Here is a 113653-nt window from a genome sequence, read left to right as displayed (position 1 = left end):
CGCGTGGAGCGGGCGAGGAATGCGGGGACGGTGCATGGAGCGACCGAGGGAGGCGGGTGGAGCGGGCGCGGGGCGGCGAGGGCGCCGGGGCGGGGCGGCGGGTGGAGCGGGCGCGGGGCGGCGAGGGCGCCGGGGCGGCGCGTGAGGCCGGAACCTCGCTACTTCACCGGGAGGTGATACGCGGCCCGGTAGCGGTCGGCGGGGATGACCACATCGGCGGTCTCGACCGGGCGTCCCGAGGCGAAGTAGGTGCGCTGGACCACCAAAACGACATGCCCGGGGACACCGCCCAGCTGGACCAACTCCTCGGCGAGGCCGGGACGGGCGCCGACCTCCTCGGTCACGTTGTCCACGATCACGTCGATGGCGCGCATGCGCTCGACGACACCCATGCCGCCGAGCGGGCCCTCCTCGGGCAGCATCACGGGCGTCCGGCCGGTGAGGGCGAGCGGCTCCCAGGAGGTGGAGAGCATCATCGGCTCACCGGCCTCTCTGAAGAGGTACTTGGTGCGCATCACGCGGTCGCCGGGCTCGATGCCGAGCCGGCCGGCGATGGCCGTACCGGCGTCCGTCTGCTCGCTGCTCGACTCCCAGGTGCCGCGGACGGAGAGGTCGGCCTGCTCCTGACGGAAGGGCGTGGCCCCGCGCTCCGGGCGGAACCCGGAACGGGCGACCCGCCGCGGCACCGGACGCTCCCGCACATACGTCCCCGAGCCGGAGCGGCCCTCGACGAGTCCTTCGGCCATGAGCACCTTGCGGGCCTCCAGCGCCACCGTGTCCGAGACGCCGTACTCCTCCCGGATCCTCGCCTGGGAGGGGAGCCGGGTGTGCGGAGGCAGACGGCCGTCGACGATCTTCTTGCGGAGATCACCCGCGACGCGCAGGTACGCCGGCTGCTCACCGAATGTCACGGGCCACTCCCATCAGCTTGTACAGACAGCAACAGCGTGGCAACCGTAGGTTGTGCGAGGCAAGCGAAGGCCAAAGAATCACTCGATGTGATGACGTTTCCCGGGTGAGGGCTTTACGCAGGCACTTTCTCCCCGCTATGGCGCCTCTCACACCTTCATGTCACCGCTTTCGGGTGCGCGTCCCGTCTCCTCCTCGTAGCGGGGCATGGAGGTGCTCAGGCCCAGAGCCTTGCGTGCGGTGACCGAGCTCCGGGGGTCGATGAGCCGCAGCCCCCGGTCGGAGTACGCGTAGTAGGTGTCCGCGTCGTCCGCCCCGGCCGCCTTCGCCCACTCCTTCTCCGCCTCGGCCAGGGTGCCGGCGAGCTCGCTCACCGGCCGGTGCGCACCGGCCGGCCACCGGTGCGCGCGCAGCATCCGGGTCTGTTCGGCGACCGCCTCCGCGACCTCGCCCGCCCATGCCGTGTGCGCCGGCAGGTCGTCCTCGGCGAACTCGGTGCCGGGGGCGTCGTCCAGGGCGGTGTTGAGGACCCGGGCGGCCTCCAGATAGGCCAACTGGTGCGGGTCGAGGGTGGTGTCGTCCCGGCGCACCGAGCCGGTCAGGCGGGACCGCCCGTCCCGGTGGCCGAAGACACAGGTGATCCCGCGGTCGCCGAGGCTCCAGCTCTCCCTCGTCGGCACGAAGTAGTACACGTCCGCGGTGGCGGGCAGCGCCCAGCGGTCCATGACGTAGTCGTCCTGGAGGTCGTAGCACCGCTCGTCGGCGGTGCCGCTGAGCGAGTCGTCACCCGGGTAGGCGCCGCCGGGAAGGGTGACGACGGCGAAGACCTCTCCGTCGTGCTCCCGCGCGCAGGACACCTGGGCGGTCCGGTCGGTCCAGCCCTCCAGACCGCCGGGCGAGTTGAAGCAGTCACCCTTGCGCAGGGCGAGAACGCTCTCCGCGCGCGCTCCGTCCCGCACGCCCTCCCAGAAGTCGGCGGCGGCCCCGGTGGCGAGCATCAGCGTCCACAGCGCGAGCCCCAGCGACGACAGCAGGGACCCCGCGACGGCCATCCCCCGGCCTCGCTCTCCGCGCCGTTTGATCTGCCGCAGGGCGATCAGCCCCAGCACAAGACCGAGGGCCGGCAGGAAGCAGAGCACGCCGAGGACCAGGGAGGCGATGGCGACCCCGTTGACGGCGGCGGGCGGACGCGGTCCGTAGGGCCCGTAGAGCCCGTACGGCGCGAACCCGGGCTGTCCCCCGTAGGGGAACTGCGGTGCCGGGTGGGCACCTTGGGGGCTGCCGGCGGGGTACTGACCGTACGGACCCTGAGGGTCCTGCGGGCCGTGGTCGTGCGAGGGCCCGTAGGGCGGAGGTATGGACACGAGGCGCATGGTAGGCCGCGGTGGACACGCCCCGCCCCCTGAGGGCTTCCCCAGGGGGCGGGAGTGCTGCCCGGTCGCTCCGGGCGGAGTCACGTCAGAACTGCAGGGCCCAGCCGTTCAGACGGCCGGTGTCCCACCAGGCGTTGTCGCTGACACGCAGCTTCCAGGTGCCGTTCGCCGACTCCGCGGAGGCGTCGACCGTGTAGGTGGTGTCGATGTCGTTCGCACTGCCGCCGGTGCCGTACGACTTCAGCGTGTACGCCGTGCCGTCGGGGGCGATCAGCTGGACCTGGAGGTCGCCGATGTAGCTGTGGGTGATGTCGACCTCGACGGCCAGATTCGAAGGCGCGTTGCCGGAGACGCCGGAAACGGTCACCGGGGACTCCACGGTGCTGTTGTCACGGATGGTGTAGTCGGTGGTGTTCTCGAAGCGGTCACCGGGCGGGGGCGGGGGCGGGGTGGTGCCCCCTTCGCCCACGTTCAGCAGCAGGTTGGGCGATCCGCTGCCCGGGCTGCCCACCACGCCGGTGGTGGCGGCGGCGGTCAGCGCGGAGGAGACCTGGGCGGGGGTGGCCGAGGGGTTGTCGGCCAGGTGGAGGGCGGCGGCACCCGCGACGTGCGGACTCGCCATGGACGTACCGGAGATGGTGTTGGTCGCCGTGTCACTGGTGCGCCACGCGGAGGTGATGGAGGAGCCCGGCGCGAACAGGTCCAGCACGGAACCGTAGTTGGAGTAGCTGGCGCGGGCGTCACTCGACGTGGTCGCGCCGACGGTGATCGCCTCGGTGACGCGGGCCGGGGACTTGGTGTTCGCGTTGGTGGACTCGTTGCCGGCCGCGACGACGAAGGTGACGCCGGAGGCGATGGCATTGCGGACGGCCGTGTCGAGGGCACTGTCCGCGCCGCCGCCGAGGGACATGTTGGCGACGGCCGGCTTGACCGCGTTCTGCGCCACCCAGTCGATACCGGCGACGACCTGGGCGGTGGTACCGGAGCCGGAGTTGTTCAGCACCCGGACGCCGACGACCTTCGCCTTCTTCGCCACGCCGTAGGAACCGCCCGCGACGGTGCCGGCCACATGGGTGCCGTGACCGTGGCCGTCCTGGGCGGTGTTGTCGTTGTCGACGGCGTCGTAGCCGTAGGAGGCCCGGCCGCCGAAGTCACTGTGGGTGATACGGACACCGGTGTCGATGACGTACGCCGTCACGCCCTCACCGGCCGAATCCGGGTACGTGTAGGAGTTGTCGAGCGGCAGGTTCCGCTGGTCGATCCGGTCCAGGCCCCAGGAGGGCGGGTTCGGCTGGGTGCCGGTGACATGGAAGGTGCGGTTCTGGATCACCGAGGCCACGGCCGGGTCGGCGGCGAGACGCTTCGCCTCGGCCTCGGAGGCCTCGACCTCGTAGCCGTTCAGGGCCTTGGTGTAGGTCCGCTCGATCTCCGCACCGTGCTTCTTGGCGACGGCCCGGCCCTCTGCGGTACCGGAGCGGGCCTGGTCCGCCTTCAGGGTCACGATGTAGCTGCCGGCCACCGCGTTCGCGGCGCCCTCGTACTGGACCCGGCCTTCGGGAGCGGCCGGGGCCGCGCCCGCGGGGAGGGCGGAGACGAGGCCCGCGACGAGTGCCGCGGAGGCCGCGGCACCGAGGGTGGCCAGTCTTCGCCGGGAATGACGCATCACTGCCATGTGAGGGTTCCTCCTCAGTCGGTGGTGCGTGTGCTGTGGGGGGTGGTGCGGTCGACGCACCTGCCGCGCGGGTGGCGGAACAGACCAGCCACTGACGAGATCATGTCAAATGCACAATGGCCAAGTCGGTGCGTCAGCTGAAAGATTGAGGGTTCCACAGGAATTGCACAAGGGGTCCTGCACCGATGTCGTGGCCGCGTCCCCGGCGGCACGGAACCGGGCGGCCCGCGTCCCCGCGGGCCGGCTCGCGGCGGCGACCGGCCGGCCACCCGGCCGGCCACCTGCGGCGCGAGGTGGGAGACGGCGACCACGCCGGCCCGGCGACGGGGACCACGGCCGGAACTCGCCTGAGCGGTGCGGCGTGACGTCAGACACCGGCCGGCATCGACAGCACCGACCCCGTGAGCGACGCCGACGCGCATGACCGACCGCTGCCCCACAGCCCCGGAGGTCACCGAGCCGGCGCCCCGACCGACTGCCCGGTCGACTCCTGGACCACCTCGGTGTCGCGGCCCCGCGCCTTCCCGAACGTGCCGTTGAGGTCCGAGAGGGCCGGCGGGATCCAGCTGTGGGCGCCCTCGGTCGCCAACCCCGCGATGGTGCGGCGCCCGTCTGGGTGGTCCCTGGCCGGCAGCCGGCGGCGGCAGGAGGACGGACGCGCCGGGCCCACCGACGGGACCGGCCGTGATCCGGCACGTCCTGCCCCGCCCGACGTCGCTGCGGGCCTCGGCCGAAGGCCGGGGGCGCCTCTGGGGCGTCGTGCGGGCGGGCGGGCGTGTACATGGTGACGTCCATGCCGATCAGGCCGGGCGCGGCCCCGTCTCCCGCGCTTCTCCGCCTCCGACCGGCCCGGGCGGACGGAGAGCGCCTGCGGCCCGATGGACCGAGGACTACTCGGCTTTTACATGCGGAGAAATCAGGGAAACTTTCGAACCCAACGGCCTGTGAATGACCGCCTCACCCGGGCACGCGTCCGGGGCGACGGCCGCCCCCCTCACCCTCCAGCGCGACACCTGCATCAACACCTCCAACCCGCTGACCTGCATCTAAATCTGACGCAAGCCCAAACATCTGACTTTTCATTGACCGGCATCGGGGGGACTGCCATGATGCTGCACACCGGGTGAACAGTCGAATGTCACCCGAATCAACTTCGAAATGTTTCGTCAATCGGGTCCTGCAGGACCTGTCTGCCGGAGATCGCCCAATGGCGGGAATCCCCGGCACGCGCCGCGAAGAGCATCCGCACATCGTCGTGCACGGCCCGACTGAGCCCATCGCCCACCAAGGCGCCGTCCCGCGAGGACGGATCGAACCCACCGGAGTACGGCGTTCCCCGCTCCGGCATCCGCAGCGAAGGCATCGCCGAACGGAGGTTCCTCTGTTGTCCGTCGACCAGATGATCGAGTTACCTGGCCTGGACCGGATCCGCACCCAGGACACCAACAACCACCTGCACTGCCGCAAGTCCCAGCTCCTCGCATATGTCGGCGGCCGCACCCCCTGGTCCGACCTGCTGATGTACCGGGCCCTGGGCTCCACTTCGGCCATCCACCGCCACTGCCACCTGCGCGGCGGGGACCGCTGGGCGTTCGACACCCCGTACGTGAACGACGACGACCTGCGCCTGCTCGGGTTCGAGATGCTCTCGGCCGGGACCGTGGACCTGGCCCGCTTCGAGTCCGGTCTGACCGGCTTCCTCGCCGCGGGACAACCGGTGTTCTTCTACGCGCCCCGGCACCACTTCCCCCACTGGGTGGAGTTCATGGGCCGGGTCGGCACGGTCCCCGAGGAACACACGCTCCTGCACTCGTTCCTCGTCTGCGGGGCGAGCGACACCGACGTCCTGCTGGTCGACAACACCGCCGACGACCACGAGTACTTCCCGCTGACCGTGGGATGGGACGTGCTGCGCGACGGCTACGCCCGGGAACCCGAACGCTGGTTCACCGGCTGCGCCACCGTCCGGCAGGTGGCGGAGCCCGACCGGGACGGGTTCGAGGACGCCTACCGCGCGTTCCTGGCGGACTTCCGCGACGGCTTCGAGCTCTACGACGTCATCGGTGACAACCTTGTCATGGAGCGCACATCGGTCACCGCCACCTATCGCGCGCCCGGCGTCAACAGCATGGCGCTGCTGGCGGGTTCGCGGACCCTGTTCTGCCGGTTCCTGACGCTCACCGAGCACAGCGAGCGGGTCCGCGCCGCCTACGCCCGCGTCGCGCATCTGGCCACCGTGCTGTCGGACCGGGTCACCGCCTTCCAGGCCGGGCTGCCCGCCCTGCCGGCGGACCGGATCCGCCGCGGCCTCACGCAGCTGCGGCTCCACGAACAGCGGGCGGCGCGGCTCCTCGTCGACGAGGCGGCCGCCCTCCCACAGATCCTGCCGGTCCCGGCCAGTGGCCGCTAATCGCCTCACAGGGGAAGCAAAGTGCGACGGTTATACCTGTTCAGCGGCCTGGCGGGCATACAGGGCCCGCCGCTCGCCGCACTGCGGGCGCTGTACGCGCGGCCGGAGAACGCACGGTACTTCATCACCGCGGCCGAGGCGGTGGCGCGCGTGCTCGACCACGTCGGCGCGGACGCCTACCGCCGGGAGCTGCCCGGCGGCATCCCGCTGACCGCCTGGCTGCGCGGCGACCCACCGGACGCGGACGCCCTGGAACACTCCATCGTGGACGGCCTGTTCGCCCACATCTACCAACTGTGCCTGCTGCAACCCGCCGTCGGCCGCGCGGACGGCGACCGGTCCGCGCCGGTGGCCGCCATCGGCCACAGCCTGGGCCTGCTCGGCGCGACGGTTGCGGGGCTGGGAGTGACCGGCCGTCGGCAGTACACGGCGCTCTGCCACGACGTGATCGCGATGACCACTCTGGCGCTGATCCGCTGCCATCAGCTGACACCACCACGCAAGGGCGCGGCCACACCGATGGCGGCCGTGACGGGCATGCCGGCCGAGGAGCTGCGCGCGCTGGTGCAGGACTCCCCGGTGCACCTGGCCCTCGCGAACTCCGGCCGCTCGCACGTGCTGGCCGGGGACCCGGCCGACCTCACCGGCTTCCGGGCGAGACACGCGCGGCGCCTGGCCGAGCCGGGGGTGCGGTGGACCCACCTGCGCAGCACCGCGCCGTTCCACACGCCGCTCCTGGAGCCGGCGGTGCGCGCGACGCTGGAGGAACGGCACTTCTTGACGTTCCCGCTCACCGGCGACCGGCTGGCCGTACCGGTGTACGTGGCCGACGCGCCGGTCAACCTCCAGCACCGCGGTGACCTGTTGCCGGACGTCCTCGCCCACGCGGTGTGCCGCCCGCTGGACTGGCCCGGCACGGTCCACGCCGCGATCGAGGACTGCCGGCCCGACCAGATAGTCGACTTCGGACCGGGCCCCTCGGCCCGGGTGTTCACCCGGGAGACCCTGCGTCACGGCCACCACGGCCTGCGCTACCGCAGCGTCCCCGCACCGACCGCTTGAGTGAAGGAGCGTCCACGCATGCACTGTCTGGTATTCCCCGGCCAAGGCGTACAGCGCAGAGGCATGGGAGGGGACCTGTTCGAGCGCTACCCGCGGGAGACCGCGGCCGCGACCGGGTTACTCGGCTACTCCGTGGCGGACCTGTGCCGCGACGACCCCGACGACCGGCTCGCCGACACCCGCTACGCGCAACCGGCCGTCTTCCTCGTCAACGCGCTGTCCTGGATGGACCTCGAACGAGCCGGCCGACGGTACGACTACTTCGCCGGGCACAGCCTGGGCGAGCTCAACGCGCTGGTGGCCGCCGGCGTCATCGGCCTGATGGACGGCCTGGCGCTGGTCCGGCGCCGCGCCGAGCTGATGGCCGGCATCACCCGCGGCGCGATGGTCGCGGTGGTCGGGCCGAGCCCGGCACGGGTCGAGGCGACCCTGCGCGGCGCCGGGCTCAACCTGGTGCACGTCGCCAACCGCAACAGCGACCAGCAGGTGACGGTGGCCGGGGACCGGCCGCAACTGGCACTCGCGGTCAAGGCACTGCGCGGCCAGGGCGCCCGGGTCCTGCCGGTGTCCGTCAGCGGCCCGTTCCACACACCCCTCATGGCCTCGGCCGGCCGGGCGTTCGCGACGGTCCTGCGCGAGTACGGATTCCGCGCCGGGCACACGCCGGTGATGTCCAGCGTCACCGGCACGGAGTTCGCCCCGGACCAGGCGGTCCGGCTGCTCAGCGGGCAGATCCACCGCCCGGTGGAGTGGGTGCGCACGGTCCGGGCCCTGCGCACGGCAGGCGTCGACCACTTCGACGAGGTCAACGGCACCACCCTCACCGCTTTCATCGCACGGATCGCCGCACAGCCGACGGAGGAACTCGTATGACCACGGACATCGCTGTCGTCGGACTGTCCGTCGAAGTACCGGACGCGCCGGACCAGCACGCGTTCTGGGACATCGTCCGCACCGGCCGCAGCCTCACCCGGCCGTTCCCGGCGCAGCGGCGCCGGGAGATCGAGGAGTACCTGCGCTACCACTGGGAGTCGGCTCTGGTGCCGGACGCCGAGGAGCGGGTCGAGTTCCACGACGGCAGCTTCCTGGACCGGGTGGACCTGTTCGACCACGCCTTCTTCGGCATGACCCCGAAACAGGCCGCGGTCACCGACCCGCACCAGCGGCTGGTCCTGCGCACGATGTACCGCGCGCTGGAGGACGCCGGCTACACCGGCGAGCGGCTGGCCGGCAGCCGCACCGGCGTGTACGTCGGCTACGCCGGCAACCCCGGCGGGTCGTACCTGGACTACTTCTGCCGCATCGACCCCGCGCTGGGACAGCTCGGCATCACCGGCAACATCGTCACGATGCTGGCCAACCGGCTCTCGTACCTGCTCGACCTGCGCGGCCCCAGCATGGTGATCGACAGTGCCTGCTCGGCGTCGCTGCTGGCGCTGCACCAGGCCAGGTCCGCGCTGCTGCTGGGCGACTGCGAGATGGCCGTGGTGGCCGGCACCCGGATCGTGATGGCGCCGGTGCGGCACCCGCACACCCGGATCGGCATCGAGTCGTCCGACGGCGTGACCCGTACCTTCGACGAGGGCGCGGACGGCACGGGCTTCGGCGAGGGGTCCGGGGCGGTCGTGCTCAAACGGCTGGACCGGGCACTGGCCGACGGCGACCAGGTGTACGCGGTCCTCAAGGGCAGCGCGGTCAACCACGACGGCCGCTCGGAGATGATGACGGCACCGGACGCCGGGGCCCAGGCCGACCTGCTGGAGGCCGCGTGGCAGAGCGCCGGCGTGGACCCCCGCACGATCGGCTACCTGGAGGTGCACGGCACCGCCACCAAGGTCGGCGACCCGATCGAGTTCGAGGGGCTGCGGCGGGCGTTCGCCGCCCGGACCGACGACCGGCGCTTCTGCGCGGTGGGCACGGTGAAGGCGAACATCGGCCACCTCTTCGAGGGCTCGGGCGTGATGGGCGTGATCAAGGCCGCGCTCGCGCTGCGGCACCGCGTGATCCCGCCCCTGGCGAACTACGAGCGGCCGAACACCGCGATCGACCTCGACGACGGCCCGGTGTACGTACCGCGGGAAGCCCACGCGTGGCCGGAAGGGGACGGCCCCCGCCGTGCCGGGGTCAGTGCCTTCGGCCTCGGCGGGACCAACGCGCACGTCGTGCTGGAGGAGTTCACCGTGGCGCCGGCGGAGTCCGGCGAGGGCCGGCCGCCCTACCTGTTCACGCTCAGCGCGCAGAGCCCGGCGTCGCTCGGCCGGTTGGTCACCCGCTACCGCGAGGCGGTCGACGGCGGCCGGATCGACGGGAGCATCCGGGACGTGTGCTGGACGTCGAACGTCTCCCGCGCCGGACACCGGCACCGGCTCGCCTACACGGTCGCCGACCTGGCCGCGCTGCGGGCGGCGCTGGCGGCCACCGAGGCCGGCGAGGTGCCGGATGCCGCCGGCACCGACTCCGCCCGCGCCTGGACCGCCGGTGCCGACCTCGACCTGCGGGCGCAGTACCACGGGCTGGGTCCGCGGACCGTGCACCTGCCGCCGTACGAGTTCGACGAGACCCGCGCCTGGGTCGACTTCCCCGACACCTGGCGCGACCGGTTCGCGCTGGCCGCGCCGCGGATCGAGCACCCGGTGACGCACGAGGTGGGATTCGTGCCGTCGCCGCTCGCCGAGTCCGGCGACCCGTCGGCCCGCGTGATGGCGCTGGTGGGCCCGGACGCGGCCGGCACCGTGGCCGCCGCCCTGCCGCCGGACGCGGTGCTGCGCACACCGGGCGCCGCGGACACCGAACCGGACCGGTTCGCCGAGGAGCTCGTCGACGAGGGTTACACCCACCTGGTGTACGCGCTCGCCTTCGACGCCGAACCGGCGGACGGTCCCGCGGAACTGGACCGCCGTGTCGACGAGCACCTGACCGGCCTCTTCCGGCTGGCGAAGGCGCTGATGCACGCGAGCGCGGGGATCGACCTCGTGGTGCTGACCCGGCGGGCGCTGGCGGTCGTGCCCGGCGAGCCGGGTGTGGTCACGGAACACGCGGCGCTCGCCGGGCTGGCCAAGGCGATCGGCCGGGAGTACCCGTACGTGACCGTCCGGCTGCTCGACGTCGACGACGCGGTGCCGGCCGCGCTGCTGCGCACGGAGATCCTCGCCGCGCAGGCCGGCGTGTACGCGCTGCGCGGCACGGACAAGTACCGCGAGTCCTTCGCCGAGCTGCCGGAGATCCCGGCGGTCCGCGACGCGTACCTGCGGCCCGGTGGCGCGTACCTGATCACCGGCGGTCTCGGCGGCATCGGCCTGGAGACGGCCCGGCACTTCGCGGCCGCCGCCCCCGGTATCCACCTGTACCTCCTCGGCCGCACCGCCCTGCCGCCCGAGGCCGAGTGGGACGCGGTCGCCGCCGACCCGCAGCACCCCGCCGCGGCGCGCGTCACGGCGGTCCGCGGGATCGCCGCGCTCGGCGCCGGCGTGCACCCGGTGGCCGCCGACGTCGCCGACGAGGCCGCGCTGGCGGACGTGCTGGCCGCGATCCGCGCCGCGCACGGCCGGGTGGACGGCATCGTGCACGCCGCCGGCGTGCCCGGCGACAACCTCATCGCCTACCGGGACACCGACGACTTCGCGTCCGTCCTGCGGCCGAAGCTGCGCGGCGCGTTCCTGCTGCACCACCTGACCCGGGACGACCGGCCCGACTTCGTGCTGCACATGTCCTCGGTGGCCGCGGTGTTCCCGGCCCTCGGGCAGGCCGACTACGCGGCCGCGAACCTCTACCTGGACCACCTGGCCCGCACGCTGAACACACCGGAGCACCGCGTGGTCAGCGTCGACTGGGTGGCCTGGCGGGAGGTCGGCATGGCGGTCGCCACCGGCGTCAACGAGGACCTGGTGTTCCGGTCGCTGCGCACCCGTACCGGACTCGACCTGATCGACGCGGCGCTGCGCGGGGACCGGGCGGGATTCTTCGCCGGTGAGGTCAACTACGCCAGCGACCTGACGGGCGTGCTGCCGACGTACCCCGTCGCCCTGTCCGCGGACATCGAGGAGAAGATCGAGACGGGGCTGGCGGCGCTCGAGGAACGGTCCAGGCAGAGCCTCGCCCGGGTACGTGAGGCCGTGGAGTCCACCGAGGTACGGCTCACCGGACGGCCGGACGACGGGTACACCGACCGGGAACGGATGGTGGGCCGCTGTCTGGCGCACACCCTCGGTCACCCGGTGATCGACGTCCATGCCGACTTCCGGGACCTGGGCGCCGACTCGATCATGGCGCTGACCATCGGCAACAGCCTCTCCGCCTGCCTCGGCCGCCCGTTCGACACCGTCGACCTGATGAGCGAGCGCACCGTGGCCGCCGTCGCCCGGCTCATCGAGAACAAGTACGACACGGGCGCGCCGGACGACGACGGCGACGACGACGCGTGGCTCGACGAGCTGCTGACCACCCCCGGAGACTGACGTGCCGGACCTGACGCGGGGCCCGGTCCTGACGGGCATCGTCGGCATCGCGGCCCCGCTGGCCCTGGCCAACCTGCTCCAGCAGGGCTACCTGCTGGTCGACAGCGCGGTCGTCGGCCAGTACGTGGGCGTCACCGGGCTGGCCGCGCTGGGCGCGGCACAGCCCCTGTACTCGATCCTGACCTCGCTGTTCATCGGTGTCTCCGGCGCGTTCACGGTACGGCTCGGGCACCTCGCCGGCGCCGGGCGGCGCGACGATCCGAGCACGCTGCTGGCGCTGGCGGCCTGCACCGGAGTGTGGTCGGCGCTCTGCGCCGCGGTCGCGGTCCTGGCCGCGGAGCCGCTGCTGGCGCTGACGGGCGTGACCGGCGAGATCGCCGCCGAGGCCCGCACCTTCGTGGTGACGCTGTGCTCGGGCATGGTCGCGGTCTACGCGCTCGGCGCGGTGTGCGCGGTGCTGACCGGCCGCGGCGACGTCCGCCGGGCCACCGGTCTGATGATCGCCGCGAGTGTGCTGAACGCGGTGCTCGCCTGGCTGTTCGTGGGCCCCTGGCGGCTCGGGATGGCGGGCGCGGCGCTGGCCGTGGTGGCCTCCAACGCGCTGACCGCGGTGGTCGGGCTGACCCGCCTGGTGCGCGAGCAACGCCGGCCGCGGCCGGCCGGGGTCACGGCCGCCGCGGTGCGCGCCGAGGTGTGGCGCGGCCTGCGGATCGGCGCGCCGATGGCCGTGCAGTACCTGCTGATCGGCGTCGGCGTGCTGGTGCTGGTGTGGATCATCACACCGTTCGGCGAGGAGGCCCTCGCGGCGCTGACCGTCGTCGCCCGGCTGGAGCTGCTGACCAGCGTGCTGTTCCTCAACCTGTCCGGCGCGCTGATGGTGTTCACCGCGCAGAACACCGGCGCCGGCCGGACCGAGCGGGTCCGCGAGGGGGTCCGTCACTCCGTGTGGCTGGGCGTCGCGCTCACCGCGCTGGTGTCCCTGCTGCTGCTCGTCGGACGCGGGCCGATCGCCGCGCTGTTCTCCGGCAGCCCCGAGACCCGGCTGGTGACCGAGCGGTACATCCTCATCACTGCACCGTTCTTCCTGTGCTACACGCTGACGGTCGTGCTGCACGGCTGGTTCAACGGCATCACCCGCACCGTCGTGCCGCTGATCTGCACGGTGGCGTCACTGGGCGTGGTCCGGCTGCCGTTGTCGTACGCGCTGGGCCACGCCTGGGGAGTCGACGGCATCATGTGGGCGACGGTGATCGGCTGGGCCGTGGGGCTGGGCTACACGCTGCTGGCCACCCGGCAGGCGGTGACCGCGCCACGGGCCGGCCCGGACGAAGAGACCGGCGTGACGGCGCAGCCGGACGGGAGGGCCGTCCGATGATCCGGTCGTTGTTCGTCAGCGACATCCTGCCCCGCCGCCCCGCCGGCGGCGCGGTGCAGCGGATGGACCTGGTCACCGGGACGCTCGCCGCGCTGGGCCCCGTGGACGCGCTCTTCCTCGCGCCCCCGGACACCGTGCCGCCGCCGGAGGAGACCGTCCGTTTCGCCCGCACCGGGGTCGCCGCCGTACCGCCGTACACGGGCGCCCGCGCCTTCCTGGAGATCGCCGCGCGCGGGCCGTCCGCCGCCTACGCCGGTCACCAGCGGCGCACGCTCGCGCCCGTCCTGCCCGGCTGGTCGACCGGCACCCGCTACGACCTGGTGTGGTTCAACCGGGAGCGCTCCTGGCTGCCGCTGCGCGGACGGTTCACCGGCCGCACCGTCGTCGATGTGGACGACTTCGAGGACGTGCTGATCCGCCGCTGGTCGCGGCTCGGCCGGGGCGTGTGGGGTGTGCCGCTGACGCCGTGGCAGCGCGTGCAGGCACGGCGTTCGATCGCCTGGTGGGGCCGTGTCCACCGGCGGGTGGCGCGGGAGGCGGACGTGGCCGTGGTCGCCTGCGCCCACGACGCCGCACGGCTGGGCACGGGGCGGACGGTGGTGGTGCCGAACACCTACCCCGCCCGCCCGCCGGAGCCACCGCGCACCGGCCGCGGCACGACCATCCTGTTCCAGGGCTCCTTCGACTGGGCGCCCAACGCGGACGCCGCCGCCTGGCTCACCGGTGAGATCCTGCCGCGGATCCGCGAGCGGGTGCCGGACGCGAGGGCCGTGCTGGCGGGCGCGTCCACCCCGGACGTCTCCGCGCTGGCGGGCCCGCACGTCGAGGTCACCGGCGTGGTCCCGAGCATGGCGCCCCACCTGCGCGCCGCCGACCTGGTCGTGGTTCCGCTGCGCGTGGGCAGCGGAACCCGCATCAAGATCCTGGAGGCGTTCGCGCACGGCGTGCCCGTGGTCAGCACCACGATCGGCGCCGAGGGCCTCGACGTGGTCCCCGGCGAGCACCTGGCCCTCGCCGACACCGCCGAGGAACTGGCCCGGCACTGCGCGGACCTGCTCACCGACCGGGCCCGCAGGGACGCGACGACCGCCGCCGCGAGCCGGCTGCACGCCGGCCGGTACCTGCCCGAACACGCGGCCGCCCGCGTGCGGGAGGCGGCTCTGCGGGCGGTCGCGGGTTAGGCCCGGCCTCCGGGAGCGGCGGGGGCCGCGCCCGCGGGGAGGCCGGGAACAAGGCCCGCGGGGAGAGCGGGAACAAGGCCCGCGCAGAAGGCGGGGACGAGGCCCGCGGCGAGCGCCGCGGGCCTCGTCCCCGTCACCGCTCGCCGCTCGCCGCGTGTCACCGGATCTCCCGGCCCTGCGGCGGCTTTGCCGGCCCTTTGCAACGCGTGGTGCCTCCGCCTCGTCTCTTCGAGCGGCCATGAGGCAGTCGGTCCGCTTCCCGGCGGAGCACGACCGCGCCGCACCGACATGGCGTCCACAAGGATCACTCACCATCACTCACCTCGACCCAGGGTTGGCTATGCTCCGTTCACTCCGTGGGAAACGTGTCCGTCCCGGCGCCGTCGCCGTGGCACTCGCCGCCGCGATCACCGTCCTGACGGCCGGTCCCGGCTCACACGCCGACGACGCCGCCGTGACCGCGACCGTGGCCACGACCGACGACACGGTCGCGGCCGTCGAGTACGACCTGGGGGACGAGGTGTTCACCGACCCGCAGGACTGGCACGGCGTCTCCGAGGTCCGGGCCGTCGTCCACTACCCGCGCACCATCGACGGCAAGCTGCCGGTGATCGTCCTGCTGCACGGTCAGCAGCTCCCCTGCTACTCCCCCCGCGAGGAGGACTGGCAGTGGCCGTGCCCGCCCGGTGTCGAGCCGTATCCCAGCCACCGGGGGTACGACTACCTCGCCGACGCGCTGGCCCGGGACGGCTTCGTGGTGGTGGCGCCCAGCGCGAGCGGCCTCAACCACCACATGGGTGTCGCCCCGCAGCGCGCACGCCTGGTCAACCGGCACCTGGAACTGCTGAGGCAGTTCACCACGACCGGCGACGGGCCGCTCGCCGGTCACTTCACCGACGTCCGGACGGGTGAGCCGGTCGACGCCGATCTGAGGGACCGTCTCGACCTGAACCGGGTCGGCACGATGGGCCACTCCGTGGCCGGCGAGGGTGTCATGTACCAGGCCGCCGAGGGCAATCGCGGTGAGCTGCCGGACGGCGTACGGATCCGCGGTGCGGTCTCCCTCGCCTCCCCCGGCCCGAGCGGGTTCTTCGACACTCTGGTCAAGGGAGCGCCGTTCGCGGTGATCTCGACCGGATGCTGGTCGCTGGGGAACGAGTCGTACTTCGAGAAGGCACGCGGCCGGTCGCACACCGAGGGCTTCCTGCTCCGCCTGGTCAAGGGAAACCACAACTTCTTCAACACCGAGTGGACCGACGGGCCCGAACCGAGCGGCGGCGACGACACCACCTGCCCGGACACCGCGGGACGGCCGACCCCTGAGCAGCAGCAGAACCTCGCGGTTTCCTACCTGCGCGCCTTCTACGCGTACGCCTTGAAGGGCGACCGGTCCGCGCTTCCGGTTCTGACCGGCCACGGGCAGTTCCCGGGTGTCGACACGGTGACGAAGAGCACGAAGCGCCGCTGACTGCCGCTGACCGCCGCGGGACCCCGGTGGACAAGGCCGACCAACGGGCCCCCGGCCCGTCCCTCGGGCGGCGTCACGGTCACCGGCACGTCAGGGACCTGACGGCCGTGTGCACCGTCCTCGACGGCGGTGCCGGGATCGGCCTCGCCATCGGACGGCGAACTCGGTCGCGGCCGCCCCGGGCGCGGTGGCCCACCGCGCCCGTCACGGCGCGTTCTGCCGCCGGCCGGGGACGCGGACGCCGTCACCCCGTCCTCCGTCGAGCAGGTGCCGGCCACGAGGAGTCAGCCGGTGGGTGACATGCGCTCCGGTGCGTTCGCTCGCGACGAGTCCGGCGTTTCTGAGCACGGTCAGGTGTCCACTCACCGACGACGCCGGCAGCGCGAGGCGAGCCGCCACGTCACCGGTGGTGCGGGTGGTCACGAGGGCTGTCAGCACGCGCGCGCGGTTCCTCCCGAGCAGCCGCGCGAGGGCCGCGTCCGCGTCCCGGTGGACTCCGGGCCGGGTGCCGGACAGGGCCGCGGGCGGGTCGTCGTGGTGCAGCGGATAGACCACGACGGGAGGCAGCCGGGGGTCGGCGATCGCCACGGGCCGGGTGTGGCAGAAGAAGGAGGGGACCAGGCGCAGCCCCCGTCCCCGCAGGCGGATGACGCGGTCCACGGGGTACGGGGCGCTCAGGACGGGATCGCGCCACACGAAGGGCGGGAACGAGGCGAACACCGCCCCCAGCCCCCCTTCGAATGCTTCCATCCGGCGCGCCCGATCGGTCTCGCCGGTGGCCTCGACCTCGCTCCAGTCGGGGGCGAGCAGGCTGCCGTGCACCGTGCCGACGGCGTTCGCCACGTCGTCCAGCACCGTGCGGTCACCGGCGGCCAGGCGCCGCGCCCAGGCCGGCAGGGGACGGTGACGCGACGCCTCGCGCATCTCACGCTCCAGCCGGGCGCGTGAGGTCTCCCGCAGGACGCGCAGGCCGGCGGTGAGTCCCTCCTCCGACTCGGCGGGGGTGAGGAAGTCCGGCCAGTAGGAGGCGTCGGACGGCGCGAGAGCGTGCAGCATGCGGAACGCGGCCCGCACCTCCGCCCGTCCGGCACGCTCACGTGCCCGGCGGCGCCACAGGCGTAACCGGGCCGGGAGCCGGTCCGCCGGGGTGGTCAGCACGTGCAGGCCGAGCACGGCCTCCCACATGGGGTCCGGCGAGCGGGCGAACCGCACATGCAGGAAGTCGGCAGAGGTGAAGTGGATGCTCAGCGTTCCGGCCATGTCCGGGATGAAACAGCCTTGGTGCGTCCGGCGGAAGACTCGTTCCCGGCGCCGCCGGGCCGGGGCCGCCCGCCTGGGCCTTTCGGCCGACATGGAAAAGCTCCCCCTGCCTGGCATGGACACGCTCATACACTCGGGCCCGCGATCCGAATCGTCCCGTGTGCGCACGCGCGCACACGTCCGGGCCGACGCTCCCCCGAGTCGCCGGCCCGGCTCCCCCCAGAAGGGCCATGTGCCGTGTCACTCAGACGTCTTCTGTCCGTCCTCCTCGCCGGCGCCCTCGGGGCCTTCGGCCTCGTCGCTCTCACCGCCGCCCCGGCCCAAGCAGCACCGAACTTCAAGGCGCCCTACCCCTGCGGCCAGCAGTGGACCTACAGCCATCACTCCGCCGAGGTCCGCCTCGCCCTGGACTTCGTACGCTCCGACGGGGGCGCCACCTCGGGCGCCCCCGTGCTGGCCTCCGCGTCCGGAACGGCATACCGCTACTACGAGGCGGGCGGTGCCGGCAACTACGTGGTCATCGACCACGGCGGCGGCTGGAAGACCTACTACTTCCACCTGTCCGCCTACTCGATCAGCCACGGCCAGGGCGTCACCCAGGGCCAGCGGATCGGCACGACCGGCTCCACCGGCGCCAGCACCGGGGCCCATCTCCACTACGAGCAGCTCTACAACGGTGTCGGCCAGACCATCCGGATCAACGGCGCGTCCCTCGCCCCGTACCCGGGCTCGTACTACCAGAAGTACCTGACCAGCGACAACGGTTGCTCCGGCGGCGGCACGTACTGGGTCGACACCTTCGCCAACGCACCCGGGTACGCCTCACCCACCAGCACCTCCCAGACGGGCACGCTGTACGCGGGCACCAACTACGTGTTCTGCAAGGTGTGGGGCCGCGAGATCCGTGACGGCGCCGGCAACTACAACCACTGGTGGCTGCGCACCGACCTCGACGTGGGTCCCGCGAACCAGTACGTCTCGGCGTACTACCTCTCCCGCTGGGGCAACGACGAGGCACGGGACAACAACGGGACCGTCATCCCCACCTGCTGACCGGCCGGGGCGCCGGGCCGGGGAGCACGGGGCGCGAGTATGCGGGCGGGGACGGTGACGAGGGCGGACCGGAGGCACGGGGTGTGCCTCCGGGTGACCCGACCACGTACCAGGACCGTCACGTCGTCGGGCCGGCCCCCTGTGCTCCCCGGCCCCGCGAACCGAACCACTCGCGCCCTCCACCGCCACCGAGCGCCCCGACACCGGCAGATTGGACGGTTCCGGCCTGAACACATCGGGACCCCGCCGCCGTATCCTTACCCGATCGAGGGTGCGCTCCGGCCGGACTCCTTCGGTCTTCACGGGGTTTGTACGGGGGCCGCGCGCGCCGCGGCCACGGGGGATGTGAGGCGACCATGGCGGCGACGGGCAACGCGGTACGGGGCGGCACCCTGCTTCCGGTGGAGGCGGCACGCTGGGCGATGTGGACCTTCGTCGTCGCCAACACGGTGATCGTCGAGGCGCTGTTCCTCACCGCCGGTTCCGGCAAGAACGGGGTGCTCACCGTCGCCAAGTTCTTCGGCCTGCACGCGGCGTTGTTGATGCTGTTCCAACTGCTGCTGGTGGCCCGGCTGCCGTGGCTGGACCGCCGCATCGGAATGGACCGGCTCACGGTGTGGCACCGCTGGGTCGGCTTCTCGCTGGTCTGGACGGTCCTCACCCACGCCACGCTGGTGGTGCTCGGCTTCGCGACCCTCGACGACGCCTCCATGGGGAAGACGTTCGTCGCGCTGAGCGGGGTGCCGGCCTCCCTGCTGGGCATGCTCGCCGCGGCCGTCATGGTCGTGATCGCCGTGGCCTCCACCCGGTCCCTGCGGCGACGGCTGCGGTACGAGGTGTGGCACGGTCTGCATCTGCTGCTCTACGTGGCCCTGGGGCTGTCGTTCGTCCACCAGTTGCTGGAGACCACGACGTTCACCTCCTCCGCCTTCGCCACGGCCTACTGGTGGATCCTGTGGCTGTTCGCCTTCGGCGCCCTGCTGACCGGGCGGGTCGTCATGCCGCTGTGGCGCAACGCGTACCACCGGTTCCGTGTGGTGGCCGTGGTGCCCGAGTCGGACAACGTGGTCTCCGTGTACGTCACGGGCCGGCACCTGGACCAACTCCCGGCTCGTGCGGGCCAGTTCTGCATCTGGCGGTTCCCCGGGCACAACCACTGGTGGCTGGCCAACCCCTTCTCCCTGTCGGCGGCGCCGGGCGGAGGAGGGCTGCGTCTCACGGCGAAGGCGGCGGGCAGTACCAGCGCGGGACTGCGGAACGTCCCGGTCGGCAGCCGCGCCTTCGTCGAGGGACCGTACGGGGCGTTCACCTCGCTGCACCGGACCCGGCCCGGCGCCCTGCTGATCGCCGGCGGCGTGGGGATCACGCCCGTACGGGCCATGCTGGAGGAACAGGCGACCGGTGACGTCGTCGTGCTGTACCGGGTGCGCAGCGAGGCCGACGCCGTGCTGCTGAACGAGGTGCGCCACCTGGTCGCGCTCCGGGGCGGACGACTGCACCTCCTCACCGGCAGGACCGGTGAGGGCGGCGCCCCGCCGTTCGGCCCGGGCAGCCTGCACCAGCTGGTCCCCGACATCACCGAACGCGACGTGTACGTCTGCGGCCCGCCCGCCATGACCGCGGCGGTACTCGCCGGCCTGCGCGAGCTGAGGGTCCCCGCGCGGCAGGTGCACGCCGAGCGGTTCGGCCTGGCCTGAGCCCTCGTTCCACACCTGCCACTGGAGCAGCGCGCCAACCCCATGGCCGCCCGGGAACCGGCGGCCACCACCCCGGCGAGCCCGAGAACAGACCGGAACGCACCATAGGAGTCGGCTTGACCCTTCGCATGGAAACCAGGCGGCACACCGCTCTTCTCCTGGCGGCCGCGTTGGCGACCGGAGCACTCACCGGGTGCCAGACCCTCGCGGACGCCGCCTCCGCCGCAGGCTGCGAGGGTACCGAGAGCCGGGTCGACGAGCTGAAGTCCTACGGCGTTCTCGGCTCCCGGCCTCGAGGGACGATCGAGCCCGAAGGCTTCGAAGGCCTTGACGCCGGCTGCTGGGAGGACAGCGGCGAGGCACAGCTGTACGTCGAGCGTACGTACGTCTTCCCCGGCGACAGGGCAGCCGTGACACAGCACTACCGGGCCGCGGCGGAGCGGGAGGGCTGGCAGCCGTCCCCGGCCACCCGGCAGTCGTCGACGGCGGACCGGCCCGCGAACCTGTGCTTCACCCGCGGCGAGGCGGACGACGCCGCGATGCTGGACGTCCACTTCCTGACCAAGGACATCCTCGACGACGAAGAGAGCAGGCCCGGCCCCGAGTTCACCAAGGGAGCCGGCTACCGCGTGGCCGTCACCTCCTCGGCCGACGGCTCCGCGACCACCTGCTCGGACTGAGGCCGGACCGGTGTGCACGCCGCTTCGGTCACAGGGCCCTCCCGGTCTTCGTCCGGTCCGGGCGGTTCACTTCTCCAGGTCGGCGCGCATCGCGACGATCAGCTTCTCGGCCTCGGGGACGGTGCTGTTGGGGAAGTGGACTACTCCCGCGGTCGTGTCGTCGGCCCATCCGCAGATGACGTCGCCGTCCTCGACGAAGGAGGCCAGCAGGCACTCCACCGAACCGCCGAGCGGGCCGGGGTCGCCGATCGGCTCGGCCTGCGGGGGCGTGTCCTCCCACTTGAGGTGGTCGAGCATGCCCCGGAACAGGTACTCCCGGCGCGTGGTGGTCTCCTCCGGAACGTTGTCGACGGCGACGACGAGGACGTTCGCCTCCCGGCCCTGCGAGTCTTTGCGCAGATACAGCTGCTCCACCAGGTTCATGCCGTCGCGCATGTCACCCGGATCGACGGGGAGGTCGCTCAGCGCGGCCTCGCCGGTCGCCTTGGGCAGGCCACCCGCCTGGGCGGCGTCGACGACCCGCCGCGTGCCCCCCTGGGTGTCGTCGGAGGCGGGCGACCGGTTGTCCGAGGGCGTCGCCGCGGCGGACGAAGCGCCGGCGGTCAGGCTCGGGTCGGCTTCGAGTTCGCTGGGCTGACAACCGGTCAGCAGGACCGCGCCGATGGCGGCCACAGCGAGAACGGGAACGCGTCGGATACGCATGGGTGACTCCCCCGTGAGGACCGAAGTCCTCGTCGTTCGAATGGATTGCATGGACTTTCCGTAGATCGTCCGGACTCGGTGCGCCGGGTGACCGGGTGACACAAGGCGCTCCGGGAAACGTGATGTCGCGGCTGTTCCGCGACCCGTTCATGATCGGCCGACCGGCTTGGAATCCGCTGGAAACGTCACCGGGCCGACGCGAGAGGGACACGCGGCGTCCGGGGTGCCGCGGTCCTCAGCCGCCGACGAGGACCTACTCGTCCCGGTCAGGGCCGCGAGGTGGCGGTCGCCTGCGCCGGAGGGACCCGCATCCGGTCCCGGCCCTCCGGGCCTGCCGGCATACCGGACCCGGGGGGCCGGCCGCATCCGCCCGGTCGTCACCAGCAGCCCCCCGTCCTGTTCCACGGGTCCCTGCCCCGTCCGCTGGACCGTCACCGGCAGGCCCAGGGCCGCGGCCCACCGCACGGTGCTGACGACGTCCTGCGGGCACATGGCACCCACCACGGCCACGGGGTGGTGCAGGACGGCCGTGCGGCAGTCGGCCAGTTCCTCGCCCAGCCCGGGGTCACCCGGGACGAAAACGGGTCCCGCCACGCCCGAGCGCAGCGCGGCCAGGTCATCGAAGGACAGCAATCGGGTTCTCGGCATGGCAGGGTTCCTTCCTCCGTCGAGCGGCAGGTCCGGCGTTCGGACCGCGCGACGCCCGGCGGTACGTCAGGAAGACGCTCTTCGGACCGCTGCGACTGTCGCGCCACGTCAGACCACCCACTCACCGAGCGGGCGGTCGTACCGGAGTATCGGCGGCCGCTCTGCAAGGCCCCTGGAACCGGCGGAGGTCCCCTCGGTCCCGGCTTTCCAGCGAACCCCAAGCGGACGGGGCCAGCCTGGTGTCCCGGAACGGGGACGCACGACGGTGGTGGGGTACGGGGGGCCTCACCACCGTCGTCATCACCCGCCGTGGGACGGGCGCACCGGTGTCCGGACCGCGGTGCGTGTCACGGACGAGGACGCACGTCCGCTCCCGCTCCCGCTCCCGCCTCCGCCTCCACGTCCGCCCCCGCCTCCGGCCCCAGGCCGGTCACGGAGCGGTACATGTACTCGTTCATCTCCGCGGGCGACAGCTTCCGGCCCGCCTCGTAAGCACGGACGAAGTCCTCCGCGGACAGCGCCTCCCGCACGAGCACGGCGTGCCCCGGCCCGTCGATCGGATCCATGGCGACCGGGGAGTACCCGATGCGGGAGCCCTGCTCCTCGACGACGCCCAGGAGCATGGCCCCGGTGTCCCTCCGGCCGGTCAGCGTCAGCGCGGCGGCGGTGGCGTGGGCGATCGCGAGCCATCCGGTGACGTCGCCCTCCTCCTCGATGGAGCGCAGCGCACCCAGACCCGCCGTCAGGGCCTCGGCGGGCCGTCCCTCGGCGATGTCGCTCTTCATCAGCAGCCAGGAGGACGACGCCTGGACGAAACGGTGACCGCAGGTCCTGGCCATGTCCCTGGACCGGACCAGGACCTCCCGGGCGCGGCCGCTCGGTCCCGTCATGCGCAGCAGCATCCCGAGGACCATGAGCGCCTCGGCCTCCAGCCAGGGCTCACGCGAGATGCGGGCCAGTTCGACCGCCGCCTCGGCGATCTTCTCGGTGCCCGGCTTGCCCAGCAGCCCCTCGAACAACGCGCGGTAGGCGAGTGCCCCGGCCTCGGTCCTGAGGTCCTCGGCCTCCCGGGCGTGCCGCGCCGACTCCGCCGCCGCGCGGGCCGCCGTGGCGAAGTCCCCCAGCAGGTAGGACAGCGCCCCCATCCCGATCAGGGCGCGCGCCCGCGGACCCGGCGCGCCCTCGGGGCAGATGTCCAGGGCCGCCTTCAGCCAGCCCAGGCCCTCGGCGATGTGACCCCACCGGTACCAGTAGCGGTGCAGGGCTCCGGCCAGGCGGAGCGCGTACTCGGCGTCCCTGGACAACAGCGCGGAGGTGAACGCCGCCCGGATCTCCGGCAGGTCCCGCGTCGTCTGCTCCATGGCCGTTCGTGCGTGCTCGCCGTACAGCAGATTCTCGGCCGCCTCGGCCCGGCCCAGCACCCACGACCGGTGCGCCGCCTGGGCGGCGGTCAGCACGGCCGGATCGGCGTTGCGGCGCGCGAAGTCCTTGAGCGTCTGGAGCATGCGGTAGCGCCGGGGACGGCTGCCGGCCTCCGTGGCGAGCAGGGACTTGCGGACGAGCGCGGTGAGTTCGGGGAGCACCGGGCCGCCGCCGACCGCGGTGGCGGCGTCCAGGTCGAATCCGCCCGCGAACACGCTGAGCCGGTAGAACAGTTCACGCTCCGGCGGGTCCAGCAGCCGGTGGCTCCACTCCACGGTGGCCTGCAGCGCCCGGTGCCGGGCCGGACCGATCTCCGGGCCGCCGACGAGCACCGCGAACGGATCGTCGAGGGCCCGCGCGATCTGGTCCACCGCCAGCATGCGGCACTGGGCGGCGGCCAGTTCGATGGCCAGCGGCAGCCCGTCGAGTTCCTGGCAGATCGCCTCGCCGGTGGCGATCTCGTGGCTGTCCGGAACCCAGCCGGGAACCGCGGCGGCCGCCCGGGCGAAGAACAGCTCCCGGGCCGCTTCGGGCGGCAGCGGCCCGACCTCGTACACCACCTCGCCCGCCACGCCCAGCGGCTCACGGCTGGTGGCGAGGATCCGCAGTCCGGCGCAGTGCGACAGCAGGTGTGCGACGGTCCCCGAGGCGGCGCTCAGGACGTGTTCGCAGTTGTCCAGGAGCAGCAGGGTGGTGCGGGCGCCGAGCACCTGCGCCAGCCGTTCCGCCGTCGTGGCGTCACGGAAGCCGAGCACGTCGGCGATGTCGGCGACCAGCAGCCCGGGGTCGGGGTCCTCCAGGTCGGCGAGTTCCACCAGCCACGGCCCGTCCTCGTCGTCGCGCTCGCGGGCCGCCTCCAGGGCGAGCCGGGTCTTGCCGATGCCGCCGGCACCGGTGAGCGTGACCAGGCGGTGCTCCCGGAGCAGGGAGCCGACGAGGGCCCGCTCGTCGTCCCGCCCGACCAGTCCGGTCAGTGCCAGGGGCAGCCGGCGACCGCGCCGCCCCGGGGACGCGGGTTCGATGTCCACCGCCGGCCGCACCATGTCGGCGACGGGCGGCGCGACGGAGTCGTCCTGCTCCAGCAGCGCCACCTCCAGGCGGTGCAGCGACGGGCCCGGGTCGACGCCCAGTTCCTCCGCGAGCACCCGGCGGGCCGTGCGCAGCGTCGCCAGCGCGTCGCCCTGCCGCCCCGACCGGTACAGGGCCAGCGCGAGCAGTTCCCAGCCCCGTTCGCTGAGCGGCTGCTCGGCCGTGTGCTTCTCCAGGTCGCCGATGACCGCGGTGTGCCGCCCACGGGCCAGCTCGGCGGTGAACAGGTCCTCCTGCGCGGACAGTCGAAGTCCGTGCAGCCGGGCGGCCTCGGGCACGGCGAACGCGTACTCGGCGAACTCCTGGTAGGCCGGGCCCCGCCACAGCCCGAGCGCCTCACCGAGCACGCGGGCCGCCGCGTCGGCGTCCCCCGAGCGCACGAGGCGCTCACCCTGTGCGGCGAGTTCGGTGAACCGCTCCGCGTCCACCTGCTCCGGCCGCAGACGCAGGGTGTACCCGAGGCTCTCCCGGACGATCAGCTCCGCCGAGCCACCGAGCGCGCGTCCCGGCTCGAGCACCTTGCGCAGGCCCGCGATGTACGAGTGCAGCGTGGCCGGGGTGGGGGCACTCCGGCCGTCCCAGGCGTCGTCGATCAACGCCTCCTGCGGCACCAGCCGGCCGCGGGCGGCCACCAGGACCGCCAGCACGGCACGCTGCCGGATGCCCCCCAGCGCGACCGGGCGGCCGTCCACGCTGGCCGAAACGGACCCCAGTACGCCGATGCGGACCTCGTTCATTCAGTGCCCCGTCTCTCGGATGGAGCAAGAGAATGCCAGATGGAGCCGTCAAAGCAGAACGGGTTGTCGGTATTCGGACATTTGGTCGCCACCGCGATCCGGCCACACACGCTGCCCCGATACGGGTGAAGGCGGACTCCGGAACCTTTCCAGCGGCCTTGAAGGCCGCTGGAAACGGGGCGCAGCCGTCTGGAACGACGTTCCAGCTCCCTCACAGAACCGGCTCACAGGATCGTTTCCGGCCGCCCGGCCAGGCACTCCGCGAGGAGACCGGCCACCGGACCGGCCGAACCGTCGCGAAGCCGCTTCTTCTCAGGACTGGAGACACATTCCGATGCCCACGCCACTGATCCCCCACCACCCCCTCACCGACGACGACATACGGCTGCTGCGCTCCGAGGTGTCGGGCCCCGTGTACCTGCCGGGCGACCCCGGGCTGGCCGAGGAGGCCGCCGGTTTCGACCTGGCCGTCGTGCGCCGCCCGGTCGCCGTGGTGGCGGCCGGACGCGCACAGGACGTGGTGGCCGCGGTGCGGTGGGCCGCCGAGCGCCGCGTCCCGGTCGCCGTCCAGGCCACCGGGCACGGAAGCGTGCCGTGCGACGGCGGGCTGTTCGTCAGCACCCGCAGCATGCGTGGAGTCCTCGTCAATCCCGAGCGGCGCCTGGCGCGCATCGAGGCCGGGACCCGCTGGCGCGAAGTCGTCGACGCCGCCGCCCGGCACGGTCTCGCCCCGCTGAGCGGCTCGTCCTCCGCCGTGGGAGCCGTCGGCTACACCCTCGGCGGCGGCCTCGGACTGCTCGGCCGGGAGTACGGTTTCGCCGCCGACCACGTGACCGCGCTCGACCTGGTGACGGCCGACGGCCGCCTGCGGCACGTGACGGCCGACGCCGAGCCGGAGCTGTTCTGGGCCGTCCGCGGCGGACGGGACCAGTTCGGCATCGTCACCGCCATCGAGGTCCGCCTCTTCCCGGTGACCACCCTGTACGCGGGAGGCATCTACTTCACGGCCTCCTCGACGGCCTCGGTGCTGCACGCCTACCGCACCTGGGCGCCGACGCTTCCGGAGTCGGCGAGCAGTTCCGTCGCCCTGCTGCGTCTGCCGCCGCTGGAGAGGCTGCCGGAGCCCCTGCGCGGCATGTTCGTCGTCCACCTGCGGTACTCGTACAACGGCCCGGCCGAGGAGGGTGAGGCGCTGCTCGCACCGATGCGGCAGAGCGGGGAAGCGGTGCTGGACCACATCGGTCGACTGCCGGTCACCGAGACGGACTCGGTGTGCCAGGACCCCACGGAACCCATGCCGCTCTGGCACCAGGGGGGCCTGCTCCGCTCCCTCGACGCCGACACGGTCGAGGCCCTGATCGCCGCGGCGGGCCCGCAGGCCGACGTGCCGCCCCTCGCCGTGGAGATCCGCCAGCTCGGCGGCGCCCTGTCCCGTCCCGCGTCCCCGCCGAACGCGGTCGCCGGCCGTGACGGCGCGTACTGCCTGCACGTGGTCGGTCCCCTGCTGCCTGGTCTGGAGGAGGCACTCCCGGCGGCCGGCAACGGCATCGTCGACGCGGTGAAGCCCTGGTCGACCGGCGGCGCGCTGCTCAACTTCTGCTCCATCTCCACCCCGGAGGAGACGGCCGCGGTGTGGGGCGCGGAGGACCACGCCCGACTCCTCGCCGTCAAGCGCGCCGAGGACCCGTCCGGCCTCTTCCGCTTCGGGCCCGCGCTCTGCGACGACTGATGGAGTCACCGAACGGCCGGTGTGACGGACGGTACGGGCACGCGTCACCATCCGTCACGCGGCATTCCGGACGGCCGTCGGGTGACAGCTGCCCGGGTCCCCGGGTCTTCGCAGGCCGCGGCGACCCGGTACAGCCCGGCGGGGCGGGCAGGGCCGCACGGCAGCCCTCCACCAGGCGGCCGCCCGATTCGGCACCCACGCCGACGCCGAGATCCTCACCGCCTACCTCGACCACTACCTCCCCCGCACCGACCTCCACTACGACCAGCCCGCAGCCCTAGGCGCCCTCCTCCGCCTCGACGCCCTCCTCGGTACCCGCCACGCCGACCGTTTCACGGAGCCCGACGGCCTCTGGGACGAGTGGGTCAAGGGCGTGGGACGCCTCGGCTACCCCAGCTACGCCCCCGCCGAACAGCGCCGCTGGACAGACCTCCACTGCGAGTTCGCCAACGGCTGGACCCGGCCGTAGCAGCCGCCTGACTGCGGCTACGTGAAGTCCGCGTACGCCATGTATCGGCCGCACGTGCGGCACATGAAGAGGTAGCCCGTGGGCTGACTGTCCTTGTCCAGAGCACCCAGATAGCTCTCCACCGCCTCGACAGACCACCCCCATGCGCCAACCTCGCTGCGCAGCGCCTGCAGGGCATCCGGGAACATGGCCAGCTCGGCCGTCCCGACCGCCCCCAGGAACGCCGCACCATCACCGCAGTGGAAGAACCACTGCGGGTCCTGCCAGGAGGAGAAGCCCGGCGTACACGCGTCGACGGACATCACGACCTCAAGCGGGACATCGTTCCCTACCGGGTCACCAATGAAGTGTGCGTCGTACTTCGCAGCCGCGCTGCCATCCGCGATGCACCACGGGCACAGCAAGCTGGAAAGTTCCTCGACCGCGTACACCGGACCCACGTAAATGAACCCCCGCGCCCTCCCGCAGCAAAGGCACGTCGTGCTGGACTCAACGACCGCCCCGGTCGCCAAGGGGTCGGGGTGGTAGGGAAAACCGGGCAACTCCTCGGACATGCCGGTCACGCTACCTGCGCGCAGGAAGGCCGTGCCGGACTGCACCCGCCCTCGGTCCGAAGGCGGTCACGGCCGCAGCAGCCGAGCCTGCGGGTCATAGCAAACGAGCCCCATCGATGCCGCGAGATCGGCGGCGTAGGCCGAAGCCTCCTCGGCCATGCTGTACCGCATCGGGAAGTAGATGAACGGCCCGGACGCCTCGCCGATCAACGGCCCCGTCGACCAAGGGGAGGTGTCCTCCTCGTCTTCCGTGAGATCTACCCACCGCGCCAAGAGCCCAGCAACGTACTCCGCGATACGCGGTGAGGGTGGAAACTCTTCCTCCGTGTCGATGTAGCGGTCGTACATCTGCGTGAGGACCTCGCCCGCGATCACATCGTCAGCGGGCTTGCTGCCTTCCCACACCGCCAGGTCGTAACTCATGGCCGAACTGTGCCACGCCCTACTGACAGCACCGGCTGGCGTCGACCAGCAGGCCAGCTGCACCAGACGTCCGACGGCGCTGTTACGTTCCGTCCCATGACCGCATCAGACGACCTGCTCCGCCGGATCGAGCAGGAGCCTTCCCTTGCCACCGCGCTCGCCTGGCCTGGCGATTTCGATATTGAGCGCCGGGATCCCATCGAGGAACTTGCCCTTTCTACCAGGATCCCCCTACACGCGATAGCCGGTTGCGGCGCCGGCGGCACGTACTACCTGTGCGGGGATGCTGAGGCCGACGAGAGGCCCGTCCTCTACGCCGACTCTGAGGGACAGGCCACACTGATCGGCGCCGACCTCGTCGAGGCCATCACGCTCATCGTGGTGCTGCCCTTCTGGCGCGACCTGGCGAAGGGCTTCGCGATCAGCGAGCTTGGCTCGGACCTTCGGGCCGACCACCCGGACTTCGACGCCGAGCGCGACCGCCTTCTGCACGCCCTCGGGCTTGCCTCCATCCCCGAGGAGGAGGCTGCCGCTCGCCTGCTGGCTGTGGCTGCACGCACGGCCCCGGACTACGTGCCGCGCGTAGCGGACGACGATCACCTGTCGTACGAGCTTCTGTTTCCGAGCAGCCCCGCATAGCGAAGCCAGCGCTTGACGTCAGTGCCGGGCGATGACCTGTCGCAGGTCCGTGCCCAGGAGGTCCTCCAACGCCTGGATGCTGGCTGGTGGTAGTGGCAGCTCGCATTCTGGGTCTGTGGTGACGAGGCTGTACCTGGCGAAACCCACAGCCTCGACGTAGTCGAGGGCGTTCAAGTCCGTCTGGGCAGAGCAACAGGGCATCGTCACGGCAAGCGCGTCGAAATAGCCGTCCGGCAGGGCTGCCGTGTCCATCGCGTCGCCCCACCAGTCTTCGATGTCGGAGCCGCATACGGGGCACCGGACACCACACCAGTTCTCCCCGGGATCAATGAAGGCTGTGCCTGGGATGTCCCAGACGTCGTAACCGCCCAACGCCTCAGGAACCAGTTGTCGTAGCCGGGCTTGCGCAGCCTCGCTCGCAGCGGGCGCAGGCGAAAAGTGCGGGTCCTTGGGTATGAGGTGGAGCAGCGTGATGCTCACGCTGCCGACCAGCCGTCCAGCGAGACCTCCGAGCCGTCATTCAGGTAATGGTGGAGGGCGCTGGCGGTGGTGTCGACGAAGGCTTCGGGGATGGCGTTGGCGTCGACCCAGCAGACCTGCGAGTGCTTGCGGGGTTCGCGGTTCTCGGGTTCGCCGGTCCATTCGTGGGCGGCGAAGACGACCGTGAGGAAGCCGTTGGGGGCTTCGACGCCCCAGGCGCCGTGGATGATGTGGGCAACCTTGAGGGACTCGGGCTTCACGGTGAGGCCGGTCTCCTCGTAGAGCTCGCGGACCGCGGTCTCCGTGATGGGCTCGCCTGGTTCGCTCTTGCCGACGGGGAGGTCCCACAGGCCCTGAGCGAACTTGGCGTTCTCGCTGCGCTGGAGGAGGACGACGCGGTTGGTGGTCTTGTCGTGGACGATCACGGCAGCGACCAGCAGGGTCATGGATTCCAGGGCCGGCTTGAGGGCCTTCGGCTGGTCGTCGGTCTGCTGGGCCACGGTGTTCCCTTCGTCGGGCGAGTTGTTGGGCATGTTAGGCGAGGGCCTCGCGAGCGCGGCGGGCTAGATCGGCGGCGCCGGGTACCTTGCGCCTCTGGTAGACCGCGAGGGTGGAGCGGATCGAGGTGATCGCCTTGCGGGTGCGGTCGGAGGTCATGCCTTCCAAGAGGGCCAGGGCCTGGGTCCAGGCGGCGACGGCTTCGTCGGCGCGGGCCTGGGCGGCGAGGCTGTCGCCGAGGTCGGCGTGGGTGAGGGCGTGGACGCGCTTGTACTTCTCGGGGTCCCAGCGGGTGAGGGCGTCTCGGTGCTGCTGCTCGGTGCCGATGTGGTCGGCGAGGTCGGTCAGGGTGCGGGCGGTGTGGCTGGCCACGGTGCCGGCGGCGGGGCCGCTCACGCGGGAGTAGCTGGGCTGAGGGCCGTCGTCTCGTAGGAGGGCGTCCTCGGCGGCGAGCAGGGCGCGCGCGGCCTGGGGGTTCTCGTTCACGGCGGCGTAGGCGCGGGCGTGGGTGATGTGGAGGAGAGCCTCGGTCTGACCGTCGACGTGGCCGAGACCCGTGCGGAGGGCGCCTTCGACGAGGTCTACGCAGTGGTGGGGCTGCTTGAGGCTCAGGGCCTGGTGGGCGAGGGCGCGCATCATCCAGGCGGCGTGGCCGTAGGGGTCGGCTTCGCAGGCGAGCTTGTAGCCGACCTGGTAGTAGCGCTGGGCGGCCCCTTCCTGGCCGAGGTCGTGGTGCTTCCACCCTGCGAGGTAGGCGAGTTCGGCGACGGCGCCGAAGGCTGCCCGGCGTAAGGCTTCATTGGGGAAACGTCCGCGCAGCATGGGGGCGGCTGTGTCGGCGAGGTACGCGGTGACGGTGGTCAGTCCGTGCCCGCCGCCGAGGCGCTCGTCGGCGGCGCTGAAGGCCGCCGTGATCTGCCGTACGACGTCCACGTCCTCTGCCCCGACCACGGACGTGCCGGTGCGGGCGCGGAGCATGCGGGCAGTGGCTTCGTGGTCGTATCCGAGCGGCATGGCGACGCCGGCGGTGGTGAAGGCCGCGATGGCGAGGAAGCGGCGGCGCTCGACGTCGGCGCGGCCCAGGTCGGTGGCGGCGAGGACAGGGTCGGATTCCGCCGGCGCTTCGTCATCGCCGGCCTGGAGGCCGATCTCGGTCTGGGTGACCGTGCGCCCCGCTCGGCGGGACAGCGCCTCGGTCAGGTACTGACCTACCCGGCCCGACGGGGCGCGGGTGCCGTTCACCCAGTGCGAGATGGCCGACTTGTTGGTCTGGAGGATCTCGCCGTTCTCGGCCGCGATGCGCCGCACGTCTCTGGCGAGGGCCTCGTAGGTGCAGTCGACCGCCGCGATGACGTCGCGCAGACGGGAGTTGGGTTCTCTCGGCGCCGCCACGATCGCCTCCACTCCGGAGCTGTAAACCGCGTATACCGCTTCAACTGCCTTCCACCGTACCCACTGAGCGTGACCACCGGTTCACTTATCAGCAGCCGCCCGGAACGGCACGACCGTGATCCAGGCTCCCCCTTGGTCCGGGCGGCACCCCGAAGTTCCGTACGCCCACACCGGGCTCGGGCATTCCTGTGCCCGAACCCGGCCAATCAGAGACGGAGACACGGTGACCACCATCGACACCACGGCCATCACGGTCGAGCTGCCCGAGGCGTTCGACCCGCGCTGGAGCCGCCTGCCCGGCATCCAGGTCGACGGCCGGCGCATCACGATCGACCCGGCCGAGTACTTCTTCCGCTTCGAGTCGAACACCTGGCTCGTCGCCGACTGGGAGCTGGTCAAGTCCCAGCTCCTGGAGGTGGACGAGACGACCGAGAGCACGGTCGAGCAGCTCGCGCTCGACTTCATCAAGCAGCACAGCGAGTCCACCTCCGACGCCGCCCGCGTCGTGGCCACCGCGTACGAGGTGTACGCCTACATCTTCCGCGACGAGCACCTGGCCGGCCTCGGCCTGCCGCAGATCACCGCCGAGCACCTGCGGATGCTGCGCGAGGCAGCCACGTTCATGGCGCTCAACAAGGTCGAGCTCGACGGGCACATCTCCAACGTCGGCCCGTGCTGGTTCTTCCCCGCCGCCACCTCCGTCGTCTTCGACCTCGACGACGAGATGGGCGGGATGCTCGACGAGGTCTACCACGGCGGCTGGTTCAACGAGCACCGCCGGATCGAGTCCATCAAGGCCCACGCCGCGCTCGGCGGCCGGCTCGTGCACGGCTGCCAGTCCGTGCCGGACCAGTCCGGCGGCGTGGTCGCGCCCTACGGTGCCTCGATGGCGAACTTCCGCGACGACCTCGCCGCGTTCAAGGCGGGCTGGATCGAGCAGGTCTACGCCCACCGCGTGAACCCCGCCGCGTAACCCCACCCGATCAGGCTCCGGGGCGGGCCGGCACCCCTCGCCCGCCCCGGACGCCACCACCCATCCCCGGAGCCCTCCCGTGACCACGAACCCCAGCGCCGAACTCCTCGACAACCTGCTCACCGCGACCGGCCGGACCACCGCCGCACGGAAGGAGGTACGCGTGTGGTCCATGTCCGGCGTCGAACGCGTGGCCTTCCCCGACGGCTCCACGGCCATCTTCAAGTACGCCAAGAAGCCCTTCGACAGCGAGGACCAGGCCCTCCGCCTGGCCGACACCCTCGGCGTACCAGTCCCCCAGGTCCACGCCTCCGCCGTCCTGGAGGGCTGGCTCGGCATGCTCATGGAGGACCTCGGACCGTCCGTCCGCGAGGCCGACGACCTCGACGGCGCCGCCGCGGCCGTGATCCTGCACGGCACCCGCACGGCTCCGCCCTTGCCCGTCCTCGACCAGGACCGGCTGCGGACGCTCCCGGCAAGGGCGCTGGAGCACCTCGAACGGCTGCGCAAGGCCGACCGGTGGCAGGATGCCGACGATGTCGAGGATGCGCTCGACCGTATCGCTCAGGCCGCCGAGGCTCGCTCGGCCGGAGCGACGCTGGAGCCGTTCGGCTGGGTGCACTCCGAGTTCCACCCCACCAGCCTCCACATCGGCGAGCGTGGCTGGCGGCTGCTCGATTTCGCCCGCGCCTTCACCGGCCCCGGCCTGCTCGACCTCGCCAGCTGGCACGGCACCATCGAGCCCCCACACCCCGTCCGTCTGCGCGTCTTCCTGGAGCAGTACGTCACCGCCGGCGGCACCCCCGACGCCCTCGCCCCGCGCGGCGGGCTCACCGCCGAGAACTGGGCCCTGGGCTGGCACCGCATGTGGGCCGTCGAGTGGTTCATGGAGCAGTCCATCCGCTGGATCAACGACCCGGCCACCGACCCCGCCTACACCAAGGCCGTCCGCCGCCACCTCACCGACGTCCTCCACCTCCTGGAGATCTGACGTGCTCGCCCAGGCATCCCCCTGGCACGCCCACGCCCTCCAGCGCACCGCCGCCGGACTCGCCGAACCTCTGGCCGTACCCGCCCGGATGGAATGGACGACGAGACCCGGCCAAGGTCCCGGCGCCGACGCCCTCGGCCCCGACCTGCGCGGCAAGCGACTCCTGGAACTCGGCTGCGGCCCCGGCCACAACGCCGCCCATCTCGCCACCCGCCATGGCGCCCGTGTCACCGGCGTCGACCTGGTCGGCCTCCAGGTCCGCCGCGCCCGCTCCCACTACGGACGGCTGAACAGCCTCACCTTCGTCGCCGGCCACGCCCTGCACTACCTGCACGCCTCCGACGAGCAGTTCGACGCGATCTACTCCGTCTTCGGCGCCGTCGGCCTCGTCGCCCCCGAGCTCCTGTTGCCGGCCGTGGCCCAGCGCCTCACGCCCGGCCGGGTGCTCGTCTTCTCTGTCCCTCACCCGCAGCGCGGCGGCCGAAGCCCCTCGGGCGCCGACCGACCTCGTCGCGACCACGTCACTCTTCCCGATCGCACCCGCCTACCCATCGCCCGCTGGGAGTTCTCCACGGACCGGTGGGAGAAGCACCTCAGCCAGGCGGGCTTCTGGCTCACCTCAGCCCAGGAGTTCCACGACCCCCGCATGGGCCACTGGCCCACCACCCTGCTGATCCGCGCCCGCAAGCTCTGACAGCCACCCGCCCGGCTTCCCCCCGGAGGAACCGATGCGCCCGCCCTACCTGCTTCTCGACATCGACGGCGTCCTCATACCCTTCCCCGACGAGCACGGCTCGACCCCGGCCACGCACGCCCGCCACGACGTCGTCCCCGCCGGCCGCAGCACCAACAACCCGGTCACCGTCTGGCTCAACCCCGACCACGGCCGCCTGCTCATGGACGTCATCCGTACCGGCTTGGTCACTCCGGCCTGGTGCACCAGCTGGCGGCAGGACGCCACCACCCTCATCGGGCCCCTTCTCGACCTCCCGGCCCTGCCGTACGTCGATCTCCCGCGTCCGCAGATCACCACCAGCCACCCCAACGGCTACCTGTGGAAGCGTGACCACGTCGACGCCTGGCTGGGCGACGCCCCCGCCATCTGGATCGACGACGACTTCACCGGCCTCGACCATGGATGGGCGGCGGAGCGCACTGCGAAGGGAACGTCGACCCTCCTCATTCAGCCCGACCCACACCACGGGCTGCAGCCCGGGCACCTGACCGGGCTCACGACGTGGGTCTCGCAGTTACCCACAGCCCGCGCCGCCTGACGCCCTGATGCCCTCGCTGCCACGAGCAGAGAGGGCATCAGAGTGTTGCTCGAGCGTGAGCCGCCTGCGGTCTGTGGCACGTATCGGCGGCGCTGATGTCGGAGTCGGCTGGAACACTGCGGTCGTGATCAACGAGATGACCCCAGACCTTTCTGGTGCTCCCGCCAGCTCCCTGCCACCCAGAGCACAGGCAGAGCTCGCTGGCACCGCCTGGGAAGAGTTGCCGCACGTCTGTACGGGCCGGCACGGTGTGCCTGACACACCGGACATCCTCGGCGCTGTGCTCGCCGCCGACCCGGCCCGCCGGGTACGGGCGGTAGGCGATCTGTATCGGCTGCTCCTCAATCAGGAGCAGGTGTTTCCGGCGACCGCTCCGGCAGCCTTGGTCCTGGCCGGTCTTCTCGACGATCCGCGCACCCTCGCCGAAGACCGGTGGGAGCGCAGGGCCGGTCGGCGGTCGCTTCGCGCCGAACTGCTGAACTGGCTGGCTTCGTTCGCCGACATCGCCCGCCTGGACGTCGAGGGCGGCGTCGGCACGGCGCAGAATCTGGCCGCCGCCCGAACGGCAAGGCCAACACTCCACGACCGCATCGCGGACTTCTGCGACGCCGACGATCCACTGGTGAAGGAGGCCGCGCTCGCGGCCACCGCCCTGCTCCTGACCGACCCCGCCCTCGCCTCGTCCGTACCCCGGCACGCGCCCGCCGTTCGCGAGGTCCTTGCCGTGAGCGCGGACTCGTACTACCGGTGGATCGCCCGAGAACGGCTGGCTGCCTGGGGGGAGGATGTCACTGGTCTCGTCACTGCGGAGAAGGAGCGCCGCGCGGCCCTGGACCGGGCAGGCAAGTTGGCGGAGGACCCGTTCGGCGGCCAGGAGCAGGAGCAGGCGATCCGCTGGCTGGAAGATCAACCCGAGGACACCGCTACTCCGGAACGACTCGGCCGCCGGCGTGAGGACCGGACCGCTCCCATGCCGGCTGCCCTGCACGAGCCAGCACCCGAGCCGCCCGTGGCCGCCCCTGGAAGCGAGGCGGGGTACCGCGGCCCGTGGCGGATCGCCCGGGAGGAGGAGCGCGCCGAGTGGACGTTCACGCCGTACGTAGGAGTCGGCCCCCTGCACTTCGGGATGACCTTGGAGGAGATCACCCGCGTCCTCGGCGAAGGACCGGCCGTCTCGTCCTACTCCCACCACGGCGAAGACCAGCCGCCCGACCGCGCCGACTTCGCCGAGACCGGGATCAGAGCCCTCTTCCGGGACGGCCGCCTGGGATGTGTCGCCGTGGACGCCCTTACCGGCCCCCAGGTGAGACTGGACGCAGCCCCGCTGACCGGCTGCGCGCCTTCCCACGTGGAGGACTGGCTCGTCCACCGCACAACACGGCTCGGCAGCCTGGCGTACAGCGTCGCTGGCGATCCGGTCCTCGCCGACCTCGGCCTGGCGATCCGCTCCCAGCGGGCCGGTGACATCGTCCTGACCCGCCCCCTCTTCCTGCTCCACGACTGGCTCGACCTGTGGCACGCACTGCCCAGCGAGGAGTGGAACTGCTCGTGAAGCGTTGTTCGCCGGTCGGCCTCACCTGAGTGCGAGGCCGACCGGAGCGACATCTCGTCCACTCGAGCGATATGGGGGGCCGTCCGCGTGATCGCCGGAACGGCGGTGCCGCCTCACCGTCCCAGCGGTCAGTAGTGGTAACGAGCCGCGAGGATGACGATCTCTTTGTCCGTCACCAGGTAGACGAGGCGGTGCTCGTCGTCGATCCGCCGCGACCAGGCCCCGGGCAAGTGATACTCCAGCGGCTCGGGCTTGCCGATCCCCGTGAAGGGGTCCCTCTTGACGTCCTCGATGAGCTTGTTGATCCGAGCAAGCATCTTGCGGTCGTTCTTGAGCCAGGACGTGTAGTCCTCCCAACCCTGCTCCTCGAAAACGAGCCTCACGCAGCACCCTCACGTGCCGCATCCGGCGAGTCGGGGTCGATCAGCTCTCGCTCCGACACGCCGATGTTGGCCAGGGCGTTCTCGTACGCCTTGAGCAGTCGGCGAGCGTTCGCCGGAGAGCGCAGGAGGTACGAGCCTTCGCGCAGCGCTGCATAATCCTCGGCCGAGACGAGCACGGCATTACCGTGCTTGGAGACGATCTCGATGGCCTCGTGGTTGTCGTTGACCTTCTTGATCAGCGGAAAGAGAGACTTGCGGGCTTCGCTCGCAGTGATGGACATGACCTGCCCCTTTCCGATGGTGGTACGGAATAACGTACCACTCGGCCCGCTCACGGGGGGAGCAAACCCCTGCCGAAGGATCAGATCCCAGCGCTGCCCAGCACGGAAAACAGCAAGGGCCGACCCCCGGCAGGCCTGGGGCCGGCCCTTGCCACCTCAGCACTTGGCGTGGCTCCCGACGGCCACTCACGGTCGTCCCGACGACTGGCTGAGCCTCTCGCCCGTCATCCCCAAACGCGCCTGTTCCTCCTCGACGATCCGGCGTGCCAGCTCGGTGTCCGACACGTCGACCGCGTCCGGGGTGGCTTCCGCCATGGCGCTGCGTCGGGCATAGGCATCGAACAGGCGCGTCTTGGTTTCCAGCATCTTCACCATGCGTTCGTCCACACCTCCCGTGGCGAGGAGACGGTGCACGCGAACCGGCCTGACCTGGCCCATACGGTGAGCCCGGGCCACCGCCTGATGCTCGATGGTCGGCTTGATCTGGGGTTCGCAGATGACCACGACGGAGGCAGCCTGCATATTGAGGCCGACGCCCGCGGCCTGGATCTGCCCCAGGAGCACCGCCGGGCCCTGGACACCGGCGAAGTCGTCGACGGTCTCCTGGCGACGCTGGGCCGGGACGCCACCGGTCAGCGGACCGAACACCGGAGTGGCCCTGCCGGTTCCGGCCGCGAGGGCCTCCTTCACCACGGCCAGTACGTCCTTGAAGGTGGAGAAGACCACCGTCTTCTGCCCGTTCTCGCCGGCCTCCTGAACGATCTCCCGGAGCCGCTCCAGCTTGGCCGACTTCTCGGGGCGCATGTACGCGGCCCTGCGCATGGCCATGAAGTTGCCCGCGCGCACGGCTTCGCGGTACGCCTCCTCGTCCGAAGCGCTCAGCTCCTCCCACTCGTCGGTCTGCTGGAGGCTCGGGAGTTCCGTCAGCACGTCCTCCTGGTTGCGCCGCAGGTAGACCGGGGCCACAGCCTTGCGGAAGGCGACCGATCCGGCCAATGCGTCCCGTTCACCGAGGGAGTCCGCGACGTCGCCGTCGAGCATCCGGACCAAGTTGCGGAACTCCACGACCCTGTTCTCCATCGGGGTTCCGGTCATGAAAAGGGTGCGCTCGCAACGCTCCACCCACAGGCCGACCGCTTGGGACCGCTTGGCCTTCGGGTTCTTCACGGAGTGCGCCTCATCGACCACCAGCAACCCGACCTCCCCGCCGCCCGGTGCCGGAAAGCCGCGCAGTGCGTCGAACGTGGTCACCCCGACGCCGCCCCGCCCCTTCCAGTCGGCGAACGCGTCATGCCGGTCGGGACCGTGGAGCACCATGACGCGCAGGGCGCTGCGGGCCTCGATCTCCCGTGTCCAGTTCACGAGGACGCTCGCCGGACAGACGACCATGTGGTGACTCCGCCCCTCGGCGGCCAGGTGGGCGAGGACGGCGATCGCCTGGATGGTCTTCCCGAGGCCCATCTCGTCGCCGAGTATCACCTTGCGCTGCGCAAGCGCGAACCGTGCGCCGAACGCCTGGTAGCCGCGCAGTGAGACCCGTCGGTGCGTGTCGTCGAGATGCTGGGTCCGTACCCGCTCCGCAATCCCGTCCGGCAGAAAGCCCTCTGCGGCAGCCGCGTCCGGCAGCCGCCCGGAGATCTCCGCGAGCAGGCTGTAGTACTCGGCGGAGCGGAGTTCGAAGTCCACCCAGGCCGCGACGTCGGACGAGACCCCCCGGAGCAGGTCCACCGACGCCTGGGCGAGCAGCTCCGACAGCCCGGCCTGCTCCGCCTCGTCCACCAGCGACCGGATCTCGGCGACCGCCGCCCACGCACGGGCCTTCTTCTCCCGGCCGGCCAGCAGCATCCGGACCCTTCCGGCGGCGGGCCTCGCGTCGGCCAGCAACGGACCGAGCCGTTCCACCAGGACGGTCGCCTTGTCGACCGCACGCCGAGCGTCCGGGCCGGCCTCCACCAGGACGTGCAGGGCCATGACGAGCGCGGTGGTGCTCGGTTCCGGCCGGTCCACGTCGATGTGGACGGCCACGGTCTCGTGCACGGCCTCGGAGAGCCGGCGGGCGGCGGCGAGCATCTGGTCGACGGTGCGCTGCCCGACACCGGGAATCTGCCGCAGCCGGTAGGGGCCCGCTTCGAGAACACTGCCCAGGGTGCGCAGTCCGCTCTTCTCGACGCTCCCCAGCCGCAGCCGCCCTTCGGTGACGTCCTGCAGCCGGGCGACGGGAATGGCGTCGAGCTCCCGCTTCACCGCCGCATCGTGGATCGGCTTCAGCGCCGCCCGTACCGCCTCCACCGCCCTTCCGTGGTCACCGACCACGGCCTGCGCCGCCTCACACAGTCGCGCTCCCCTCGCGACCGTGTCCCGCTCACCACGCCCCACGCTCCCCGCCCTTCTCCGCCCCTGCCCGGCATCTTCCCACCGCCCGCACCGGGCCTCGACCGGCGTTCGCCACTCCGTGCGGATCTACGGAGCCCGGGGCAGTCCTTCACCCTTCCAGGCTTACGACCGCCGGCAGGATCGGCACCATGAGCGGTAGCAGGAAGTATTCGATCAGCCTGCCCGAGGATCTCGCCGAGGCCGTACGCGCCCATGTCGGGCCCGGCGGTTTCTCCGCCTACGTCGCCGAGGCTCTCGAACAGCGGGTCGCCATGGACAAGCTGCGGGAGATCGTCGCCAACTTCGAGACCGACAACGAAGCTCTCACCCGCGAGGAGGTCGAGGCCGCCCGGGCGCTGCTGCGCCACGACCACCGGCAGGCCGGCGGGGCGGCCGTCTGATGCCCGGCACCCTCCTGCTCGACAGCGAAGGACTCTCGAAGCTCTACCGCAAGGACCGCACCGTCGTGGCCATGGTCCAGGCGGCGTCGGAGGAGGGCGTCCGCGTCGCCACCAGCGCCATGACCACGCTTGAGGCCGACTACGAGCGCATCCATCAGGCCCGCATCAAGTGGGTCCTCTCCCGCGTCGACGTTCACCACGTCACCAAGGAGATCACCGACCAGGCTGCCGTCCTCCTTCGCACCCATCACCTTCACGGCCACACGTACGCCATCGATGCCGCTCTCGCCGCCATCGCCCGCAACGCACCCCAGCCGGTCACCGTCCTCACCTCCGACCCCGAGGACCTGACACTCCTGTGCGGCCTCTCCGTGGAGGTCGTCAAGGTCTGAGACCCATTTGATCGAGGACCCACTGCGGACAGACACCTGTGCCCGACCCACCAACAGGCGAGTCGGGCACAGGAAGTGACATGACGTCAGACGTTGAAGCGGAACTCCACCACGTCGCCGTCCTGCATGACGTAGTCCTTGCCCTCCATGCGGGCCTTGCCCTTGGCGCGGGCCTCGGGGACCGAGCCGGTTTCGACGAGGTCGGCGAAGGAGATGACCTCGGCCTTGATGAAGCCCTTCTGGAAGTCGGTGTGGATGACACCGGCGGCCTCGGGGGCGGTGGCGCCCTTCTTGATGGTCCAGGCGCGGGCTTCCTTGGGGCCGGCCGTCAGGTAGGTCTGCAGGCCGAGGGTGCGGAAGCCGACGTGGGCGAGGGTGGCGAGGCCGGGCTCCTCCTGGCCGACGGACTGGAGGAGTTCAAGGGCCTCGTCCTCGTCCAGCTCGGCGAGGTCCGCCTCCAGCTTGGCGTTGAGGAAGATCGCCTCGGCGGGGGCGACCAGGGCGCGCTGCTCGTTCTTGAAGTCCTCGTCGGTCAGCTCTTCCTCGTCCACGTTGAAGACGTAGAGGAAGGGCTTCGTGGTGAGGAGGTGCAGGTCGTGGAGGAGTTCCGCGCGCTCGGTGCCCTGGACGATGCCCTCCGCGAAGAGGGTGTCGCCCTTCTCCAGGATCTCCTTGGCCTCCTCGACGGCCTTGACCTTGGGGGCGATGTCCTTCTTGATCCGCGACTCCTTCTGGAGGCGGGGCAGGACCTTCTCGATGGTCTGGAGGTCGGCGAGGATCAGCTCGGTGTTGATCGTCTCGATGTCGTCCTTCGGCGAGACCTTGCCGTCGACGTGCACGACGTTCTCGTCCTTGAAGGCGCGGATGACCTGGCAGATCGCGTCGGACTCGCGGATGTTCGCCAGGAACTTGTTGCCCAGGCCCTCGCCCTCCGAGGCGCCCCGGACGATGCCCGCGATGTCGACGAAGTCGACGGTGGCCGGGAGGATGCGCTGGGAGCCGAAGATCTCCGCCAGCTGGGTGAGGCGGGGGTCGGGGACGCCGACCACACCGACGTTCGGCTCGATCGTGGCGAACGGGTAATTGGCCGCGAGCACGTCGTTCTTGGTCAGGGCGTTGAACAGGGTCGACTTGCCGACATTCGGCAGACCGACGATTCCGATCGTGAGCGACACGTTGCGACTTCCCGTACGTGAGGATGAGGGGCGAGGGCCGGCCCTGCGGGGCAGTGGGCCGATCCACAAGTCTACGGCGTGCCCGCCCCCGTCCCGCCGAGGTGTCGAACACCTGGCCAAGCTCCGGCTCCCGGCGTGTCTACCGAACCATTCGGCACATAAAACGACCTAAGTTGGTCCAGTGGAGCAACACAGGACGCGACCCACGCAGCACGGACCGCGACGCGACCCGGCGCACGGCCCGCCCAGGCCGGCCGGACCGTCCCGGTCGGGCAAGCCGCCGGTGCCTTCGCAGGCGGGGCGGACGGCGGGCGGCGGGGTCGCACGGTCCGCACGGGCGGCCGGCCCCGCGCGGGCGCCGCAACGGCGGCCCGCTGCCGCGCCCGCGGCCCGGCGGCTGCCCGGCCCGCGGCTCACCGGACTGGGCGGCGGTCTGTTCTGCGGGCTGCTGATGCTCGCGCTCGGGCTGCTGACCGAGGCACTGTTCGGGGCCTCCCAGACGGTGTACGGCGTGCTGTTCCTGCCGGTGTGCGTGCTGACCGCGCTGTGGGTGCGCGAGGGGGATCTGCTCATCGCGCCCGTGGTCCTGCCGATCGCCTTCGCCCTGGGGCTGGTCCCGGTCGCCGACGGCGGCGGCGGGGGCACCGGCGACCGGCTGATGGGCATGGTGACCGGCCTCGCCACCCAGGCGGGGTGGCTCTACGGCGGGACGCTGGTCGCGGGTGTGATCGTGCTCTCGCGCAGGGTGCGCCGGGTGCGCAGCGCGCGCAAGGCGCGCAGGGTGCGTGAGCCCCGTCAGGCGCGCCCGGTGCGCCCGGTGCGCCAGGCACAGTGACCCCTGGGGCGGTCGGCGCCTCGTGCGGGCGGACCCCGCCCGTCCCGGGGCCGGCCCGCCGCCCGTCGTCGGACCAACCCGTCCGTCGTCGGACCGGCCCGTCGCCCCGGCGCCCGGCTACACGCCCGTCGCCGCCCGCATCGCCGCTCCCACGATGCCCGCATTGTTCTGCAGCTGGGCCGGGACGATCTCCGCCTTGATGCCCTGGATGTGGTGCAGGAACTTGTCCGACTTGCGGCTGACGCCGCCGCCGATGATGAACAGCTCGGGCGAGAACAGCATCTCCACGTGGGCCAGGTACTTCTGCACCCGCTGCGCCCACTGCTCCCACGACAGGTCGTGGTCCTCCCTGGCCTTGCTGGAGGCCCGCTTCTCCGCGTCGTGGCCGTGCAGCTCCAGATGGCCGAGCTCGCTGTTGGGGACGAGCACGCCGTCCACGAACACGGCGCTGCCGATACCGGTGCCGAAGGTCAGCAGGATGACCGTGCCGGTGCGGTGACGTCCGGCGCCGAAGTGCATCTCGGCGACGCCCGCCGCGTCCGCGTCGTTCACCACCGTCACCGGCAGGCCGCCCAGGCGGTCGCCGAGCAGCACGCGCGCGTCGGTGTCGACCCAGCTCTTGTCGACGTTGGCGGCCGAGCGGATCGTGGTGCCGCCGGTGACCACTCCGGGGAAGGTGATGCCGACCGGGCCGGTCCAGCCGAAGTGGTCGACGACCTGCTTCACGCCGTCGGCCACCGCGTCCGGCGTGGCCGGCTGCGGGGTGAGGACCTTGCAGCGCTCCTGCGCCAGGCCCCCCTTGTCCAGGTCCACCGGGGCACCCTTGATCCCGGAACCACCGATGTCCACGCCGAAGATCTGCATGCCCCTACGTTACGACGTACGACGGACAGTCACGCCGGTCGCCCTCCGTGACCGCCACCGTCGCACCACCGTCACTTCACGGAATCCGCACCGGCCCCCGTGCCGCCGCGCTCCGCCGCCAGAGCGGCGGCCTCGTCGCGCAGATCGCGGCGGAGCTCCTTCGGCAGGGAGAAGATGATCGACTCCTCGGCCGCCTTGACGATCTCGACGTCCTCGAAGCCGCGGCCCGACAGCCACTCGAGGACCTGCTCGACCAGGATCTCCGGCACCGAGGCGCCCGAGGTGACACCGACCGTGGACACGCCCTCCAGCCAGGCCTCGTCGATCTCGTCGGCGAAGTCCACCAGATACGCCGCGCGGGCACCGGCCAGCTTGGCGACCTCCACGAGGCGCTTGGAGTTGGAGGAGTTGCGCGAGCCGACCACGATCACCAGGTCCGCCTCGGCGCCCATCTGCTTGACCGCGAGCTGACGGTTCTGCGTGGCGTAGCAGATGTCGTCGCTGGGCGGGGAGATCAGCTGGGGGAACTTCTCCTTGAGGGCGTCGACGGTCTCCATGGTCTCGTCGACCGAGAGGGTGGTCTGGGAGAGCCAGACCACCTTGGACGGATCGCGGACCTCGACCTTCGCCACATCACCCGGCCCGTCGACGAGCTGGATGTGGTCGGGGGCCTCGCCGGAGGTCCCGATGACCTCCTCGTGGCCCTCGTGACCGATCAGGAGGATGTCGTAGTCGTCGTTCGCGAAGCGGACGGCTTCCTTGTGAACCTTGGTGACCAGCGGGCACGTGGCGTCAATGGTGGCGAGCCGGCCGCGCTCGGCCTCCTCGTGGACGACGGGGGCGACGCCGTGCGCGGAGAACATCACGATGTTGCCCGGGGGGACCTCCTCCGTCCGTTCGACGAAGATCGCGCCCTTCTTCTCCAGGGTCTGCACGACGTATTTGTTGTGCACGATCTCGTGCCGGACGTAGACGGGGGCCCCGTACTGCTCCAGGGCCTTCTCGACGGCGATCACGGCGCGGTCCACACCCGCGCAGTAGCCACGGGGGGCGGCGAGCAGGACACGGCGGCCAGACGAAGCGGTCATGCGTCCCATCGTAAGGGCCCTGTCCGGGAGGTCCGGTCACGGTGCGTTGTCAGTGGGGCGCACTACTCTCACGGCATGGCTGTCAACACGTCTGCGGAAGCTCCCATCCCGGTCGGGGAGGTGTCGCGGCTCATCGGGGGGTGGATCGACCGGCTCGGCGCGGTGTGGGTCGAGGGGCAGATCACCCAGCTGTCGCGGCGGCCGGGAGCGGGGGTGGTGTTCCTGACGCTGCGCGATCCGTCGCACGACATCTCCGTGGGGGTGACCTGCTACCGGCAGGTGTTCGACGCGGTCGCGGACGTCGTGAGCGAGGGCGCGCGGGTGGTGGTGCACTGCAAGCCGGAGTGGTACGCGCCGCGCGGGCAGCTGTCGCTGCGCGCCGCCGAGATCCGGCCGGTGGGGGTCGGGGAGCTGCTGGCGCGGCTGGAGCAGCTGAAGAGGACCCTCGCGCGGGAGGGACTCTTCGCGCCGGAGCGCAAGCAACGGCTGCCGTTCCTGCCGCAGCTGATCGGGCTGGTGTGCGGGCGGGCTTCGGCGGCCGAGCGGGATGTGCTGGAGAACGCGCGGCACCGCTGGCCGGCCGTGCGGTTCGAGGTGCGCAATGTGCCCGTGCAGGGGGTGCACGCGGTGCCGCAGGTCGTCCAGGCCGTGAAGGAGCTGGACGCGGCCGACGGCGTGGACGTGATCATCGTCGCGCGGGGTGGCGGCAGTGTGGAGGACCTGTTGCCGTTCTCCGACGAGCAGTTGGTGCGGGCGGTGGCGGCGTGCCGTACGCCGGTCGTCTCGGCGATCGGGCACGAGCCGGACAGTCCGCTGCTCGACCTCGTCGCCGACCTGCGCGCCTCCACTCCCACCGACGCCGCCAAGAAGGTGGTGCCGGACGTGGGTGAGGAGTACGAGCGGGTACGGATGCTGAGCGACCGCGCGCGCCGCTGTGTGCGGGCGCTGCTGGACCGGGAGGAGCGCGGGCTGGCCCATGCGCTGGCCCGGCCCTCGCTCCAGGATCCGCACCGGATGATCGACGCCCGGGCCGAGGAGGTCACGGCGCTGCTGGAGCGGGGGCGGCGCTCGCTGCGGCACCAGCTGGACCGGGCGGACTCGGAGCTGACGCACACGCACGCGCGCGTGGTGGCGCTGTCCCCCGCCGCGACGCTGAAGCGGGGGTACGCGGTGCTCCAGCGGGCGGACGGGCACGCGGTGCGCGCTCCGGGCGAGGTGGAGGCCGGTGAGGCGTTGCGGGCGCGGGTGTCCGAGGGCGAGTTCACCGTCACAGTCGATGCGTAGGGTGGGGCAAATGACCAGCAAGACGGAGACCGAACAGAAGGCGGCGGCGGCCGAGGCGCTCGGCTACGAGCAGGCACGGGACGAGCTGATCGAGGTCGTACGGCGACTGGAGGCGGGCGGTACGTCGCTGGAGGAGTCCCTGGCCCTCTGGGAGCGGGGCGAGGAGCTGGCCAAGGTGTGCCGCCGCCGACTGGAGGGGGCGCGGGCCCGGCTGGACGCGGCGCTCGCGGAGGAGGCCGGGACGAAGGGCGAGGGCGAAGGGGAGGACTGACGTCGAGGCCCGGCCCGGGCCCGATCCGTGAAGTGGATCACTGCACTCCGGGTTTAGTTGAATATTGAACCTCACGGGCGTACCGTCGCCGTCAACAGATCCATGGTCTCTACACGGACACCTGGACCGACGTACCCCCTCAAAAAGGTTCCCGCATGTCTCTCGTTCTCGACTCCGCCGCCCAGGACCTGCTCTTCCGCGAGGCGCGCACCGCCAACGCGTTCACCGACGAGCCGGTGACCGACGAGCAGGTACGGGCGATCTACGACCTGGTCAAGTACGGCCCCACCTCCATGAACCAGTCGCCCCTGCGCGTCACGCTGGTCCGCTCCCCCGAGGCCCGCGAGCGTCTCGTCCGGCACATGTCCGAGGGCAACCGGCCGAAGACGGCGGCGGCCCCGCTGGTCGCGATCCTCTCCGCGGACAACGAGTTCCACGAGGAGCTGCCGCACCTCTTCCCGCACTTCCCGCAGGCCAAGGACGCCGTCTTCGCCGAGCGCCCGGTACGGGAGTCCTCCGCCGCGCTGAACGCCGCCCTCCAGGCCGCTTACTTCATCATCGGCGTCCGCGCCGCCGGACTGGCCGCCGGACCGATGACCGGCCTCGACTTCGAGGGCGTCCGCAAGGAGTTCCTGGACGGCGACCACACCCCGCTGATGGTCGTCAACATCGGCCGACCCGGCCCCGACGCCTGGTTCGCGCGCGGTCCGCGTCTGGAGTTCGAGCAGGTCGTCACCACGGTCTGACGCCGCTGTCCGACGCCGCTGTCCGACGTCACGTGCGGGGAACGGCGCGCACCGTGGCACGCCGCACACCGGCCAAGGGGCGGGGCTTCAGGGGATCAGCCGATCCCCTGAAGCCCCGCCCCTTCACGTCTCCACGTCCGCCGGAGCTCCGCGCTCACTCGGTGCGCAGCGCCTGAGCCATCTCCGTCAGCTGCCCGAACGACCCCGTGCCCGTCACCAGGGTGGTGGAACCTTCGGTGCCCTCCAGGACCAGCGCGTCGTAGTGGTCGCCCTCGTAGCGCGTCCACGTCGCGCCGTCGATCCGCTGCGTGGTGTCGGTCTTCGTGGCGCCCTGCGTCTTGTCCTCGATGAACGCCGACCGCTTACCCGCGGACTGCTCGACCGCCACGTACTCCCCGTCGGGGGCGTGGAAACCGAGGTGCCAGGCGTCGGCCTCGGCACTCTGATAGCGGACGGAGGTGGGCTTCCACTCCTCCGGCAGACCCTCGGGGGCGGCCAGGGGGTAGGAGGCCGCCCGGCGGGCCGTGAGCAGGTCGACCCGGTAGTCGACCCGCTTGCTCTCGTAATCGCCGTCCTCGTGCGGGATGAACAGCCAGACCACTCCCGCGACGAACACGATGACGACCAGGGAAAGAATCATGTCCCGGGCCGTCTTCTGCATGCTGTTCGTTCCTGCCACGCCCCCCATCGTCGCAGGTACCCGGAGCGCTCATCCGTGGGGGCCCCTGCTCATTCTGTCTGTCTGACGATAGAGTCACGCCCATACCCTCAATCCGGCCGTCGTCGTACAGAAAGGTGCGCACCGATGACCGAACACCATCATTTGCCGTCCGAGCTCGATGTCCCCTCCGAGGCCCCCGACCGCAACCTCGCACTGGAGCTCGTCCGGGTCACCGAGGCAGCGGCGATGGCCGCGGGCCGCTGGGTGGGGCGCGGCGACAAGAACGGCGCCGACGGTGCCGCGGTACGCGCCATGCGCACCCTCGTCTCCACCGTCTCGATGAACGGCGTCGTCGTCATCGGCGAGGGCGAGAAGGACGAAGCCCCGATGCTCTACAACGGGGAGCGCGTGGGCGACGGGACCGGCCCCGAGTGCGACATCGCCGTCGACCCGATCGACGGCACGACGCTGACCGCCAAGGGCATGACGAACGCCATCGCCGTGCTGGCCGCCGCGGAGCGCGGCTCGATGTTCGACCCCTCGGCCGTGTTCTACATGGACAAGCTGGTCACCGGCCCGGAGGCCGCCGACTTCGTCGACATCAACGCGCCGGTGAACGTGAACATCCGCCGGGTCGCCAAGGCGAAGCGGGTCACCCCCGAGGACGTCACCGTGGTGATCCTCGACCGGCCGCGGCACGAGGGCATGATCCAGGAGATCCGGGAGACCGGCGCCCGCATCAAGCTGATCTCCGACGGCGACGTGGCCGGCTCGATCCTCGCGCTGCGCGAGGGCACCGGCATCGACCTGCTGCTCGGAGTCGGCGGCACCCCCGAGGGCATCATCTCGGCCTGCGCGGTGAAGTGCCTGGGCGGCACGATCCAGGGCAAGCTGTGGCCGACGGACGAGGAGGAGCGGCAGCGGGCGATCGACGCGGGGCACGACCTGGACCGGGTGCTGACCACGGAGGACCTGGTCACCGGGGACAACGTGTTCTTCGTGGCGACGGGCATCACCGATGGTGAGCTGCTGCGTGGTGTCCGGTACCGGTCGGAGACGGCCACGACCGATTCGATCGTGATGCGGTCGAAGTCCGGGACGGTGCGCAGGATCGACTCCGAGCACCGGCTCAGCAAGCTGCGGGCCTACAGCGCGGTCGACTTCGACCGGGCCAAGTGAGACGGCGCTTGGCCGCGCGGTAAGCCGATGCGGAGGCCTGCGGCGCTTGGGCGGGTGCGGGTGCGTGGGGGCTGGTCGCGCAGTTCCCCGCGCCCCTGGGGGCGCTGCACTGGCCGGCGCCGCCAAGGGGACGGCGCTGCTGAGGACCCGGCGCCGTGAAGGAACCCGGTGGACACAAAGGCGCCCCCTGTGTGGACGGGGCGCCCCCTTCCCGTGGGCGGGTACGGGGGCCTGCGGCGCGGGGGCACGGTGGCTGCGGGTGCGTGGGGGCTGGTCACGCAGTTCCCCGCGCCCCTGGGGGCGCTGCACTGGCCGGCGCCGCCAACGGGACGGCGTCGCGAAAGGGCTGGCGCGGCAAAGGGGCCCGTGCTGTGAAGGGGCCGGCGCGGTGAAAGGGCCGGCGCGGTGAAGGGGCTCTGCGGGCAGGAAGGCGTCCCCTGTGCGGAGGGGGTGCCCTGCTTTTGTGGGTGGGTGTCAGCCCGCTGCGGCTATGCGGCCCTGGCGGGCGGTGTTCGCCAGTTCCATGTCGCGGCGCCTGCGGCGGGCCAGGACCACACGGCGCTCGGCGGCGGTGAGGCCGCCCCAGACGCCGTAGGGCTCGGGCTGGAGCAGGGCGTGCTCACGGCACTCGACCATCACCGGACAGCGGGCGCAGACCCGCTTCGCGGCCGCCTCGCGCGACAGCCGGGCGGCGGTGGGCTCCTTCGACGGTGCGAAGAACAGCCCCGCCTCGTCACGCCGGCACACCGCCTCGGTGTGCCAGGGCGCGTCCTGGTCCCTGTCCCGCGCTGCCGCTCGCTGTGCCGGAACAGCGGCTACCTGCAGGGACGAATGCGGCGGTTGCAGCACGGTCTACTCCTGACGACGGCTTCGCGAGCGAGACACGATGCAGCAAGGCTTACCCGATGTGCGCGCGCCTATGCACTGAGTTCCCGACCGGGCCTCCGCCTGCGCCGTCGTCAGTGGCCGAGATGCCTGCGCAGGCTCTTGTCGACCTTGCGCTGCACCCGGTCGAGGATGTCCGCGACGAGTTTGCCGCGTCTGGCCCGCGCCTCGACGCTGCCCAGCACCGACCAGCCGTCGACGAAGACCACCGGGGCCTCCTCGTCGGCCGAGTCCAGCGTGTCCACCTCGAAGGAGCCGAGCACGCCACCGCCCGTGCCGCGCAGCGACACGTTCTCCGGGACCCTGATCTCGACGCTGCCGAAGACCGCGTACGCCTTGATCATGACCTGCTGGTGGTCGAACAGCGCCTCGCTGAGGTCGATCTCGACGCTGCCGAAGACCGCGTACGCGTGGATGCGGCGGCCGGTCCGCCAGCGGCCCTTGCGGGCGGCGGCGCTGAACACCGCGACCACGTTGTCGTCCGCGTCCACCGGGATCGCGCCGGCGGTGGGGCGGCTGGGCGCGGAGGCCGGGCGCCGCTGGTGGGCTATCGGCAGGTCCCGGACGAACACGTCCAGCTCCCCCACCGTCTTGGCGGCCAGCACGCCCTCGACACGCTCCGCGTGCTCGTCGGCGGTCAGTCGGCCCTCGGCGAGGGCCTCGCGCAGGATGTCGGCGATACGGTCCCGGTCGGCGTCGGAGGCGCGCAGCTCGGCCTTCCGCGGTGCCGTGTCGGGCTGCTGGGCGTGCTTCTGAAGGTCCACGACAGCAGCGTACCCAAACGCGATAGATCGCGACTACCCTCTGGGGCGGACAACTGAGGACAACCTCACAATCTCGCCGCCGACGGCAGGTCCTAGGCTGGTGAGCGCCCGCCGATGGAGGCGGGCGGTCTTCCGTCGAGTGAGGAATGGGCGAGATGCCTGAGTTCGAGTACGCGGATCTGCTCCCCCTGGGAGAGGACACCACCCCCTACCGGCTGGTGACCTCCGAAGGTGTCTCCACCTTCGAGGCCGACGGACGGACCTTCCTCAAGGTGGAGCCGGAGGCGCTGCGCAAGCTCGCCGAGGAGGCCATCCACGACATCCAGCACTATCTGCGCCCCGCGCACCTGGCGCAGTTGCGCCGGATCATCGACGACCCCGAGGCGTCGGGCAACGACAAGTTCGTCGCCCTGGACCTGCTGAAGAACGCCAACATCGCGGCGGCCGGTGTGCTGCCGATGTGCCAGGACACCGGCACGGCGATCGTCATGGGCAAGCGCGGACAGAACGTGCTGACGTCGGGGCGCGACGAGGAGGCCCTGAGCCGGGGCATCTACGACGCCTACCAGAACCTGAACCTGCGGTACTCGCAGATGGCTCCGCTCACCATGTGGGAGGAGAAGAACACCGGGTCCAACCTCCCGGCCCAGATAGAGCTGTACGCGACGGACGGCGACGCGTATAAGTTCCTGTTCATGGCCAAGGGCGGCGGGTCGGCCAACAAGTCGTTCCTGTACCAGGAGACCAAGGCCGTCCTGAACGAAGCCTCCATGATGAAGTTCCTGGAGGAGAAGATCCGTTCGCTGGGCACGGCCGCCTGCCCGCCGTACCACCTGGCGATCGTGGTCGGCGGTACGTCGGCCGAGTACGCGCTGAAGACCGCGAAGTACGCCTCCGCGCACTACCTGGACGAGATCCCCGCCGAGGGCTCCCCGCTCGGGCACGGCTTCCGGGACAAGGAGCTGGAGGAGAAGGTCTTCGAGCTGACGCAGAAGATCGGTATCGGGGCGCAGTTCGGGGGCAAGTACTTCTGCCACGACGTGCGCGTGGTGCGGCTGCCCCGGCACGGGGCGTCGTGCCCGGTCGCGATCGCGGTGTCGTGTTCCGCCGACCGGCAGGCGGTCGCGAAGATCACGGCGGAGGGTGTGTTCCTGGAGCAGCTGGAGACGGATCCGGCGCGGTTCCTGCCGGAGACGACGGACGAACAGCTGGACGAGTCCGGCGACGTCGTACGGATCGATCTCAACCAGCCGATGGATTCGATCCTCGCCGAGCTGACCAAGTACCCGGTCAAGACCCGGCTTTCGCTGACCGGGCCGCTGGTTGTGGCGCGGGACATCGCGCACGCGAAGATCAAGGAGCGGCTGGACGCGGGTGAGGAGATGCCGCAGTACCTGAAGGACCACCCGGTGTACTACGCCGGTCCGGCGAAGACGCCGGAGGGGTACGCGTCGGGGTCGTTCGGTCCGACCACGGCCGGGCGGATGGACAGCTACGTCGAGCAGTTCCAGGCGGCGGGCGGGTCCCGGGTGATGCTGGCGAAGGGGAACCGGAGCAAGCAGGTCACGGACGCGTGCGGCGCGCACGGGGGCTTCTACCTGGGGTCCATCGGCGGGCCCGCGGCCCGGCTCGCCCAGGACTGCATCAAGAAGGTCGAGGTCGTCGAGTACGAGGAGCTCGGGATGGAGGCGGTCTGGAAGATCGAGGTCGAGGACTTCCCGGCGTTCATCGTCGTGGACGACAAGGGCAACGACTTCTTCCAGGATCCTTCGCCGCAGCAGCCAACGTTCACGTCGATTCCGGTGCGAGGGCCCGGTCTGGCGTAGTACCTGACCTGCGGGCTCGGGGCGGCGGGGCGGCGATGTGTGCGTCCCCGCCGCCCCTTCCCTTTCCCGTCCCCCGGGGGCGCTGCCCCCGGACCCCCGCTCCTCAAACGCCGGAGGGGCTGGAGTCAGCCCCTCCGGCGTTTGAGGAGCGGGGTCTGGGGCGGAGCCCCAGGATCGGGACGGGAAGGGGCGGCGGGGGCGAGATCAACCGGCGCCCTATGTCCGCATAGCGGACTTCGTGTGCTGCTTTCGGACAATCTGGGCTCAACCTCGCCTGTTCCGTTGACGGAATCAACCATCACTGTGAGTCTTCTCGGCGCTCCGACATGCACATGCCATGTCAACCCCGGAGGAGACCAGGTGAAACGAAGATTCGCCGCGGCGGGCTTCTCGCTCGCTGTCATCCTCGGCTGCGGCACACTCCCCGCCGTGGCCGCCGACTCCGTAAGCACCGCGGACACCACCCTCAGTGCCGCGCCCGACGTCGACGTCAGCAAGGTCACCGCACACCTCAACGAGCTGAGCGCCATCGCCGGACGCAACGGCGGGAACCGCCGTTCCACCGGACAGGGGTACCGCGACTCCGTCGCCTACGTGAAGGGCAAGCTCCAGGCCGCCGGTTACACCGTCACCGAGCAGCCCTGCACCTCCGGCTGCACCAGCGGCGCGGGTCCCAACCTGATCGCCGAGTGGCCGGGGGGTGACGCCAACAACGTCTACATGTTCGGCGCCCACCTCGACGGCGTCTCCGCCGGCCCCGCCATGAACGACAACGGCTCCGGCTCCGCCGCCCTGCTCGAGAACGCCCTGACGCTGGCCCAGCAGGACCCGGCCATGCGCAACCGGATCCGCTTCGCCTGGTGGACCGACGAGGAGCAGGGGCTCAACGGGTCCGACTTCTACGTGCGTTCGCTGTCCTCCACCGAGCGCGCGAAGATCAAGGCGTACTACAACTTCGACATGGTCGCCTCCACCAACGGCGGCTACTTCATCAACCACATCACCTCCGCGGCCGCCGCCCCGATGAAGGCGTACTGGGACTCGCTGGGCCTCCAGCCCGAGGAGAACACCGAGGGCGCCGGACGCAGCGACGACTACCCCTTCGAGCAGTACGGGGTCCCGACCTCCGGCTACGCCATGGGCGCCAGCGCCCGGAAGACCTCCGCGCAGGCCGCCAAGTGGGGCGGGACCGCCGGATCCGGGTACGACCCCTGCTACCACCGCGCCTGCGACACCCTCAGCAACATCAACACCACCGGCCTCGACCGCGCGGCCGACGGCATCGCGTACACGCTCTGGCAGCGGGCCGTGGACACCGGCACCGGCGGCAGCTGTGACACCGCGGGTGTCGTCGGCAACGGCGGTTTCGAGAGCGGGACGTCGCCGTGGACCGGAAGCACCGGCACCATCGGCGCCCACTCCGGCCAGTCGGCACACAGCGGAACCCGGTTCGCCTGGCTCGGCGGGAACGGTTCCACGGGCACCGAGTCGATCAGCCAGACGGTGACCGTGCCGGCCGGGTGCTCCCAGGCGTCGCTCGGCTACTGGCTGCACATCGACACCGACGAGTCCGGCTCACGCGCCTACGACAGGTTCACGGTGAGGGCGGGCAGCACCACGCTCGCCACCCTGTCCAACGTCGACGCCGGCAGCGGGTACGTGCAGCGGTCCGTCGATCTGTCGGCCTACGCGGGGCAGACGGTGACCCTGACCTTCACCGCGACCGAGGACTACAGCCTGCAGACCAGCTTCGTACTGGACGACGTGGCCCTGCAGAGCGGCTGACCCTCCCTCACGGGTCCTTCCGAGGTTCTTCCCCCCACGGATCCTCCGCCCCGCCGCGCTCCCCGCGCGGCGGGGCGGAGGCGGCTCACGGGAATACGCTCGTCCGGGACCGCTGCTGTGCATCCTCGGAGGTACACGATGACGACCACGGACGACGACCGAAACCACCGCGTCGAACACGACTCCATGGGGGCGGTGAGGGTCCCCGCCGACGCCAAGTGGCGTGCGCAGACCCAGCGCGCCGTGGAGAACTTCCCGGTCTCCGGGCAGCGCCTGGAGCGCGCCCACATCGAGGCCCTGGCCCGGATCAAGGGCGCCGCGGCCACGGTGAACGCCCGTCTCGGGGTGCTGGACCAGGACATCGCCGAGGCGATCCGGGAGGCGGCCGACGAGGTGGCCGAGGGGCGGTGGGACGAGCACTTCCCCGTCGACGTGTTCCAGACCGGGTCCGGGACCTCGTCCAACATGAACACCAACGAGGTGCTCGCCACCCTGGCCACCGAGCGGCTGGGCCGGGACGTGCACCCCAACGACCACGTCAACGCCTCGCAGTCGTCCAACGACGTGTTCCCGTCCTCCCTCCACATCGCCGCGACCGCCGCCGTCACCCGCGACCTGATCCCGGCCCTCGATCACCTCGCCGCCGCGCTGCAGCACAAGGCGGAGGAGTTCGCCGACGTGGTGAAGTCCGGGCGGACCCATCTGATGGACGCCACACCGGTGACCCTCGGTCAGGAGTTCGGCGGGTACGCGGCCCAGGTGCGGTACGGGATCGAGCGGCTGAACGCCTCCCTGCCCCGGCTGGCCGAGCTGCCGCTGGGCGGGACCGCCGTCGGCACCGGCATCAACACCCCGCCGGGGTTCTCCGCCGCCGTCATCGAGGAGGTCGCCCGCGCGACGGGGCTGCCGCTCACCGAGGCGCGGGACCACTTCGAGGCGCAGGGCGCCCGGGACGGCATCGTGGAGACCAGCGGGCAGCTGCGGACCATCGCCGTCGGGCTCACGAAGATCGCCAACGATCTGCGGTGGATGGCGTCCGGACCGCGTACCGGGCTCGCCGAGATCAGCCTGCCCGATCTCCAGCCCGGCTCCTCGATCATGCCCGGCAAGGTCAACCCGGTGATCCCCGAAGCCGTGCTCATGGTCTGCGCCCAGGTCACCGGCAACGACACGACCGTCGCCACCGCCGGCGCCTCGGGCAACTTCGAGCTCAATGTGATGCTGCCGGTGATCGCGAAGAACGTGCTGGAGTCGGTGCGGCTGCTCGCAGGCGTCTCCCGGCTCTTCGCCGACCGCACGATCGACGGGATCGTCGCCGACCGGGAACGGACCCGGGAGTACGCCGAGTCCTCGCCGTCCGTGGTCACCCCGCTCAACAAGTACATCGGCTACGAGGAGGCCGCGAAGGTCGCCAAGAAGTCACTCGCGGAACGGAAGACCATCCGGCAGGTGGTCCTGGAGGGCGGCTACGTCGAACGCGGCGACCTCAGCGTCGAACAGCTCGACGAGGCGCTGGATGTCCTGCGGATGACACGCCCGTAAAGCCTGACGCACCGGGTGTGAACCGTGACGGCCTCCGCCGCGTCGTATGCCCCGGGCACCTAAAATCTGCGCATGACGGAGGGCGGAGCGAGGATGGGCGACCGAGCGGACAGGGCGGCCGGCCACTGGGCGCCCGGGACGCAGATCCTGTGGCGTTACCGGGAGAACGGCGGCGTGCGTATTCATATCGCGCGTCCGGTCACGGTCGTCACCGACGAACCGGAGCTGCTCGCCGTGTGGCTGGCGCCCGGCACCGAGTGTGTGAGGCCGGTGCTCGCCGACGGGACACCCGTGCACCAGGAGCCGCTCGGCACCCGGTACACCAAGCCGCGCACGGTGCGGCGGGGCCACTGGTCCGGCACCGGGGTGCTGAAGCTGGCCCGGCCCGGTGAACCCTGGTCGGTGTGGCTGTTCTGGGAGCCGGGCTGGCGGTTCAAGAACTGGTACGTGAACCTGGAGGAGCCACTGGCCCGTTGGGCGGGCGGAGTGGACTCCGAGGATCACTTCCTGGACATCTCCGTGCACCCGGACCGCGGCCGGCACTGGCGGGACGAGGACGAGTTCGCGCAGGCCCGGCGGGATGGGCTGGTGGACTCCGCGCTGGCCGGCCGGGTGCGGGAGGCCGGGCGGGCCGCGACCCGGCTGATCGACGCCTGGGGGCCGCCGTTCTCGGACGGCTGGGAGGACTGGCGCCCGGACCCCTCCTGGACGGTACCGTCACTGCCACAGGACTGGGACCGCACTCCGGCGCATGTGTCCTCGTGAGACCCTTGCCGCGTCCCCGGGCGGGAAACGTAGGATCGTCGTCCGCAAGGGCGCCGGGCGACAACCACCGGAGCGCGCGCTGGGCTTGACCAAACGTCACCGAGGGGCGGCAGGACGTGAGCGAGGGGTACGGAAACACCGGTGCGGGCCGGGCACGGCCACCCGGCGGATTGGCGGCAACCTCTGACCACACGCGAAATCCGTTCCGGGGGCAGGTATTCCGGGTATCGGAGTTTCGGCGGGACGAACCGCGCGCACGGCGTGCGCCGGACGGATGGATTCGACACGCGTGACGGAGCAGCCGACCTCCTTCGAACGCCCGCAACCGGGCGTGGACCCCGCGGATCCCCGCGGGGCGTTCCCGCGTACCCCGCCACCGGCGCGTGTGCCGGGTACGGGAACCGCCTTACCGGTACAGGGCCACTCGGGTGGTGAGATGCCCGCGCCCGGGGCCGGGTCCCCGGGACCGTCGAAAGCCGCGCCGCCGGCTTCGCCGGGTGCCGCGTCGGCGGAGACGGTGACGCCGGGCGGCACCGGCCAGGACCCGGCGACGGCTCCCGGCTCCGAGCACTCCCAGCCGGGTTCCGGTCAGGACGCCGAACCGGACACGCACCGGCCGCGCCCGGTGCCCGAGGGCATCCCGGTGCAGCCGGCCGCGGGCCAGGGCCGTCCGGCCCGGGCACCGGACGGCAAGGAGCGCCGCAGCGGGCAGGTGACGCAGCCCGGGCGGCCGACGCCGATGCGGCGGGACGGTGACCGGCTGCGGTTCGTCGGCGCCGCGACCCGGCGGATCGCCCGCGGTATCGACCTGGACGAGATCGTGATGGGGCTGTGCCGGGCCACCGTGCCCACCTTCTCCGACGCGATCCTGGTGTATCTGCGCGACCCGCTGCCGGTCGGCGACGAGCGGCCCACCGGGCCGCTGGTGCTACGGCTGCGCCGCACCGACCGGATTCCGGCCGAGCGGGACACCGAGGGCGGTTTCCTGCCCGCCGCCACGGCTCCGGAGCCGTCCGGGCTGGACTCGGTCGGCGAGGAGCTCTGCACGGTCCGGCCCGGCAGCGCGCTCGCCGAGGTGCTGCGCGGGGTGCGTCCGGTGTTCACGGACGCACCGGCCGCGCGGGCCGCGCTGCCCGAGCTCCTGGGCGAGGACGGCGCGTCGGCCGTGCCGGCCGGGCAGCGGGCGATCCTCGCGCCGCTGCGCGGCCGCCGCCGGGTGATCGGCGCGGCGCTGTTCCTGCGCCGCCCGGAGCGCATCCCGTTCGAGGCCGACGATCTGCTGGTCGCCGCCCAGCTCGCCACGCACAGCGCCCTCGGCATCGACAAGGCGGTGCTCTACGGGCGGGAGGCGTACATCGCGGACGAGTTGCAGCGCACGATGCTGCCGGAGACCCTGCCGCGCTGCACCGGCGTACGGCTCGCGTCGAGGTATCTGCCGGCCGCGGAGACCGCGCGGGTCGGCGGCGACTGGTACGACGCGATCCCGCTGCCGGGCAGCCGGGTGGCGCTGGTGGTCGGTGATGTGATGGGGCACTCCATGACGTCGGCGGCGATCATGGGCCAGCTGCGCACCACAGCGCAGACCCTGGCCGGGCTCGATCTGCCGCCGCAGGAGGTGTTGCACCATCTCGACGAGCAGGCGCAGCGGCTCGGCGTGGACCGCATGGCGACCTGCCTCTACGCGGTGTACGACCCGGTATCGCACCGCATCACCATCGCCAACGCCGGCCACCCGCCGCCGGTCCTGCTGGAGCTGGGCGGCCGGGCCGAGGTGCTGCGGGTGCCCGCGGGCGCGCCCATCGGCGTGGGCGGGGTGGACTTCGAGGCCGTGGAGCTGGACGCGCCCGCCGGGGCGACGCTGCTGCTCTACACGGACGGCCTGGTGGAGTCGCGGCTGCGGGACGTGTGGACCGGTATCGAGCAGTTGCGGGAGAAGCTCGCCGTGACCGCGCAGCTGACCGGTCCGGACCATCCGCCGCCGCTGGAGGCGCTGTGCGACGAGGTGCTCGACATGCTCGGTCCGGGTGACCGGGACGACGACATCGCGCTGCTCGCCGCCCGTTTCGACGGGATCGCGCCGAGCGATGTGGCGTACTGGTTCCTGGAGCCGGAGGACGCGGCCCCCGGCCGGGCCCGCCGCCTCGCCCGGCGGGCGCTGTCCCGCTGGGGCATGGAGGAGCTGAGCGACTCCGTCGAGCTGCTGGTCAGCGAGGTGGTGACGAACGCGGTGCGGTACGCCACGCGGCCGGTCACCCTGCGGCTGCTGCGCACGGACGTCCTGCGCTGCGAGGTCGGTGACGATGTGCCGCAGCTGCCCCGGCTCCGGCAGGCGCGCGCCACGGACGAGGGCGGGCGCGGGCTGTATCTGGTGAACCGGCTGGCCCGGCGCTGGGGCGCGACCCGGCTGAGCACGGGCAAGGTGGTGTGGTTCGAGCTGAACCACGGCTGAGCCGCCGTACGGGAAGGGGCGCCCGGTGTGGTCAGACGCTCACCCACAGCGTCTGCCCTCACCGGGCGCCCCTCGTGTTCTTCGCGCCCTCGTCCCCGTGTGCCTCGTCAAGGGGCTGGTGCGTCAGTGGAGCCTGCCTCCCTTCGGGCGACGGCGCCACTGTCGCCCCAGGCCCTACCCGTTCTCGTCGAAGCCGGGGTTGTCCGGGTTGCCCGGGAGCCCGAAGGTCGGAGAGCTCGCCGGCGGTGTCTTCGTCGGCGGCTCGGACGTGGGCGGCTCGGACGTCGGCGGCTGGGTCGTCGGCGGCGCGGAGGAGGTCTCGGGCGGCGCCTGGGTGGTGGGCTCCTCGGTCGTCGGCTCCTGGCTCGGGGTCTTGGAGGGCGACTGCGTGGCGGACGGGGTGCGGGTCGGCTTCACCGCCGCGCCCTGCTTGGTGTCCAGGTCGAACTTGCTGACCTCGTCCATGACGCCGAAGGTGTACGCGGCCCAGATCTCGGCGGGGAAGCCACCACCGTTGACGCGGTAGTCGACGCCGCCGGCCTTGTACATGGGCACCTGCGGATGCGGTTCTTTGTCGTCCTCACCGAACAAACCGACCGAGGTGACCAGCTCGGGCGTGAAGCCCGTGAACCAGGCGGACTTGTTGTTGTCGGACGTACCCGTCTTGCCGGCCACCTGCTGGCCGTTGCGCAGCGGGTTCTTCCGTACGGACTCCCTCGCCGTACCGTCGTCGACCACGCCGGTGAGCACGGAGGTCACCGTGTCGGCCGCCTCGCGGCTGATGACCTGGTCGCCGACCGGGTCGGGGAACTCGATCGTGCGGTCGTTGTGCTCGGCCGACTTCACCATGGCCGGGGTGACCTTCTTGCCGTGGTTGGCGAAGGTGGCGTAGACGCCCGCCATCTCCATCGGGCTCGCGCCCATACTGCCCAGGGTCTGCGCGGGCACGGGGGGCATGCCCTCGGTCTCCATGCCGAGTTCGCCCGCGGTCTCGACCACCTCGGTCATGCCGACGTCGATGCCCATCTGCGCGAAGACGGAGTTGACGGACCTGTTCATCGCCTCCTGGACGGTGATGTCGCCGTAACTCCGGTCGTCCTCGTTGGGCGGCGCGAAGCCAACCTCCTTGCCGCCGTCCATCACGGGACGCCTGCTCGTGCCGTCGTAGATCGTGTTGTCCGTGATGGGCACGCCGTCCTGGGTCTCGGCGTCCTGGTCCACGGCGGCGGCGAGGATGATCGGCTTGAAGGTGGAGGCGGGCTGGTAGTCGTCGCGGGTGGCGTTGTTGGTGAAGTGCTTCACGTAGTCCACGCCGCCGTACATCGCCACGACCGCGCCCGTCTTCGGGTCCACGGAGACGGCGCCGGCCTGGACGTCGGCGTCCACCTTGCGCTTGTCCGGGTCGAGCTTGCTGGTGAGCCGCTCCTTGACCGCCTTCTCCAGCGCGGCCTGCTTCTTCTTGTCGATGTTGAGCGTGACGGTGTAGCCGCCGAGGTCCACCAGGGCCTTGGCCTGCTCCAGGTCCTCGGCGTCGCCCTGGGCGACGAGCTGCCGCTTGAGCGCGTTGTTGGCCGCCTCGACCAGGTATCCGCGCTGGCCCTCAAGACCGGGGGCGGCCTTGGGCACCTTGGGAACGGGGAACTCCATGCCCTGGCGGTCGGCCGCGTCGAGCCAGTCCTGCTCGACCATGTTGTCCAGGACGTAGTTCCAGCGCTCCTGGACCAGCTTCTTGCCGGTCTCGCCGGCGATCGCCCAGTCGTACTGGTTGGGCGCCTGGAGCAGGGCCGCGAGGTAGGCGCCCTGCTCGACGGTCAGGTCCTCGGCGTCGACGCGGTAGTAGGCCTGGGCGGCGGCCTGGATGCCGTAGGCGCCGCGGCCGTAGTAGCTGGTGTTGATGTAGCCGGCGAGGATGTAGTCCTTGGACTTCTCCCGGTCCAGCTTCAGGGAGATGACCAGCTCCTTCATCTTGCGGGTGACGGTCTGGTCCTGGGTCAGGTAGTAGTTCTTGACGTACTGCTGGGTGATCGTCGAGCCGCCCTGTGCGCCCTTGCCGGACAGCGTGTTGAGCAGGCCGCGCGCGGTGCCCTTGAGGTCGACGCCGGAGTCCTTGTAGAAGCTCTTGTTCTCGGCGGCGACGAAGGTCCGCTGGACGTCCTTGGGGACCCTCGCCAGGTCGACGATGTCCCGGTTGTAGCCCCTGCGGGCCATGACCGAGCCGTCGCTGTACTTGTAGACGTTGCCCTGCAGTTCGGCGTCGGCGTTCCCCTCGGGGATGTCGATCATCATGTAGAGCACGATGAAGGCGCCCATGCCAAGCAGGCAGAGGCCGAAGAAGGTGCCGACGATCTTCTTCCAGGTGAAGAGCCGGCGTATACCGCTGCGGCCGGCCGCCCCCGACGAGCGGTGGCCCTTGGGTGCGGCACGGCGTCCGCCGCGCTGTCGTGCGCGTCTTTCTTCCGCTCGTCCCATACGCCCGTTCCGCTCCGCTTCGTTCATGTGTGCTCGCCTGCCACACAGGTTCGCCGCTCAGGTCAGCTCAGAAAACTAACACCGGGAGCCATGACAAAGGGCTGCTGATGCGGTCGTTACGGACGTGACAATCAGCACCCGCTCCACCAGAACCGACGTACGAGAGGTACACGAGGTTGCTGCGAGGAGGTAATCTGATATCACTTAGATAGGCAGACGCTAGCCGCGCAGGTACCTCGCGCGCAGGCGCACCGAGGAACGGGGGATCACCCATGTCCATACACGACCCGCAGGTCACGGCCGATGTGCCCGCGATGCCGGCCCCGCGCGTGCGGGAGGTCCCGGCGCACAGCATCGGCGGCGGCCTCGCACTGACGCTCGGACTGGCCGGACTGATCATCGGCGTGGCGCTGATCGTCTCCGCCACCGCGGTCACCGCGACCGGCCCGAAGGCCGCCCTGATCAGCGGCGGCATCCTGGTCGCGATCGCCGCGATCCTCGCGATGTGCGGGCTGAACATGGTGGCGCCGGGCGAGGCCCGGGTGGTGCAGCTCTTCGGCCGCTACCGGGGCACCATCCGCCAGGACGGTCTGCGGTGGGTCAACCCCTTCACCTCGCGCACCAAGATCTCCACGCGGGTACGCAACCACGAGACCGCCGTACTGAAGGTGAACGACGCCTACGGCAACCCCATCGAGCTGGCCGCGGTCGTGGTGTGGCGGGTGGAGGACACCGCGCAGGCCACCTTCGAGGTGGACGACTACATCGAGTTCGTCTCCACCCAGACCGAGGCGGCCGTGCGGCACATCGCCATCGAGTACCCCTACGACGCCCACGACGAGGACGGCCTGTCGCTGCGCGGCAACGCCGAGGAGATCACCGAGAAGCTCGCCGTCGAACTGCGCGCACGGGTGGACGCGGCCGGCGTGCAGATCATCGAGTCCCGCTTCACGCACCTCGCCTACGCGCCCGAGATCGCCTCGGCGATGCTCCAGCGGCAGCAGGCCGGCGCGGTCGTGGCGGCGCGGCAGCAGATCGTGGAGGGCGCGGTGGGCATGGTCGAGTCGGCGCTGGCCCGGATCCAGGAGCAGGACATCGTGGAGCTCGACCCGGAGCGGAAGGCGGCGATGGTGTCCAACCTGATGGTGGTGCTCTGCGGCGACCGCTCCGCACAGCCGGTCCTCAACACGGGGACCCTCTACCAGTGACCGAACCGTCCGGGGGCCCGGCCCCCCAGGGTCGGCCGCAGCGCAAGCAGGTGCTGCTGCGGCTCGACCCGTCGGTGTACGAGGCGCTGGCCCGCTGGGCGAACGACGAGCTGCGCTCGGCCAACGCGCAGATCGAGTTCCTGCTGCGGCGCGCCCTGTCCGAGGCGGGGCGGCTGCCCGGTGAGGCGGGGCCGCTGCCCCGCCGGGGCCGTCCGCCCGGGGGCTCCGCCCCCAGGCCCCCGTCGGCCTGACCGGCCCCGTTCCCGAACCCCCCTCCCCCAGGGGGACGCCCGGACGGCCCGGTCCGCGCACGCCCGTCGGCAGGCGGCCCGCACCGCGGTAGCAGAACCGTGACAATCGGCTCCCACCTGGAGGTCCGCACCCCCCGCCACCATCTACGCACTCGGCGTATACACAGTGGGTATACACGGTATGTAGAGTGCTCCGCATGTCCATCGGTCACACCCTCCTGGGACTCCTGGAGTCCGGCCCGCGTCATGGTTACGACCTGAAGCGGGCCTTCGACGAGAAATTCGGTCACGACCGGCCGCTGCACTACGGCCAGGTCTACTCGACGATGTCCCGCCTGCTGAAGAACGGGCTGGTCGAAGTCGACGGCATCGAGGCCGGCAGCGGCCCCGAGCGGAAGCGGTACGCGATCACCGAGGCCGGCATCACCGATGTCGAGCGCTGGCTCGCCACACCGGAGAAGCCGGAGCCGTACCTCCAGTCGACCCTCTACACCAAGGTCGTCCTGGCCCTGCTCACCAGCCGCGACGCCGCCGACATCCTCGACACGCAGCGCTCGGAGCATCTGCGCGGCATGCGGATCCTCACCGACCGCAAGCGCAAGGGCGATCTCGCCGACCAGCTCATCTGCGACCATGCCCTGTTCCACCTCGAGGCCGATCTGCGCTGGCTGGAGCTGACCGCGGCGCGTCTCGACAAGCTCCGTGAGGCGGTGACCCGATGACCACGACCACTCCCCCCGGTTCCCTGCTCGTCGCGCGGGACCTGCGCAAGGTCTACGGCCCGACCACCGCGCTCGACGGCGCCGGCTTCTCCATCCACCCGGGCGAGGTCGTCGCCGTGATGGGGCCCTCCGGTTCGGGCAAGTCGACGCTGCTGCACTGCCTCGCCGGGATCGTCACCCCCGACTCCGGGTCGATCACGTACGACGGACGTGAGCTGACCGCCATGAGCGACAGCGAGCGCAGCGCGCTGCGGCGCTCGGAGTTCGGCTTCGTCTTCCAGTTCGGGCAGCTCGTGCCGGAGCTCACCTGCGTGGAGAACGTCGCCCTGCCGCTGCGGCTGAACGGCACGCCCCGCAAGGAGGCCGAGCGGGCCGCGCTCACCTGGATGGCGCGCCTCGAGGTCGACGACGTCCGCAAGAAGCGGCCCGGCGAGGTGTCCGGCGGTCAGGGCCAGCGGGTCGCCGTGGCCCGCGCGCTGGTCACCGGCCCGCGGCTGCTGTTCGCCGACGAGCCGACCGGCGCGCTGGACTCCCTCAACGGCGAGCGCGTGATGGAACTGCTCTCCGACGCCGCCCGGTCCACCAACGCCGCCGTCGTACTCGTCACCCACGAGGCGCGGGTGGCCGCCTACTCCGACCGCGAGATCGTCGTGCGGGACGGCAAGTCCCGGGACATGGAGCGCGTCGTATGAGTGCGCGCCAGTGGGCACGTGATCTCGGCATGGGGCTCCGGTTCGCCTTCGCCGGGGGACGCGAGGGCTGGACCCGGGCGATGCTCACCGCCGTCGGGGTCGGGCTGGGGGTGGCGCTGCTGCTGCTCACGACCGCCCTGCCCGGCGCGCTGGAGGAACGCCACCGGCGGGAGGAAGCCCGCCTCAACTTCACCTACGGCGAGGAGATCAAGCGCGCCGACGACACCCTGATGACCGCGGACACCGACACGGAGTTCGAGGGCAAGGAGATCCGCGGCCGGCTGCTGGAGCCGGAGGGGGACAAGGCCCCGCTGCCGCCCGGTCTGCGGGAGTTCCCGGCGCGGGGCGACATGGTGGTCTCCCCCGCGCTGAAGGAACTCCTCGACTCGGACGGCGGGGAGCTGCTGCGGGAGCGTCTGCCGTACGACGTCGTGGGGACGATCGGCGAGCAGGGGCTGATCGGTTCGCAGGAACTCGCCTACTACGCGGGCGCCGAGGGCCTCGCGGCACGGGCCGACGGCGGCGGGACCGTGGGCCGCATCGACTCCTTCGGGGATCCCAACCCGATGGAGGAGGAGGCGGACCCGGTCCTCATGCTGCTGGTCCTCGTCGTCTTCGTGGTGCTGCTGATGCCGGTCGCCGTGTTCATCGCCGCGGCCGTACGGTTCGGCGGCGAACGGCGGGACCGCAGGCTGGCCGCGCTGCGGCTGGTCGGCTCCGACGGCGGGATGACCCGGCGGATCGCCGCGGGCGAGGCGCTCGGCGGGGCGCTGCTGGGGCTGGTGTTCGGGACCGGGTTCTTCCTGGCGGGGCGTGAGTTCGCGTCCTCCGTCGAGGTGTTCCGGATCAGTGTCTTCCCGAGCTATCTGAACCCCTCGCCGCTGCTGGCCCTGCTGGTCGCGGTGGCGGTTCCGGCGGCCGCGGTGCTGGTGACCCTGCTGGCGCTGCGCGGGGTGGTCATCGAGCCGCTGGGCGTGGTGCGCACCGCGCGGCCGGCCCGCCGCCGGCTGTGGTGGCGGCTGCTGCTGCCGCTGGCCGGACTCGGCATGCTGTCCCCCATGATCGGACAGGGCCAGGAGAACGGGGAGTTCAACGAGTATCTGGTCGCCGGCGGTGTCATCTGTCTGCTCGTCGGCGTCACCGCGCTGCTGCCGTGGACCGTCGAGACGGTCGTCGCCCGGCTCGGCTCGGGCAACGTGGCATGGCAACTGGCGGTCCGCCGGTTGCAGTTGAGCAGTGGCACGGCGGCCCGCATGGTCAACGGCATCGCCGTGGCCGTGGCCGGCGCGATCGCGCTGCAGATGCTGTTCGCCGGTGTGGAAAGCGACTACACCAAGGAGACCGGCCTGGACGTGACACTGGCGCAGATGGAGATCAGGGTGCCGGACAGCACGGATGTCGCCGCGGCCACCGCGAAGCTCGAGGAGACCGAGGGCGTCCGCGAGGTCTACGCGCTGTCCAGCAGTAACTTCGGCGACCGGCCCTGGTCCGAGAGTCCGGAACGCATCGCCGAGCTGACCATCGGTGACTGCGCGACCCTGCGCACCCTGGCGAAGCTGCCCTCGTGCACGGACGGCGACGTGTTCACGGTCCGGGGCGGTGAGTACGACACGGACACCCCGGCGCTGAGCCGGCCGGGCCAGAAGCTGTATCTGGAGGCGGACTCGGACGACGCGAAGACGAAGGACGTCGTGTGGACCGTCCCGGGGACGCTGAAGCAGGCCGACTCCATCAAGGGCCCGACCGGGACCAAGCGCGGCGGCTTCCTGCTGACCCAGGGAGCGATGCCCGCGGAGCTGGAGGACGCGGTCCGCGGTGAGCTGTATCTGTCCCTCGACGACTCCGTGCCGCACGCCGTCGAGCATGTGCGCAACACGGCTGCCGCGATCGACCCGCTCGCCGACCCGACCGCGTGGAACCTGACCGAGCGTTCCGAACGCTACGACAGCATCCGCACCGGCGTGTTCGTCGGCGCCGCGGCCGTGCTGGCGCTGATCGGGGCGAGTCTGCTGGTCTCCCAGCTGGAGCAGCTGCGTGAGCGCCGCAAGCTGCTGTCCGCCCTGGTCGCCTTCGGCACCCGGCGGCGCACACTGAGCCTGTCGGTGCTGTGGCAGACGGCGATCCCGATCGGTCTGGGCCTGCTGCTGGCCTCGGTGGTGGGCCTGGCCCTGGGAGCCGTGCTCCAGCGCATGACGGCGACCCGGATCCGCGTGGACTGGCCGAGCGTCGCCCAGATGACCGGCATCGGCGCGGGCGTCGTCCTGGCGGTGACGCTGCTGAGCCTGCCGCCGCTGCTGCGCATGATGCGCCCGGACGGGCTGCGCACGGAGTAGGACCGGAGCGCTTCAGGCGCGGCTTGGGGCCCGAGCGCTCCACGCGCGGAACAGGACCCGAGCGCTCCGGGCACGCGACGGGACCGGTGCGCTTCGGGCGCGACGGGCCCGGTGCGGACGGCGGGGGCTCAGCTCCCCACCGTCCGCACCGGCAGCTCCCGCAGGGCCTCGCGCAGGGCCGCCGCCAGTTGCTCGTACTCCCCCGCCCTCGCCGCGCCCGTGCGCATGGCGAGGGCGATGCGACGGGTGGGGGCCGGGTCGGTGAAGCTGCCGGTGCGCAGCCGCCCGGAGCGGGTGGTCTCGACGTCGACGGCGGTGCGCGGCAGCAGCGTCACCCCGAGCCCGCCGGCCACCAGTTGCACCAGGGTGGAGAGTCCGGCCGCCGTGGTGGTGGCCGCGACTCCCGCGCGGCCGGCCTCGCGGCAGATCTCCAGTGCCTGGTCGCGCAGGCAGTGCCCCTCGTCCAGCAGGAGCAGGTTCAGCTCACGCAGCACCTCGCGGGGTATGCCCCGGCGGCCGCCGAGCCGGTGGCCGATCGGGGTCACCAGCACGAAGTCCTCGTCGAACAGCGGAAGTTCGATCACTCCGGGTACACCGAGAGGCACGGCGAGCAGCAGCAGGTCGAGCCGCCCGCCGGTCAGTCCGTCCAGCAGGCTGGCGGTCTGCTCCTCGTGCACCTGGAGGTCGAGCCGCGGATAGCGGTCGCGCACCAGCCGCAGCACGGTGGGCAGCACATACGGCGCCACCGTGGGGATCACTCCGAGGCGCAGCACCCCGGTGAACGGCGCCCGCAGCGCGTCCGCCTCCTCCATCAGCGCCCCGACCTCGGCCAGTACGGCCTTGGCGCGGGCGGCGAGCCTCTCACCGGCCGGGGTGAGCAGCACCTTGCGCGTCGTACGCTCCACGAGGGTGACACCGAGCGTCTCCTCCAGCGCGGCCACGGCGCCCGACAGCGCAGGCTGACTCGTCCCCGTCGCGGCCGCGGCGTCCCGGAAGTGCAGATGCTCGGCCACCGCGGCGAACGCCCGCAGCTGGGCGAGGCTCGGCTGCCTACGCCTATTACCCACAGTCACTGATAGCTTCCTCCGATCAACACGACCGAGTGTAGCTATTTCACGAATCAACGCAGCCTGTGCCAACATCAACAAGGTCCAACCCATGGGAAGCCCCCGCGATCCGGAGGTTTCCTCGCTGCAAGGAGGTCCTGTGCTCACTGTCGGTGACAAGTTCCCCGAGTTCGAACTGACCGCCTGTGTCTCGCTGGAGAAGGGCAAGGAGTTCGAGACGATCGACCACAAGACCTACGAGGGCAAGTGGAAGATCGTTTTCGCGTGGCCCAAGGACTTCACCTTCGTGTGCCCGACCGAGATCGCCGCTTTCGGCAAGCTGAACGAGGAGTTCGCCGACCGTGACGCCCAGGTCCTCGGCTTCTCCGGCGACTCGGAGTTCGTCCACCACGCCTGGCGCAAGGACCACGACGACCTGCGCGACCTGCCGTTCCCGATGATGGCGGACTCCAAGCACGAGCTGATGCGCGACCTCGGCATCGAGGGCGAGGACGGCTTCGCCAAGCGCGCGGTGTTCATCGTGGACCAGAACAACGAGATCCAGTTCAGCATGGTGACCGCCGGCTCCGTCGGCCGTAACCCGAAGGAGGTCCTGCGGGTTCTGGACGCCCTGCAGACCGACGAGCTCTGCCCGTGCAACTGGTCCAAGGGCGAGGAGACCCTGGACCCGGTCGCGCTGCTGGCCGGGGAGTGACCTGAGATGTCACTCGACTCCCTGAAGTCCCGTATACCGGACTACGCCAAGGACCTGAAGCTCAACCTCGGCTCGGTCATCGGGAACTCCGACCTGTCGGCCCAGCAGTTGTGGGGCACGGTGCTGTCGACGGCGATCGCCTCGCGTTCGCCGATCGTGCTGCGCGAGCTGGAGCCGGAGGCGAAGGCGAACCTGTCGCCGGAGGCGTACACCGCGGCGAAGGCCGCTGCCGCGGTGATGGCGATGAACAACGTCTACTACCGCACCCGTCACCTGCTGTCGGACCACGAGTACGGTAATCTGCGCGCCGGTCTGCGGATGAACGTCATCGGCAACCCGGGGGTCGACAAGGTCGACTTCGAGTTCTGGTGCTTCGCGGTCTCCGCGATCAACGGCTGCGGTGCGTGCCTCGACTCCCACGAGCAGGTGCTGCGCAAGGCCGGCCTGGAGCGGGAAGCCGTCCAGGAGGCGTTCAAGATCGCGGCGGTCGTCGAGGCGGTCGCCGCGACTCTCGACGCGGAAGCGGTGCTCGCGGCCGCGGAGTAACTCCGCCCACGGCCCCACACATCGGGCCCGTCCACCTCCCCGAGGTGAACGGGCCCACACCCGTCCCCCCTGAACCCCGGCTACGGCCCCACCCCGCCCTCCCCAGGCAGCCACGCCGCGAGCCCCCGCCCTCCGCGGGCAGTCGTGCCGCAGGGCGGCACGGGTGGGCGCGACGGCACCCCGCCGGCGCCGGGTTGCGCGATCACCCCCCGGCCCGCACCAACACCGCTTCGCTCCCCGGCGCTTGCCGGATGCAGCTGCACCCACCCGTGCCGCCCTGGGGGTACCCCCCAGGCCTTGAGGCACTGGGAGAGGCACGACTGCCCGCAGCTGGACGGGTACGGGCCCAAGACCGCAGCTGCGGCAGGCCGGGCGCAAGCCCACAAGCGGAGAAAGCCGGGCGCAAGCCCTACTCCTCGTCGAGGTCGGCTGCCCGCCGCTCGGAATCCTCCGGTGCCGCCGGAGGCACCCGCAGCGGAGCGTCCGGCGCGGACATGGCCGTAGCCCCCCGGGGCCGCGGGGAATGGAGTGCGGCCGTCTCGCGGGAGTACGCCCGCAGATACCCCACGACCGTGTTGGTCACCGCCACCAGCGGCACCGCGACCACCGCACCCCCGATCCCGGCCACCATCCCGCCGGAGGCGACCGCCAGCACCACCGCCAGCGGATGGACCCGCACCGCCCGGCCCAGGATGAACGGCTGGAGGATGTGCCCCTCGATCTGCTGCACCGCCAGCACCACCGCCAGCGTCATGACACCCGTGAACACCCCCTGGGTGACCAGCGCGACGACCACCGCCAGCACCCCCGACACCACCGCACCCACGAGCGGGATGAAGGAGAACAGGAAGATGAAGACGGCGAGCGGCACCGCCATCGGCACATCGAGGAAGTAGATGCCGAGGCCGATGAAGATCGCGTCGATCAGCGCCACCACCACCGTGCCGCGCACATACGCGGTGAGGGTCCGCCACGCCGCCGGTCCGGCGCCGGCGACACCCGGACGGGCGGCGGCCGGGACGAGCCCCAGCGACCACTCCCAGATCCGCTTGCCGTCGTAGAGCAGGAACAGGGTCGAGAAGGCCGCCAGCAGGATGCCGGTGAGCGCCTCGACGACGACCGTCACACCTTCCAGACCGGCCGAGGTGATCTGCTCGGTGTTGGCGCCGACCGCCTCCCGCAGGTTCTTGGCGATCTCGTTGATCTGTTTGTCGGTGACGTGGAAGGGGCTGTTGAGCAGCCAGTTGCGCAGTTCGTCGATGCCGTCCTGGATCTGCTGGGAGAGGTTGTCGATGTTCTCCATGATCTGCCAGGTCACGAACCAGCCGATGAGGCCGATCACCACGAACCCGAACAGCGCGGTCAGCGCGGTGGCCGGCCCGCGCGGCACGCCGTGCCGCCGCATCCGGGCCACGGTCGGCTGGAGCAGCGCGGTGATCAGCAGCGAGGCCACGAACGCCAGCACCACCAGTTGTACGGCGCTGATGACCCGCATGAGCACCCATACGGTGCCGGCCAGCACCAGCAGCCGCCAGCCCGCCTCGGCGGCGACCCGTACCCCCCAGGGCACGGCCTGCGCGGGGTCCGGCCGGACCGGGACGGCCACGGCGGCGTACTCGGCCGGCGGGGACGGCTCCTGACCGGCGTGCGAGGCGGAACTCGAAGACGCGCTGTCCTCGTCGTCGGGCAGACGGTCCCGCGCCACTTCCGCCCGGCGCTCCTCCAGCCGCTTACTGACCTCGGTCAGTCCGGCTCCGACCCGGCCGAGCCATCCTGGCACTCGCGACATGATCCGTCCTCTTCCCCCGTTTCTCCCCACCACTCCCCCTGGAGTCGTCGGTCAGACCGTACATGGCGAAAGCCCCGCTCCGTAGGACGGTGCGGGGCTGTGCCAGGGTTGAGCGGGGCCGGGAAGTCGGAGTCCCCGGTCGTTCTAGTACCAGTGGTTGGCCTGCCAGAACGACCAGGCGCCGCAAGGGCTGCCGTAGCGGTCGTTCATGTAGCCCAGACCCCACTTGATCTGGGTGGCCGGGTTCGTCGCCCAGTCGGCGCCGGCGGAGGACATCTTGGAACCCGGGAGCGCCTGCACGAGGCCGTAGGCGTCGGACGTCGGGTTGTCGGCCATGTAGTTCCAGCTCGACTCGCGCTGCACGATGTCGCTGAAGCACTGGAACTGGTCCGCCGGGACCATCTGCCGGGCCATCGCCTGCACCTCGGCGATGGTGTAGGACGCCTGGGTCGCGAAGCTGGAGGCGTCACGGGTCGCGGAGCGGTTGGCGGCGGCCTTGGCCTCCGCGCGCTCCTCGGCCTCCCGCTCCGCCTTCTCCGCCGCTTCCTTCTTCTTCTCGACGGCGGTCTCGGCGGCGGCCTTGCGGGCGGCCTCCTCGGCGTCCTTCTTGGCGGTGGCGTCCGCGGCGATGGCCATCGTTTCGGCCTGCTGCGTCAGGGACGCGGTCTGCACCTGGGCCTGCTGGCCCGCGGGGATGTCCGCGAGCAACGTGGTGCCGCTCGCCGTCGCTTCGGCGTCGTTGTTCTGAGCGACGCTGCCCGAGGCAACGCCGACGACACTTCCGACAGCGGTGACCGCCGTGGCCGAGGCCACTGCGAATCCCCGGACCGAGATCCGGCTCACACGGTTTCCTTCCAGCATCGCCCGCTTCGGTGACCCTCGCGGACGCAATCGTGCCCCCTTGCCACTGGCCTCCCCAACTTCGGGTCACGGGAGGCACGGGCCCGATGGGCAACTCCCGCGAGGGAGCGCCGCGTGATGCTCGGGCGGCATACGACGACGCTATGGAGTTGGCCTGTGGTTCTGCACCGCTGGGGGTACAGGTGTGTCGTATGCGGGGCCTGACAGGAGTGAGACTCTGCCGTAACCGGACGCGGCAAGGCAATTCTCTGTTGCGTGTGAAAGCTCACATCCCGTTTGCCCCTGGGGATATTCGGAAACCAGCACACACGCCGACGCCGCCCGGCTAGGCTCTTCGCCTTTCCGGACGGCGTCAACTACTGCGTAACCGATCCTTCCTGGACCCCAGGGGTCAGATCTGCCCGTCTTCGAGCATTTCGGTCACAAGGGCGGCGATCCGGGACCTCTCGGACCGGGTCAGGGTGACATGCGCGAAGAGCGGATGCCCCTTCAGCTTCTCGACCACGGCGACCACACCGTCGTACCGCCCGACCCGGAGATTGTCCCGCTGGGCGACATCATGGGTCAGAACCACCCGCGAATTGGCCCCGATCCGGGACAGAACGGTCAGCAGTACGTTCCGCTCCAATGACTGCGCCTCGTCCACGATCACGAACGCGTCGTGCAGCGAGCGTCCCCGGATGTGGGTGAGCGGCAGGACCTCGAGCATGCCCCGCGCGGTGACCTCCTCGATGACCTCCCTGCTGGTGACCGACGACAGCGTGTCGAACACCGCCTGCGCCCAGGGGCTCATCTTCTCGGCCTCACTGCCGGGCAGATAACCGAGTTCCTGCCCGCCCACCGCGTACAGCGGCCGGAAGACCATCACCTTCTGGTGCTGCCGGCGCTCCAGGACTGCCTCGAGACCCGCGCACAGCGCCAGCGCCGACTTGCCGGTGCCGGCCCGGCCGCCCATGGACACGATCCCGACGTCCGGGTCGAGCAGCAGGTCGAGCGCGATGCGCTGCTCGGCGCTGCGGCCCTTGATCCCGAACACCTCCCGGTCGCCGCGCACCAGCCGGACGTTGCCGTCCGGCGCGACCCGCCCCAGCGCCTTGCCGCGCTCGGACTGGATGGTCAGACCGGTGTGCACCGGAAGGTCCGACGCCTCGGGCACATACACGTGCCCTTCCTCGAAGAGGATGTCCACCTGCTCGCCGGGCAGGGTCAGTTCGGACATACCGGTCCAGCCGGAGGAGTCCGTGATGGCGAGCTCCGCGCGGTACTCCTCGGCGAGGAGACCGACGGAGGACGCCTTGATCCTGAGGGGGAGGTCCTTCGACACCACCGTGACGTCGAACCCCTCGGCCTGCAGATTGCGGGCGACCGCGAGGATGCGGGAGTCGTTGTCCCCCAGGCGGTAACCGCTGGGCAGAACACTGGGATCCGAGTGGTTCAACTCGACCCGCACGGTTCCACCGAGGTCCCCGGTCGGAAGGGGGGCGTCGAGGCGGCCGTACCGCACCCGGTAGTCGTCCAGCAGACGGAGCGCCTGCCGGGCGAAATACCCGAGTTCGGGATGGTTCCGCTTGGCCTCCAGTTCCGTCACCACGACGATGGGGAGCACGACCTCGTGCTCGTCGAAGCGGGTCAGGGCGTTCGGATCGGCCAGCAGGACGCTGGTGTCGAGAACATAAGTGCGTCGGTCGGGCTTGTGACGCTTTGCGCTGGTCACCACGGAAGGACGTACCCCCTCGGATGAGGTCGGGGAGCGACGGAGCGGAGCTGGACCGGTCGACGGCCGCCATGCACAGCGGGCCGAGAACCGGCCCTCCGCTGCTTCCGTGCTGTGACCGCACGGTCGGGCTGGTGCAAAGGGCCTCCCGGGCGGACGACTCCCGTGTCGTCCGCTGAGATACGACGCCCGTGGTTCGGGTGTCGACCTGCCTGGCTTATTCCCTCATATGAGCGCAGCCATGCCAAGGCATATGACGGCGCGCAGGTGAACAGGGCGTGACCGGCGGCGCGGGCGACGGAACGGGGGCCCGGACGGAGCCCGGACGGAGCCCGGACGGAGAAAGGCAGGGAGCCCGGACGGAGACAGGCAGAGAGCCCGGACGGAGACAGTGCAGGGAGCCCCGACGGAGACAGGCAGAGAGCCCCGACGAGGAGAGCGCAGGGGTCCTGGCGTGAGCCGTTCAGCCGCCGTAGCGCCGGTGGCGGGCCGCGTAGTCGCGCAGCGCCCGCAGGAAGTCGACCTTGCGGAAGGCCGGCCAGAAGACGTCGCAGAAGTAGTACTCGGAATGCGCGGTCTGCCAGAGCATGAAACCGGACAGCCGCTGCTCGCCGCTGGTGCGGATCACCAGGTCCGGGTCGGGCTGCTCGCGGGTGTAGAGGTGACGTCCGATCATGTCGACGTCGACGGCCTCGGCGAGGTCCTCCATCGAGGTGCCCTTCTCGTGGGCATCGAGGAGCATGGACCGCACGGCGTCGGCGATCTCCTGGCGGCCGCCGTACCCGATGGCGACGTTGACCACTATCCCGGCGACGTGCGCGGTGGCGGCCTCGGCCTCCTTGAGGGTGGTCTGCATCCCGGCGGGCAGCAGATCGGGCGTGCCCACGTGATGGACCCGCCAGCGCCCGTCGGCGGCGAGGCTGCGCACCACGTCCTCGATGATGCCGAGCAGCGGGACGAGTTCTTCCTCGGGCCGGTCGAAGTTGTCGGTCGACAGCAGCCAGAGGGTGACGACCTCGACCTCCGTCTCGCTGCACCAGCCGAGGAACTCCCCGATGTTGTCGGCGCCGGCCCGGTGGCCGTGGACGGTGCTGGAACCCGAGGCCTTCGCCCACCGGCGGTTGCCATCCATGATGACGCCGATGTGCTTGGGCACCTGAGCGGTGTCCAGGTGACCTTCCACCCGGCGTGCGTACAGCCTGACCAGCAGGCCGCGCAGCTTGTCGCGCAGGTTCACGTGATCGTCAGCCCCTCCGTACGGATCGGACAGGGGCCGCACCCCGCCGCGTCGCGCGGCAAGCGGCCCGGTCTCGGCCGCGGGCGGCCCTGTCCGTATGGCGGTCCCCGAAGGGGAAAGACTACCCCCGCCGGGGCAGGGGTCCCCAAAGTCCGGGGTGACGCGTTTGTCAGCCGTACGGCGAGTACTGCGGCGGCACACCGTTTGCGCGCGGCCGCCGGAACCACTGTCCGGCCGTGCCCTGGCTGAGCAGCACGACGAGCGCGATGCCGGTGCCGAGCGGCACGATCCCCAGCGGGACGCCCTGGGCCGCCGCGCTGAGCGCGAACAGGATCTGCACGGAGGCCAGCACGATCGAGGCGACGCGCACGCCGTGGCCCGCCTTCGGATACTGGAACGCCAGGATGAACAGCACGAGGCTCATCAGATACGCGCTGAAGGCCCGCCCCGCCTCCTCGGGCCCGACGACGACACCGACCACGATGCTCATCAGCACCCCGAACCCGAAGGTCGCGAAGCTCACGATCTGGGCGGCGCGTACCGAGCCGGGCATGGTGAAGACCTGCTGGGACGGGTCGTAGTACGCGGGTGGCCCGGCCCAGCCCTGCGGCGGGGTACCGGGGTAGGGCTGGGCACCGGGCTGCGGGTAGGGCGGTTGCTGCGCTCCGGGCCCCGGGTACGAGGGGTGGGCCGCCGGTGGGGTGCCGTAGGAGTCGGGCGGCGGCGCGGGGGCCTGCCCGTACGGGCCATAGGCGCCGGAGGGACCGTACGGACCGTACGGACCCGGCTGGCCGGTCTGGCCGGGGGGCTGATGAGGCGGTGTCGGATGCTCGTTCGACATGCCTGGACTCTAGCCAGGGAACCCCCCGCCGAGGGCACGGCACGGGAGGGCAAGAAAAAACGGGCCGGTCCGTGGGGGGGATACGGACCGGCCCGAGGGGGGGTTTCCACCATAACCCTTCGTAAGTGATGCTGCGCGCATTGGCGGGCCACAATCACTCTCCGGAGTCGTCCGGCGACGCCTCGGCAGCCCGGAAAGGGGTCGTTCACGGCCCTTGCATGGCCGGAACACGGCGATTTCCTGGGGAAAAACGAGAGTTGAGGGGACCCTGTGCAGGTTGTGGCGTCGATCCGCTACCCCGTAGGCCACTCTTCCGGTCGTCCCCCCGACGGGTGACCCCGGCGGCAGCGCCGGCTTGACCCGGGGACGGACTCCGAGGGGCGGGCGGTGGGGGTTCGAGGCACGCGCGATCGGCCCTCGAGAAGCCCGGGGGACGGAGCCGGGCTGCGCGGTCCGGGCACCGCGCAGCCCCCTCCACTGCGCGGTACCGCCCCGCGCAGCTTTGCTCACGCGAACCACCTTGGTCCGAACCTATGCGAGCGCCCGCCCCGAGCACCAGCCCGCGATCGATAACGATGCGGAAACCGGTCCGCAGGCTCAGATCCGAGCGATCGAGGACAGAAACCGACCTCTATCGGTCCTAGGGTCGGCAGCATGACGACGACCCCCACCCTCACCTGGGACGCGGCAAGTGCGCGGCGTATCGACCGACAGTTCCTGGCCGCACCGGCGCCGGACGGCACGCCCGTCGCCGACGTGGTCGCCGCGATGCGCGGCGCGCACGCCCAGGTGCTGTCGGCGGCCGAGCTGTCCGCGGGGCTGCGTGGGAGCGCCACGACAAGGGCGGATGTACGGGCCGCGCTGTGGGAGGACCGCTCGCTGGTGAAGACGTACGGTCCGCGCGGAACGGTCCATCTGCTCCCCACGCACGAACTCCCCCTGTGGTGCGCCGCGCTGAGCGCGGTGCCGAGGGGATCCAACGGCCTCCCCCGGGGCGCCCGCCTCACCGAGGAGCAGGAGGAGCAGGTCGTGGCCGCGATCGGGGAGTCGCTCGACGGCGCATGTCTGACCATGGACGAGCTGCACGAGGCCGTCATGGCCCGCACCGGCCCCTGGGCGGGCGAGCTGGTGATGCCGGCGTTCCAGGGGATGTGGCCGCGCTGGCGCCAAGTGCTGCACCGGGCGGGCTGGGCGGGCTCACTGTGCTTCGGCCCGAACCGGGGCCGCAAGGTGACGTACACCCGCCCGCCCGGCACGGACGGCGTCCGCGGCGTCGCGGACACCGGCGGGGACGAGGCGCTGCGCGGATTCGTACACCGTTATCTGCACGCCTACGGTCCGGCGACCCCGGCCCACTTCGCCCGGTGGCTGGCCGCACCCGCCGACTGGGCCACCGAGCTGTTCGCGCGGCTGGCGGCCGACGGCGGCATCGAGGAGGTCGGGTTCGAGGGCGCGCGGGGCTGGTGGGTGGCCGCGGGCGACACGGAGTTCCCGCAGGCCCCGGCCGGCCGGGGCCTGCGCCTCCTGCCGTACTTCGACGCGTACGTCATCGCGGCCCAGCCCCGCGAACGCCTCTTCCCCGGCGCCGCGTACCGGAGGGCGCTGGCGGGCGGCCAGGCGGGCAACCATCCGGTGCTGCTGGCCGACGGCGTGGTCGCGGGCGTATGGCACCAGCGGCGCGGCGGGCGCCGTACGCGGATCACGGTGGAACCGCTCGGACGGCTGACGGCGCGGCAGACCAGGGAACTGGGCGAGCAGGTGGAAAGGGTCGGGGAAGTGATGGAGACGACGGCGGAGTTGGTGGTGGGCCCGGTGTCCGTGGGCCCGCACGCCTAGCGTCACCGCGGCGGAGGCTTGCGCATCTCGACGAGATGCCGGCTGCTGTGCGCCACGAACGCGCCCTCGGCCTCGATCCGTTCGTGCAGGGCACGCAGGCGCGGCAGATACGCCTCGACGGTGAAGCCGGGCACCATCCAGACCACCTTGCGCAGGAAGTGCACGACGGCGGCGATGTCGTGGAACTCCATGCGCAGCCGTTCCGCCCGCAGGTCGACCGTCTCCAGCCCGGCGGTCTCCGCCGCGCGCCGTTCACGATCGGGATGTCGCGCCTCCCGCTGGTCCTCGGGCTGCGGGCCGAGGAAGTACTCGACGACCTCGTACGCGCTGCTGGGTCCGACGTGCTGGGCGAAGTAGGTGCCGCCGGGGCGGAGCACGCGCGCGATCTCGCCCCAGGGGGCCCGCACCGGGTGCCTGCTGACGACCAGGTCGAAGGCCTCGTCGGCGAAGGGCAGCGGCGCGTCCTCGGAAGAGGCGACGACGGCGACACCGCGGGGCCGGAGCAGCGTGGTGGCCCGGGCGACGTTGGGCGGCCAGCCCTCGGTGGCGACGGTGAGGGCGGGAGTCCGGGCGGCGTGCGTGAGGGCGAAGTCCAGGACCTCCCCTCCCCCGGTCTGGATGTCGAGCGCCGCGTCGGCCCCGCCGAGCCGCCCGGCCAGGGACGAGGCGTATCCCCAGGAGGGCCGGGCCTCGGTGGCGCGCCCCTCGAACCAGGAGAAGTCCCACCCCTCGGTGGGGACGGCGGCACCTTCGGCGACGAGTTCCTCGAATGTGCGCGTCTGCTGGTCGGACATGAGTCGACCCTGCACGAGGCCGGCCCCGTCTGTCGCCCGCTTATCCGCGCCCTTGTCCGTGCCCCTGTTTGTACCCTTGTCCGTGCGCTTGTCCGTACGCTTGTCCGTGCCCCTGTTGGTGCCCTTGTCCGTGCCTCACGGCACCAGGGGCCGTACCTCTTCCGCCACGAACCGTACGAAGCCCTCGGGGTCGGGTTCGTCGGCGGTCGGCTGGAGGATCACCGAGTCGGCTCCGGCGTCGGCCAGCCGCTGGACCGCCTCGGCGACGACGTCCGCGTTCCCGGCCACTCCGAGGTCCGCCTCCGCGCCCGCTCCCTCGGCGACCAGCTCGGCGCGCAGCCGCTCACCGGCGGCGCTTCCGGTGGCGGCGAGCAGATAGACGACCACGCGGTGGGCATCCGCGCTCCGCCCCGCCGCGGCCCGCCCCTCCTCGATGAGCCGGCGCGCACGCCTTACGCCATCGGGCGAGGTGGTGGCGGTCAGGACGGTCCCGTCGGCGACTTCGCCGGTGAGCCGCACCGTACGGGGCCCCGTGGCACCGGCGAGCACCTCGACCGGACCGTGCGGCGGCCAGGCGAGGGCGACATCGTCGAGCCGGACGTACCGTCCCTCGGTCGTCACCCGCTCCCCGCCCAACAGGGCCCGCAGCGCCAGCAGATACTCCCGCAGCAGGGTCACCGGCGACTCGGCGCGCGCCCCGACCTGGCCCATCCAGTCCTGCACCCCGTGGCCGACCCCGAGGATCGCGCGCCCCGGGAACATCCGGTGCAGACTCGCGGCCTCCATCGCGGTGACGGCCACGTTCCGCAACGGCACCGGGAGCAGTCCGATCCCGACCCGCAGCCGCTCGGTCCAGGCGAGGGCGGCGGCGCCGGTCGAGATGCCGCCCTCCAGGAAGCAGTCCTCCCACAGCCACAGTTCCTCCAGCCCCGCCGCGTCCGCCGCCCTCGCGACGGAACGGAACCGCTCGGGAGCAAGCTGCGGGCGGAGCACCGCGCCCAGTGTCGTCATGGAGACCTCTCTCTGCCCGAGCTCAGCGGTTGATGGCCTGGATTTCCTGTACGACGACGTCCTGGGTCGCGCCGAACTCGCCGTCGGGCAGGTCACCGCCCGCACCGCCGGACCCGGTCCAGTCGATCTTCCATGTGACCGTCGCCTGGAGCGGGAACGTGCCGTCGCCGGAGGAGCGCAGGTACTTCACCCCGCACGGAGGTGTCCGGTCCGCCTTGCCCTTCTCGTACGGCTCGCCGATACGACCGTCCACGATCGGGCAGACTCCGGAGGCCGGGTAGCTCTCGGCGTCCGGAGTCCCCGGCTCGATCTCCAGCGAGACCGGTTCCGCCGTGGCGGTCGCCTCGATGCCGATCTCCGGGACGGACGCGGTGACCGACACCGGCTTGAACTCGGCCGCGTCGAGCCACGCCCAGGTCGGCAGGTTCACCTTCGTCGCCTGCGCGGGGGCGAGGGTGACCTCGGTGCCGGGGACGCGGATCTCCGCGTACGCGAGTTCGGCGAGGATCTCCGGGGTGACCGCGTTCTCGATGTTCGGGGGCGGCGGGTCGCCCTGGTCCACCCAGAAGTAGTCCTCCTTGCAGGAGTCCCAGCCTGGCGGGAAGCTCTTGTCGACGTACGAACCCCACCAAAAGCCCTTGCCGGACTTGTCCTTGTTGAAGTCCTTCTTCGGATCGTCCTCGTTGAGGTACTTCTCCCGCTGCTTCGCGTCCCACTCGTGCCCCGTCGACCCGGCCTCCCAGATCGGCTCCAGGTATTCCTGCAACTCCTCGGGCGAATACTTGGGGGCGTACCAGCAGGGGGGCGGCGACCATGAGGTGGACGAGGTCAGCGGGCCCGCGGAATCACCGGTGCCGTTCTTGGAACGGTCGAAGACGACACCGCCGACGGTGACGGAGACGGTGCCGTCGTCGCGGGTGTCGGCGCTTTGTTGGTTGTCGCCGTGGTTTCCGTGCTTCTCCCGGTCGGCGAAAGCCGCCTGAGAGGCAAAGAGGCAGGCGCATACGACCGCCAGAACCGTCCCGGTCCTAGCCGCGTTCCTCACGGCTGACACTCCTTTGCCCCCCTCTTGGAAACGATGTCGGTGGTCTGCCAGACACCCTTGGCATTCTTGGTGAGCGCCGCGTTGTACAGCACATAGCTGTCCGCGGTCGCCGGCGACTTGTCGACCTTGCCGGTCTTCTTGCTCTTGATGTACGACTTACTCTCGTCCGAGCAGTAGGTGACGTAGGCCTTGTTGTCACCACTCAGCGACACCTTGCGGTTGAAGTACCGCGTCACGCCTGTCCAGGTGTCGTTGGCGTCGACATAGCGCTGTACGTACGTGATCGAGGAACTGAGCGCCTTGTCGGCGTTGTAGAAGCCCAGTGCTTCGGTGTCTGTACTGCCCTTGAAGATGGCCTCGTCGACAGCATTGACACCGAGAGCACTGTCGGCGAGGACGGCGTCCTTCGTAGGGTCGCCGGATTTCCCACCCTCGAAGACATTCTTCGCGTCGGGCGGGAAGGTGATCGTCGGGCGGTCACCCGAGTCCGACGCGCTCGCGCTCGGGGACGCCGGCTTCTCGCCTCCCGTGTCGGCGCCGGCGATCTTGTCTCCGGACTTGGTGGAATCGTCGTCGTCGCTTCCGCACGCGGACAGCGTCAACGCCGCGGTGGCGGTCAGCGCGAGCGCTGCGAGCAAAGTGGGACGGCGGTTCACGGTCGGCTCCCGGTGGGGCGAGGCTTGTCTCGAGCACATCCAAGTTATCCAGCGCACGACTCACGGCACCAGTGCGATGGGGGTCAACTCCTGCTACAACACGGTCACATCAATGTGATCGGGCGGTCACTGATCAGGGCCGTGAGGATCATCGGCGCGTCACCGTCGGACTGGTTGAGGGAGACGGCGACCCAGCGGCGTACCGGACCGGGCAACGGGCCCCAGACGGCCAGGTCGCCGTTGCAGTCCCTGGCGAGGAGCGCTGCGAAGGGCTCCGCGGCCGGGCGTCGCAGTGCAGGTCCGCCCAGGGGGACCCTCCGGTGCGGACCCCAGCGGGTGTCCAGTTCGGCGACCAAGGCGGTCAGGTTCGCCTCCGCCCTCGCCTCCGCTTCGTTCCATTCGGGGCCGTAGACCCCTGTGAGGGCCTCGCTCTCCCAGAGGGGGAACAGCAGGAAACCGGCACCTCGGGTCGATGTCCATTCGCCGGTGACCGGTTCGCCCTCGTCGGTCGTGGGGCCGGAGTCCGGGAGGGGGACGGACAGGGCGGTCTCGATGTCGGACACCGCCCGGTTCGTGTCGAAGGACTCGCCCGCGCGGGCTGTCACAGGGTGGGCCGGCTCATCGGGCGGGGCAGTGGCTCCAGCGCGCCGGACCTCTTGAGCGTGTCGTACGCCACGACGACGGCCGCGGTGTCATCGGGGGCCGTCGTGAGGACGAGGAGCAGTCCCCCGGTGGGGAGTTCGACGCGGTCGGCCGTCAGGTCGGCGGGGACGCGGGAGGCGCGGCCCGGCGACAGGTAGCCGATCCAGCCGACCGACGGCGTGCCGATCCTGAAACCGGCTTCCTTCTTCAGGGCGGCGGTGACGGCACGGTCGCTGACGTCGCCGTAGTCCGGCTGCCAGGCCTCCGCGACGACGGTGAGGAGCGCGGCATCGGGAAGGTCCGCCTCGTCGGGTGAGGTGATCGTGGCGACGAGTGACTGGAGCAGGGAGTCCGGTGTTCCGCCCGCCAGCACGGCGATCTCCACCTTCCAGCCGGGGGCGGGGTGGTCGGCGAGCAACCGCAGCGAAGTGCCGTTCGCCGCCGCCCAGGGGTCCGCCTCCCTGGCGGTGTGCAGGGCGTGGAACAGTGACCCCTCGTCGGGCTGGAGTGTCCTGCCGGGCCCGGCGGCAGGCACCGTACGCCACTCCCCCGCCCCGCCCACCGCCTCCGGCAGCAGCAGGGCGAACCGTTCCAGCGTCGTACTCCACCGTGCGGCGAGGTCGTCCGCCGACTCCTTCCGGGGCCCCCAGAAGCCCCGCACCACGCGTCGCATGTCCCGTCTCTCTTCTCTCGCCGCTCGCCGCTCGCCCACGCACGCTGCCGCGACCACCTTAGGATGCGATCCGTTCGCCGCCGCGTCAGTCGAACGCCTCGGGGCGTCTCTCGCCGGCGATGCGGTCGGGGGCGGAGTGGACGACCTCGATGTCCAGGCCGGCGTCCTCGAAGGCGTCCCGGGCCGCGTCGGCGACCTCCTCGTTGGAGAAGTGCCACTCGATACCCTTGCCGTTCGCCGCGCTCACCTGGCGGCGCGCCTCGGTCAGCAGCCGTTCCCTGCCGGACGGAGTGAGTTCCGTACGGTCGGAGGCGAGGTAGCTGTCGTAGCCGTTCTTGGCCTCCAGGAAGGTGTCGCGGGAGGAGTCCCAGCCGTCGAACTCGACGTCCGGCACGTCCGGGTCGGGGTGCGGGACGACGTACTCGTATCCGCGCTGGGTACCGGTGACCTGTTCCTGGTAGCGCAGCCAGGACTCGTTGCGCCAGTTGGGGGCGGGGTTGCGGTCGCGGCTCGCCCAGAAGCCGTCACCGCCGTCCGGGTCGCCGTAGGTACGGCTGTTCAGGTCGTCGGCCCAGTCCGGCGGTTCGTAGTTGCGCGGGTCGCCGGTGTCGCCGTGCTCGGGGTCGGGGTACCGCTTGCGGTTCTCCAGCGCTTCCCGGGCGCGGTCCGGTTCCTCGGCGCGCTTGCGTTCCAGATAGGCCTGGCGTTCCGCGGCGCGGGCTTCCTCGGCCTGCTCCCTGGCCTCCTCGTCGCAGCTGCCCTCGGCCAGGAGGACGTACGGGCTGTTCGCGAGGGGACCGGCGGCGAGCACGGTCGTGCCGGTGCCGGACCCGCCGTTCAGGCCGGGATGCGGGCTGTCGCCGCCGTACGGAATTCCGTGGGCGGGAGCGGCGATGGTGCAGCCGGTGCGCCGGGCTGCGTCCTCCGCCTCGTCCGCCGCCTCGTCGGCGCGCCGGACGGCGTCGTCCAGGGCGTCGAAGTCGCCCGCGTCGACCGCCCGTCGTGCGTCCTGCGCGGCGTCGACCGCGTCGTCGACCACCTTGCTCAGCCGGCCGAGCGAGCCGACCTTCTCGGCGATCTTCGCTTCACCGTAGCCGGGGATGAAGAGGGAGCCGACGTTCCAGAGGACGGTGGTGACGGCCCGGGTCTCGTTGCCGCTGTCCCACTGGTCCACGACGTCGTCGCCGATGAAGGAGTCGAACAGGACGGTTCCGCCGGTGCCGAGGGAGGCGCCGCCCCAGTCCCAGATCGCGCCGAGATAGTCGCCGTCGTCCCACTTCTCGCGGGCGTCGGCGGTGTTGTCCATCCAGTCGTCGCCCAGGGAACTGCCGTAGTCCATCAGGCCGTTCCAGGTGTCGACCGGGTTGGTCACCACGTCCCAGATGCCGGTGAGGTCGCCCCAGATGCCGTCGACGAACAGACCCGTGCCGACTTGCCCCAACTGGTCCCCGGCACAGCCGAAGAACGCGCCGAACCCGGAGAAACAGCCCTCGCCACCGTCGTCGTCGGTGGCCGCGGTCGGGTCCTCGTACGGCGGCTCGTCGATCTCGTCCTCGGCGGCCACCGGGTCCACGACGGAGGGGTCACCCTCCGGTGCGGGGGGTGTGGTGCCGGAGTCCGGGGTGTCGGTGCCCGTGCCCGTGTCGTCCGCGTCGCCCCCAGGGTTCCCCGTACCGCCGGTCGTCTCGCCTGCGTCTCCGTCGTCGGCACCGTCCTCCGCGGTGACCCGGCCGTCGTCGCCGCCGCCGTTTCCGGGCGCGGCGCAGGCCGCCCCGGTGACGCGGCAGACCTGGGCCTGGACCTCGGTGAGGATCTGCCCGCCCAGGCCGGTGACGACGAGGGCTCCGATGATCGCCGCGACGACCGCGATCAGCCCCGCGTACTCCACCGCCGTCTGGCCGCCGTCGTCCCGGCGCCAGCGGATCATCCGGGGCAGGGAGAAGGGGCGACGCTCGCGCCGGTCCGGCTCTGCGAGACGGAACCAGTCGCGGCTCTCCGTGCGGGTCAGAAGGAACAGGATCAGGAGCGGAAGAAGCAACTGGGTGAGACCGCGGGCCGATCCGTCGGCGACGTTGGACAGCGATCCGAGGACCAGCCACGCCTGTACGACGATCAGCCCGATCCAGATCCCGGCTCCGCCCAGCCAGGTACGGCGGGCCAGCCACCAGCCGAGCACGCCGGGAGCGGCGGCGTAGGCCACCCGGGCGAGCAGGGTGCCGTCCACCGCGTCGAACGACGCGGCGGTGAGGAGCAGCCCCACGCCACCGAGCACGGTGAACGCGAACAGCGCGTGCACGAGCAACAGGGCGCGGGAAAGAGGCCGGGGCATCTCCCGCCGCCCACCCGTGTACCTGGGAGCAGGTACCGCCCCCGACTCCGCACCTCCCCCGTTCGAGGCCATGCCCGGCCCTCCTCAAGTCCCCCGCGCATCTCACCGCGTTCGGTACACGGCAGGACCCGAGGGTAGGAAGGGACGAGTGACCGGGCATGGGCCCGTGGGCCCAAAACAGCGCCCATCTCGTCGAGTTGCTCGGCGTCGACCTCCAGGAACGATCAAAACCGAAGACCGATCACGGCATGGTCCGGGCCCCCGCGCGGCCCCGACCCCGTCTCACTTCTGCTTCGTCTGCAGGCCTATGCGGCGTCCGCATCGAATGCCGTAGGAGCCGATAAACGCCGGTGACCGCCGGTCGTGATGGGTTCACCCGTGAGGGTCACCGCGCACTCCGGTGGTGTGTCAGTCCGGCGCACTAGGGTCCCTCATCAGCGTCGGCGCACCGGAGGACGTGGCGATGCGCGGCAACTGACAGCACCTCAGAACGTGGAGTACTCCATGGGTTTCGAAGTCACCTACGCGGACTTCTCCGCCGATCCGGCCCGGCTGGCCAACACGAAGGTCGCGCGGCAGCGGGCGCAGTCCGCCGGGTCGCATCTGGCACTGGACGCGGGCGGGAGTGTGACGCTGCGCTTCGAGGTGGCGGACCCGGAGGACGTCGAGCAGGCGACGCTCACCGTCACGGCCCTCGTCTCCAAGCTCGGCTCCTCCCTCGGGTACGCCCCGATGGACGTCCTGCTGCAGGGCGAGCCGCTGGTCACGGATCTGACCGTGCCCGGGGGCGGGGACCTTCCGCAGGACAATGTCTTCGCCGTACCCGGTCATCTGCTGAAGCCGGGCACCAACACCCTGGAGATACGTTCCTCGGGCAAGGCCCGCAGCATGCTCTGGCTCTACCGGATCACCCTGGACCCCGTCCGGGAACGTGGCCGCTCGGAGCGGGCCCGGACAGCGGAGGCCCACGACTCGGTGTTCTCCTACCGTACGGAGCGCCGCCTCGCCCACTCCGCATCCGCCTCCTGGCAGTCGGCACCGCGGCTGCTCTTCCACCTCGACCGGGACGAGCACTCCCTGCCCGCGCAGCTCGGCTGGCGTACGGCGGACGGGGCCGAGTCCGCCGTCAGCTTCCAGTCCAACATGTCCGATTTCCATGGATGTTACCGAGCGCCGGACGGGACGGCGTACGAGTACCGGGGCCGTCTCGGCGACCGTTGGCCGTTCTCGGAGGAGACCGAGAACCTCTCCGCGTCCACCCTGCACCGCTTCCACACGGAGGAGGGGTGGGGCGGTCGCTGGCACATCTCCCGCGAGCTGCGGCTGCTGGTCGACGACGGTGCGGCGGCCCCCGTCGAGCGGGTGACCTGGCGTGATCAACGGGGCAACTCCGGCGTGGCCGTGCTGCACACCGCCACCACCGATGTCGCGGTGACCGGGGTCACGGCGAGCGACGAGTACCGCGAGAACGGCGAGGTGGCCGGCAATCTCCTCGATGACCACCGCACCAAGTGGCTGGCCGGCGACGACACCGCCCGGCTCGACTTCACCCTCGCCGGCCCCGCCGCCGTGGCCTCCTACTCCCTGACGTCGGCGAACGACTTCCCCGACCGCGACCCCCGCGACTGGACGCTGTACGGCTCCGAGGACGGCAAGGCCTGGACGCCGCTGGACTCGCGTGCCGGTGAGACCTTCGCCGGGCGCTACGAGACGAGGGAGTTCTTCCTCCGCGCCACCGCCCCGGCCTACCGTCGCTTCCGTCTCGACATCACCCGCAACTGCGGATCGGACGGGACCCAGTTGGCTCAGGTGTCCTTCGCCGGGGCGCCCACCGGGCAGGCGTTCACCGGCTACTACCAGCGCTGCAACGAAGGCCCCATCGGCTATCGCGGCACGCCGGTCACCGCCCCCTCCTCATCCACCGGCCTTCCCGGGGCACCCCGCGTCGCCTCGGAGCTGGAGACCGCCGTGGCGAGCCTGGCCGAAACGGCACAGACCCTCGCCGCCCTGGCCGCGCAACTCCGCAAGCACTGACGTCGCGGGCCCGCCGGGGATACGTTCGGTGGGTTCGATTGGCCGTGGTCCACGGTGGAGGGGGTCGGTGGAGGATGGGGCGCTGGCGGGACGGGCGTGGGGAGTTGACCGTGCGGGGGGATGCCGGCGCGGGGCCACCGGTACGCGTTCCCCTGGAGATCGCCTCCTCCTACCGGGCCCGGACAAAAGGGCTGCTGGGGCGGGACTCCCTCGACGGGGCGCTGCTCCTCTCCCCCGCCAACAGCGTGCACACCTTCCGCATGCGGATGCCCATCGACGTCGCCTACCTCGACCGAAGGCTCCAGGTCATCGCCGTACGCACCATGCCGCCGGGACGGCTCGGGCTGCCCCGGCTCCGGGCACGGCATGTGCTCGAGGCCGAGGCGGGGGCGATGGAGGGGTGGGGGTTGCGGGTGGGGTCGCGTCTGACGATTGCCCCGGAGAGTTCGTGAGTCTGGCCATGTACCTGGTCAGGTTGCACGCACGGCTCAGGAGGAAGCCGCGTTCGTCGGGCGCCTACGTCTGCGACTTCTCCAAGCAGCCCTAGGTCCTGATCGGTGCACTCGCCGACGCCGGTGTGCGCGTCAAGGTACCGACCAACGGCCTCCCCTCCCAGCGCACCTACCGTGAGGCGTACTCCCTCGCCACGGAGGTACCGGCGGACGAGCGGATGGGCGCCCATTGATACCGCCTGCCATACGGCCGGGCCACGTGCGAGGGCGGGTGGGCCGGGGAAACGGCAGCGGAGTACGACCACCTGCTCAACCGCTTCCTCGGACAGCTCCACCACTGCCTGCACAACAACGTGCCCTTCGATGAGCAGCGTGCCTTCACCCCTGTGACCACAGAAGATTCCACCTGAGGCTCCGCGCATTGCGTCAGAAATGACCATGGCTTGGATTCCTACTGCAGCTGGCGCCTGCCCAACGCTAGGGTGAGCGCCGTGCATCAGCATCAGATCATCTGCTCACCGCCCCGCTTCTGAGCGGGGCGTCTGCTGGGCCCGGCACGACGAACGGCCGTGGCCCCCTTCGGTGCTGCCTGATCAGCCCTCGATCCGCTGATGCCCTGCTTTGACGCCATTTCACTTTCTCTGCGTCGAAGCTGGAGTCCTCTTTCATGCCTGCACGCTCGTCGCTTTCCGCTGCACCCATGCTGCGAAACGGCACCACTCTGCTCGTTCTGGCTGGAGTTCTGTGGGGAACCGGCGGTCTCGCCGGTTCGATCCTCGCCTCGTACACCGGCTTGGCCCCGGTCGCTGTGGCCGCATACCGCCTGCTGATCGGAGGCACCCTCATCACCGGATATGCCCTGGTGAGTGGACGACTCGTCGGGGTACCGCGAAACTCACAGAGCCTGTTCCGCATCGCCGCTGCCGGTCTCCTGTTCGCCTGCTACCAGGCTGCCTACTTCGCAGCGGTAGCTGCTACCTCGGTCGGCCTGGCCACCCTGACCACGATGGTCGCAGTCTCCATCCTGATCACTGCTGGGACGGCATTCCTCGACCGACGACGACCAACCCGCCGCGCCATCGTCTCCTTGGTCATCGCGCTCGCAGGTCTGGTACTGCTGATCGGCTCGCCGACCGCAGGCGCTCACCGGATGGCCGGCACCGGCCTGGCGCTACTGGCGGCAGCAGGCTTCGCCGTGCTGTCGATGGACCGCCGTGAACCACTTCCCGGCCTCGATCACATCACCACAATCGGTCTGGGTTTCCTGGCTGGAGGTCTCCTGCTGCTGCCCATCACGCTGACGGTCGGCATGTCTATCCCGGCCCGTCCCGCAGTAATCGGTGCCGTGCTCTTCCTCGGCCTGGTCCCCACGGCTGTCGCCTACAGCAGCTACTTCACTGGCCTGCGCTACGCGGGCCCCAGGGGGGCAATCATCGCTCTCTTCCTCGAACCGCTCACCGCCACCCTCCTCGCCGTACTCGTCAACCACGAGCATCTGTCCGGCGCACAGATCCTCGGAGCGCTCCTCATCCTGTTCTCCACCACGATCCGTCAGGACTCCGCAGCTTGACTTCTTGGCCCCCTGAGATGTCTTGACACCGCCCGCCGTTCACACCGACCGCCGCACTCGCGGGAGGACCCCGTGCACCCGACCTTGGCGTCCGGGCCGGGCGAGGAGCACCCCACGCCGAGGGCGAGCACGAGCCCGGTCAGGGACGCGAGCGTCCAGGGCGGCGTCGACCACGGCGATGTTCCCGGTACACCCGGCAGAGCCGTCACCGTCTGGTGGGTAAGCAAAGACGGCATCCTTGAGGCGGGGGCGCCACGCGTCACCTCATGACATCCGCTGTGGAGGTTCCGTGAGTCTGGCCATGCACGTGGTCGCGTTGTACGCGCGGCTGAGGATGAAGCCGCGTTCGTCGAGTGTCTCCCGGGCCGGGCGGCGATTGCGTGCGCCGAAGGGGTCCGGGCAGCCGCCGGCCGCGCTGCTCAAGCGCCATGATGTCTCCGCCCGGCAGATCGACGGGTTCGTGTCCTGGACCGTCGCCCCTCGCGGGCGGGAGGCGTCTCGCGCCGCCCTCTACCTGCACGGCGGGGCGTACGTCAGCGAGATCGCCAAGCAGCACTGGACGCTGATCGGCGCGCTCGCCGACGCGGGCGTGCGTGTCGAGGTCCCGCTCTACGGCCTTGCTCCCCAGCACACCTACCGTGAGGCGTATCCCCTCGTCACCGAGGTGTACCGGGAGTTGCTGGCCCGGACACCCGCCTCCGAGGTCACCTTCGTCGGCGACTCCGCCGGGGCCGGCCTGGCCATGGGTTTCGCCCAGACCTTGCGCACCTCCGAGCTTCCCCAGCCTCGCCGGCTGGTACTGATCGCCCCCTGGCTCGACCTGACCCTCGGCAACCCGGAGATACCTGCCGCCGCACGCCGCGATCCCTGGCTGGCCCCGGTCGGGCTGGTCGAGGTGGGGCGGGCCTGGGCGGGCGGCGACAACCCGGCCGACCCGCGCCTGAGCCCGCTCAACGGTCCGTTCGCGGGTCTGGCCCCCATGGAGGTGTACGTCGGCACCCGCGACCTGTGCCTTCCCGACGTGCGGGTGCTGCAACGCCGCGCGCTTGCCGAAGGGACCCGGATCAGCGTGATTGTCTGCGAGGGAGCCGTGCACGTGTACCCGCTCACGCCCACCCCCGAAGGCCGTACGGCTGCCGCCAGGATCGTCGAGGAGATGGCTCAACGGCCCCCGGCCGACGTCGCATAACCACGCGCCCCGTTCCTCGGCAGGACGGCCCACATCCGGGTCCCGCCACCCGGCTGCCGCGCGTCACCGAAACCCCAGTCGCCAGCGCAGGCCTTGACGACGCAGGCCAGGACGCGGAGCGCGGCCCGGCGGCGGGTGTCGCAGACCGTGGCCAGTCGGGGGTGGGTGTGGCGGGGGTGGGCGTCGTAGAGGGTGACGCGGAGGGCGTCGTCGCGGTAGCGGAGTGAGACGTACACCTCCGTGGTGGGGGCCAGGCGGTAGGCGCAGGCGGTGAGTTCGCCGAGTACCTGGACCGCCGCGTCCGTCATGTCCTCCAGTCCGTGGGCCCGTAGGACGGTACGGGCCGCGGCGCGGGCGATCGCGGGGCTGTGCGGGGCTGCGGGGAGGGTGAAGCTGTAGGAGAGGGTCTCAGGAGTCGGCGGTGCGGGAGGGATGTCTGCGGGGGCGGCGATCGGACAGAGGCCGACGGATACGGACATGGCAACTCCATTTCTCGGCAGGTGAGGTGCGGCCCGTCCGGTGGCTCGTCTCCCTGACGCGAGCGCGCCTCTCCCAGGGCAGGAGGGTGCGGGCAGGCTCGCGCGATGCCGTTCCGGGGGGTGCGGGTCGTAATCGACCTGTCACCGACGGTAGGATACAGAGAGTCAAAATGTCCAATGTTTCGGGGACACTTACCCCCATCGATGGGAATGTCGGCACCACTCACCGACTACAGAAGGGGCGGCATGGGGACCAGAAGCACGCCGACGGAGCGACAGAAGCGCCTCGGTGCGGAGATGCGCAAGATGCGGCTGGCGGCAGGCGCCACAACGGAGTACGCATCCGGCCTGCTCGGCATCGACCGAACGCGACTGTCCAATATGGAATCGGGCATCCGCCCCTTCTCAGCCGAGCGCGTGCGCAAGCTGGCCTGCAACTACTCGTGCAGCGACAACAGTTACGTCGACGCCTTGGTCGCCATGGCGGAAAGCAGGGAGCGCGGATGGTGGGAGCAGTATCGGGGCACGTTGCCGACAGGATTGCTGGACATCGCCGAGTTGGAATGGCACGCCACCCGGGTACGCACCGCGCAGGTCATGCACATGCCTGGACTGCTCCAGAGCGAGGAGTACGCACGAGCGGTGTTCGCCGCGGTGCTCCCGCGACTGAGCCGACTGGAGGTCGAACTTCGTGTGGCCCACCGCATGGAGCGCCAGCAGGTCTTCCGGCGAGCTGAGCCGCTCCCCTATGTGGCCTACGTCCATGAGGCCGCACTACGCATGCCCTACGGCGGTGCCGAGGTGACCCGAAAGCAGCTCGGCATCCTCGCTGCCGAGTCCGAGCGCGACGCGATAGAGGTACGAGTCGTTCCGAACGGCGCGGGCGACTTTCCCGGTGCCGGACACGCCCTGCTCTATGCCGAGGGGGCTGTACCCCAACTCGACACCGTGCAGCTGGACTCCGCACATGGGCCGGAATTCACCGGCGCCGAGGCGCAGCTCACCAAGTACCGTGCGCATCTGGACTGGATGGACAACGCGGCGCTGCCTGCGGCGGCCTCGCGGGATCTCATCCACACCGTTGCCCGCGACATCTGAGGAGCCACGTTCATGACCGGCATCGACTGGGAAGAGCCCTTCTGCGGTGAGGGCAACAACTGCTTCCGCATAGGAACCGATGCCGGCGGCAACGCCTACATCGCCGTCGCCGGGCAGGAGGACGCGCCGCTCACCGACAGCAGAGAGGCCCTGCGCTCCCTGATCCTGGAGATCAAGGCGGGCAAGGCCGATCATCTGCTGTAGTCAGCTCTCCGTGCGCGGGAAGGTGATCTCCACCCTGCGGTTCTTCTTGCGGCCGGACTCCGTGGAGTTGTCGGCGATCGGGTACTGCTCGCCGTAGCCACGGACCTCGTATGTGACGTTGGCGTCGCTCAGTTCCTGGACGAGGATGCCGTGTACGGCGTCGGCGCGCTTCCGGGACAGGACGTCGCCGTGCGCGGACGAGCCCAGGTTGTCCGTGAAGCCGAAGACGCGGATCTTCGTGGCGTTCTGGTTCTTGATCTCATCCGCGATGGCGGCGATGCGGGACTTCGCCTCTCCGCTGAGCTTGGCACTGTCCTTACCGAACAGGACCTCGGCCTGGAGGGCGAACTTGACGTCGGAGTTGGTGTCCTCGCGGCGCTCGTCGCCGCTCTGGTCCTCGACGACCTGTTTGATGTCCAGAACCTTCGGCTCGGCGAGCGTGGCGCCCTCCGGCAGCTTGAGGTCGGGGTCGTTGGGGTCGAGTTCGACGGGGGCGGAGGCGGTGGCTTCGGTGCCTGGAGGGACGCTGGGGCCGTCGTCGGCATGAGCCACGGCTGGGCTTACGGCGAGGAGGGTGGCTACGGCTCCGATGAGGAGCAGGCGGTTGTGAGTCATCCTCTGCCTCACCCAGAGATCTGGATGGTGCCGCTGGCGAACGTCGGCAACTGGAGTGTGACTTCGGACGAACCCTCGGGTGGAGACGGGAACTGCATGAACACAGCAATACTGTCCCCTGCTTCGATCACCGTGAAGCCGGTCGTTGTCAAGGGACGCCCCTCCGTGTCACGCAGGACGTAGTAGCGTTTCTTGGTCTTGCTGTCCACCAAAGTCGCGCCACCCAGAGACATTCCACTCCGAATGATTTCCCTTTCATCCCCTCGAACAGCTGGCGGAACGACGACGCGCTCCGCGCCGTCGTTCTTCAGATTGCCACTGACCGTAACGAACCCGCCGGCATCACGCTCTGCTGCGGTGATCTGGAGAAGCAGCCCATCCTGACCCCTGAGTTCGGCCATCACCTCGTTCGTCTCGTCCTGAGGACTCGGGTTGGAGCCATCGCCCTTGGATGCGGAGGCTGAGGCCTCCGGCTTCTTGTTGTCCTCATCTCCCCCGCCACCGCAGCCGACCACTCCGAGGGCCAGACCGGCCGCAACAGTCAGTGCGACGATCCCCCTGCGGGCCTTCGTAGTGAACCGCATGTTCATGCCTCTGCTTCCTTCATCACTCGTCGTTCGTGGGTCAGTCGGCCAGGTGGACGTCGAAGAGATCCGCGGCTTTCGGAAGTAGCTGCTCAGGGTCTTGCGGGTCCAGTTCCCACTTCGTACCGCCCCGGCAAATGAGCAGAGGCAGCATGTCGTCCTCCGCTGCCTCTCCTGGAACCTCGAACCCGCAGCGGGCCTTAATCACCGCTTTGGCAGACGCCTTCGACCGCATGCTCTCCGTATTAGGAATGACGGAATCCCCAACGGTGTCGTTCGTCTGGACTTCCACCGTGTAGGCCAGCAAGCCAACCTGAGAACAACCCAGCACAACAGCTTCGTTCTGTGCCGCCAACTGGTCCGCCCTCCAACACGAAAGACCGAGCCCTTCGGCGTCGCCGCCGAATATCTCCTGCCACTTGGTCGGGTCGAGAAGGTTCTTCACCCACGCATCTGCAAGCTGATCCCGCCTGTCCTGGGCAGCCGCGAGGGCGGCAGCGTCAGCGGCTGTCTGCGCATCATTCCGGTTCGCCGCGGCCTGACCGACTGCAAAGTACGCGAACGCGAGAAAGAGCAGGCCCCCCACCACCGTAAGGTAGATGGGGAATGCCTGCCCTGCGTCGCCGTAACGAAGACGCCGAATCAGTCGACGACGTCCGCGATCTGCGTAGTGATCGCCGTGAAGATCGTGTTGCCGATATTCGTCCCCGAGATCGCCAGCACGATGGCCACGACCACCGCGATGATGCCCAGGTACTCCACCGCGGTCTGGCCCTTGTCGTTGCGGGCTGCGCGGGAGTGGAGGTAACTGACTGTGGTGTTGATCCAGTTGCTCATTCTGGTCCCCTCCGGCTGACGCGGTGGCGGCCTCTTTCGTGGGGCCGCTTTCGACACGGGCAACGTACGGTCGACCGCCCCGTCCGTCAGAGGGCCCCAGGGCCCAAATCCGGGCCCAATCACGGGGCCACTGCTTCTTCCCCCTTGCCGTCACGGTGGTCACCCCACCCCTCGGCCCGAGCCGGGTGCCGTGCCGAGCCACTTCGCGGCGGCCTCGGAACGGCTGGTGCTGTGGAGCTTCGCGAAGATGCGGTTGATGTGGTTCTTGACCGTCTTCTCGCTGATGAAACACGTGGAGGCGATCTGCTGGTTGTTCATGCCGGATGCGATGAGGTCCATGATCTCCGCCTCCCTCGCGCTCAGTTGGAACCTGGACCTGTCGGGTGCGGCCGGGCGGCCCCTTGCCCACCCAGACGACGACTGTGCCATATCCGGTTGCATGTGCGAAAGGTTTTCCGCAGAAGTAGGTGGGGGCGGGATGTGGGGCAGGCCGAATTCGGGTGGCGTTGGGTGGGTTGTGGCTCTGCGGCCCAGCCCGTCCGGCAGCCGGTACCTCGGGGGCTGCCCCTGTCTGAGTTGCGAGAGCAACGCTCCTGCTGCTGTCGGGGTGAAGTGGGGCCGGCCGTTCTTGATGTCGCGGACCGCCGCCACCAGTTGGTCCGCCGTGAACTCTCCGTGGACCAGATAGCCGCCCGCTCCCCTGCGCAGTGCCTCCTGGACGATCTCCGACTCCCCGCTGTACGTCAGCATCACGACCGGGGCGATGCCGACCAGGTGGGGCAGGGCCGAGATGCCGTCCACGCCGGGCATGCGGACGTCCAGGAGGATGACGTCGGGGCGGTGGGTGTGGGCGGCCCGGCATGCCTCGCGGCCGTCCGCCGCCTCCGCCACAACCGTGATGTCCTCGCGGCCGGTGAGGAGGGCGGTCAGGCCCGCGCGGACCACCGGGTTGTCGTCCGCCACCACCACACGGAGGGAGGCGGCGGGCGGTGGGACGTTCTCGAAGGGGTTCGGCTGTGTCGTCATGGCGTGGCCTCCGTCGGAGTTGTCGGCGTCACCGCCGCGAGAGGGAGTTCCAGGCGGACCTCCGTGCCCTGGGCGAGGGTTCCCCGGCCGATGCGGATGCGGGCGCCGACCGAGGCCGCCCGTTCGACCATGCCCACGAGGCCGAAGTGTCCCGTTCTGCGGAGGTGTTCGAGTTTCGTGCCCGGCGGGAGGCCGGCTCCGTCGTCGTAGACGCTGATGCGGAGCAGGTCTCCGTGAACGCCCGCGCGGACGTCGACCCTGGTCGGTGCCGCGTGCCGGTGAGCGTTCTCTAGGGCCTCCTGGGCGATGGTGAGGAGTTGGCGGGCCACCGCCGGGGGGACCGGGGGGACGGTGTCCTCGCCCGTTGGGCTGTAGGTCGCCGTCAAGCCGGTGCGCTTGCTGAAGTCCCTGGTGCGGGCGGCCAGTTCCACCAGGACGTCGGTGCCCTGGCCGGGGTCCGCCTCGCGGCGCAGGTCGGCCAGGAGTTCGCGCGATTCGGCGGCCGCTCTGCGGGCCGAGCGGGACACCAGTTCCGCCTGCTGCTTCACCAGGGCCGGGTCGATGCACGGGGCGCTCGCCGTGGCGGTCAGGCCGTCCGCCGCCAGGGCCACTCCGTGGAGGGTCTTGGCCACCGAGTCGTGCATCTCGCGGGCCAGACGGGCTCGTTCGGCGCTGACCGCCTCCGTCACGGCGAGGCGGGCCTGGATCGCTGTCAGCGTTCGGGTGGCGTGGCCGAGGTGGAGCATCAGTTTGCGGAGGCTGGAGCCGACGGCTCCGGCGATCACGCAGAGGCCGGGGAGGAGCAGCGTCTGGGCTGGGTCCGTGTGCGGTTCCTCCAGGGTCGCGTAGACCATCAGGAGGATCAGGCCCTGGAGGGAGGCGAAGACCGCGGCGCCGCGCCAGCCGTAGATCAGGCCCGCGAGGAGGGGGGTGCAGACGCTGACGTAGGCGAGGGTGGTGTCCGGGCCTGCGGAGACGAGGAGCAGGGCGCCGAAGAGGGTGTCCGCGGCCAGGAGGGTGGGGTGGCGCAGGAGGAGGGGGCCGAAGCGTTCCCAGTCGCGGAAGAGGACGTAGGACGCCATGAAGGTGACGACCACTGCCGTGGCGACGAGGCGTGTGCCCCAGCCGGGGCCGGCGTTGAGCAGGGCGGAGGGGGCGGCGAGGGCGATCATGGCCAGGCGGAAGCCGAAGGCCTGCCGGCACAGGGCTTGGAGGGCGTTGGCCTGGATGTGGGCGTCGGGGGTGGGGGCGGGTGCGGGTGCCGCGGGTGCGGGTTGTGGGGGGTGCGTCCGGCCTTCGGCCGGACGTGGGTTCCCACCCGCACCACCCGTGCGGGTCTCGTGGTCGGGTGCGGGTGGCCCCGGTGGGGGCTCGGCGCCGTCGGCGGCTGCCGCTGCGTGTGTCCGGGTCACCGGTTCCCAGCCCGGGGGGAGGGCCGGGGTCACCGTGGTCACCGGGATGTCGGGCGCGCCCGTCCTCGCGTGGGGCGGGAGGATCGTGCCCGCGGGTGGGGTGGTGATCTCCGGCGGCTTCGCGGGGCGGCGGCGCAGCCTCGTGCGTTCCCTGGTCGTCGTCATCGTGTCCCGCCCCCGTCCCTACTCGCCCGTGATCGAGCCGAAGTCGGTGCCGGAGCCGAGGATCAGGCCGGCGCCGAGGAGGATCATCGTGGCCGGGACCATGAACGTGGTGATCATCATGGTGGCCTTGGGGACCGCGCGGGCCGCCTTCCGGCGGGCGTTCTGCGCGTCCGTACGGCGCATGTCCTTGGCCAGTGACACCAGCGTGTCAACGATCGGGGCGCCCAGTTCCTCGCCCTGCTGAAGTGCCGTGACGAACATCGCCACCTGTTCGGAGTCGTTGCGCCGGCGCAGTTCCGCGAACGCCTGCCTGCGGCTCATGCCCAGGTCCATCTGGCGGAGCGTGATGCGCAGTTCGTCCGCCCACGGGCCCTCGTACCTCGTCGCGACCCGGTCCAGGGCCTGCCGGAAGCCCAGGCCCGCGCTGACCACGACGGCCAGCACGTCCAGGAAGTCCGGCAGCGTCCGCTCGATGACGTCCCTGCGGATGCGGATCGCCGACCAGATGCCGACCTCCGTCCAGAACGCGCCGAAGGCGAGCAGCAGCAGTGCCATGAAAAGCTGGCCGCGCAGCAGGAAGACCAGGAAGCCGACCGTGCCCAGGGCGCCGTAGACGGCGCGGCGGGCGGCGTAGCGGTCGATGGTGAGGCCGCCGGGGTTGCCCGCCAGGTCGATCCTGCGCCGGTACTTGGCGACCAGCGCCGGGCCCATGAGGCGCAGCACGGCGGGGGCGTAGCGCATGCCCATGCGGTCGACGAGGGAGTCGACCGCGCCGGTGCGGGTGGAGCCGACCTCCAGGGCGAGCATCAGGTCGCCGGGGAGTTTCGCCTCGGCCCGGTACATGCGGATGCCGGCGAAGACGCCCCAGACGCCGAGGCCCATCAGCAGCGCGAGCAGTAGTCCCATGTCGGTCGGCCTCCTCTGGCGGTCAGACGTCGATGCGGGACAGGCGGCGGATGAGGACGAAGCCCACGGCGTACAGCCCGAAGGCGATGATCACCGCGGCCTGGCCGGCCGGGGATCCGGTCATGCGTTCGAGGGCGCCGTCCTTCACGCCGTTCATCAGGAACAACGAGCCGACACCGAGGGCGGGAACGGCGTACGACGTCATGCTGACCTGGGAGAGCTGGGTGCGGACCTCGCGCCTGGTCTCCTTGCGCTCCTCCAGGGTCTCCGTGAGGTTGCGCAGCGCGCTCACCACCTGGCCGCCCGCCCGGCTGGACAGCACCAGCGTGGTGACCAGGACGACCAGTTCACGGGAGGGGAGACGGTCGGCGAGTTCACCGAGGGCGTCGTCCATGGAGGCGCCCATCGCCAGCTGGTTGGCGACCTTGGCCAGTTCCTCCCCCGCCGGGGCCTCCAGCTCCTCCGCCGCCATGCCGATGGCGGTACGGAGCGCCAGGCCGGCCTGGGTGGCGTTGGCGAGGATGCGGGCCAGTTCCGGGAGCTGGTTGATGAACCTTTCGATGCGCTTCTGCCGTTGCCAGTTGAGGAACTGCCACGCCGCCCCGACGCCGAGCAGACCGGCGATCGGGCCGAAGAAGGGAGCGAGGGTGGACTGGCCGATCAGCCAGAGGCCGGCGACGCCGGCGAGCATGGCGGCGAAGAACTCGCCGGGCGTGATGTCGAGGCCGGTGGCCAGCAGGCGCAGTTCCAGCTTCCTGCCGAGCCTGGTGCGTCGCAGTCTGCGGTCCAGGGTGGGAAAGTGGCGGCGGCGGCCCACGACGGGGATCCGGCCGGTGGCCGTGAGGCGGTCCACCAGTGCCTGGCGCTGCGCCCTGCCGGAGGCGTAGGAATGCACACCGACGACCGCGAGGACACAGGTCAGCAGGGCGATACCGGTGGTCAGCGTGGTCAGGTTCTGCAGCTCCATGGACGGTTCCTACCTGGCTTCTCTGGTGGCGAGCTGGTCGGCGGACTGGGCGATGCCGAACGCCTGCGGGACGGGCTGGCTCGCCATGTAGAGGCGGTCGGCGGTGCGGCGCGGGAGGGGGTAGTGCTCGAAGGCGCCGTGGACCCGGCCGTCGGCGGTCATCGGGCGGGCGTGGAAGCGGGCGGCCGTGGCCAGCCGGTACGGTTCTCCGCCGTGGCTCTCCAGCAGGGCGATCTCGGTGATGCGGCGGGCGCCGTCGGCGAACCGGGTGAGCTGGACGATCACGTCGACGGCGCTGTTGATCTGGTCGTGCAGGGCGACGAAGGGGATCTCGACGTCGGACATGGAGGCGAGGGTCTGCAGGCGGGTCAGCGCGTCCTCGGCGCTGTTGGCGTGGACGGTGGCGAGGGAGCCGTCGTGGCCGGTCGACATGGCCTGGAGCATGTCGAGGGACTCGCCGCCGCGGACCTCACCGACGACGATGCGGTCGGGGCGCATGCGCAGGGAGTTGCGGACGAGGTCGCGGATGGTGACCTTGCCCTTGCCCTCGACGTTCGGGGGGCGGGACTCCAGGCGGATGACGTGCGGCTGCTGGAGCTGGAGTTCGGCGGAGTCCTCGATGGTGATGATGCGTTCGCCCTCGGGGAGCAGGCCCGAGAGGGCGTTGAGGAGCGTCGTCTTCCCGGTGCCGGTCGCGCCCGACACGATGACGTTGAACCGCGCCTGCACCAGTCCCGCCAGCAGGTACAGCATGTGCTCGTCGAGCGAGCCGAGGCCGATGAGTTCCTGGAGGGTGAAGGAGCGCGGGAAGCGGCGGATGGTGAGGGTGGGGCCGTTCAGCGAGAGCGGCGGGATGATGACGTTGACGCGTTCGCCGGACGGGAGGCGGGCGTCGACCATCGGATTCGACTCGTCGACCCGGCGGTTGACGGTGGAGACGATGCGTTCGATCGTCTGCATGAGCTGGTCGTGGGAGGCGAACCGCAGGGGAAGCTGCTCCACCCGGCCGCCGCGCTCCACGAAGATCGCGTCGGGGCCGTTCACCATGATCTCGGTGATCGACGCGTCCTCCAGCAGCGGTTCCAGGATGCCGAGGCCGAGGGCCTCGTCGACGACGCGGCGGATCAGCTGGGAACGCTCGACGGTCGACAGGACCGGGCCCTCGCGGCTGATGATGTGGCCGAGGACGCGTTCCAGCCGGGCCCGGCGTTCGGCCGCGGCCAGCGAGCTCATCTCCGCGAGGTCGATCTCCTCCAGGAGCTTGGCGCGGTAGGAGGCGACCCGATGGCCGTCCTCGCCCCGTCCGGGCGTCTCCTCGGGGGAGTTGATGCGTGCCCGCAGGCTCATGACTCGCTCGCTCCTCGTTCCTGTTCCCGGTTGTCGTCCTGGTGGCGTGGCGTCAGTGGTCGATGGGCATCGTGGCGGTCTTGCGGGCGGGTTCGAAGTCCCAGCCCGGGACGATCGAGGGGATCTCGACCGTGGCGGTGACGGTGACCTCCTTGCCGCCCTCCGCCGTCGCGCAGTCGGTGCCGTCCGCCAGCCAGGTGCTGACGGCGGCCGTGCAGGCCCCTCCGGCGCCCTGGTCCAGCGAGGCGCTGCGCGCCCCGGCGCGGGCGGCGGTACCGGCCTGCTGGGCGGTGTACGCGATCAGGCCGAGCTGTACGGCGGCCATGGCGACGATGAGCAGGACGGGGAGGAAGCCCAGGTATTCGAGCGCCGCCTGGCCGCGGTCGCGGGGGCCGCCTTCGCGCCGGTACGGTGACGTGTTCCTCATTTCACTCCGTCCTCTTCCTCGACCGCCCCCGCGTGGCCCTCGACGTCGAAGGGGAAGGAGAGGGTGCCGGGGAAGAGGATGGGCACGCTCAGCTTCACGTCGGCGGTGACGAAGCCGCCCCCGGTGGCACAGTTCACGCTCGCTCCACCCGCCCACGCTCCCGACAGTGTGTCGAGCCCGGCCTGTTGGCAGGCGCCGTCGCGTGCGCCGCCCGGTTCCGCCGCCGTCGCCGCCCGTACCGCCTCGTCCGCGGCATTCCCGGCGAGGGTGAAGGTGTATCCCACGAGCACGAGCTGCCACAGCACCACCAGCGTGATCAGGATCGTCGGGGTCATGCCGAGGAACTCGACGGTGACCTGGCCCCGGTCACGGTCGCGGTGGTGCCCGCGTAGGTCCGTCGTCCTGCTCATCCCCCGCCGTCCTTCCGCCTCCGGAAGCTCACCGATCCCCGGTCGCCGCGCAACCGGCCGCCCTTGTGGGTTCCCTCGGTGGCCTTGATCAGGCCGAGTTCGCCGGCCAGGCCCCACAGGGCCTGCTTCACCGTGCTCCTGCTCTCCAGTTCGTGGACCCGGCCGGCGTCGACCACTGCCTGAAGCTCCTTGAAGTGCGCGGGCACCGTGGTGGCCGCCACCACGGTGCCGGTGATCTTCTGGATGAGCGGGGGCTGGATCTCCGTGCCCCGGGTGTGCCGGTTGACGACGATCGTGGTCTCCTCCGCCTTGCGGATCTGCAGCCGGTCCCACATCCGCACCACCCGCTTGGCTCCCCGTACGGCGACCACGTCGGGGGTGGTGACCAGCAGGGCCCGCTCGGCCATCTCCACGGCCGCCGCGCCGGCCCCGCCCAGCTGGGCGCCGCAGTCGATGACGACGACCTCGTAGCGGGAGCGCAGGGCGCTGACGATCTGGCGGGTGGCGCGGTCGGTGACCTCCTCGCCGCGTTCGCCCTCGGCGGGGGCCAGCAGCAGGGCGACACCGGTGTCGTGGCGGAAGACGGCGTCGGCCAGGACGCGCGGGGAGATGTCGCCCACCGCGGCGAGGTCGACGACGGAGCGGCGGAACTGGACGTCCAGGTAGGAGGCGATGTCACCGGTCTGGAGGTCCATGTCGACCAGGGCGGTGCTGCGGCCGGACGCCTGGGCGGCGAGGGCGAGCTGGATGGCGGTGAGGGTCGCGCCCACGCCGCCCTTCGATCCGCTGACGGTGACGACGGTGCCGCCGACTCCGGTGAACACGTCGACGGCCGCGCCCAGATGGCGGCGGACGCCGACCGACCACTGGGCGACGGCCTGGACGCGGCTGGCGACTTCCTCGTAGCTGAGCGGGAGGGCGACGAGTCCGCGGGCGCCGTAGTCCATGGCGGCCTGGAAGAGGCCGGGGCTCACGTCGGAGGTGACGAGGATGACGCCGACGGAGGGGAAGCGCAGGGCGACTTCACGGATCAGTTCCAGGGCGGGGACGGGGCCGATCCGCTCGTGCACGACCACGACCTCGGGCAGTTCGTCGACGGACTCGGCGGCCAGCCGCGCGAGGGTGTCGATGAGCTGGGTGGAGTCGGCCACCGGGGACACCGGCTCGGCGTCCGGGAGCTGGCTGAGCAGGGTGATGATGGACCGGACCGCGTCCGCGTCGCCGACTGCCGGCAGGATCCTGGTGGGCATGCGGCTCTCACTTGTCCTTCGCGAGTTCGTACGTCCGGTCCCGCTCGGGGACGTCCGTGTCGTCCCCGGGGGCGACCAGCGCGAGCCGGACCCGCTGGGCGAACGACTCGGCGTAGGTGATGCGCTGGGCGTCGATGGCGGACAGCGCGAAGGTGATGGGTACGGCGTCGGTGGGCTGCCGGCCGCGGTCGTTCTCCTCGGGCTGGAGCGCGGTGAGCCGGCCCACGTCGAGGACCTGGGCGTTGGTCACGATGATCCTGGACTGGTCGGGGGCACCCTCGCGTTCGCCCTCGAAGGTGGCGTAGACGTTGACCGCGGCCCCCGGTGTGATCTTGCCGGCGACGCCGGTGGCCGCGTCGATCATGATCGCGACCTCCTGCTGCCCCGGCCGCAGTTCGGGCTGGTCCACGACCATGTCGCTCTGCAGCAGGGAGCCCTGCCGCAGGGTGGTCACGGCGATCTTGCCGCGGATGTCGTCGAGGTCGGTGACGGCGTTCTCCGACAGCCAGCGCTCGGGCATCGAGATCTTCTCGAACTGGTCCGTGCCGAGCGCGGTGTAGGGCGCGATGTCGGACTTCAGCCGGTACGCGGTGACCTCGGGGCCGACCTTGGACTCCACGTCGTTGATGACGGAGAGCACGCCGGCGAAAGCGCCGAGGGCGCACAGGACCGACAGGAGGAGGAGTATCACGCCTCGGCGCTGACGGGAGTTCATAGACCGTACAACCTCATTGGTGATGTGGGTCGGGCTGGTGCGGTGGACGAACGGGTCAGGTGCGGTGGGTGAGGGCGGGTGGGCCCTCGGGGGTGGGTGGGGTGGCCGAACAGAACACGCACCGGTCGCCGATGACGTCGATGCCGCACCAGTGGCAGGTGCCGCGCCGTACGGAGGTGACCAGCTGGTACAGGACCGACAGGTCGGGCAGATAGGTGCAGAACTCGATGACCTTGCCGGTCCCCCACCAGCCCGGGGACTCGGCGGGCAGCGCCGTCTCGCGCAGGCCCTGCACCTGCCAGGCGGGCGCCAGGGTCGTAGTGACCCAGTCGGACTGGAGCTGGCCCTTGGCGACCAGCATCCAGGTGCCGAATTCGGGTCCGTCCAGGGCGGCTTCGGGGCCGAGGCGGACGAGCTGGGGCTGCGGGTGGGCGAGTACGGCGAACTGACTGCCCGGCATCCAGGACTTCGCGTGCTGCTTCAGGTCCACGGGGACGCGGTCGAGGCGGGCGACGGAGCCGAGCAGCGCCCCGCAGTGGATGTAGTGGATCAGCAGGCGGCCGGCCGAGGCGAGGACGCCCGGGCTGAGGTCGCAGGAGGCGAGCTGCCGCAACTGGCGCGCCAGGACAGCCAGTCCGAGCGGCGGCAGATCGGGGCGGAAGAGCGCTATCCGGTCGCTCTCCAGGAGGGAGCGCAGGGTGTGCAGCCGCCGCCGGACGGCGACGGGGGTGGCCTGGGAGCAGACGACGATGACATGGCCGTGCTGCTCGATGAGCATCTGCAGGTCCGCCAGGGCCTGTTCGAGCGGGCGGGTGGCGATGTCCCGCAGGACGACGGCGGGCAGGGTTCGTTCGTCCTGGGCCGGTAACGCCATGTCGGCGCCGGTCACGGCAATGGCAGTTGGCACGCGCGGCTCCCCGTTCTCCCCATACCCGGCAGCCCGCCGGGGTGTCACTCCGATGCATCCCGGCGACTTCACTGCGTGACTACGTGAGCACTGTAACCGCGGGTGCATGGCCGGAGAACAGCGATGGTGCAGCCGAACAGCAACTCTTGGTACTCAAGGTGCGCCAAACCGGGACAGGTCGAGCATCTCGCCGGCCGCGACCCGGACCCGGTGGGGTGGGCCGCGCGCAGCCGGCTTGACGCCGGACCCCAACCCCGCACCCCTCACCTCCCACCCCGAGCCGTTCGCCCCTCGACCCCACGCTTCCCCTCCAGCCGCGGGCCTACTCCCTCACGGCCCGGCGGAGGACCCCCTTCCGCCCGGGGCCCCTCCCTTTTGGTCTGGACCTATTGACAAGAAGATTGGTCTGGACCAACTTGTCCTCCAACGGTGGCCACCGTCGCCCCCTCCCCCAACTTCCCCCACCGGAGGCCCCAGTGGACCGCGCACCAGCAACGCCCGGCCGCACCAGACGCGCCTGGGCCGCAGCCCTCGTCTCCGCCCTCGCCCTCGCCCTTCCCCTCGCCGGCGCGGGCCAGGCGTCCGCGGCGGACGTCAACAACGCCAAGAACGCCGGCTTCGAAGCGGGCCTGAGCAACTGGACCTGCTCGGCGAACAGCGGCAGCACCGTCTCCTCCCCGGTGCACGGCGGCACGGCCGCGCTCAGGGCCACCCCGGCCGGGCAGGACAACGCCCGCTGCACCCAGACCGTCGCCGTGAAACCCGACTCCACGTACACCCTGAGCAGCTGGGTGCAGGGCGGGTACGCCTACCTGGGCGTCACCGGCACCGGCACGACGGACGTGTCCACCTGGACCCCGGACTCCGGCAGCTGGAAGCAGCTGTCGACCCGCTTCACCACCGGCTCCTCCACCACCTCGGTGACGGTCTACACCCACGGCTGGTACGGCCAGCAGCCCTACTACGTCGACGACCTGTCGGTGTTCGGACCCGACGGGGGCGGCGGCGGTGACCCGGAGCCCACGATCCCGGGCACCCCGGGCGGGCTCGGCGTCTCCGGTACGACGTCCTCGTCGGTGTCACTGGCGTGGAACGCGGTGTCGGGCGCGACGGGTTACAGCGTCTACCGCGACGGTACGAAGGTCACGGCCGTGTCCGGCACCTCGGCGACGGTGACCGGGCTGGCGGCCTCGACGTCGTACTCCTTCCAGGTCGCGGCGGTCAACGCGGCCGGCGAGTCCCCGAAGTCGGCGGCGGTGACCGCGCGGACGAACGAGAGCGGCGGTGGCGGGGGTGACCTGCCCCGGCACGCGGTGACCGGCTACTGGCAGAACTTCAACAACGGCGCGGCGGTCCAGAGGATCTCGGACGTCCCGTCCCAGTACGACATCATCGCGGTCGCCTTCGCCGACGCGACCGGCACCCCGGGCGCCGTCACCTTCAACCTGGACTCGGCGGGCCTGAACGGGTACACCGTGGCCCAGTTCAAGGCGGACGTCCGCGCCAAGCAGGCGGCCGGCAAGAAGGTCATCATCTCCGTCGGCGGTGAGAAGGGCACCGTCTCGGTGAACGACTCCGCCTCCGCGACGAACTTCGCGAACTCGGTCCACGCGGTCATGCAGGAGTACGGCTTCGACGGTGTCGACATCGACCTGGAGAACGGCCTCAACGCCACCTACATGACCCAGGCGCTGCGCGCGCTGTCCGCGAAGGCCGGCCCGTCGATGATCCTCACCATGGCCCCGCAGACCATCGACATGCAGTCGACGTCCGGCGCGTACTTCCGTACCGCGCTGAATGTGAAGGACATCCTCACGGTCGTCAACATGCAGTACTACAACAGCGGTTCCATGCTCGGCTGTGACGGCAGGGTCTACAGCCAGGGCTCGGTCGACTTCCTGACCGCGCTCGCCTGCATCCAGCTGGAGGGCGGCCTCGACCCGTCCCAGGTGGGCCTGGGCCTGCCCGCCTCGACCCGGGGCGCGGGCAGCGGCTACGTCTCCCCGTCCGTGGTCAACAACGCCCTGGACTGTCTGACGAGGGGCACCAACTGCGGCACGTTCAAGCCGTCGAAGACCTACCCGTCGCTGCGCGGTGCCATGACCTGGTCCACCAACTGGGACGCCACGGCGAACAACGCCTGGTCGAACGCGGTGGGCCCGCACGTCCACGCCCTGCCGTAACCGCGGCGCGGCTCCTGCCCCGGCCCTCACCTCCGTTTGCCGGGGCAGGAGCCGGGGCCGGGGCAGGAGTGTCACCGGCGCTCATCCGGCCGCACGTCCGCACCGGCTCCGCCCGTCAGAAGAAGTCCGCCCACGGCTGGTCCCAGACCTGCTTCACGCACAGGACGAGGAACAGCAGGCCCGCGACGGCCAGCATGGTGTTGCTGAGCGGGCCGTTGCGCCATTCGCGCGGGGTGCGGGAGGAGTTGAGCAGCCACATCAGGGTGAGGGCGAGGAACGGCATGAAGGCGGCACCCAGGACGCCGTAGATGATGATCAGCCGGAAGGGCTCGTCCTGGAAGAGCAGGATCATCGGCGGGAAGGTGAGCCAGAGCAGGTAGGCGCGGAAGGCCCAGGAGCGTTCGCGGCGCCCGGAGGCCAGTACCTCGGCCCGCGCCTCCCGCTCGCCGCGCTGCCGGGCCAGGAAGTCGGCGAACATCAGGCTCACTCCGTGCCAGACGCCGATCAGGGAGGTGAAGGAGGTGGCGAAGAAGCCGATCAGGAAGAGTTTCCCGGTCGCCGTGCCGTACTGATCCTCCAGGATGCCGCCGAGCTGCATCAGGCCCTTGTCGCCGCTCGCGATCGCGATGTTCGCCGAGTGCAGCAGCTCCGCGCCGACCAGGAGCATCGCGACGACGAAGATGCCGGTGGTGGCGTAGGCGACCCGGTTGTCCAGGCGCATCACCTTCATCCAGCCGCTGTTCGTCCAGCCCTTGGCATTGACCCAGTAGCCGTACGCGGCCAGCGTGATGGTGCCGCCCACGCCGCCGATCAGGCCGAGGGTGTTGAGGACCGAGTCCTTCTCGTCCGGGATGACGGGAAGGAGACCGGCGAAGGCGTCGCCGAGGTGGGGTGTGACCCGGATCGCCAGATAGACGGTCACCACGAACATGACGCCCACCAGGACCGTCATGACCTTCTCGAAGACGTCGTACTTGTTGAACCAGACGAAGACCAGGCCGACCAGACCGCAGGCGATGCCCCACCATTCGAGGTCCATTACGTCCGGGAACAGGGCCTGGAGCGGCAGGGCACTGGACGACATCGCCGCCGCGCCGTAGACGAATCCCCAGATCACCGCGTACGCGGCGAAGAACCAGGTCGTCCAGCGGCCGAGGCTCGCCCAGCCGTCGAAGACGGTGCGCCCGGTGGACAGGTGCCATCGGCCGCACGCCTCCGCGAGGGAGATCTTCACCAGACAGCCCATGACGGCGGCCCACAGCAGTGTGTAACCGAAGTTGCTCCCGGCGATGAGAGTGGCCACCAGGTCTCCGGCGCCCACGCCGGTCGCGGCGACGACGATGCCGGGGCCGATGTGGCGCCAGCTGGAGGTGCGCGGGTGGGGGCCGGGCGCGGTCGCCGCCCCGGTGTCCTGGGTGTTTCCCGTGGTGTCCGCCATGGGGTCAAGAAAGCGGATGGGTGGCCGCCGGACAAGGGGGCGTGCGGGGATCTCCACCGGATGCGTCACCCGGGGACACGCGACCGAACACGCGGACGAACCCTCGTGCGCCACAGGCGACTTGGCGCCCCGCCTGCGCCATATTGACCTGATCATGTCAGACATCGACGATGGCCGCACCGCACCACGCACGTCGTCATGGACAACCCCCACCTCCCACAAGGAGACTTCATGCGACACCGCCCACGCGGCAGACGCTCCGCCGCGCTCGCCACCCTCCTGGCCCTCGCCCTCGCGGCCCCCCTGTCGCTGACGGCCACCCAGGCCGGCGCCGACAGCGCGGACCGGCCGGCACCCTCGGCCGACGACATCCGCCAGTACGAGATCCACCGCCACACGACCGCGCTGACCCGTACGGCGATCCAGCGGTCCGGCGTCACCGTGGACGAGGCCGGCGAGGAGACCGTGGTCGTCTCCGGACGCGCCGACCAGATCCGCGAACTCCGCCGCCAGGGGTACGACGTCACGCCCTTGGGCGCGGCACCGGACCGCTCGTCGCCCGCCGACGGACCGCGCCTGTACGACTTCCCCTCGGCCGACTCCCGCTACCACAACTACGCCGAGATGAACGCGGAGATCGACCAGCGACTGGCGGCGTACCCGTCCATCATGAGCAAGCGGGTGATCGGCACGTCCTACCAGGGCCGGGACATCGTCGCCATCAAGATCAGCGACAACGTGGCCGCGGACGAGAACGAGCCGGAGGTCCTCTTCACCCACCACCAGCACGCCCGCGAACATCTCACCGTGGAGATGGCCCTGTACCTGCTGCGCGAACTCGGCGCGGGATACGGCAACGACTCCCGGATCACGAACATGGTCAACGGGCGGGAGATCTGGATCGTCCCGGACCTCAACCCGGACGGCGGCGAGTACGACATCGCCTCCGGCTCCTACCGCTCGTGGCGCAAGAACCGCCAGCCCAACTCCGGTTCGTCGTACGTCGGGACCGACCTGAACCGCAACTGGGACTACCGCTGGGGCTGCTGCGGCGGCTCCTCGGGGTCCAAGTCCTCCGAGACCTACCGGGGTTCGGCCCCGGAGTCCGCGCCCGAGGTGAAGGTCGTCGCCGACTTCGTCCGCAGCCGGGTCGTGGGCGGGGTGCAGCAGATCACGGCCGGCATCGACTTCCACACGTACAGCGAGCTGGTGCTGTGGCCGTTCGGCTACACCTACTCCGACACCACGACCGGGATGTCGGCCGACGAACACGCCGCCTTCAAGTCCGTCGGCCAGAAGATGGCCGCGAGCAACGGCTACACGCCCCAGCAGTCCAGCGACCTGTACATCACGGACGGGTCGATCGACGACTACCTCTGGGGCGCGCACAAGATCTTCGGCTACACCTTCGAGATGTATCCGACGTCCTCCTGGAACGGCGGCTTCTACCCGCCCGACGAGGTCATCGAGCGGGAGACGTCCCGCAACCGGGACGCCGTGCTCCAACTCCTGGAGAACGCGGACTGCATGTACCGCTCCATCGGGAAGGAGGGGCAGTACTGCGGCTAGCGAAGCTCAGGACACCTGCTTCTCGTCGTCGGCGTCGGCTTCCTCCGTGGGCTCGGACGGATCGGTGGGCTCGGAGGATTTGTCGTCCTTGTCGCCCCCGTCGTCCTCGTCGTCCTCGTCGTCGAAGTAGGTGTCCAGGACCGCGTCCAGCGCGGTGTCCCACTCGGCGAAGCGGCCGCGGGAGTCGGCCTCGATCTCGAGGGGGTACCAACGGCGGTCGGGGGTGTGGACGGTGACCGTGTACCGCTTGCCGAAACGCGCGGTCTCCGTCTCCACCGCGCCGATCTCGTCCCAGCGGAACTCGCACTCCTGGTCGTCCAGACGCAGACGGACACCACGGTGGTCGGCGACGATCCTGGCCCGGCGGTCGGACGCCTCGAAGACGGGGCCGTCGGGGGCGGGCTCCGGGGCCTCCTCGTCGGCTTCGGGGGCTTCGGGAGCCGTGGAGTCCTCGGCGGACTCCGAAGCGCCGGAGTCCCCGGCTTCCGCCCCGGGGGCCGTGTCGTCCTCCGGCTCGTCCGTCTTCTTCGCCTTCGTGTCCTCCTCCCGGCCGGACGCGGGCGAAGTGAGCCCGGGGATGAAGGCCGGGTCGAACCCGGCGCCTTCCAGGGGCTGGCTGCTCGAACCTATACGCTGCTCCACACCGCAGGAGTATGGTCGACAAACCTGTGCCGGACACAGTCGGCCCCAACTTCGTTATCAGACGCCTACACGCGTACGGTCAGCCGAGGACGGCGAGCGCGTCGATCTCGATGAGGAGGCCGGCGGGCAGACCGACGTACACGGTCGTGCGGGCGGCGGGCGGCCGGCTGAGGCCCTGCTCCTCGAAGTACGCGTCGTAGATCTCGTTCATCTCCGCGAAGTGGTCCACGTCGGTGAGGTAGACGCGGATCATCATCACGTCGTCCCAGCTCGCGCCGCCCTCTTCGAGGATCGCCTTGACGTTGGCGAGCGTCTGGAGGGTCTGCTCGCGCAGGGTCGGCCCGGCGGGGGTGGGGGCCCTGCCCTCCTCGTGGGGGAGGAAGCCGACCTGGCCGGCGACCTGGAGGAGGTTGCCCTTGCGGACGCCGTGGGAGAACTTCGCGGGCGGGGTGGTGTGGGTGCCGGGGGTGAGCGCGGTCTTCTCGGTCATACGGGGGCGTCCTTCACTGGGGTTCGGCCGGAGCGACGGGTGTTCTGCCGGAGTACTCGCCGCTGATCGTGTCCGCCGTACGGCGCACCAGCGGGAGCAGGGTGAGGAGTTCGTCCGCGGTGACGACGACGTTCGGCGCGGACACCGACATCGCGGCGACCACCCGGCCGTCGGCGCCGCGGATCGGCGCGGCGACGCAGTTGATGGACTCCTCGTGGCCACCGAGGTCGGTGGCCCAGCCCTGTTCGCGCGCCGTCGCCAGTTCCTGGAGGAACGCGGCGGCGTCGGGGGTCGAACGGGACGTGTACATCGGGTAGTCGAGCTTCTCCGCGAGGGCGCGGCGCTCGTGCTCGGGCAGGTCGGCGAGGAGGAGTTTGGCGACGGCGGCGACGGTGATCGCCACGGGCTTGCCGATCCGGGAGTACATGCGGACCGGGTAGCGGCTCTCCACCTTGTCGATGTAGAGGACCTCGTTCTCCTCGTGCACGGCGAGGTGGACGGTGTGTCCGCAGGTCTCGTTGAGGCGTACGAGGTGGGGGTGGGCGATCTCGCGGACGTCGAGGTTCTCCATCGCCTCCTGCGCGAGGGAGAAGAGGCGGGCACCGAGGCGGTAGCGCTGGTCGGACTGGCGGTAGACCATGCCGTGTTCGTGCAGGGTGCGCAGGAGACGGAGGGCCGTGGACTTGTGCACGCCGAGGCGGTCGGCGACCTGGCCGAGGTCGGCGGGGCCCTCCGCGAGCAGCGGGAGGATGCGCAGGGCGCGGTCTACGGTCTGGCTCATGGGGTGCGTGCCTCCTTCTGGGCCCCCGGATGTTCTTCGGCTCGTGTCCAGCCGGGGCCGAGTCGCAGTCTCCCCCACGCGGCGTCGTCGAGGGCCGCGAGGCGGTCGGCACGGTCGCGGGCGGGGGGTGCGGCGAGGTCGCCGGGGGCGGTGAGGGCGGCTGCCGCCGTGAGGTGGCCGTGGCGGAGGCGGTCCCGTAGCGGGAGGTTGCGGAGGGTCGCCGAAAGGAAGCCCGCGGCGAAGGCGTCACCGGCACCGGTCGTCGCGACCACGTCGACTTCGAGGGCCGAGGCGGTGGCGGCCGGGCGGGGGGAGGCTGCGCGACCCGGCGCCGGCGGGGTGCTGTCCGCTGTCGCGGCCACGCCCGCTTCGAGGCCTGAGGCGGTGGCAGCGGGGCGGGGGGAGCCTGCGCGACCCGGCGCTTGCGGGATACCGTCCGCGCCCACCCGTGCCGCCCCAGCGGCACGACTGCCCGCGGGGAAGCGGGCTGGGCCGCCCGCGGGGAGGCCGGCTGGGCCGCCCGCGGGGAGGCCGGCTGGGCCGCCCGCGGGGAGGCCGGCTTGGCTGCCCGCGGGGTCGTGGAAGGCGACGGCGCCGTGGGCTCCTTGTTTGACCACCAAGGTCTCCGGCTCGGGCAGAGCCGCGCGGATGCGGGTGGGGCCGCCTGTGATGCCCCAGGCTGCCTCCGCCTCGTCCTCTCCGACGAAGACGATGTCCGCCCCGCGCGCCAGTTCCAGCAGGACCTCCGGGCCGTGGGCGTCGTGCCACAGGCCCGGGCGGTGGTTGACGTCGAAGGAGATCAGGGGGCGGGCGGGGTGGGGGGCGGTCAGCTCGCGGATCAGGGCCAGGCACCCGGCGGAGAGCGCCGCCGTGATGCCGGACAGGTGCAGGACGCGTCCGGCGCGCGCGGCGTCCAGGTCGACGCCGGCCGGTGACATCGCGGACGCCGCCGAGCCCGCCCGGTAGTAGGCGACCTCGTGGGCGTCGGTCGACCGGTCGCCCGCCGTGCGGAAGTAGATGCCGGTCGGGCGGGCCGGGTCGCGGCGGACGTACGACACGTCGACCCCGTAGCCGCCGATCGTCCCGACGAGGTGGTCGCCGAATCCGTCGGCGCCGACGCTGCTGATCCACCGCGCGGAGTGCCCGGCCGCCGCGAGCACGCACGCCACGTTGGACTCCGCGCCGCCGATCCCCCGGTCGAAGGACGGGACGTCGGCGAGGCGTCCCGGCCGGGAGGGCAGGAACGTCACCATGGACTCGCCGAGCGCGACGACATCCACGACGTCCACGACGTCGGGGGCGTTGCGGGGTCCCGTGACGGTCACGATGGTGGGGCTCCTCGTCCGGTGCGGGGTGAAGCGGTGTCCGTTGACCCCGCGTGGCCGAGATGTTAGACAGCGCTGAGCGATATACGCAACGAGTGTTGCAGAAGATGCAACACCACTGAACAGGGAGGCTCCGATGGCCCTCGACGCTCTCACCCACCTCGCCGGGGAACGGGTGGACCACCGCTTCAAGGGCCTCCCGCCGGACGCCGAAGGGCTGACCGTCGGCGAGCTGGCCGCCCAGCGCCGCAACCTCTTCACCGGCGGCTTCACCACCCCCGTGCTCGCCCTCTCCGCCGAGCGCCTGGAGCACAACCTGAGGCTCATGGAGACCTACGCCGCCCGGCACGGGCTCGCCTTCGCCCCACACGGCAAGACGTCCATGGCCCCGCAGCTCTTCCACCGCCAGATCGAGCGCGGGGCGTGGGGCATCACGCTCGCCGTTCCGCATCAGGTCCGGGTGGCGCGGGCCTACGGGATCCAGCGGGTCTTCCTCGCCAATGAGCTGGTGGACGCGGCGGCCCTGACGTGGATCGCAGGCGAGCTGGACGCCGACCCGGACTTCCGGTTCCTCTGTTACGTGGACTCCGTGCGCGGCGTGGAGTCGATGGACGCGGCGCTCGCCGACGCGTCCCGCCCGCTGGACGTCGTCGTCGAACTCGCGGCCGGCGAGGGCGCCCGCACCGGTGTGCGGACGGAGGCCGAGTGCGCCGCCGTCGCCGACGCCGTGGCGGCGGCACGGTCGCTGCGGCTGGCCGGGGTCGCCGGGTACGAGGGTGAGGTGCCGCGGGCGGATCCGGAGCGGGTGCGTGCCTGGCTGCGGCGGCTGGTGTCGCTCGCCGTGGACTTCGACAAGGCGGGGCGGTTCACGGGGCTCGACGGGATCGTGGTGAGCGCGGGCGGCAGCGCCTGGTTCGACGCGGTGGCGGACGTCTTCGCCGATATCCCCGAACTCTCCCTGCCGGTACTGAAGTTGCTGCGCTCGGGGGCGTACGTCTCGCACGACGACGGCCACTACCGCAAGCTGACGCCCTTCAACCGGGTTCCGGAGGAGGGCGCGCTGGAACCGGCGTTCCGGCTGTGGACGCAGGTGGTGTCCCGCCCCTCCCCCGAGCAGGCGTTCACCAACGCGGGCAAGCGGGACGCGGCCCACGACCTCGATCTGCCGTTCGCCCAGGTGGTCCGCCGGGACGGCGCCGAGCGCCCGGCCACGGGGATCTCGGTGACCGGGCTGTCCGACCAGCACGCGTGGCTGCGTACCACCGGGGAGGCGGATCTGGAGGTGGGAGACTGGGTGGGACTCGGGTTGTCCCACCCGTGCACGTCGTTCGACAAATGGGTGCTCATCCCCGTGGCGGAGGCGGACGGCACGGTGGTCGACTACCTCCGTACGTTCTTCTAGGAGGCCGCGCATGGAAGAGCTCGTCATCCGGGACGCCGACGTCGTGGACGGCTCCGGCGACTACTCGTACCGCGCCGACGTGGTGGTCGACGGCGGCCGGATCGTCTCCATCGTGAAGGAGGCGGCGGCCGCGGGCTGTCAGCGTCCGAAGGCCCGCCGCGAGCTGGACGCCGAGGGGCTGGTGCTGGCCCCCGGCTTCATCGACATGCACGCCCACAGCGATCTGGCGCTGCTGCGCGACCCCGACCACAGTGCCAAGGCGGCGCAGGGCGTCACCTTGGAGGTCCTCGGCCAGGACGGGCTGTCGTACGCGCCGGTCGACGACCGCACGCTGGGCGAGGTGCGCCGGGCGATCGCCGGCTGGAACGGCCCGGGCGACGACATCGACTTCGACTGGCGGTCGGTGGGCGAGTACCTGGACCGGCTGGACCGGGGCATCGCGGTCAATGCCGCGTATCTGATCCCGCAGGGCACGGTCCGTGCGCTCGCCGTCGGCTGGGAGGACCGGGACGCCACGCCGGCGGAGCTGGACCGGATGCGGCAGTTGGTCGCCGAGGGCATGGAACAGGGCGCGGTCGGCATGTCGTCGGGGCTGACGTACACGCCCGGCATGTACGCCAAGGGCGGTGAACTGACCGAACTGTGCCGGGTGGTGGCGTCGTACGGCGGCTACTACTGCCCGCACCACCGCTCCTACGGCGCGGGCGCGCTGGAGGCGTACGCGGAGATGGTGGCGCTGGCCCGGGAGGCGGACTGCCCGCTGCACCTCGCGCACGCCACCATGAACTTCGGCGTCAACGAGGGCCGCGCGCCCGAGCTGCTGGCCCTGCTCGACGACGCCCTGGACGCGGGCGCGGACATCAGCCTCGACACCTACCCCTACACCCCCGGCTGCACCACCCTCGTGGCGCTGCTGCCGAGCTGGGCGAACGAGGGCGGCCCGGAGGAGACCCTGCGGCGGCTCGCGGACGAGGGGACCGCCGAGCGGATCCGGCACCAGCTGGAGGTCACCGGCTCGGACGGCTGCCACGGGGTGCCCGTGGAGTGGGAGACCATCGAGATCTCCGGCGTCGGCGACCCGGCGCTGGGCGAGTACGTGGGCCGTACGGTCCTGGAGTCGGCGCGGGCGCGCGGCGAGGCCCCCTGGACGGTGGTCCGGGAGCTGCTGCTGAAGGACAGGCTCGCCCCGACGATCCTCCTGCACGTCGGCCACGAGGAGAACGTCCGGGCGATCATGCGGCACCGGGCGCACACCGGCGGCTCGGACGGCATCCTCCAGGGTGCCAAGCCACATCCGCGCGCGTACGGGACGTTCCCGCACTATCTGGGTCACTACGTGCGGGAGTTGGGGGTGCTGTCGCTGGAGGAGTGCGTGGCGCACCTGACCGCGCGCCCGGCGGCGCGGCTGCGGCTGCCGGACCGGGGGCTGATCCGGGAGGGGTACCGGGCGGACCTGGTGCTGTTCGACCCGCGGACGGTGGCCGCGGGCTCCACCTTCGCCGAACCCCGGACGCTGCCGACGGGCATCCCGTTCGTCATGGTCGACGGGCGGTTCGTGATCGAGGACGGGCGGCGCACGGACGTGCTGGCGGGGCGGGGGGGGCGCGGGGCGGCCCCCCGCCCCCCCCCCCCCCCCCCCCGGGGACCGGGGGGGGGCCCCCCCCCCCCCCGCCGGGACCCCCCCCCCCCGGGGCCCGCCCCACC

General features: G+C 71.1%; 104 protein-coding genes. 48 read left to right on the top strand and 56 right to left on the bottom strand.

All coding sequences use genetic code 11. The features are described 5' to 3' along the window. Window positions 1-158: 158 nt before the first annotated feature. From ACIF9R_RS02990 to ACIF9R_RS02975, 4 genes are all read right to left on the bottom strand, one after another. Window positions 159-911: a GntR family transcriptional regulator gene (locus ACIF9R_RS02990; RefSeq protein WP_399973449.1), complete on the bottom strand. Its 753-nt coding sequence runs from the start codon at window positions 909-911 to the stop codon at window positions 159-161. A 147-nt stretch (window positions 912-1058) separates the two neighbouring features. After that, window positions 1059-2273 (bottom strand): DUF4190 domain-containing protein, encoded by a 1215-nt coding sequence (locus tag ACIF9R_RS02985; RefSeq protein WP_399973446.1) that lies wholly within the window; start codon window positions 2271-2273, stop codon window positions 1059-1061. A gap of 94 nt (window positions 2274-2367) precedes the next feature. Next, a complete protein-coding gene (locus ACIF9R_RS02980; protein ID WP_399973445.1) occupies window positions 2368-3954 on the bottom strand; it encodes a S8 family peptidase in 1587 nt (528 codons plus the stop codon). Between the two features lie 451 nt (window positions 3955-4405). Further along, window positions 4406-4543, bottom strand: a complete 138-nt coding sequence (locus ACIF9R_RS02975) for a hypothetical protein (protein ID WP_399973443.1) — start codon at window positions 4541-4543, stop codon at window positions 4406-4408. A gap of 795 nt (window positions 4544-5338) precedes the next feature. Between ACIF9R_RS02975 and ACIF9R_RS02970 the strand changes: the two genes are divergently transcribed. The 7 genes from ACIF9R_RS02970 to ACIF9R_RS02940 all read left to right on the top strand — a co-directional run bounded on the left by ACIF9R_RS02970 (window position 5339) and on the right by ACIF9R_RS02940 (window position 15904). Further along, on the top strand, window positions 5339-6364 hold the full coding sequence (locus ACIF9R_RS02970; protein WP_399973440.1) for a hypothetical protein: 1026 nt from the start codon (window positions 5339-5341) through the stop codon (window positions 6362-6364). Window positions 6365-6385: 21 nt separating this feature from the next. Continuing rightward, on the top strand, window positions 6386-7426 hold the full coding sequence (locus ACIF9R_RS02965) for a hypothetical protein (protein WP_399973437.1): 1041 nt from the start codon (window positions 6386-6388) through the stop codon (window positions 7424-7426). Between the two features lie 18 nt (window positions 7427-7444). Further along, window positions 7445-8299, top strand: a complete 855-nt coding sequence (locus ACIF9R_RS02960; RefSeq protein WP_399973434.1) for an ACP S-malonyltransferase — start codon at window positions 7445-7447, stop codon at window positions 8297-8299. Beyond that, entirely contained in the window at window positions 8296-11880 is a 3585-nt protein-coding gene (locus ACIF9R_RS02955; RefSeq protein ID WP_399973432.1) for an SDR family NAD(P)-dependent oxidoreductase, read from the top strand. The genes ACIF9R_RS02960 and ACIF9R_RS02955 overlap by 4 nt, the downstream gene beginning before the upstream one ends. Before the next feature lies 1 nt (window position 11881). Further along, on the top strand, window positions 11882-13255 hold the full coding sequence (locus tag ACIF9R_RS02950) for an MATE family efflux transporter (protein ID WP_399973429.1): 1374 nt from the start codon (window positions 11882-11884) through the stop codon (window positions 13253-13255). Next, a complete protein-coding gene (locus tag ACIF9R_RS02945; RefSeq protein ID WP_399973427.1) occupies window positions 13252-14436 on the top strand; it encodes a glycosyltransferase in 1185 nt (394 codons plus the stop codon). The genes ACIF9R_RS02950 and ACIF9R_RS02945 overlap by 4 nt, the downstream gene beginning before the upstream one ends. Window positions 14437-14776: 340 nt before the next feature. Next, complete coding sequence (locus ACIF9R_RS02940) at window positions 14777-15904, top strand: hypothetical protein (protein WP_399973425.1); 1128 nt, start codon at window positions 14777-14779, stop codon at window positions 15902-15904. Between the two features lie 204 nt (window positions 15905-16108). On the opposite strand, the gene ACIF9R_RS02935 is transcribed toward ACIF9R_RS02940, so the two are convergent. Continuing rightward, window positions 16109-17164 carry an ArsR/SmtB family transcription factor gene (locus tag ACIF9R_RS02935; protein ID WP_399973423.1) on the bottom strand — a complete coding sequence of 352 codons (1056 nt, stop codon included), beginning with the start codon at window positions 17162-17164 and terminating at the stop codon, window positions 16109-16111. A gap of 237 nt (window positions 17165-17401) precedes the next feature. Between ACIF9R_RS02935 and ACIF9R_RS02930 the strand changes: the two genes are divergently transcribed. The 3 genes from ACIF9R_RS02930 (at window position 17402) to ACIF9R_RS02920 (ending at window position 20594) form a co-directional block, all read left to right on the top strand. Continuing rightward, entirely contained in the window at window positions 17402-18217 is an 816-nt protein-coding gene (locus ACIF9R_RS02930) for a M23 family metallopeptidase (protein ID WP_399973421.1), read from the top strand. Between the two features lie 356 nt (window positions 18218-18573). Beyond that, window positions 18574-19914 carry a ferric reductase-like transmembrane domain-containing protein gene (locus tag ACIF9R_RS02925; protein ID WP_399973419.1) on the top strand — a complete coding sequence of 447 codons (1341 nt, stop codon included), beginning with the start codon at window positions 18574-18576 and terminating at the stop codon, window positions 19912-19914. Window positions 19915-20030: 116 nt separating this feature from the next. Continuing rightward, a complete protein-coding gene (locus tag ACIF9R_RS02920) occupies window positions 20031-20594 on the top strand; it encodes a hypothetical protein (protein ID WP_399973418.1) in 564 nt (187 codons plus the stop codon). Window positions 20595-20660: 66 nt separating this feature from the next. Here ACIF9R_RS02920 and ACIF9R_RS02915 read toward each other — a convergent pair whose 3' ends face one another. From ACIF9R_RS02915 to ACIF9R_RS02905, 3 genes are all read right to left on the bottom strand, one after another. Next, complete coding sequence (locus tag ACIF9R_RS02915; protein WP_399973415.1) at window positions 20661-21296, bottom strand: hypothetical protein; 636 nt, start codon at window positions 21294-21296, stop codon at window positions 20661-20663. Between the two features lie 147 nt (window positions 21297-21443). Continuing rightward, window positions 21444-21944, bottom strand: a complete 501-nt coding sequence (locus ACIF9R_RS02910) for a hypothetical protein (RefSeq protein ID WP_399973413.1) — start codon at window positions 21942-21944, stop codon at window positions 21444-21446. A gap of 347 nt (window positions 21945-22291) precedes the next feature. After that, the gene (locus ACIF9R_RS02905; protein ID WP_399973412.1) at window positions 22292-25192 is read right to left on the bottom strand and encodes a BTAD domain-containing putative transcriptional regulator; all 2901 of its coding nucleotides are present in this window, start codon (window positions 25190-25192) and stop codon (window positions 22292-22294) included. Between the two features lie 334 nt (window positions 25193-25526). On the opposite strand from ACIF9R_RS02905, the gene ACIF9R_RS02900 reads away from it, so the two are divergent. Then, on the top strand, window positions 25527-26921 hold the full coding sequence (locus ACIF9R_RS02900; RefSeq protein ID WP_399973409.1) for an FAD-binding oxidoreductase: 1395 nt from the start codon (window positions 25527-25529) through the stop codon (window positions 26919-26921). Between the two features lie 88 nt (window positions 26922-27009). Then, window positions 27010-27390, top strand: a complete 381-nt coding sequence (locus ACIF9R_RS02895; RefSeq protein ID WP_399973971.1) for a DUF6000 family protein — start codon at window positions 27010-27012, stop codon at window positions 27388-27390. 17 nt (window positions 27391-27407) lie between these two features. Here the strand turns inward: ACIF9R_RS02895 and ACIF9R_RS02890 are convergent, their stop codons facing one another. Both ACIF9R_RS02890 and ACIF9R_RS02885 read right to left on the bottom strand, forming a co-directional pair. Beyond that, window positions 27408-27944: a CbrC family protein gene (locus ACIF9R_RS02890; RefSeq protein WP_399973406.1), complete on the bottom strand. Its 537-nt coding sequence runs from the start codon at window positions 27942-27944 to the stop codon at window positions 27408-27410. 66 nt (window positions 27945-28010) lie between these two features. After that, complete coding sequence (locus tag ACIF9R_RS02885) at window positions 28011-28367, bottom strand: hypothetical protein (protein ID WP_128839843.1); 357 nt, start codon at window positions 28365-28367, stop codon at window positions 28011-28013. 96 nt (window positions 28368-28463) lie between these two features. Between ACIF9R_RS02885 and ACIF9R_RS02880 the strand changes: the two genes are divergently transcribed. Continuing rightward, window positions 28464-29006 (top strand): hypothetical protein, encoded by a 543-nt coding sequence (locus ACIF9R_RS02880; protein ID WP_399973403.1) that lies wholly within the window; start codon window positions 28464-28466, stop codon window positions 29004-29006. A gap of 18 nt (window positions 29007-29024) precedes the next feature. On the opposite strand, the gene ACIF9R_RS02875 is transcribed toward ACIF9R_RS02880, so the two are convergent. Genes ACIF9R_RS02875 through ACIF9R_RS02865 form a run of 3 tightly spaced genes read right to left on the bottom strand, consistent with a single transcriptional unit; the run spans window position 29025 to window position 31376 of the window. Beyond that, on the bottom strand, window positions 29025-29486 hold the full coding sequence (locus ACIF9R_RS02875; protein ID WP_399973400.1) for a hypothetical protein: 462 nt from the start codon (window positions 29484-29486) through the stop codon (window positions 29025-29027). After that, window positions 29483-30019, bottom strand: coding sequence for an NUDIX domain-containing protein (locus ACIF9R_RS02870; RefSeq protein WP_399973398.1), 537 nt, complete (start codon window positions 30017-30019; stop codon window positions 29483-29485). Before ACIF9R_RS02870 ends, ACIF9R_RS02875 begins: the two co-directional genes overlap by 4 nt. A gap of 1 nt (window position 30020) precedes the next feature. Continuing rightward, window positions 30021-31376 carry a tetratricopeptide repeat protein gene (locus tag ACIF9R_RS02865; RefSeq protein WP_399973395.1) on the bottom strand — a complete coding sequence of 452 codons (1356 nt, stop codon included), beginning with the start codon at window positions 31374-31376 and terminating at the stop codon, window positions 30021-30023. 223 nt (window positions 31377-31599) lie between these two features. On the opposite strand from ACIF9R_RS02865, the gene ACIF9R_RS02860 reads away from it, so the two are divergent. The 5 genes from ACIF9R_RS02860 (at window position 31600) to ACIF9R_RS02840 (ending at window position 36166) form a co-directional block, all read left to right on the top strand. After that, window positions 31600-32349, top strand: a complete 750-nt coding sequence (locus ACIF9R_RS02860) for a hypothetical protein (protein WP_399973392.1) — start codon at window positions 31600-31602, stop codon at window positions 32347-32349. A gap of 79 nt (window positions 32350-32428) precedes the next feature. Next, entirely contained in the window at window positions 32429-33340 is a 912-nt protein-coding gene (locus ACIF9R_RS02855; RefSeq protein ID WP_399973390.1) for an aminoglycoside phosphotransferase family protein, read from the top strand. A 1-nt stretch (window position 33341) separates the two neighbouring features. Then, the gene (locus ACIF9R_RS02850; RefSeq protein ID WP_399973387.1) at window positions 33342-34034 is read left to right on the top strand and encodes a methyltransferase domain-containing protein; all 693 of its coding nucleotides are present in this window, start codon (window positions 33342-33344) and stop codon (window positions 34032-34034) included. 34 nt (window positions 34035-34068) lie between these two features. Beyond that, entirely contained in the window at window positions 34069-34614 is a 546-nt protein-coding gene (locus tag ACIF9R_RS02845; protein ID WP_399973385.1) for an HAD domain-containing protein, read from the top strand. Between the two features lie 250 nt (window positions 34615-34864). After that, the gene (locus tag ACIF9R_RS02840; RefSeq protein ID WP_399973382.1) at window positions 34865-36166 is read left to right on the top strand and encodes a hypothetical protein; all 1302 of its coding nucleotides are present in this window, start codon (window positions 34865-34867) and stop codon (window positions 36164-36166) included. A gap of 128 nt (window positions 36167-36294) precedes the next feature. Here the strand turns inward: ACIF9R_RS02840 and ACIF9R_RS02835 are convergent, their stop codons facing one another. From ACIF9R_RS02835 to ACIF9R_RS02825, 3 genes are all read right to left on the bottom strand, one after another. Continuing rightward, a complete protein-coding gene (locus ACIF9R_RS02835; protein WP_399973380.1) occupies window positions 36295-36549 on the bottom strand; it encodes a Txe/YoeB family addiction module toxin in 255 nt (84 codons plus the stop codon). Further along, window positions 36546-36830: a type II toxin-antitoxin system Phd/YefM family antitoxin gene (locus ACIF9R_RS02830; protein WP_399973378.1), complete on the bottom strand. Its 285-nt coding sequence runs from the start codon at window positions 36828-36830 to the stop codon at window positions 36546-36548. Before ACIF9R_RS02830 ends, ACIF9R_RS02835 begins: the two co-directional genes overlap by 4 nt. A gap of 186 nt (window positions 36831-37016) precedes the next feature. Continuing rightward, a complete protein-coding gene (locus ACIF9R_RS02825; protein ID WP_399973375.1) occupies window positions 37017-39206 on the bottom strand; it encodes a DEAD/DEAH box helicase in 2190 nt (729 codons plus the stop codon). A gap of 146 nt (window positions 39207-39352) precedes the next feature. Here ACIF9R_RS02825 and ACIF9R_RS02820 point away from each other — a divergent pair, with 146 nt between their 5' ends. After that, entirely contained in the window at window positions 39353-39604 is a 252-nt protein-coding gene (locus tag ACIF9R_RS02820; RefSeq protein WP_399973372.1) for a hypothetical protein, read from the top strand. Continuing rightward, the gene (locus ACIF9R_RS02815; RefSeq protein WP_399973369.1) at window positions 39604-39996 is read left to right on the top strand and encodes a DNA-binding protein; all 393 of its coding nucleotides are present in this window, start codon (window positions 39604-39606) and stop codon (window positions 39994-39996) included. The genes ACIF9R_RS02820 and ACIF9R_RS02815 overlap by 1 nt, the downstream gene beginning before the upstream one ends. 86 nt (window positions 39997-40082) lie before the next feature. On the opposite strand, the gene ychF is transcribed toward ACIF9R_RS02815, so the two are convergent. Continuing rightward, a complete protein-coding gene (ychF, locus tag ACIF9R_RS02810; protein WP_399973366.1) occupies window positions 40083-41171 on the bottom strand; it encodes a redox-regulated ATPase YchF in 1089 nt (362 codons plus the stop codon). 181 nt (window positions 41172-41352) lie between these two features. On the opposite strand from ychF, the gene ACIF9R_RS02805 reads away from it, so the two are divergent. Further along, on the top strand, window positions 41353-42006 hold the full coding sequence (locus tag ACIF9R_RS02805; RefSeq protein ID WP_399973363.1) for a DUF6542 domain-containing protein: 654 nt from the start codon (window positions 41353-41355) through the stop codon (window positions 42004-42006). A 117-nt stretch (window positions 42007-42123) separates the two neighbouring features. On the opposite strand, the gene ppgK is transcribed toward ACIF9R_RS02805, so the two are convergent. Both ppgK and ACIF9R_RS02795 read right to left on the bottom strand, forming a co-directional pair. Then, entirely contained in the window at window positions 42124-42870 is a 747-nt protein-coding gene (gene ppgK, locus ACIF9R_RS02800) for a polyphosphate--glucose phosphotransferase (RefSeq protein ID WP_399973360.1), read from the bottom strand. A gap of 71 nt (window positions 42871-42941) precedes the next feature. Beyond that, on the bottom strand, window positions 42942-43967 hold the full coding sequence (locus ACIF9R_RS02795; protein ID WP_399973357.1) for a 4-hydroxy-3-methylbut-2-enyl diphosphate reductase: 1026 nt from the start codon (window positions 43965-43967) through the stop codon (window positions 42942-42944). A 66-nt stretch (window positions 43968-44033) separates the two neighbouring features. Here ACIF9R_RS02795 and xseA point away from each other — a divergent pair, with 66 nt between their 5' ends. The 3 genes from xseA (at window position 44034) to ACIF9R_RS02780 (ending at window position 46259) form a co-directional block, all read left to right on the top strand. Next, window positions 44034-45242: an exodeoxyribonuclease VII large subunit gene (xseA, locus tag ACIF9R_RS02790; protein WP_399973355.1), complete on the top strand. Its 1209-nt coding sequence runs from the start codon at window positions 44034-44036 to the stop codon at window positions 45240-45242. Window positions 45243-45252: 10 nt separating this feature from the next. Continuing rightward, on the top strand, window positions 45253-45513 hold the full coding sequence (locus ACIF9R_RS02785; protein WP_399973353.1) for an exodeoxyribonuclease VII small subunit: 261 nt from the start codon (window positions 45253-45255) through the stop codon (window positions 45511-45513). Window positions 45514-45668: 155 nt separating this feature from the next. Then, entirely contained in the window at window positions 45669-46259 is a 591-nt protein-coding gene (locus tag ACIF9R_RS02780) for a malonic semialdehyde reductase (protein WP_399973350.1), read from the top strand. Window positions 46260-46413: 154 nt separating this feature from the next. Here the strand turns inward: ACIF9R_RS02780 and ACIF9R_RS02775 are convergent, their stop codons facing one another. Further along, window positions 46414-46938, bottom strand: coding sequence for a DUF4245 domain-containing protein (locus ACIF9R_RS02775; protein ID WP_399973347.1), 525 nt, complete (start codon window positions 46936-46938; stop codon window positions 46414-46416). Between the two features lie 126 nt (window positions 46939-47064). On the opposite strand from ACIF9R_RS02775, the gene glpX reads away from it, so the two are divergent. After that, entirely contained in the window at window positions 47065-48099 is a 1035-nt protein-coding gene (glpX, locus tag ACIF9R_RS02770; RefSeq protein ID WP_399973345.1) for a class II fructose-bisphosphatase, read from the top strand. A 474-nt stretch (window positions 48100-48573) separates the two neighbouring features. Here glpX and ACIF9R_RS02765 read toward each other — a convergent pair whose 3' ends face one another. Continuing rightward, window positions 48574-48948 (bottom strand): WhiB family transcriptional regulator, encoded by a 375-nt coding sequence (locus ACIF9R_RS02765; protein ID WP_399973343.1) that lies wholly within the window; start codon window positions 48946-48948, stop codon window positions 48574-48576. 110 nt (window positions 48949-49058) lie between these two features. After that, window positions 49059-49748 (bottom strand): DUF1707 domain-containing protein, encoded by a 690-nt coding sequence (locus ACIF9R_RS02760; RefSeq protein WP_399973341.1) that lies wholly within the window; start codon window positions 49746-49748, stop codon window positions 49059-49061. A 155-nt stretch (window positions 49749-49903) separates the two neighbouring features. Between ACIF9R_RS02760 and ACIF9R_RS02755 the strand changes: the two genes are divergently transcribed. The 5 genes from ACIF9R_RS02755 (at window position 49904) to ACIF9R_RS02735 (ending at window position 58115) form a co-directional block, all read left to right on the top strand. Next, window positions 49904-51574, top strand: coding sequence for a fumarate hydratase (locus tag ACIF9R_RS02755; protein ID WP_399973338.1), 1671 nt, complete (start codon window positions 49904-49906; stop codon window positions 51572-51574). Between the two features lie 360 nt (window positions 51575-51934). Further along, the gene (locus ACIF9R_RS02750; RefSeq protein ID WP_399973335.1) at window positions 51935-53359 is read left to right on the top strand and encodes a M28 family peptidase; all 1425 of its coding nucleotides are present in this window, start codon (window positions 51935-51937) and stop codon (window positions 53357-53359) included. Window positions 53360-53497: 138 nt separating this feature from the next. After that, the gene (locus ACIF9R_RS02745) at window positions 53498-54901 is read left to right on the top strand and encodes a class II fumarate hydratase (protein WP_399973333.1); all 1404 of its coding nucleotides are present in this window, start codon (window positions 53498-53500) and stop codon (window positions 54899-54901) included. A gap of 72 nt (window positions 54902-54973) precedes the next feature. Next, window positions 54974-55666 carry a DUF402 domain-containing protein gene (locus ACIF9R_RS02740; protein WP_399973330.1) on the top strand — a complete coding sequence of 231 codons (693 nt, stop codon included), beginning with the start codon at window positions 54974-54976 and terminating at the stop codon, window positions 55664-55666. Between the two features lie 274 nt (window positions 55667-55940). Next, a complete protein-coding gene (locus ACIF9R_RS02735; RefSeq protein WP_399973328.1) occupies window positions 55941-58115 on the top strand; it encodes a SpoIIE family protein phosphatase in 2175 nt (724 codons plus the stop codon). A 174-nt stretch (window positions 58116-58289) separates the two neighbouring features. Here the strand turns inward: ACIF9R_RS02735 and ACIF9R_RS02730 are convergent, their stop codons facing one another. Continuing rightward, entirely contained in the window at window positions 58290-60584 is a 2295-nt protein-coding gene (locus tag ACIF9R_RS02730; RefSeq protein ID WP_399973325.1) for a transglycosylase domain-containing protein, read from the bottom strand. A 272-nt stretch (window positions 60585-60856) separates the two neighbouring features. Between ACIF9R_RS02730 and ACIF9R_RS02725 the strand changes: the two genes are divergently transcribed. The 5 genes from ACIF9R_RS02725 (at window position 60857) to ACIF9R_RS02705 (ending at window position 65790) form a co-directional block, all read left to right on the top strand. Continuing rightward, entirely contained in the window at window positions 60857-61792 is a 936-nt protein-coding gene (locus ACIF9R_RS02725; protein ID WP_399973322.1) for an SPFH domain-containing protein, read from the top strand. After that, window positions 61789-62043, top strand: coding sequence for a hypothetical protein (locus ACIF9R_RS02720; protein WP_399973319.1), 255 nt, complete (start codon window positions 61789-61791; stop codon window positions 62041-62043). Before ACIF9R_RS02725 ends, ACIF9R_RS02720 begins: the two co-directional genes overlap by 4 nt. A 197-nt stretch (window positions 62044-62240) precedes the next feature. Beyond that, entirely contained in the window at window positions 62241-62765 is a 525-nt protein-coding gene (locus tag ACIF9R_RS02715; protein ID WP_399973317.1) for a PadR family transcriptional regulator, read from the top strand. After that, window positions 62762-63457 carry an ABC transporter ATP-binding protein gene (locus ACIF9R_RS02710; protein ID WP_399973315.1) on the top strand — a complete coding sequence of 232 codons (696 nt, stop codon included), beginning with the start codon at window positions 62762-62764 and terminating at the stop codon, window positions 63455-63457. Before ACIF9R_RS02715 ends, ACIF9R_RS02710 begins: the two co-directional genes overlap by 4 nt. Then, window positions 63454-65790: an ABC transporter permease gene (locus ACIF9R_RS02705; protein ID WP_399973313.1), complete on the top strand. Its 2337-nt coding sequence runs from the start codon at window positions 63454-63456 to the stop codon at window positions 65788-65790. The genes ACIF9R_RS02710 and ACIF9R_RS02705 overlap by 4 nt, the downstream gene beginning before the upstream one ends. 128 nt (window positions 65791-65918) lie before the next feature. On the opposite strand, the gene ACIF9R_RS02700 is transcribed toward ACIF9R_RS02705, so the two are convergent. Beyond that, complete coding sequence (locus tag ACIF9R_RS02700; protein WP_399973311.1) at window positions 65919-66863, bottom strand: LysR substrate-binding domain-containing protein; 945 nt, start codon at window positions 66861-66863, stop codon at window positions 65919-65921. Between the two features lie 133 nt (window positions 66864-66996). Between ACIF9R_RS02700 and ACIF9R_RS02695 the strand changes: the two genes are divergently transcribed. Beyond that, the gene (locus tag ACIF9R_RS02695) at window positions 66997-67551 is read left to right on the top strand and encodes a peroxiredoxin (RefSeq protein WP_399973308.1); all 555 of its coding nucleotides are present in this window, start codon (window positions 66997-66999) and stop codon (window positions 67549-67551) included. 6 nt (window positions 67552-67557) lie between these two features. Then, complete coding sequence (locus ACIF9R_RS02690) at window positions 67558-68097, top strand: alkyl hydroperoxide reductase (protein ID WP_399973307.1); 540 nt, start codon at window positions 67558-67560, stop codon at window positions 68095-68097. A gap of 409 nt (window positions 68098-68506) precedes the next feature. Here the strand turns inward: ACIF9R_RS02690 and ACIF9R_RS02685 are convergent, their stop codons facing one another. From ACIF9R_RS02685 to ACIF9R_RS02665, 5 genes are all read right to left on the bottom strand, one after another. Further along, the gene (locus ACIF9R_RS02685) at window positions 68507-69886 is read right to left on the bottom strand and encodes an AI-2E family transporter (protein WP_399973304.1); all 1380 of its coding nucleotides are present in this window, start codon (window positions 69884-69886) and stop codon (window positions 68507-68509) included. A gap of 144 nt (window positions 69887-70030) precedes the next feature. Further along, window positions 70031-70729, bottom strand: coding sequence for a transglycosylase SLT domain-containing protein (locus ACIF9R_RS02680; RefSeq protein ID WP_399973302.1), 699 nt, complete (start codon window positions 70727-70729; stop codon window positions 70031-70033). 409 nt (window positions 70730-71138) lie between these two features. Further along, window positions 71139-72464: a PhoH family protein gene (locus ACIF9R_RS02675; protein ID WP_399973300.1), complete on the bottom strand. Its 1326-nt coding sequence runs from the start codon at window positions 72462-72464 to the stop codon at window positions 71139-71141. Between the two features lie 460 nt (window positions 72465-72924). Next, the gene (locus ACIF9R_RS02670; protein WP_399973298.1) at window positions 72925-73698 is read right to left on the bottom strand and encodes an isoprenyl transferase; all 774 of its coding nucleotides are present in this window, start codon (window positions 73696-73698) and stop codon (window positions 72925-72927) included. 169 nt (window positions 73699-73867) lie between these two features. Further along, window positions 73868-74539, bottom strand: a complete 672-nt coding sequence (locus ACIF9R_RS02665; RefSeq protein ID WP_399973296.1) for a hypothetical protein — start codon at window positions 74537-74539, stop codon at window positions 73868-73870. Window positions 74540-75193: 654 nt separating this feature from the next. Between ACIF9R_RS02665 and ACIF9R_RS02660 the strand changes: the two genes are divergently transcribed. Continuing rightward, on the top strand, window positions 75194-76375 hold the full coding sequence (locus ACIF9R_RS02660) for a winged helix DNA-binding domain-containing protein (RefSeq protein ID WP_399973294.1): 1182 nt from the start codon (window positions 75194-75196) through the stop codon (window positions 76373-76375). A gap of 2 nt (window positions 76376-76377) precedes the next feature. Here the strand turns inward: ACIF9R_RS02660 and ACIF9R_RS02655 are convergent, their stop codons facing one another. From ACIF9R_RS02655 to ACIF9R_RS02625, 7 genes are all read right to left on the bottom strand, one after another. Next, entirely contained in the window at window positions 76378-77169 is a 792-nt protein-coding gene (locus tag ACIF9R_RS02655) for a class I SAM-dependent methyltransferase (RefSeq protein WP_399973291.1), read from the bottom strand. Window positions 77170-77304: 135 nt separating this feature from the next. Continuing rightward, entirely contained in the window at window positions 77305-78180 is an 876-nt protein-coding gene (locus tag ACIF9R_RS02650) for an LLM class flavin-dependent oxidoreductase (RefSeq protein ID WP_399973289.1), read from the bottom strand. Between the two features lie 22 nt (window positions 78181-78202). Continuing rightward, complete coding sequence (locus ACIF9R_RS02645) at window positions 78203-79234, bottom strand: hypothetical protein (RefSeq protein WP_399973286.1); 1032 nt, start codon at window positions 79232-79234, stop codon at window positions 78203-78205. Then, window positions 79222-79881 carry a hypothetical protein gene (locus tag ACIF9R_RS02640; RefSeq protein WP_399973283.1) on the bottom strand — a complete coding sequence of 220 codons (660 nt, stop codon included), beginning with the start codon at window positions 79879-79881 and terminating at the stop codon, window positions 79222-79224. The genes ACIF9R_RS02645 and ACIF9R_RS02640 overlap by 13 nt, the downstream gene beginning before the upstream one ends. A 104-nt stretch (window positions 79882-79985) precedes the next feature. Next, window positions 79986-80486 (bottom strand): hypothetical protein, encoded by a 501-nt coding sequence (locus ACIF9R_RS02635; RefSeq protein WP_399973281.1) that lies wholly within the window; start codon window positions 80484-80486, stop codon window positions 79986-79988. Beyond that, entirely contained in the window at window positions 80483-81196 is a 714-nt protein-coding gene (locus tag ACIF9R_RS02630; RefSeq protein ID WP_399973278.1) for a hypothetical protein, read from the bottom strand. Before ACIF9R_RS02630 ends, ACIF9R_RS02635 begins: the two co-directional genes overlap by 4 nt. Window positions 81197-81281: 85 nt before the next feature. Further along, entirely contained in the window at window positions 81282-83525 is a 2244-nt protein-coding gene (locus tag ACIF9R_RS02625; RefSeq protein ID WP_399973275.1) for a Tox-REase-5 domain-containing protein, read from the bottom strand. Between the two features lie 504 nt (window positions 83526-84029). On the opposite strand from ACIF9R_RS02625, the gene ACIF9R_RS02620 reads away from it, so the two are divergent. The 4 genes from ACIF9R_RS02620 (at window position 84030) to ACIF9R_RS02605 (ending at window position 88770) form a co-directional block, all read left to right on the top strand. Then, window positions 84030-85559, top strand: a complete 1530-nt coding sequence (locus ACIF9R_RS02620) for a discoidin domain-containing protein (RefSeq protein WP_399973272.1) — start codon at window positions 84030-84032, stop codon at window positions 85557-85559. Between the two features lie 74 nt (window positions 85560-85633). After that, window positions 85634-86011 (top strand): DUF192 domain-containing protein, encoded by a 378-nt coding sequence (locus tag ACIF9R_RS02615; RefSeq protein ID WP_399973270.1) that lies wholly within the window; start codon window positions 85634-85636, stop codon window positions 86009-86011. Window positions 86012-86711: 700 nt separating this feature from the next. Next, window positions 86712-87581: a DMT family transporter gene (locus ACIF9R_RS02610; RefSeq protein ID WP_399973268.1), complete on the top strand. Its 870-nt coding sequence runs from the start codon at window positions 86712-86714 to the stop codon at window positions 87579-87581. 289 nt (window positions 87582-87870) lie between these two features. Further along, window positions 87871-88770, top strand: a complete 900-nt coding sequence (locus tag ACIF9R_RS02605; RefSeq protein WP_399973265.1) for an alpha/beta hydrolase fold domain-containing protein — start codon at window positions 87871-87873, stop codon at window positions 88768-88770. Here the strand turns inward: ACIF9R_RS02605 and ACIF9R_RS02600 are convergent. After that, window positions 88743-89249 (bottom strand): ATP-binding protein, encoded by a 507-nt coding sequence (locus ACIF9R_RS02600; protein WP_399973262.1) that lies wholly within the window; start codon window positions 89247-89249, stop codon window positions 88743-88745. The two genes, ACIF9R_RS02605 and ACIF9R_RS02600, sit on opposite strands and share 28 nt — an antisense overlap. Before the next feature lie 246 nt (window positions 89250-89495). Between ACIF9R_RS02600 and ACIF9R_RS02595 the strand changes: the two genes are divergently transcribed. Further along, entirely contained in the window at window positions 89496-90347 is an 852-nt protein-coding gene (locus ACIF9R_RS02595) for a helix-turn-helix domain-containing protein (RefSeq protein ID WP_399973259.1), read from the top strand. Between the two features lie 12 nt (window positions 90348-90359). Continuing rightward, window positions 90360-90551 carry a hypothetical protein gene (locus ACIF9R_RS02590; RefSeq protein ID WP_399973258.1) on the top strand — a complete coding sequence of 64 codons (192 nt, stop codon included), beginning with the start codon at window positions 90360-90362 and terminating at the stop codon, window positions 90549-90551. Here ACIF9R_RS02590 and ACIF9R_RS02585 read toward each other — a convergent pair whose 3' ends face one another. The 14 genes from ACIF9R_RS02585 to ACIF9R_RS02520 form a co-directional block, all read right to left on the bottom strand. Further along, a complete protein-coding gene (locus tag ACIF9R_RS02585; protein WP_399973255.1) occupies window positions 90552-91166 on the bottom strand; it encodes an OmpA family protein in 615 nt (204 codons plus the stop codon). 8 nt (window positions 91167-91174) lie between these two features. Continuing rightward, on the bottom strand, window positions 91175-91756 hold the full coding sequence (locus tag ACIF9R_RS02580; protein ID WP_399973252.1) for a hypothetical protein: 582 nt from the start codon (window positions 91754-91756) through the stop codon (window positions 91175-91177). Between the two features lie 34 nt (window positions 91757-91790). Next, window positions 91791-92393: a pilus assembly protein TadG-related protein gene (locus ACIF9R_RS02575; RefSeq protein ID WP_399973969.1), complete on the bottom strand. Its 603-nt coding sequence runs from the start codon at window positions 92391-92393 to the stop codon at window positions 91791-91793. Continuing rightward, complete coding sequence (locus tag ACIF9R_RS02570; RefSeq protein ID WP_399973250.1) at window positions 92393-92587, bottom strand: Flp family type IVb pilin; 195 nt, start codon at window positions 92585-92587, stop codon at window positions 92393-92395. Before ACIF9R_RS02570 ends, ACIF9R_RS02575 begins: the two co-directional genes overlap by 1 nt. A 159-nt stretch (window positions 92588-92746) precedes the next feature. After that, complete coding sequence (locus ACIF9R_RS02565) at window positions 92747-93613, bottom strand: response regulator (RefSeq protein ID WP_399973247.1); 867 nt, start codon at window positions 93611-93613, stop codon at window positions 92747-92749. Then, complete coding sequence (locus ACIF9R_RS02560; RefSeq protein ID WP_399973244.1) at window positions 93610-95190, bottom strand: sensor histidine kinase; 1581 nt, start codon at window positions 95188-95190, stop codon at window positions 93610-93612. Before ACIF9R_RS02560 ends, ACIF9R_RS02565 begins: the two co-directional genes overlap by 4 nt. An 18-nt stretch (window positions 95191-95208) precedes the next feature. Beyond that, the gene (locus ACIF9R_RS02555) at window positions 95209-96096 is read right to left on the bottom strand and encodes a DUF5936 domain-containing protein (RefSeq protein ID WP_399973242.1); all 888 of its coding nucleotides are present in this window, start codon (window positions 96094-96096) and stop codon (window positions 95209-95211) included. A gap of 22 nt (window positions 96097-96118) precedes the next feature. Then, on the bottom strand, window positions 96119-97063 hold the full coding sequence (locus ACIF9R_RS02550; RefSeq protein WP_399973240.1) for a type II secretion system F family protein: 945 nt from the start codon (window positions 97061-97063) through the stop codon (window positions 96119-96121). Window positions 97064-97072: 9 nt separating this feature from the next. Next, window positions 97073-98410: a CpaF family protein gene (locus ACIF9R_RS02545; protein ID WP_399973238.1), complete on the bottom strand. Its 1338-nt coding sequence runs from the start codon at window positions 98408-98410 to the stop codon at window positions 97073-97075. A gap of 52 nt (window positions 98411-98462) precedes the next feature. After that, window positions 98463-98837 (bottom strand): TadE/TadG family type IV pilus assembly protein, encoded by a 375-nt coding sequence (locus tag ACIF9R_RS02540; RefSeq protein ID WP_399973235.1) that lies wholly within the window; start codon window positions 98835-98837, stop codon window positions 98463-98465. Further along, entirely contained in the window at window positions 98834-99247 is a 414-nt protein-coding gene (locus tag ACIF9R_RS02535; RefSeq protein WP_399973232.1) for a pilus assembly protein, read from the bottom strand. Before ACIF9R_RS02535 ends, ACIF9R_RS02540 begins: the two co-directional genes overlap by 4 nt. Further along, window positions 99244-100497 (bottom strand): CpaE family protein, encoded by a 1254-nt coding sequence (locus ACIF9R_RS02530; RefSeq protein ID WP_399973230.1) that lies wholly within the window; start codon window positions 100495-100497, stop codon window positions 99244-99246. Before ACIF9R_RS02530 ends, ACIF9R_RS02535 begins: the two co-directional genes overlap by 4 nt. A gap of 7 nt (window positions 100498-100504) precedes the next feature. Continuing rightward, window positions 100505-101212: a Flp pilus assembly protein CpaB gene (gene cpaB, locus ACIF9R_RS02525; RefSeq protein ID WP_399973228.1), complete on the bottom strand. Its 708-nt coding sequence runs from the start codon at window positions 101210-101212 to the stop codon at window positions 100505-100507. A 55-nt stretch (window positions 101213-101267) separates the two neighbouring features. Then, window positions 101268-102101: a hypothetical protein gene (locus ACIF9R_RS02520; protein WP_399973967.1), complete on the bottom strand. Its 834-nt coding sequence runs from the start codon at window positions 102099-102101 to the stop codon at window positions 101268-101270. Between the two features lie 494 nt (window positions 102102-102595). Between ACIF9R_RS02520 and ACIF9R_RS02515 the strand changes: the two genes are divergently transcribed. Next, window positions 102596-104302, top strand: coding sequence for a chitinase (locus tag ACIF9R_RS02515; RefSeq protein WP_399973226.1), 1707 nt, complete (start codon window positions 102596-102598; stop codon window positions 104300-104302). A 115-nt stretch (window positions 104303-104417) separates the two neighbouring features. Here the strand turns inward: ACIF9R_RS02515 and ACIF9R_RS02510 are convergent, their stop codons facing one another. Next, window positions 104418-105740, bottom strand: coding sequence for an Nramp family divalent metal transporter (locus tag ACIF9R_RS02510; protein WP_399973225.1), 1323 nt, complete (start codon window positions 105738-105740; stop codon window positions 104418-104420). 231 nt (window positions 105741-105971) lie between these two features. On the opposite strand from ACIF9R_RS02510, the gene ACIF9R_RS02505 reads away from it, so the two are divergent. After that, entirely contained in the window at window positions 105972-107309 is a 1338-nt protein-coding gene (locus ACIF9R_RS02505) for a M14 family metallopeptidase (protein ID WP_399973222.1), read from the top strand. Window positions 107310-107315: 6 nt separating this feature from the next. Here ACIF9R_RS02505 and ACIF9R_RS02500 read toward each other — a convergent pair whose 3' ends face one another. The 4 genes from ACIF9R_RS02500 to ACIF9R_RS02485 all read right to left on the bottom strand — a co-directional run bounded on the left by ACIF9R_RS02500 (window position 107316) and on the right by ACIF9R_RS02485 (window position 110475). Then, the gene (locus tag ACIF9R_RS02500) at window positions 107316-107951 is read right to left on the bottom strand and encodes a hypothetical protein (protein ID WP_399973219.1); all 636 of its coding nucleotides are present in this window, start codon (window positions 107949-107951) and stop codon (window positions 107316-107318) included. Between the two features lie 79 nt (window positions 107952-108030). Beyond that, the gene (locus ACIF9R_RS02495) at window positions 108031-108441 is read right to left on the bottom strand and encodes a RidA family protein (RefSeq protein ID WP_399973216.1); all 411 of its coding nucleotides are present in this window, start codon (window positions 108439-108441) and stop codon (window positions 108031-108033) included. Between the two features lie 13 nt (window positions 108442-108454). Beyond that, window positions 108455-109222, bottom strand: a complete 768-nt coding sequence (locus ACIF9R_RS02490) for an IclR family transcriptional regulator (protein WP_399973214.1) — start codon at window positions 109220-109222, stop codon at window positions 108455-108457. Next, on the bottom strand, window positions 109219-110475 hold the full coding sequence (locus ACIF9R_RS02485) for a sugar kinase (RefSeq protein WP_399973964.1): 1257 nt from the start codon (window positions 110473-110475) through the stop codon (window positions 109219-109221). Before ACIF9R_RS02485 ends, ACIF9R_RS02490 begins: the two co-directional genes overlap by 4 nt. 208 nt (window positions 110476-110683) lie before the next feature. On the opposite strand from ACIF9R_RS02485, the gene ACIF9R_RS02480 reads away from it, so the two are divergent. Then, entirely contained in the window at window positions 110684-111949 is a 1266-nt protein-coding gene (locus ACIF9R_RS02480) for an amino acid deaminase (protein ID WP_399973211.1), read from the top strand. 10 nt (window positions 111950-111959) lie between these two features. Beyond that, window positions 111960-113653: amidohydrolase family protein (locus tag ACIF9R_RS02475; RefSeq protein WP_399973210.1), on the top strand; the 1694-nt coding region annotated here is incomplete at its 3' end.

The sequence above is a fragment of the Streptomyces sp. NPDC086080 genome (assembly GCF_044540255.1).
Taxonomy (GTDB): domain Bacteria; phylum Actinomycetota; class Actinomycetes; order Streptomycetales; family Streptomycetaceae; genus Streptomyces.
This window is presented reverse-complemented; position numbering and strand designations above follow the sequence as displayed.

Excerpts from the sequence above, each read along its gene's own strand:
- ACIF9R_RS02980 (WP_399973445.1), bottom strand. The coding sequence starts at position 3,954 with ATGGCAGTGATGCGTCATTCCCGGCGAAGACTGGCCACCCTCGGTGCC.
- ACIF9R_RS02960 (WP_399973434.1), top strand. The coding sequence starts at position 7,445 with ATGCACTGTCTGGTATTCCCCGGCCAAGGCGTACAGCGCAGAGGCATG.
- ACIF9R_RS02955 (WP_399973432.1), top strand. The coding sequence starts at position 8,296 with ATGACCACGGACATCGCTGTCGTCGGACTGTCCGTCGAAGTACCGGAC.
- ACIF9R_RS02945 (WP_399973427.1), top strand. The coding sequence starts at position 13,252 with ATGATCCGGTCGTTGTTCGTCAGCGACATCCTGCCCCGCCGCCCCGCC.
- ACIF9R_RS02940 (WP_399973425.1), top strand. The coding sequence starts at position 14,777 with ATGCTCCGTTCACTCCGTGGGAAACGTGTCCGTCCCGGCGCCGTCGCC.
- ACIF9R_RS02935 (WP_399973423.1), bottom strand. The coding sequence starts at position 17,164 with ATGGCCGGAACGCTGAGCATCCACTTCACCTCTGCCGACTTCCTGCAT.
- ACIF9R_RS02925 (WP_399973419.1), top strand. The coding sequence starts at position 18,574 with ATGGCGGCGACGGGCAACGCGGTACGGGGCGGCACCCTGCTTCCGGTG.
- ACIF9R_RS02915 (WP_399973415.1), bottom strand. The coding sequence starts at position 21,296 with ATGCGTATCCGACGCGTTCCCGTTCTCGCTGTGGCCGCCATCGGCGCG.
- ACIF9R_RS02910 (WP_399973413.1), bottom strand. The coding sequence starts at position 21,944 with ATGCCGAGAACCCGATTGCTGTCCTTCGATGACCTGGCCGCGCTGCGC.
- ACIF9R_RS02905 (WP_399973412.1), bottom strand. The coding sequence starts at position 25,192 with ATGAACGAGGTCCGCATCGGCGTACTGGGGTCCGTTTCGGCCAGCGTG.
- ACIF9R_RS02900 (WP_399973409.1), top strand. The coding sequence starts at position 25,527 with ATGCCCACGCCACTGATCCCCCACCACCCCCTCACCGACGACGACATA.
- ACIF9R_RS02890 (WP_399973406.1), bottom strand. The coding sequence starts at position 27,944 with ATGTCCGAGGAGTTGCCCGGTTTTCCCTACCACCCCGACCCCTTGGCG.
- ACIF9R_RS02885 (WP_128839843.1), bottom strand. The coding sequence starts at position 28,367 with ATGAGTTACGACCTGGCGGTGTGGGAAGGCAGCAAGCCCGCTGACGAT.
- ACIF9R_RS02880 (WP_399973403.1), top strand. The coding sequence starts at position 28,464 with ATGACCGCATCAGACGACCTGCTCCGCCGGATCGAGCAGGAGCCTTCC.
- ACIF9R_RS02870 (WP_399973398.1), bottom strand. The coding sequence starts at position 30,019 with ATGCCCAACAACTCGCCCGACGAAGGGAACACCGTGGCCCAGCAGACC.
- ACIF9R_RS02845 (WP_399973385.1), top strand. The coding sequence starts at position 34,069 with ATGCGCCCGCCCTACCTGCTTCTCGACATCGACGGCGTCCTCATACCC.
- ACIF9R_RS02830 (WP_399973378.1), bottom strand. The coding sequence starts at position 36,830 with ATGTCCATCACTGCGAGCGAAGCCCGCAAGTCTCTCTTTCCGCTGATC.
- ACIF9R_RS02820 (WP_399973372.1), top strand. The coding sequence starts at position 39,353 with ATGAGCGGTAGCAGGAAGTATTCGATCAGCCTGCCCGAGGATCTCGCC.
- ACIF9R_RS02815 (WP_399973369.1), top strand. The coding sequence starts at position 39,604 with ATGCCCGGCACCCTCCTGCTCGACAGCGAAGGACTCTCGAAGCTCTAC.
- ppgK (WP_399973360.1), bottom strand. The coding sequence starts at position 42,870 with ATGCAGATCTTCGGCGTGGACATCGGTGGTTCCGGGATCAAGGGTGCC.
- ACIF9R_RS02795 (WP_399973357.1), bottom strand. The coding sequence starts at position 43,967 with ATGGGACGCATGACCGCTTCGTCTGGCCGCCGTGTCCTGCTCGCCGCC.
- xseA (WP_399973355.1), top strand. The coding sequence starts at position 44,034 with ATGGCTGTCAACACGTCTGCGGAAGCTCCCATCCCGGTCGGGGAGGTG.
- ACIF9R_RS02785 (WP_399973353.1), top strand. The coding sequence starts at position 45,253 with ATGACCAGCAAGACGGAGACCGAACAGAAGGCGGCGGCGGCCGAGGCG.
- ACIF9R_RS02780 (WP_399973350.1), top strand. The coding sequence starts at position 45,669 with ATGTCTCTCGTTCTCGACTCCGCCGCCCAGGACCTGCTCTTCCGCGAG.
- glpX (WP_399973345.1), top strand. The coding sequence starts at position 47,065 with ATGACCGAACACCATCATTTGCCGTCCGAGCTCGATGTCCCCTCCGAG.
- ACIF9R_RS02755 (WP_399973338.1), top strand. The coding sequence starts at position 49,904 with ATGCCTGAGTTCGAGTACGCGGATCTGCTCCCCCTGGGAGAGGACACC.
- ACIF9R_RS02745 (WP_399973333.1), top strand. The coding sequence starts at position 53,498 with ATGACGACCACGGACGACGACCGAAACCACCGCGTCGAACACGACTCC.
- ACIF9R_RS02740 (WP_399973330.1), top strand. The coding sequence starts at position 54,974 with ATGACGGAGGGCGGAGCGAGGATGGGCGACCGAGCGGACAGGGCGGCC.
- ACIF9R_RS02735 (WP_399973328.1), top strand. The coding sequence starts at position 55,941 with ATGGATTCGACACGCGTGACGGAGCAGCCGACCTCCTTCGAACGCCCG.
- ACIF9R_RS02730 (WP_399973325.1), bottom strand. The coding sequence starts at position 60,584 with ATGGGACGAGCGGAAGAAAGACGCGCACGACAGCGCGGCGGACGCCGT.
- ACIF9R_RS02725 (WP_399973322.1), top strand. The coding sequence starts at position 60,857 with ATGTCCATACACGACCCGCAGGTCACGGCCGATGTGCCCGCGATGCCG.
- ACIF9R_RS02715 (WP_399973317.1), top strand. The coding sequence starts at position 62,241 with ATGTCCATCGGTCACACCCTCCTGGGACTCCTGGAGTCCGGCCCGCGT.
- ACIF9R_RS02710 (WP_399973315.1), top strand. The coding sequence starts at position 62,762 with ATGACCACGACCACTCCCCCCGGTTCCCTGCTCGTCGCGCGGGACCTG.
- ACIF9R_RS02705 (WP_399973313.1), top strand. The coding sequence starts at position 63,454 with ATGAGTGCGCGCCAGTGGGCACGTGATCTCGGCATGGGGCTCCGGTTC.
- ACIF9R_RS02690 (WP_399973307.1), top strand. The coding sequence starts at position 67,558 with ATGTCACTCGACTCCCTGAAGTCCCGTATACCGGACTACGCCAAGGAC.
- ACIF9R_RS02685 (WP_399973304.1), bottom strand. The coding sequence starts at position 69,886 with ATGTCGCGAGTGCCAGGATGGCTCGGCCGGGTCGGAGCCGGACTGACC.
- ACIF9R_RS02665 (WP_399973296.1), bottom strand. The coding sequence starts at position 74,539 with ATGTCGAACGAGCATCCGACACCGCCTCATCAGCCCCCCGGCCAGACC.
- ACIF9R_RS02660 (WP_399973294.1), top strand. The coding sequence starts at position 75,194 with ATGACGACGACCCCCACCCTCACCTGGGACGCGGCAAGTGCGCGGCGT.
- ACIF9R_RS02655 (WP_399973291.1), bottom strand. The coding sequence starts at position 77,169 with ATGTCCGACCAGCAGACGCGCACATTCGAGGAACTCGTCGCCGAAGGT.
- ACIF9R_RS02650 (WP_399973289.1), bottom strand. The coding sequence starts at position 78,180 with ATGACGACACTGGGCGCGGTGCTCCGCCCGCAGCTTGCTCCCGAGCGG.
- ACIF9R_RS02630 (WP_399973278.1), bottom strand. The coding sequence starts at position 81,196 with ATGCGACGCGTGGTGCGGGGCTTCTGGGGGCCCCGGAAGGAGTCGGCG.
- ACIF9R_RS02625 (WP_399973275.1), bottom strand. The coding sequence starts at position 83,525 with ATGCCCCGGCCTCTTTCCCGCGCCCTGTTGCTCGTGCACGCGCTGTTC.
- ACIF9R_RS02620 (WP_399973272.1), top strand. The coding sequence starts at position 84,030 with ATGGGTTTCGAAGTCACCTACGCGGACTTCTCCGCCGATCCGGCCCGG.
- ACIF9R_RS02615 (WP_399973270.1), top strand. The coding sequence starts at position 85,634 with ATGGGGCGCTGGCGGGACGGGCGTGGGGAGTTGACCGTGCGGGGGGAT.
- ACIF9R_RS02610 (WP_399973268.1), top strand. The coding sequence starts at position 86,712 with ATGCTGCGAAACGGCACCACTCTGCTCGTTCTGGCTGGAGTTCTGTGG.
- ACIF9R_RS02600 (WP_399973262.1), bottom strand. The coding sequence starts at position 89,249 with ATGTCCGTATCCGTCGGCCTCTGTCCGATCGCCGCCCCCGCAGACATC.
- ACIF9R_RS02595 (WP_399973259.1), top strand. The coding sequence starts at position 89,496 with ATGGGGACCAGAAGCACGCCGACGGAGCGACAGAAGCGCCTCGGTGCG.
- ACIF9R_RS02590 (WP_399973258.1), top strand. The coding sequence starts at position 90,360 with ATGACCGGCATCGACTGGGAAGAGCCCTTCTGCGGTGAGGGCAACAAC.
- ACIF9R_RS02585 (WP_399973255.1), bottom strand. The coding sequence starts at position 91,166 with ATGACTCACAACCGCCTGCTCCTCATCGGAGCCGTAGCCACCCTCCTC.
- ACIF9R_RS02580 (WP_399973252.1), bottom strand. The coding sequence starts at position 91,756 with ATGAACATGCGGTTCACTACGAAGGCCCGCAGGGGGATCGTCGCACTG.
- ACIF9R_RS02570 (WP_399973250.1), bottom strand. The coding sequence starts at position 92,587 with ATGAGCAACTGGATCAACACCACAGTCAGTTACCTCCACTCCCGCGCA.
- ACIF9R_RS02565 (WP_399973247.1), bottom strand. The coding sequence starts at position 93,613 with ATGACGACACAGCCGAACCCCTTCGAGAACGTCCCACCGCCCGCCGCC.
- ACIF9R_RS02560 (WP_399973244.1), bottom strand. The coding sequence starts at position 95,190 with ATGACGACGACCAGGGAACGCACGAGGCTGCGCCGCCGCCCCGCGAAG.
- ACIF9R_RS02555 (WP_399973242.1), bottom strand. The coding sequence starts at position 96,096 with ATGGGACTACTGCTCGCGCTGCTGATGGGCCTCGGCGTCTGGGGCGTC.
- ACIF9R_RS02550 (WP_399973240.1), bottom strand. The coding sequence starts at position 97,063 with ATGGAGCTGCAGAACCTGACCACGCTGACCACCGGTATCGCCCTGCTG.
- ACIF9R_RS02545 (WP_399973238.1), bottom strand. The coding sequence starts at position 98,410 with ATGAGCCTGCGGGCACGCATCAACTCCCCCGAGGAGACGCCCGGACGG.
- ACIF9R_RS02540 (WP_399973235.1), bottom strand. The coding sequence starts at position 98,837 with ATGAGGAACACGTCACCGTACCGGCGCGAAGGCGGCCCCCGCGACCGC.
- ACIF9R_RS02535 (WP_399973232.1), bottom strand. The coding sequence starts at position 99,247 with ATGAGCAGGACGACGGACCTACGCGGGCACCACCGCGACCGTGACCGG.
- ACIF9R_RS02530 (WP_399973230.1), bottom strand. The coding sequence starts at position 100,497 with ATGCCCACCAGGATCCTGCCGGCAGTCGGCGACGCGGACGCGGTCCGG.
- cpaB (WP_399973228.1), bottom strand. The coding sequence starts at position 101,212 with ATGAACTCCCGTCAGCGCCGAGGCGTGATACTCCTCCTCCTGTCGGTC.
- ACIF9R_RS02510 (WP_399973225.1), bottom strand. The coding sequence starts at position 105,740 with ATGGCGGACACCACGGGAAACACCCAGGACACCGGGGCGGCGACCGCG.
- ACIF9R_RS02505 (WP_399973222.1), top strand. The coding sequence starts at position 105,972 with ATGCGACACCGCCCACGCGGCAGACGCTCCGCCGCGCTCGCCACCCTC.
- ACIF9R_RS02495 (WP_399973216.1), bottom strand. The coding sequence starts at position 108,441 with ATGACCGAGAAGACCGCGCTCACCCCCGGCACCCACACCACCCCGCCC.
- ACIF9R_RS02490 (WP_399973214.1), bottom strand. The coding sequence starts at position 109,222 with ATGAGCCAGACCGTAGACCGCGCCCTGCGCATCCTCCCGCTGCTCGCG.
- ACIF9R_RS02485 (WP_399973964.1), bottom strand. The coding sequence starts at position 110,475 with ATGGTGACGTTCCTGCCCTCCCGGCCGGGACGCCTCGCCGACGTCCCG.
- ACIF9R_RS02480 (WP_399973211.1), top strand. The coding sequence starts at position 110,684 with ATGGCCCTCGACGCTCTCACCCACCTCGCCGGGGAACGGGTGGACCAC.